This is a genomic window from Paraburkholderia sp. RHO2, assembly GCF_050955445.1.
Classification (GTDB): Bacteria; Actinomycetota; Actinomycetes; order Mycobacteriales; family Mycobacteriaceae; genus Prescottella; species Prescottella agglutinans_A.
Map to the genome: position 1 here is coordinate 5,164,567 of NZ_CP162617.1, position 115,343 is coordinate 5,279,909.

General features: G+C 67.9%; 90 protein-coding genes (2 of these 90 only partly in view). 45 read left to right on the plus strand and 45 right to left on the minus strand.

Translation table 11 applies throughout. The annotated features are described in order from the left end of the window. Together ABTV10_RS24060 and ABTV10_RS24065 are read left to right on the plus strand one after the other, a co-directional pair. A protein-coding gene (locus ABTV10_RS24060) for a helix-turn-helix transcriptional regulator (protein ID WP_499031176.1) crosses the window boundary here: on the plus strand, nt 1-458 show its end. Its footprint begins 2,140 nt before the window's first position; the window shows 458 of its 2,598 coding nt (coding positions 2,141-2,598); its start codon lies beyond the left edge, outside the window; its stop codon occupies nt 456-458. Nucleotides 459-503: 45 nt separating this feature from the next. After that, nucleotides 504-2,141: an MFS transporter gene (locus tag ABTV10_RS24065; RefSeq protein ID WP_433608295.1), complete on the plus strand. Its 1,638-nt coding sequence runs from the start codon at nt 504-506 to the stop codon at nt 2,139-2,141. A gap of 54 nt (nt 2,142-2,195) precedes the next feature. Here the strand turns inward: ABTV10_RS24065 and scpC are convergent, their stop codons facing one another. The 3 genes from scpC to ABTV10_RS24080 all read right to left on the minus strand — a co-directional run bounded on the left by scpC (nt 2,196) and on the right by ABTV10_RS24080 (nt 4,967). Beyond that, a complete protein-coding gene (gene scpC / locus ABTV10_RS24070) occupies nt 2,196-3,749 on the minus strand; it encodes a succinyl-CoA:acetate CoA-transferase ScpC (protein WP_433608297.1) in 1,554 nt (517 codons plus the stop codon). A 164-nt stretch (nt 3,750-3,913) separates the two neighbouring features. Next, nucleotides 3,914-4,240, minus strand: a complete 327-nt coding sequence (locus ABTV10_RS24075; RefSeq protein WP_433608299.1) for a branched-chain amino acid transporter permease — start codon at nt 4,238-4,240, stop codon at nt 3,914-3,916. Then, complete coding sequence (locus ABTV10_RS24080; RefSeq protein ID WP_433608301.1) at nt 4,233-4,967, minus strand: AzlC family ABC transporter permease; 735 nt, start codon at nt 4,965-4,967, stop codon at nt 4,233-4,235. Before ABTV10_RS24080 ends, ABTV10_RS24075 begins: the two co-directional genes overlap by 8 nt. A 79-nt stretch (nt 4,968-5,046) precedes the next feature. Between ABTV10_RS24080 and ABTV10_RS24085 the strand changes: the two genes are divergently transcribed. Both ABTV10_RS24085 and ABTV10_RS24090 read left to right on the plus strand, forming a co-directional pair. Further along, nucleotides 5,047-5,481, plus strand: a complete 435-nt coding sequence (locus ABTV10_RS24085) for an Lrp/AsnC family transcriptional regulator (RefSeq protein WP_433608303.1) — start codon at nt 5,047-5,049, stop codon at nt 5,479-5,481. A gap of 179 nt (nt 5,482-5,660) precedes the next feature. Further along, nucleotides 5,661-6,704: a helix-turn-helix transcriptional regulator gene (locus ABTV10_RS24090; protein ID WP_433608305.1), complete on the plus strand. Its 1,044-nt coding sequence runs from the start codon at nt 5,661-5,663 to the stop codon at nt 6,702-6,704. 174 nt (nt 6,705-6,878) lie between these two features. On the opposite strand, the gene ABTV10_RS24095 is transcribed toward ABTV10_RS24090, so the two are convergent. The 5 genes from ABTV10_RS24095 to ABTV10_RS24115 all read right to left on the minus strand — a co-directional run bounded on the left by ABTV10_RS24095 (nt 6,879) and on the right by ABTV10_RS24115 (nt 31,255). After that, a complete protein-coding gene (locus ABTV10_RS24095; protein WP_433608307.1) occupies nt 6,879-7,340 on the minus strand; it encodes a cupin domain-containing protein in 462 nt (153 codons plus the stop codon). Continuing rightward, the gene (locus tag ABTV10_RS24100) at nt 7,333-11,289 is read right to left on the minus strand and encodes a type I polyketide synthase (protein ID WP_433608309.1); all 3,957 of its coding nucleotides are present in this window, start codon (nt 11,287-11,289) and stop codon (nt 7,333-7,335) included. Before ABTV10_RS24100 ends, ABTV10_RS24095 begins: the two co-directional genes overlap by 8 nt. Beyond that, nucleotides 11,286-23,675: an SDR family NAD(P)-dependent oxidoreductase gene (locus ABTV10_RS24105; RefSeq protein WP_499031181.1), complete on the minus strand. Its 12,390-nt coding sequence runs from the start codon at nt 23,673-23,675 to the stop codon at nt 11,286-11,288. The genes ABTV10_RS24100 and ABTV10_RS24105 overlap by 4 nt, the downstream gene beginning before the upstream one ends. A gap of 105 nt (nt 23,676-23,780) precedes the next feature. Beyond that, nucleotides 23,781-27,257, minus strand: a complete 3,477-nt coding sequence (locus ABTV10_RS24110; protein ID WP_499031184.1) for an indolepyruvate ferredoxin oxidoreductase family protein — start codon at nt 27,255-27,257, stop codon at nt 23,781-23,783. Nucleotides 27,258-27,529: 272 nt separating this feature from the next. Beyond that, nucleotides 27,530-31,255 carry a CLIPPER-2 domain-containing protein gene (locus tag ABTV10_RS24115; protein ID WP_433608315.1) on the minus strand — a complete coding sequence of 1,242 codons (3,726 nt, stop codon included), beginning with the start codon at nt 31,253-31,255 and terminating at the stop codon, nt 27,530-27,532. A 589-nt stretch (nt 31,256-31,844) separates the two neighbouring features. Here ABTV10_RS24115 and ABTV10_RS24120 point away from each other — a divergent pair. The 3 genes from ABTV10_RS24120 (at nt 31,845) to ABTV10_RS24130 (ending at nt 36,526) form a co-directional block, all read left to right on the plus strand. Next, nucleotides 31,845-32,501: a class F sortase gene (locus ABTV10_RS24120; RefSeq protein ID WP_433608317.1), complete on the plus strand. Its 657-nt coding sequence runs from the start codon at nt 31,845-31,847 to the stop codon at nt 32,499-32,501. A gap of 153 nt (nt 32,502-32,654) precedes the next feature. Next, entirely contained in the window at nt 32,655-35,270 is a 2,616-nt protein-coding gene (locus ABTV10_RS24125) for a helix-turn-helix transcriptional regulator (RefSeq protein WP_433608319.1), read from the plus strand. A 398-nt stretch (nt 35,271-35,668) separates the two neighbouring features. After that, a complete protein-coding gene (locus tag ABTV10_RS24130; RefSeq protein ID WP_499031188.1) occupies nt 35,669-36,526 on the plus strand; it encodes a M23 family metallopeptidase in 858 nt (285 codons plus the stop codon). 91 nt (nt 36,527-36,617) lie between these two features. Here ABTV10_RS24130 and ABTV10_RS24135 read toward each other — a convergent pair whose 3' ends face one another. The 3 genes from ABTV10_RS24135 to ABTV10_RS24145 all read right to left on the minus strand — a co-directional run bounded on the left by ABTV10_RS24135 (nt 36,618) and on the right by ABTV10_RS24145 (nt 39,508). Beyond that, nucleotides 36,618-38,156 (minus strand): acyl-CoA synthetase, encoded by a 1,539-nt coding sequence (locus ABTV10_RS24135; RefSeq protein ID WP_499031190.1) that lies wholly within the window; start codon nt 38,154-38,156, stop codon nt 36,618-36,620. Between the two features lie 87 nt (nt 38,157-38,243). Beyond that, complete coding sequence (locus tag ABTV10_RS24140; protein WP_499031193.1) at nt 38,244-38,615, minus strand: limonene-1,2-epoxide hydrolase family protein; 372 nt, start codon at nt 38,613-38,615, stop codon at nt 38,244-38,246. After that, nucleotides 38,612-39,508: a helix-turn-helix domain-containing protein gene (locus ABTV10_RS24145; RefSeq protein ID WP_499031195.1), complete on the minus strand. Its 897-nt coding sequence runs from the start codon at nt 39,506-39,508 to the stop codon at nt 38,612-38,614. The genes ABTV10_RS24140 and ABTV10_RS24145 overlap by 4 nt, the downstream gene beginning before the upstream one ends. 86 nt (nt 39,509-39,594) lie before the next feature. On the opposite strand from ABTV10_RS24145, the gene ABTV10_RS24150 reads away from it, so the two are divergent. Further along, nucleotides 39,595-40,806, plus strand: a complete 1,212-nt coding sequence (locus ABTV10_RS24150; RefSeq protein WP_499031197.1) for a cytochrome P450 — start codon at nt 39,595-39,597, stop codon at nt 40,804-40,806. A 21-nt stretch (nt 40,807-40,827) separates the two neighbouring features. On the opposite strand, the gene ABTV10_RS24155 is transcribed toward ABTV10_RS24150, so the two are convergent. Further along, nucleotides 40,828-41,424: a TetR/AcrR family transcriptional regulator gene (locus tag ABTV10_RS24155; protein WP_499031199.1), complete on the minus strand. Its 597-nt coding sequence runs from the start codon at nt 41,422-41,424 to the stop codon at nt 40,828-40,830. Between the two features lie 194 nt (nt 41,425-41,618). Here ABTV10_RS24155 and ABTV10_RS24160 point away from each other — a divergent pair, with 194 nt between their 5' ends. The 9 genes from ABTV10_RS24160 (at nt 41,619) to ABTV10_RS24200 (ending at nt 50,175) form a co-directional block, all read left to right on the plus strand. Beyond that, a complete protein-coding gene (locus tag ABTV10_RS24160) occupies nt 41,619-42,806 on the plus strand; it encodes a phosphotransferase family protein (RefSeq protein WP_499031201.1) in 1,188 nt (395 codons plus the stop codon). Next, nucleotides 42,806-43,966, plus strand: a complete 1,161-nt coding sequence (locus ABTV10_RS24165) for an Rv3169 family protein (protein ID WP_499031203.1) — start codon at nt 42,806-42,808, stop codon at nt 43,964-43,966. Before ABTV10_RS24160 ends, ABTV10_RS24165 begins: the two co-directional genes overlap by 1 nt. 36 nt (nt 43,967-44,002) lie before the next feature. Continuing rightward, entirely contained in the window at nt 44,003-45,094 is a 1,092-nt protein-coding gene (locus ABTV10_RS24170; protein ID WP_499031206.1) for a tyrosine-protein phosphatase, read from the plus strand. Nucleotides 45,095-45,256: 162 nt separating this feature from the next. Continuing rightward, nucleotides 45,257-45,859: a TetR/AcrR family transcriptional regulator gene (locus tag ABTV10_RS24175; RefSeq protein WP_499031208.1), complete on the plus strand. Its 603-nt coding sequence runs from the start codon at nt 45,257-45,259 to the stop codon at nt 45,857-45,859. Next, complete coding sequence (locus ABTV10_RS24180; protein ID WP_499031210.1) at nt 45,856-47,100, plus strand: DUF418 domain-containing protein; 1,245 nt, start codon at nt 45,856-45,858, stop codon at nt 47,098-47,100. The genes ABTV10_RS24175 and ABTV10_RS24180 overlap by 4 nt, the downstream gene beginning before the upstream one ends. A gap of 47 nt (nt 47,101-47,147) precedes the next feature. Then, on the plus strand, nt 47,148-47,555 hold the full coding sequence (locus ABTV10_RS24185) for a VOC family protein (RefSeq protein WP_499031212.1): 408 nt from the start codon (nt 47,148-47,150) through the stop codon (nt 47,553-47,555). 97 nt (nt 47,556-47,652) lie between these two features. After that, the gene (locus ABTV10_RS24190) at nt 47,653-48,387 is read left to right on the plus strand and encodes a polyprenol monophosphomannose synthase (protein ID WP_433608347.1); all 735 of its coding nucleotides are present in this window, start codon (nt 47,653-47,655) and stop codon (nt 48,385-48,387) included. A gap of 72 nt (nt 48,388-48,459) precedes the next feature. After that, nucleotides 48,460-49,665, plus strand: coding sequence for an enhanced intracellular survival protein Eis (locus ABTV10_RS24195; protein WP_499031215.1), 1,206 nt, complete (start codon nt 48,460-48,462; stop codon nt 49,663-49,665). Between the two features lie 105 nt (nt 49,666-49,770). Then, on the plus strand, nt 49,771-50,175 hold the full coding sequence (locus ABTV10_RS24200) for a hypothetical protein (protein ID WP_499031218.1): 405 nt from the start codon (nt 49,771-49,773) through the stop codon (nt 50,173-50,175). A gap of 2 nt (nt 50,176-50,177) precedes the next feature. Here ABTV10_RS24200 and ABTV10_RS24205 read toward each other — a convergent pair whose 3' ends face one another. Beyond that, on the minus strand, nt 50,178-50,717 hold the full coding sequence (locus tag ABTV10_RS24205; protein WP_499031221.1) for a helix-turn-helix domain-containing protein: 540 nt from the start codon (nt 50,715-50,717) through the stop codon (nt 50,178-50,180). Nucleotides 50,718-50,880: 163 nt separating this feature from the next. Here ABTV10_RS24205 and ABTV10_RS24210 point away from each other — a divergent pair, with 163 nt between their 5' ends. Together ABTV10_RS24210 and ABTV10_RS24215 are read left to right on the plus strand one after the other, a co-directional pair. Continuing rightward, complete coding sequence (locus tag ABTV10_RS24210; protein ID WP_499031223.1) at nt 50,881-51,666, plus strand: aldolase; 786 nt, start codon at nt 50,881-50,883, stop codon at nt 51,664-51,666. A 29-nt stretch (nt 51,667-51,695) separates the two neighbouring features. Next, the gene (locus ABTV10_RS24215; RefSeq protein ID WP_499031226.1) at nt 51,696-52,574 is read left to right on the plus strand and encodes a dihydrodipicolinate synthase family protein; all 879 of its coding nucleotides are present in this window, start codon (nt 51,696-51,698) and stop codon (nt 52,572-52,574) included. A gap of 83 nt (nt 52,575-52,657) precedes the next feature. Here ABTV10_RS24215 and ABTV10_RS24220 read toward each other — a convergent pair whose 3' ends face one another. From ABTV10_RS24220 to ABTV10_RS24230, 3 genes are all read right to left on the minus strand, one after another. After that, on the minus strand, nt 52,658-54,166 hold the full coding sequence (locus ABTV10_RS24220; protein WP_499031229.1) for a solute symporter family protein: 1,509 nt from the start codon (nt 54,164-54,166) through the stop codon (nt 52,658-52,660). A 2-nt stretch (nt 54,167-54,168) separates the two neighbouring features. Further along, complete coding sequence (locus ABTV10_RS24225; RefSeq protein WP_499031232.1) at nt 54,169-54,558, minus strand: DUF485 domain-containing protein; 390 nt, start codon at nt 54,556-54,558, stop codon at nt 54,169-54,171. 125 nt (nt 54,559-54,683) lie between these two features. Beyond that, entirely contained in the window at nt 54,684-55,250 is a 567-nt protein-coding gene (locus tag ABTV10_RS24230) for a MarR family winged helix-turn-helix transcriptional regulator (protein ID WP_433608363.1), read from the minus strand. Between the two features lie 128 nt (nt 55,251-55,378). Between ABTV10_RS24230 and ABTV10_RS24235 the strand changes: the two genes are divergently transcribed. Then, nucleotides 55,379-56,341, plus strand: a complete 963-nt coding sequence (locus ABTV10_RS24235; RefSeq protein WP_499031235.1) for an MBL fold metallo-hydrolase — start codon at nt 55,379-55,381, stop codon at nt 56,339-56,341. Nucleotides 56,342-56,368: 27 nt separating this feature from the next. Then, nucleotides 56,369-58,000: an FAD-dependent monooxygenase gene (locus ABTV10_RS24240; protein ID WP_499031238.1), complete on the plus strand. Its 1,632-nt coding sequence runs from the start codon at nt 56,369-56,371 to the stop codon at nt 57,998-58,000. Between the two features lies 1 nt (nt 58,001). On the opposite strand, the gene ABTV10_RS24245 is transcribed toward ABTV10_RS24240, so the two are convergent. Then, the gene (locus ABTV10_RS24245; RefSeq protein WP_499031241.1) at nt 58,002-58,865 is read right to left on the minus strand and encodes a LysR family transcriptional regulator; all 864 of its coding nucleotides are present in this window, start codon (nt 58,863-58,865) and stop codon (nt 58,002-58,004) included. Nucleotides 58,866-58,944: 79 nt separating this feature from the next. Between ABTV10_RS24245 and ABTV10_RS24250 the strand changes: the two genes are divergently transcribed. After that, nucleotides 58,945-60,117 (plus strand): YbfB/YjiJ family MFS transporter, encoded by a 1,173-nt coding sequence (locus ABTV10_RS24250; protein WP_499031243.1) that lies wholly within the window; start codon nt 58,945-58,947, stop codon nt 60,115-60,117. A 15-nt stretch (nt 60,118-60,132) separates the two neighbouring features. Here ABTV10_RS24250 and ABTV10_RS24255 read toward each other — a convergent pair whose 3' ends face one another. Then, nucleotides 60,133-60,771 carry a TetR/AcrR family transcriptional regulator gene (locus ABTV10_RS24255; protein ID WP_499031246.1) on the minus strand — a complete coding sequence of 213 codons (639 nt, stop codon included), beginning with the start codon at nt 60,769-60,771 and terminating at the stop codon, nt 60,133-60,135. Nucleotides 60,772-60,784: 13 nt separating this feature from the next. Between ABTV10_RS24255 and ABTV10_RS24260 the strand changes: the two genes are divergently transcribed. Together ABTV10_RS24260 and ABTV10_RS24265 are read left to right on the plus strand one after the other, a co-directional pair. Next, entirely contained in the window at nt 60,785-61,387 is a 603-nt protein-coding gene (locus tag ABTV10_RS24260; protein WP_499031248.1) for an LOG family protein, read from the plus strand. Next, nucleotides 61,384-61,830: an NUDIX domain-containing protein gene (locus tag ABTV10_RS24265; protein ID WP_499031251.1), complete on the plus strand. Its 447-nt coding sequence runs from the start codon at nt 61,384-61,386 to the stop codon at nt 61,828-61,830. Before ABTV10_RS24260 ends, ABTV10_RS24265 begins: the two co-directional genes overlap by 4 nt. On the opposite strand, the gene ABTV10_RS24270 is transcribed toward ABTV10_RS24265, so the two are convergent. Beyond that, on the minus strand, nt 61,817-63,427 hold the full coding sequence (locus tag ABTV10_RS24270; RefSeq protein ID WP_499031254.1) for a long-chain fatty acid--CoA ligase: 1,611 nt from the start codon (nt 63,425-63,427) through the stop codon (nt 61,817-61,819). The genes ABTV10_RS24265 and ABTV10_RS24270 overlap by 14 nt on opposite strands. A gap of 271 nt (nt 63,428-63,698) precedes the next feature. Further along, nucleotides 63,699-64,874 (minus strand): amidohydrolase family protein, encoded by a 1,176-nt coding sequence (locus ABTV10_RS24275; protein WP_499031256.1) that lies wholly within the window; start codon nt 64,872-64,874, stop codon nt 63,699-63,701. Nucleotides 64,875-64,918: 44 nt separating this feature from the next. Here ABTV10_RS24275 and ABTV10_RS24280 point away from each other — a divergent pair, with 44 nt between their 5' ends. The 3 genes from ABTV10_RS24280 to ABTV10_RS24290 all read left to right on the plus strand — a co-directional run bounded on the left by ABTV10_RS24280 (nt 64,919) and on the right by ABTV10_RS24290 (nt 67,743). Next, entirely contained in the window at nt 64,919-66,292 is a 1,374-nt protein-coding gene (locus ABTV10_RS24280; protein WP_499031258.1) for a glutamine synthetase family protein, read from the plus strand. 75 nt (nt 66,293-66,367) lie between these two features. Next, nucleotides 66,368-67,198, plus strand: coding sequence for a MerR family transcriptional regulator (locus ABTV10_RS24285; RefSeq protein ID WP_499031261.1), 831 nt, complete (start codon nt 66,368-66,370; stop codon nt 67,196-67,198). Beyond that, nucleotides 67,195-67,743: a hypothetical protein gene (locus ABTV10_RS24290; protein WP_499031263.1), complete on the plus strand. Its 549-nt coding sequence runs from the start codon at nt 67,195-67,197 to the stop codon at nt 67,741-67,743. Before ABTV10_RS24285 ends, ABTV10_RS24290 begins: the two co-directional genes overlap by 4 nt. 23 nt (nt 67,744-67,766) lie before the next feature. On the opposite strand, the gene ABTV10_RS24295 is transcribed toward ABTV10_RS24290, so the two are convergent. From ABTV10_RS24295 to ABTV10_RS24320, 6 genes are all read right to left on the minus strand, one after another. Beyond that, the gene (locus tag ABTV10_RS24295; RefSeq protein WP_499031265.1) at nt 67,767-68,363 is read right to left on the minus strand and encodes a CHAP domain-containing protein; all 597 of its coding nucleotides are present in this window, start codon (nt 68,361-68,363) and stop codon (nt 67,767-67,769) included. 35 nt (nt 68,364-68,398) lie between these two features. Further along, on the minus strand, nt 68,399-69,010 hold the full coding sequence (locus tag ABTV10_RS24300) for a DUF1707 SHOCT-like domain-containing protein (RefSeq protein WP_499031268.1): 612 nt from the start codon (nt 69,008-69,010) through the stop codon (nt 68,399-68,401). Nucleotides 69,011-69,118: 108 nt separating this feature from the next. Next, nucleotides 69,119-69,730 carry an AMIN-like domain-containing (lipo)protein gene (locus ABTV10_RS24305; protein WP_499035237.1) on the minus strand — a complete coding sequence of 204 codons (612 nt, stop codon included), beginning with the start codon at nt 69,728-69,730 and terminating at the stop codon, nt 69,119-69,121. Nucleotides 69,731-69,778: 48 nt separating this feature from the next. Continuing rightward, nucleotides 69,779-71,971 (minus strand): RNA polymerase recycling motor ATPase HelR, encoded by a 2,193-nt coding sequence (gene helR / locus ABTV10_RS24310; RefSeq protein WP_499031270.1) that lies wholly within the window; start codon nt 71,969-71,971, stop codon nt 69,779-69,781. A gap of 1,368 nt (nt 71,972-73,339) precedes the next feature. Then, nucleotides 73,340-74,122 carry a PIG-L family deacetylase gene (locus ABTV10_RS24315; RefSeq protein WP_499031273.1) on the minus strand — a complete coding sequence of 261 codons (783 nt, stop codon included), beginning with the start codon at nt 74,120-74,122 and terminating at the stop codon, nt 73,340-73,342. Between the two features lie 234 nt (nt 74,123-74,356). Next, a complete protein-coding gene (locus ABTV10_RS24320; RefSeq protein ID WP_499031275.1) occupies nt 74,357-74,584 on the minus strand; it encodes a hypothetical protein in 228 nt (75 codons plus the stop codon). Between the two features lie 156 nt (nt 74,585-74,740). Here ABTV10_RS24320 and ABTV10_RS24325 point away from each other — a divergent pair, with 156 nt between their 5' ends. After that, nucleotides 74,741-76,042, plus strand: a complete 1,302-nt coding sequence (locus tag ABTV10_RS24325) for an HNH endonuclease signature motif containing protein (RefSeq protein WP_499031278.1) — start codon at nt 74,741-74,743, stop codon at nt 76,040-76,042. 179 nt (nt 76,043-76,221) lie between these two features. Here ABTV10_RS24325 and ABTV10_RS24330 read toward each other — a convergent pair whose 3' ends face one another. Together ABTV10_RS24330 and ABTV10_RS24335 are read right to left on the minus strand one after the other, a co-directional pair. After that, nucleotides 76,222-77,880 carry an alkaline phosphatase D family protein gene (locus ABTV10_RS24330; RefSeq protein WP_499031281.1) on the minus strand — a complete coding sequence of 553 codons (1,659 nt, stop codon included), beginning with the start codon at nt 77,878-77,880 and terminating at the stop codon, nt 76,222-76,224. Nucleotides 77,881-78,019: 139 nt separating this feature from the next. Further along, a complete protein-coding gene (locus tag ABTV10_RS24335) occupies nt 78,020-78,781 on the minus strand; it encodes an ABC transporter permease (protein WP_499031284.1) in 762 nt (253 codons plus the stop codon). A 114-nt stretch (nt 78,782-78,895) separates the two neighbouring features. On the opposite strand from ABTV10_RS24335, the gene ABTV10_RS24340 reads away from it, so the two are divergent. Beyond that, the gene (locus ABTV10_RS24340) at nt 78,896-79,303 is read left to right on the plus strand and encodes a hypothetical protein (RefSeq protein WP_499031286.1); all 408 of its coding nucleotides are present in this window, start codon (nt 78,896-78,898) and stop codon (nt 79,301-79,303) included. 354 nt (nt 79,304-79,657) lie between these two features. Here ABTV10_RS24340 and pepN read toward each other — a convergent pair whose 3' ends face one another. Next, a complete protein-coding gene (gene pepN / locus ABTV10_RS24345; RefSeq protein ID WP_499031289.1) occupies nt 79,658-82,150 on the minus strand; it encodes an aminopeptidase N in 2,493 nt (830 codons plus the stop codon). 70 nt (nt 82,151-82,220) lie between these two features. Between pepN and ABTV10_RS24350 the strand changes: the two genes are divergently transcribed. From ABTV10_RS24350 to mihF, 3 genes are all read left to right on the plus strand, one after another. Continuing rightward, nucleotides 82,221-82,661, plus strand: coding sequence for an SRPBCC family protein (locus ABTV10_RS24350; protein ID WP_499031292.1), 441 nt, complete (start codon nt 82,221-82,223; stop codon nt 82,659-82,661). A 111-nt stretch (nt 82,662-82,772) separates the two neighbouring features. Next, complete coding sequence (locus ABTV10_RS24355; RefSeq protein ID WP_499031295.1) at nt 82,773-83,552, plus strand: enoyl-CoA hydratase; 780 nt, start codon at nt 82,773-82,775, stop codon at nt 83,550-83,552. Nucleotides 83,553-83,661: 109 nt separating this feature from the next. Beyond that, nucleotides 83,662-83,976 (plus strand): integration host factor, actinobacterial type, encoded by a 315-nt coding sequence (gene mihF / locus ABTV10_RS24360; RefSeq protein WP_280763059.1) that lies wholly within the window; start codon nt 83,662-83,664, stop codon nt 83,974-83,976. 190 nt (nt 83,977-84,166) lie between these two features. On the opposite strand, the gene ABTV10_RS24365 is transcribed toward mihF, so the two are convergent. Next, nucleotides 84,167-84,514 (minus strand): UBP-type zinc finger domain-containing protein, encoded by a 348-nt coding sequence (locus ABTV10_RS24365; protein WP_499031298.1) that lies wholly within the window; start codon nt 84,512-84,514, stop codon nt 84,167-84,169. A gap of 158 nt (nt 84,515-84,672) precedes the next feature. Between ABTV10_RS24365 and ABTV10_RS24370 the strand changes: the two genes are divergently transcribed. Beyond that, nucleotides 84,673-86,220 (plus strand): flavin-containing monooxygenase, encoded by a 1,548-nt coding sequence (locus tag ABTV10_RS24370; RefSeq protein ID WP_499031301.1) that lies wholly within the window; start codon nt 84,673-84,675, stop codon nt 86,218-86,220. Nucleotides 86,221-86,230: 10 nt separating this feature from the next. Here ABTV10_RS24370 and ABTV10_RS24375 read toward each other — a convergent pair whose 3' ends face one another. Next, nucleotides 86,231-86,923 carry a TIGR00266 family protein gene (locus tag ABTV10_RS24375; RefSeq protein WP_499031303.1) on the minus strand — a complete coding sequence of 231 codons (693 nt, stop codon included), beginning with the start codon at nt 86,921-86,923 and terminating at the stop codon, nt 86,231-86,233. Nucleotides 86,924-87,161: 238 nt separating this feature from the next. Here ABTV10_RS24375 and ABTV10_RS24380 point away from each other — a divergent pair, with 238 nt between their 5' ends. The 3 genes from ABTV10_RS24380 (at nt 87,162) to ABTV10_RS24390 (ending at nt 92,045) form a co-directional block, all read left to right on the plus strand. Next, the gene (locus tag ABTV10_RS24380; protein WP_499031305.1) at nt 87,162-89,507 is read left to right on the plus strand and encodes a heavy metal translocating P-type ATPase; all 2,346 of its coding nucleotides are present in this window, start codon (nt 87,162-87,164) and stop codon (nt 89,505-89,507) included. Nucleotides 89,508-90,115: 608 nt separating this feature from the next. Further along, entirely contained in the window at nt 90,116-90,934 is an 819-nt protein-coding gene (locus ABTV10_RS24385; RefSeq protein ID WP_499031308.1) for an SDR family NAD(P)-dependent oxidoreductase, read from the plus strand. Nucleotides 90,935-91,010: 76 nt separating this feature from the next. Continuing rightward, nucleotides 91,011-92,045 (plus strand): GAF domain-containing protein, encoded by a 1,035-nt coding sequence (locus ABTV10_RS24390; RefSeq protein WP_499031310.1) that lies wholly within the window; start codon nt 91,011-91,013, stop codon nt 92,043-92,045. A 40-nt stretch (nt 92,046-92,085) separates the two neighbouring features. On the opposite strand, the gene ABTV10_RS24395 is transcribed toward ABTV10_RS24390, so the two are convergent. From ABTV10_RS24395 to ABTV10_RS24410, 4 genes are all read right to left on the minus strand, one after another. Then, a complete protein-coding gene (locus ABTV10_RS24395; protein WP_499031312.1) occupies nt 92,086-93,849 on the minus strand; it encodes a cutinase family protein in 1,764 nt (587 codons plus the stop codon). A 96-nt stretch (nt 93,850-93,945) separates the two neighbouring features. After that, a complete protein-coding gene (locus ABTV10_RS24400) occupies nt 93,946-95,559 on the minus strand; it encodes an esterase/lipase family protein (protein ID WP_499031315.1) in 1,614 nt (537 codons plus the stop codon). A gap of 112 nt (nt 95,560-95,671) precedes the next feature. After that, nucleotides 95,672-96,997 carry an RNA polymerase sigma factor gene (locus tag ABTV10_RS24405; protein WP_433608435.1) on the minus strand — a complete coding sequence of 442 codons (1,326 nt, stop codon included), beginning with the start codon at nt 96,995-96,997 and terminating at the stop codon, nt 95,672-95,674. Between the two features lie 4 nt (nt 96,998-97,001). Then, nucleotides 97,002-97,424, minus strand: a complete 423-nt coding sequence (locus tag ABTV10_RS24410; RefSeq protein WP_433608437.1) for a YciI family protein — start codon at nt 97,422-97,424, stop codon at nt 97,002-97,004. 191 nt (nt 97,425-97,615) lie between these two features. On the opposite strand from ABTV10_RS24410, the gene ABTV10_RS24415 reads away from it, so the two are divergent. After that, nucleotides 97,616-97,969, plus strand: a complete 354-nt coding sequence (locus ABTV10_RS24415; protein WP_499031319.1) for a TraR/DksA family transcriptional regulator — start codon at nt 97,616-97,618, stop codon at nt 97,967-97,969. Between the two features lie 17 nt (nt 97,970-97,986). Here the strand turns inward: ABTV10_RS24415 and ABTV10_RS24420 are convergent, their stop codons facing one another. From ABTV10_RS24420 to ABTV10_RS24440, 5 genes are all read right to left on the minus strand, one after another. Continuing rightward, the gene (locus tag ABTV10_RS24420) at nt 97,987-98,229 is read right to left on the minus strand and encodes a helix-turn-helix transcriptional regulator (protein WP_433608441.1); all 243 of its coding nucleotides are present in this window, start codon (nt 98,227-98,229) and stop codon (nt 97,987-97,989) included. Then, on the minus strand, nt 98,219-99,070 hold the full coding sequence (locus ABTV10_RS24425) for an ABC transporter permease (RefSeq protein WP_433608443.1): 852 nt from the start codon (nt 99,068-99,070) through the stop codon (nt 98,219-98,221). The genes ABTV10_RS24420 and ABTV10_RS24425 overlap by 11 nt, the downstream gene beginning before the upstream one ends. After that, nucleotides 99,067-99,996 carry an ABC transporter ATP-binding protein gene (locus tag ABTV10_RS24430; RefSeq protein WP_499031324.1) on the minus strand — a complete coding sequence of 310 codons (930 nt, stop codon included), beginning with the start codon at nt 99,994-99,996 and terminating at the stop codon, nt 99,067-99,069. The genes ABTV10_RS24425 and ABTV10_RS24430 overlap by 4 nt, the downstream gene beginning before the upstream one ends. Before the next feature lie 95 nt (nt 99,997-100,091). Further along, the gene (locus ABTV10_RS24435) at nt 100,092-101,051 is read right to left on the minus strand and encodes a DUF389 domain-containing protein (protein ID WP_433608447.1); all 960 of its coding nucleotides are present in this window, start codon (nt 101,049-101,051) and stop codon (nt 100,092-100,094) included. A gap of 160 nt (nt 101,052-101,211) precedes the next feature. Further along, on the minus strand, nt 101,212-102,405 hold the full coding sequence (locus ABTV10_RS24440) for a hypothetical protein (RefSeq protein ID WP_433608448.1): 1,194 nt from the start codon (nt 102,403-102,405) through the stop codon (nt 101,212-101,214). A gap of 177 nt (nt 102,406-102,582) precedes the next feature. On the opposite strand from ABTV10_RS24440, the gene ABTV10_RS24445 reads away from it, so the two are divergent. Then, on the plus strand, nt 102,583-103,269 hold the full coding sequence (locus ABTV10_RS24445) for a DNA alkylation repair protein (RefSeq protein ID WP_499031328.1): 687 nt from the start codon (nt 102,583-102,585) through the stop codon (nt 103,267-103,269). A 10-nt stretch (nt 103,270-103,279) separates the two neighbouring features. Here the strand turns inward: ABTV10_RS24445 and ABTV10_RS24450 are convergent, their stop codons facing one another. Further along, nucleotides 103,280-103,987, minus strand: coding sequence for a hypothetical protein (locus ABTV10_RS24450; protein WP_433608450.1), 708 nt, complete (start codon nt 103,985-103,987; stop codon nt 103,280-103,282). A 108-nt stretch (nt 103,988-104,095) separates the two neighbouring features. Between ABTV10_RS24450 and ABTV10_RS24455 the strand changes: the two genes are divergently transcribed. The 6 genes from ABTV10_RS24455 to ABTV10_RS24480 all read left to right on the plus strand — a co-directional run bounded on the left by ABTV10_RS24455 (nt 104,096) and on the right by ABTV10_RS24480 (nt 108,637). After that, a complete protein-coding gene (locus ABTV10_RS24455) occupies nt 104,096-104,722 on the plus strand; it encodes a class I SAM-dependent methyltransferase (protein WP_499031331.1) in 627 nt (208 codons plus the stop codon). A 370-nt stretch (nt 104,723-105,092) separates the two neighbouring features. Beyond that, nucleotides 105,093-105,413: a hypothetical protein gene (locus ABTV10_RS24460; protein ID WP_433608454.1), complete on the plus strand. Its 321-nt coding sequence runs from the start codon at nt 105,093-105,095 to the stop codon at nt 105,411-105,413. After that, nucleotides 105,403-105,972 carry a DUF4274 domain-containing protein gene (locus ABTV10_RS24465; RefSeq protein ID WP_499031335.1) on the plus strand — a complete coding sequence of 190 codons (570 nt, stop codon included), beginning with the start codon at nt 105,403-105,405 and terminating at the stop codon, nt 105,970-105,972. Before ABTV10_RS24460 ends, ABTV10_RS24465 begins: the two co-directional genes overlap by 11 nt. A 20-nt stretch (nt 105,973-105,992) precedes the next feature. Next, a complete protein-coding gene (locus ABTV10_RS24470) occupies nt 105,993-106,538 on the plus strand; it encodes a hypothetical protein (protein WP_499031338.1) in 546 nt (181 codons plus the stop codon). A gap of 49 nt (nt 106,539-106,587) precedes the next feature. Then, complete coding sequence (locus tag ABTV10_RS24475; RefSeq protein WP_499031341.1) at nt 106,588-107,784, plus strand: hypothetical protein; 1,197 nt, start codon at nt 106,588-106,590, stop codon at nt 107,782-107,784. Next, entirely contained in the window at nt 107,777-108,637 is an 861-nt protein-coding gene (locus ABTV10_RS24480) for a hypothetical protein (protein WP_499031343.1), read from the plus strand. Before ABTV10_RS24475 ends, ABTV10_RS24480 begins: the two co-directional genes overlap by 8 nt. 165 nt (nt 108,638-108,802) lie before the next feature. On the opposite strand, the gene asnB is transcribed toward ABTV10_RS24480, so the two are convergent. Then, nucleotides 108,803-110,632 carry an asparagine synthase (glutamine-hydrolyzing) gene (gene asnB / locus ABTV10_RS24485; RefSeq protein ID WP_499031345.1) on the minus strand — a complete coding sequence of 610 codons (1,830 nt, stop codon included), beginning with the start codon at nt 110,630-110,632 and terminating at the stop codon, nt 108,803-108,805. A 133-nt stretch (nt 110,633-110,765) separates the two neighbouring features. Between asnB and ABTV10_RS24490 the strand changes: the two genes are divergently transcribed. Next, nucleotides 110,766-111,893, plus strand: a complete 1,128-nt coding sequence (locus ABTV10_RS24490; protein WP_499031348.1) for an NDMA-dependent alcohol dehydrogenase — start codon at nt 110,766-110,768, stop codon at nt 111,891-111,893. A gap of 148 nt (nt 111,894-112,041) precedes the next feature. Here the strand turns inward: ABTV10_RS24490 and ABTV10_RS24495 are convergent, their stop codons facing one another. The 3 genes from ABTV10_RS24495 to ABTV10_RS24505 all read right to left on the minus strand — a co-directional run. Further along, nucleotides 112,042-112,917 (minus strand): alpha/beta fold hydrolase, encoded by an 876-nt coding sequence (locus tag ABTV10_RS24495; RefSeq protein WP_499031350.1) that lies wholly within the window; start codon nt 112,915-112,917, stop codon nt 112,042-112,044. A gap of 180 nt (nt 112,918-113,097) precedes the next feature. Next, nucleotides 113,098-114,561 (minus strand): glyceraldehyde-3-phosphate dehydrogenase, encoded by a 1,464-nt coding sequence (locus ABTV10_RS24500; RefSeq protein ID WP_499031353.1) that lies wholly within the window; start codon nt 114,559-114,561, stop codon nt 113,098-113,100. A gap of 588 nt (nt 114,562-115,149) precedes the next feature. Then, nucleotides 115,150-115,343: the 3' end of a TetR/AcrR family transcriptional regulator gene (locus ABTV10_RS24505; RefSeq protein WP_499031356.1), read on the minus strand. The gene runs 415 nt beyond the window's last position; 194 of the gene's 609 nt are visible here — the last part of the coding sequence; its start codon lies off the right edge, out of view; its stop codon occupies nt 115,150-115,152.

Consider the following 115,343-nt stretch of genomic DNA (forward strand, 5'->3'; position numbering starts at 1 on the left):
GTCAACCGTTCACCCGCACCCAGCTCGAGGTCCTGCTCATCGAGGCGGCCGCCCACCGCACCCTCGGGGAGAAGGCCGCGGCGGCCAGGTCGTGGGCCCACGCCGCTGCCCTCGCCGACCGCACCGGCCTCCTCGGCACGCTCGCGACCGTGCCGCGGGAACTGGTCGCCGCGCTCGACGCCGCGGCGCCCCTGCCGTCGCCGGCGGCGGCCTCCTTCCTCGCGTCCGATGTGCCCGAGATCTACCCGCCCGCGGTGCACCACGTCGAACTGACCGAACGCGAGCATGCGGTGCTCCTCGAGTTGGCGCAGGGACTGTCGACCCTCGAGATCGCGCGAAAGTTGTTCGTGTCGACCAACACCGTCAAGAGCCAGCTGCGCTCGCTGTACCGCAAGATCGGCGCGCATTCGCGGGACGAGGCCCTCGAGATCGCGTACCGGACCGGTTTGATCGACTGACCCGATCTGCCCCGGCCGGCGCCCCGCTGCTGCTTCAATCAGGTAATGCAGGCCGACACCCAGTCCCGGGCCGGGGCCCGGGCAACGCTCGTGCTGGCGACGCTGTCGGCCGGGCAGTTCCTGATGACCCTCGACAGTTCGGTGATGAACGTGTCGATGGCGATGGTCGCGTCCGACCTGGGCACGACCATCACCGGGATCCAGACCGCGATCACGCTGTACACGCTCGTGATGGCGACGCTGATGCTCACCGGCGGCAAGGTCGGCAGCATCATCGGACGGCGGCGCGCGTTCGCGATCGGACTGGTGATCTACGGCTCCGGGTCGCTGACCACCGCGCTGGCCCCGAATCTCGCCGTCCTGCTGATCGGGTGGTCCCTGCTCGAGGGGATCGGCGCCGCCCTGATCATGCCGGCGATCGTTGCGCTGGTGGCATCCAACTTCGCACCGGAGAGACGCTCGAGCGCATACGGATTGATCGCGGCGTCGGGCGCGATCGCGGTGGCCGCGGGACCGCTGATCGGCGGGGCCGTCACGACATTCGCGTCGTGGCGGTACGTCTTCGCGGGCGAAGTGATCCTGGTCCTGCTGATCCTGCCGGTGCTCCGCAAGATCGAGGACACCCCACCGTCGCGGGTGCGTCTCGACCTGGTCGGGTCGGCGCTGTCGGTGCTCGGACTGGGACTCGTGGTGTACGGCGTGCTCCGGTCCGGCGAGTGGGGTTGGCTGCGCAGCCGCCCCGGCGGACCGGAGGTCCTGGGACTGTCGCCGGTGGTCTGGCTGGTGCTCGGCGGCATGCTGGTGGTGTACGCCCTCACTCGGTGGGAGGCCTATCTGACGCGCCGCGGCCGCGACCCACTGCTCGACACCCGCCTGCTCGGCAACCGGCAATTGTCGGGTGGGCTGACGATGTTCTTCGCACAGTTCATGATTCAGGCCGGCGTCTTCTTCACGGTTCCGCTGTTCCTGTCCGTCGTGCTCGAACTGACCGCCCTGCAGACCGGCGTGCGGCTGCTGCCGCTGTCGGTGGCGCTCCTGGCCGCCGCGGTCGGGATTCCCAAGCTGTGGCCCAACGCGATGCCCCGGCGCGTGGTCCGTCTCGGGCTGGCGTCGATGACCGTCGGCATTCTCATCCTCGCGGCAGGCATGGATCCCGGTGCCAACGCCGGCGTCGTCGCGGTCCCGATGCTGCTCATGGGTCTCGGGTTGGGCGCGCTCTCCTCGCAACTCGGCGCGGTCACGGTGTCCGCGGTCCCGGACTCGCGGAGCGCCGAGGTCGGCGGGCTGCAGAACACCGCAACCAATCTCGGCGCCTCCCTCGGCACCGCGCTGATCGGTTCGGTGCTGATCGCGACGCTCGGTGCGTCGATCATCGCCGGCATCCAGAACGATCCGCGGGTCCCCCCGGCGGTTCAGCAGCAGGCCACCGTCGACCTCGCGAGCGGCGTGCCGTTCCTCAGCGACACCCAGCTACGCACGGCCCTCGCCGACGCGAACGTGGACGAGCCCGTTGCCGACGCGGTGGTCGCCGCCAACTCGGACGCCCGGCTGGAGGCCCTGCAGAGTGCCCTCTCGGTGGCGGCACTGCTGGCCGTCGGTGCGCTGTTCTTCACCGGGCGGATTCCCCGCCGGCCGGTGGGCGGCCGGGACGAGGGCGCCGACGCCGTGACCGAGTCGTGCTGACGCCGCTGCGGCCGGAAGCAACCGCACGGATTCACGGAATCCGATGGGGCGGCATCAGTTCGGCAGCATCGACCCCGTCTCGAGGAACCGCTGGTGGAACGACAGCGACTCGCCCAGCAGGTGCGGGGTGTGCCCGGCCGACGGGTAGGCCTCGGCGCGGTCGACGTAGTCGAGCAGCATCGCCCGGTAGTCCGGGTGCGCGCACTTGTCGATCACGACACGGGAGCGCTTGCGCGGCGACAGCCCGCGCAGGTCCGCGAGACCCTGCTCCGTGACGAGCACCTGGACGTCGTGCTCGGTGTGATCGACGTGCGGGACCATCGGGACGATCGACGAGATCGCGCCGCCCTTCGCGGTGGACGGGCTCAGGAACATCGACAGGTAGCCGTTGCGGGCGAAGTCGCCCGAGCCGCCGATACCGTTCATGATCTTGGTACCCATGACGTGCGTCGAGTTCACGTTGCCGTAGATGTCGGCCTCGAGCATGCCGTTCATCGCGATGATGCCGAGGCGGCGGACGATCTCCGGGTGGTTGCTGATCTCCTGCGGGCGCAACACGATGTGCTGACGGTAGAAGTCGATGTTCGACATCAGTTCGTCGATGCCGTCCTCCGACAACGCCAGCGACGTCGCCGACGCGTACCGCACGGTGCCGTGCTTGATGAGGTGCAGCATCCCGTCCTGGATCACCTCGGAGAAGCACGTCAGCCCCTTGTGCGGGCCGGCGTCGAGTCCCTGAAGCACCGCGTTCGCGACGTTGCCGATGCCCGACTGCAGCGGCAGCAGCCCGTCGGCGGGCAGCCTGCCCTGCGACACCTCGTACTCGAAGAAGTCGAGCACGTGCGCGGCGATCGCCTGGCTGATCTCGTCGGGCGGGGTGAGCGGGCTGGCGCTGTCCCGGGCGTCGGTCTCGACGACGGCGACCACCTTGTTCGGGTCGACCTTCAGGGTGGACTGACCGATGCGGTCCTCGACCGAGGTGAGCTGGATCGGCTTGCGGTACGGCGGCAGCGCAGTGCCGTAGTAGACGTCGTGGATGCCGGTCATCGCCTCGGGCACCCACGAGTTGACCTCGAGGATGACCTTGTCGGCGACGTCCAGCCAGGTCTTGTTGTTGCCGATCGACGCGGACGGGATCAGCTCGCCGGCCTCGGTGATCCCCGCGACCTCGACCACCGCGACGTCGATGTTGCCGTAGTAGCCCTCCCACACCTGCTGGGCGACGTGCGACAGGTGGATGTCGACGTAGTCCATGCGGCCGCTGTTGATGTTGCGGCGAGCGGTCGGCTCCGACTGGTACGGCATACGCAGCGAAATGCCGTCGACCTCGGCCAGCAGTCGCTCGGTGCCCGCGGACACCGACGCACCTGTCAGCAGGTTGATGGTGAAGTTCGATCCGGCGCCGCGTACGGCATGGATACGCTCGGCGAGCGCGGGGATGATCGCCTTCGGTGTACCGGCGCTGGCGAAGCCGCTGATCGCCACGGTGTCGTGGGGGTGGATGAACTCGACGGCTTCCTGCGCGGAGGTCACCTTCTTCCGGAATACCGAGTTACGAATTCTGGTCGGGGCGGCCAGCGATCCGGGTTCATCCACGTGCGACGTCACAGTGACAAGGCTAACGCCCGACACTCCGGTGAAATGGCGTCCACAATCAATCGAAAAGCCGCTGACATGCGGTTTCCGTCACACAAACGGGGATCCGGATCGGCGACGGGTCCGAAACGTGCGACGAGCGCGCGGATCGCCGCGACGAGCTGCGTACGCAAAGTTCAGCCGAACACCCCATTCACGAGAACCATGTACGCGGCCGTGCCGCCGAGGATGCTGAGCAGCGCGTGACGACGCCAGAGATGCAGCCCGATCGTCACGGCGAGCGCGGCGACCGCGGGGATGAGCGACGTCGGCGCGATCGAGACGTTCCGCAACGTGTAGACCGCGAGGATAAGCATGATGCCGACCGGCATGTGCGCGCCCAGGTAGTGCACCAGCGCAGACGAGCGCAGCGGCGCGATCACGGCGAACGGCACGGCCCGCAGCGCGAACGTGACGGCCATGATCACCGCCAACGCCGCGAGGATGTACGACACGTCAGGCACGGGCGCGCCTCCGCCGGTCCAGCGCGAATCGGATCAGCAGCGCCACCACGAACACCGTCATCGCGACCACCAGCATCTGATCGCGCGCCACCACCAGCGCAACCAGCGCGCTCAGCAGCGCCAGGATCGGTGTGGGCACGTCGGGGCGGACCCGGTACGCGTCGATCGCCAGCACCACGAACAGCGCGGTGAGCGCGAAGTCGAGACCGACGAGCTGCACCGGGATCACGTTGCCGACGACGGCGCCGACGACACCGCCGAGTACCCAGTACAGCTGGCAGAACACCTGGATGACGAGGATGCGTCGACTGCTCAACGAACGCGGATCCTTGGCCGCGGTGACCGCGTACGCCTCGTCGGTCAGCGCGTACATGCTGTAGAGCTTGGCCGCCGGTCCCTGCACCCGATGCAACGGAAAGGATAGACCGTAGAACACGTGGCGGAAGTTCACCAGGAACGTCGTCATCGCCACCGAGGCGAGGGGCGTGACCGCCAGCACCAACCCGATCGCGAGGAACTCGAGCGAACCCGCGTAGATCATGAGGGAGAAGATCGGCGCCCACCACCAGTGGAACCCGGACTGGACGAGCAGCAGACCGAAGGCCAGGCCGAGCGGGAACAGCCCGAACCCGACCGAGACGGTGTCTCGGGCCGCCGCGCGGAGATCGGACCGGCGCGGCTCGGTGGCGGAGGCCTGGAGGCCCGGATCGGGAAACGCGCTGGTCACCCCGCAATAATAGTGTCGAAGGACTGGCATGTGATTGCCGGATATTGCCTGAACGGATTGTTCGGCGCAATATTCTGCTGTGGACGATCTCGATCGCGCAATATTGGGTGAGCTGCGGGCGAACGCACGGCTGACGAATGCCGAACTGGCCGATCGCGTCGGACTGACGCCGTCACCGTGCCTGCGGCGAGTACGACGCCTGGAGGCCGACGGTGTGATCGTCGGCTACCAGGCCGTCGTCGATCCCGACGCGGTCGGACGCGGATGCGAGGTGATCGTCAACGCCGAGATCGTGTCGCAGGACCGCAGGACCGTCGAGCAGTTCGAGAACGAGGTGGGCGCATTCGACGAGGTGGTCGAGTTCCGCCGGATGATCGGGCTGCCCGACTACTTCATCCGCGTTGCCGTCGCCGACCTCAACGCCTTCGAGGTGTTCCTGCGCACCAAGCTGATGGAGCAGCCCGCAATCTCGAAGATCGAGTCCCATCTGACGATGAAGAAGTTGAAGGGTTGAGCAAGATACAGGAATCGGGGCGACCGGTTCTGGACAGGCGCCCAATTCAGCCCCTCGATTTGGAGATTTCACCCATTTTCACCCTCCGACCACCCCCATCAAGGGCCGCGGTGGCGGAACTTCTGTAACTAGTTTTGTACCCATCGGCACTGTCGGGGTAGCTGAGGAGTACAGGGAGCATGGTCATCGATACCGCTGCGCGCACCCACGGTCGCGCGCAGGCCTTTCACCAACCCGTCGCGCGGCCTGAGCCGCTCACCAAAGGCGACGTACCGGGAGATCGAAACGGGTTGGTAGTTTCCGAATGGCAACTCGAAGGCCAGGACGGGCTCGCGCAGATCAGAAAGCACACGTGGGTGGAGACACGACATCCCGACGAGTTCTACGTTCGCGGCGTGACGATATCGACGGACACGGTGGCCATCAGCCGCATGGCTCTGTCTCCCCACCGTCAAGTCGGACCACCTACATACCTCGAGGCTGGACACGCCTCGACCTGTGTACTTCTGAGCGGCACGGTGACCTTGGCCGCGGATTCAGGTCGGGAGCGCCTGAACCGAGGACACGTATACCCAGCTCATTGCGCTGCCCGCGATTCGCTGGACGTGATCGCGCCCGCGGAACTCGTCATTGTCACACCGCGGCTAGTACTTCCGAACCGGCAATCTGCACCTGCCGATCGGAGCAGCACCGGCAATTGGCGGATGCTCGAGCCATCGTTCTCTCTGTTCGAGTCTCTGTGTGACTGGATGTGTGCGGCCTCGGCGGACGCAGCGACAGATTCGATCGAGGCGGCCGCAGCCACACTGCTGACGCTCCTCGACCATCCGGTCCACGACGTCGACAGCGACCGTCACGGACTTCGTGGCTCGGCGCCCACCGTCGTCTACGACGAGGCAATACGGATCGTCGACGCGGAGTTCCGCGACCCCGGCCTCAACGCGCCGTCGCTTGCGAGGCGTCTGCGAATATCCCTCCGAACGCTGCACCGCGCCTTCGAGTCCCACTCAATGTCGGTATCTCAGGAGATCCGTCGACGTCGCATCGAGTATGCGGAGGAACTACTTCGGAGCGCTCGCCACGCGCGCACGCCGGTTTCCGAAATCGCCAGGATCTGTGGTGCGCCTTCCATCGCGTACCTGCGAATCGGTATCAAGGAGAAGCACGACGTCAGCCCGTCGCGGCTTCGCGAAATGTGGTCGGTTGGCGCGCTCAGCACGTAGCTGATCGGTCGATTGTTCGGCTGGCTACTGATGGCGCGGTGGGCATGCGCAGACACCCGGCCCCCAATCCGGTGTCAGGACCCGACAGCGAGTTCTGACACCGGATTGAGCTCGCCGGCCTCTGGCCAATCAATCGGCTACCGAGCGGTACAGCTCATCGCGTCCACACCGGCATCAGTTTTGCAGGCTCGCCTCATCCACCGGAATGAAGAGCCCCTCGCTCGGGTCACCGAAACTTCTTGTGCGATGACCCTTTCCGACAGTATCGGCGACGAGAACCAGGTCACCAGGGGCAAACCTGCGGACCGCACCGTCGGTGACCTCGATCTCGATCGCACCCCGCAGCATTACAATCCACTGGACGCGCGGGGCTGGATGTGGAGCGGCGTCGAACTCCGGAGAGAGCAGATACAGTGCCCCCTCCATCGATGCAATGCCGGCGACCCCAAGTGGTGGTAGTGCCTGAGCGACGTGCTGCGGGGTGAGGACTAGTTCCGCGTCCTCGAACACCGAGTCGCCATTCGGGCCGACAGCGACCCGGGTGTATCGCTTCACGGTGGCAAAGTTCATCTCTACATCCTCAGATAGTGGTTGGGTCCATGGCAGCTGTGCCGGGCCGGAGATGCTCTCACTCATGAGTCACGCCACCTGCGTGAACGCCGAGGCCGTGGAGCCACCGGTCGAGAGCCTTAGCCGTGTGCACAACGTCTTGGTCGATGATCGAGAAATGATCACCGGTGACCTCCAAGGTGGTGTCGGGCAGCCGCCACGGGGTCGGCTCGAGCCCATCGAGCGTCGGGTCCAGCGAGTGCTCCGCCCGGATCAGAAAGGCGTCGGCGTCAATGTCGCCGGGCTTCCATTCGGGGAACAGCCGGAGGTAGAGACCCATCGCGAGCAGAGCCTGGTCATCGATGATGACTTTTCCTTCTGCCAGCAGATGACCCGTGACGGTTGAGAAGACGCTGTGCGCCTGCTCCTCGTTCAGGGGATACGAGTCCAACAAGGCGACGCCGAGAGGGCCATCACCTTCGCGCTCCAGTCGTTCGGCCATGGCGCGCGCCACGATGCCGCCGCTCGAGTACCCCACCAGGATGAAGGGAGCACCACCTGCCGCTTGGCGCACCGCACGAGTGAGCGCATCGACAGACGCTTCCCAGCAGTCGGGAACCGAATCTCCATCGCGTTGTCCGGGAAGCACGAGCGCCGAGACTCGGCGCGAATCCGAGAAGGAGCGTGCGAGTCGGGCAAACTGGTGCGGGCCCGATCCCGCCACGAAAGAAGGGACGCAGAAGATATGCGGCCCATCGCCTTCACTGACGATGGGAACGATCGTCGCTGCGTGCGCGACCGCCTCGGATCCCCCCGACGATGCCAGAAATCGGGAGGCCTCGATCAGGATCTCGATCACCCTGTACAGCTGCCCTTCCTCGTGGGCGCGCCTTGCCAGAGTGGTGAGCGTGCCTGCACGCCCCTCCGATCCGGAGGCAGGCCGCGGTTCGCCCTCTTGCTCCGCGTAGGACACCGCGAGCGTGTGTGCGAGCTCGGCCACCGTGGGGCTGTCGAGCACCCGAACTGCGGACAGGTCCAGACCGGTTGCCCGCTTCAGACGGGTACGCAGCTCGGTCACCGTGAGTGAGTTCATGCCGAGCTCCAGCAATCCGGCACCCGGCTCGATCTCGACCAGGTTGCCGAGAATCTCGCCGATCTCTCCGACCACCAGATCCATGAACGCAGCTTCACGCGCGAGCGGATCCATGTCGGCATATCGCGCGGTCGCCGATCGCGCCGGTTCCTCCACTGACGAATCGGAGAGCTCCTGCAGGCTAACGGGATTGGACGTGCTGGCAAGCCAGTAGTTGTGGTGTTGGAAGGGGTAGGTCGGGACGGTCACCGGCGTGGCTGTCGTGATGCTGGCCGGTGGGGTGATGGTGACACCGCTGGTGTCCAGGACGGCCAGTGCCCGTTCGACCGTCAACTCCTCGATGTCGGAGTGGCGCGAGTCGAGCAGGTGCGCCACCGTCACCGTGCCCTCGCCGAGGGTGTGTTCGACCAACATCGCCAGGGTCCGTTCCGGGCCGACCTCGATAAACCGGGTCGCCCCCAACCGGGCCGCTTCGGTGACCCCGTCGGCGAACCGGACCGCGCCCCGCAACTGCCCCGCCCAATACGCGGGCGATGTCGCCTGCTCGGCGGTGAGCACCTGGCCGGTCAGGTTCGACACGACCGGGATCCGCGGCGGATGGAACTCGACGGTCGCGGCCGCGGACTCGAACTGGTCGAGGATCGTGTCCATGTGATGCGAATGGAACGCATGAGAGACGTTGAGCCGCCGCACCCGCCGATCCCCCAGGCCCGCCGCCCATTCCGAGATCGCGTCGGCGTCCCCGGAAACCACCACCGACCCCGGCGCATTGACCGCCGCGATCGCGAGCCGGCCCTCGAACCCCGCGAGCGAGGCGAGAACCTCGTCCTCGGAGGCCGCGACCGACGCCATCGCCCCCGCCGCCACCACACCGCCCATCAGGCGGCCGCGCTCGACGATCAACACACACGCATCCGCCAGCGAGAACACCCCCGACAGATACGCGGCCGTCAACTCCCCGATCGAATGCCCCACCAACACATCCGGGCTCACACCCCGGGCCTCGACCATCCGGAACAACGCCACCTCGACCGCGAACAACCCGATCTGCGTGAACTCCGTCCGATCCAACAACCCACCACAGTCCTCGAACACCAACTCCCGCAACGACCGACCCAGGAGCGGATCCGCCGCCACACACACCTCGTCGAACGCCGCCGCGAACACCGCCGAGCACTCATACAACCACCGGCCCATCCCGGCCCGCTGCGAACCCTGACCCGTCAGCAACACCGCCAACTTGCCCGCCCCGGCCACACCCGTGACCACCGACTCGTCCGGCACACCATCAGCCAACGACCGCAAACCCGCCAGCACACCATCACGACCCTGCGCGACCACCGCCGCCCGACACCGCAACCGCGACCTGGCCGCCAACCCCGCCGCCACCGCACCCGGATCAAGGTCAGGATCGGCGGCAACGAAATCCGCAAGCCGAGAAGCATACTCGCCCACCGCCGACTCGGACTTCGCCGAGAACGACAACACCACAGGACCAGAAGCCGGGGCCGCGGGGACAACGCTCTCGATCCCGTCAACAGACGGAGCCTCGGCCTCGGCGGGCGCCTCGGCGATGATCACATGCGCGTTCGTGCCACTGATCCCGAACGACGACACACCCGCCCGACGCACCCGCTCCCCCGCCGGCCACGCCACCGACTCCGTCAGCAACCGCACATCACCACGAGCCCAATCCACATGCGGCGACGCAACATCAGCATGCAACGTCGCCGGCAACCGACCATGCCGCAACGCCATCACCATCTTGATCACACCACCGACACCCGCCGCCGCCTGCGCATGACCGATATTCGACTTCAACGACCCCAACCACAACGGCGCCCCACCGCGCCGACCGAACACCTCCAACAACGCACCCGCCTCGATCGGATCACCCAACCGAGTCCCCGTCCCATGCGCCTCCACCGCATCCACATCACCCGCCGCGATCCCCGCCGACGCCAACGCCCGCTCGATCACCCGCACCTGCGACGGACCATTCGGAGCAGTCAAACCATTCGACGCCCCATCCTGATTCACCGCAGAACCAGCCACCACACCCAACACCCGATGCCCACACGCCCGCGCCACCGACAACCGCTCGAGCACCACCACACCCACACCCTCAGCCCAACCAGTCCCATCAGCACCCGCACCGAACGACTTACACCGACCATCAGCAGCCAGGCCACGCTGACGACTGAACTCCACGAACGTCCGCGGCGTTGCCATCACCGTCACACCACCGGCGAGCGCCAACGAACACTCACCCGACCGCAACGCCTGCGCCGCCAAATGAATCGCCACCAACGACGACGAACACGCCGTATCCACCGTCACCGCCGGACCCGTCAACCCCAACGCATACGACACCCGACCCGAGACCACCGAACCCGCACCACCAGTGCCCGAATACGAATCCAAACCCCGATCCGAACCCGCCCACAAATCAGCACCGTAATCGTGATACATCACACCCGAAAACACACCAGTGCTACTGCCCTGCAACGACTCCGGATCAATACCCGCCCGCTCCAACGCCTCCCACGACACCTCCAACATCAACCGCTGCTGCGGATCCATCGCCAACGCCTCACGCGGACCGATCCCGAAGAACCCCGCATCGAAATCACCCGCACCATCCAGGAACCCACCCTCACGCACATAACACGTCCCCGGCACATCAGGATCCGGATCGAACAACCCCTCCAAATCCCAACCACGATCCGAAGGGAAACCACCAACCCCGTCACCACCAGCAGCCACCAACGACCACAAATCCTCCGGCGACCGCACCCCACCCGGATAACGACACCCCATCCCCACAACCGCAATCGGATCCTCCGCGTACGCGCGGAGTTTGCGGTTCGTCTCCCGCAGGCGTTCGGTCTCCTTACGCGATGCGCGCAGGGCGGCAGCGAGCTGTTCGATCGAGACGGTCACAGGTCCTCCTCATCGGCCGTGGCGAGTGCCTCGCGCACGAGTTCATCCAGATCCATCTCGTCTATCTCGGCGAGCGCAATATCGAGTTCACTTGGAGTGACGTCGATTTCGATGTCTTCTGCAGGTTCCGGCTGCACCATGCGCAGCAGGTGGTCGGCGACCGCGATCGGGGTCGGATGATCGAACACCAGCGTCGACGGCAGCGTGGTCCCGACCGCGCGCGACAAGCGGTTGCGCAACTCGACCCCGGCGAGGGAGTCGAAGCCCTGCTCGATGAACGGAAGATCCACCTCGACCTGATCGGCCGACTCGTGCCCGAGCACCGCCGCAGCGACCTCACGCACCACACCGAGTACCCGGTCCGCCTGTTCCTGCGCCGACAAGCCCGCGATCAGCCGCTCCAACGACCCCGCACTGCTGGCGCGCTCGGCCCGCCGGACGGTGACCATGTCCCGCAACACCGCCGGCAACACCTCACCGGCCCGCACCTGGGCGGCCAGCGCCCCCACGTCGAACCGGGCCGGGACCACCGCCGGCTGCGACACCGTCAACGACGCATCGAACAGGGCCAGACCCTCGGCCTCGCTCATGCCGACGATGCCGCGGCGACCGAGCTGACCGTGATCGACCCGGCCACCCATCCCGTCGCCGTCCCACAGACCCCACGCCAGCGAGAGCGCACGGTCACCACCGGCCCGCCGCACCTGCGCCAGCCCGTCGAGGAACGCGTTACCGGCCGCATAACTGGCCTGGCCCGCATTACCGATCGTCGCCGCCACCGACGAGAACACCACGAACGCCGACAGATCACTGCCCTTCGTCAACTCGTGCAGATTCCACGCACCGTCGACCTTCGGAGCCAGCACCGCCACCAGTTGCTCACCGGTGATCGACTCCACGATCCCGTCGTCGAGGACACCCGCCGCATGCACAACCGCACGCACCGGACGATCCTCCGGCACCGCCGCCAGCACCGCCGCCAACGACCCCCGATCCGTGACATCACACGCCACCAGATCCACCTCGGCACCACACCCACGCAGACCGGCGACGAGTTCCTCCGAACCGGCCGCCGCGGCACCCCGACGGCTCAGCAGCAACAAATTCCGAACCCCGTGCTCGACCACCAGATGCCGCGCCAACACCGCACCCAGACCACCGGTCGCACCCGTCAACACCACCGTCCCGTCGCCCACATCGAACGAACCCGCAACCACGTCGCCGGTCTCTCCGACCTCGACGGACACGGTCTGCGCCTGCGTCAGCCGGGGCACGAATCCCTCACCCCCACGCACCGCGACCTCCGACTCACCCGCGGCCACCGCCCCCGACAACGCGTCGACCACACCGGCGTCGGTGTCGGGGTCGAGGTCGACGAGCACGAACCGGCCCGGATGCTCCGAGACCGCCGCACGCACCAAACCCCACACCGCAGCACCCGCCACATCACAACCGCCACCATCAACAGCAACGGCACCACGCGTGACCACCACCAACACCGAACCGGCCAAACGCTCATCCGCCAACCACGCCTGCACCTGCGCCAACACCTCACCGACCAACGCCCGCACACCACCGGCATCGGGATCGGCCACAGCGGCGGTCGAGCAATCCAACACCGCCACCGCGGGCACCGGCTCACCCGCAGCCGCCGCCCCGGACAACTCGGCAACGCCACCGAACACCGGAGCCCTGGCAGCACCGAGAACATCGGCAACCGCACCCGCGCCGACCACAGCACCCAACGCCGTCGAACCTGTCAACGCCCCCACCGAACGCCACCCCACCACGAACGGGGTATGCCGACGCCGCACACCAGCCGCCTCGACCAACTGACCCGCCGACGCCTCCCGCAACACCAACGACTCCACCGACACCACCAGACCACCGGCCGCATCCTCCGCCACCAACGACACAAGCCCACCATCGGCAACCGTGAGACACACCCGCACAACCGAACCCGAACCCTCACCCACACGCACCCCAGACCACGCAAACGGCAGCGGCAGGGACTCGTCTGTGCCGGAGAGGATCTCAGGAAGGGCGAACACCGAGTGGACGGCGGCGTCGAACAGCGCGGGATGGATCAGGAAGCTGTCACGCAGATCGATGGTCTTCTCGTCGAGAGCAACGTCGACGATCAGGTCGTTGCCGCGGTGCCATGCCGCCTGCACGCCCTGAAACGCGGGGCCGTAGTCGATTCCGCGTTCGGCGATGTCATCGTAGAAGCTGTCGAGCGCGATCGGAACGGCTCCGTCGGCCGGCGGGGATCCCGGAGCGCCGAGCGACGTGCGACCGTCAACATTGGTCGGCGTAGCGCCGACCGTGCCGAATGCGTGTCTGCGCCATTCGTTCGTCTCGACGTCACAGGAGTACACGGCGATCGGTCGATGCCCGTCCGGATCAGGCTCACCTACCACCACTTGCAGCCGGACGGTCTGATCGGCATCGAGCGCGAGTGGCGCTTCGATCGTCAGATCGTCGAGGAGCTCGCACCCGACCTCACGCCCGGCATGCAGGGCGAGCTCGACGAACGCGGTTCCCGGCAGCAGGGTGAGGCCGAAGACCGTGTGATCCGCCAGCCACGGATGTTCCTCCAGGGACAGTAAACCCTCGAACAGCAGGCGGTCTTCGCCCGCCACCGAGATCATCGTCGACACCAGCGGATGCTGACCGGCAGGTCGCGCTGACGCGCGCGGCTTATGCCAGTAGTTGTGGTGTTGGAAGGGGTAGGTCGGGACGGTCACCGGCGTGGCTGTCGTGATGCTGGCCGGTGGGGTGATGGTGACACCGCTGGTGTCCAGGACGGCCAGTGCCCGTTCGACCGTCAACTCCTCGATGTCGGAGTGGCGCGAGTCGAGCAGGTGCGCCACCGTCACCGTGCCCTCGCCGAGGGTGTGTTCGACCAACATCGCCAGCGTGCGTTCCGGGCCGACCTCGATAAACCGGGTCGCCCCCAACCGGGCCGCTTCGGTGACCCCGTCGGCGAACCGGACCGCGCCCCGCAACTGCCCCGCCCAATACGCGGGCGATGTCGCCTGCTCGGCGGTGAGCACCTGGCCGGTCAGGTTCGACACGACCGGGATCCGCGGCGGATGGAACTCGACGGTCGCGGCCGCGGACTCGAACTGGTCGAGGATCGTGTCCATGTGATGCGAATGGAACGCATGAGAGACGTTGAGCCGCCGCACCCGCCGATCCCCCAGGCCCGCCGCCCATTCCGAGATCGCGTCGGCGTCCCCGGAAACCACCACCGACCCCGGCGCATTGACCGCCGCGATCGCGAGCCGGCCCTCGAACCCCGCGAGCGAGGCGAGAACCTCGTCCTCGGAGGCCGCGACCGACGCCATCGCCCCCGCCGCCACCACACCGCCCATCAGGCGGCCGCGCTCGACGATCAACACACACGCATCCGCCAGCGAGAACACCCCCGACAGATACGCGGCCGTCAACTCCCCGATCGAATGCCCCACCAACACATCCGGGCTCACACCCCGGGCCTCGACCATCCGGAACAACGCCACCTCGACCGCGAACAACCCGATCTGCGTGAACTCCGTCCGATCCAACAACCCACCACAGTCCTCGAACACCAACTCCCGCAACGACCGACCCAGGAGCGGATCCGCCGCCACACACACCTCGTCGAACGCCGCCGCGAACACCGCCGAGCACTCATACAACCACCGGCCCATCCCGGCCCGCTGCGAACCCTGACCCGTCAGCAACACCGCCAACTTGCCCGCCCCGGCCACACCCGTGACCACCGACTCGTCCGGCACACCATCAGCCAACGACCGCAAACCCGCCAGCACACCATCACGACCCTGCGCGACCACCGCCGCCCGACACCGCAACCGCGACCTGGCCGCCAACCCCGCCGCCACCGCACCCGGATCAAGGTCAGGATCGGCGGCAACGAAATCCGCAAGCCGAGAAGCATACTCGCCCACCGCCGACTCGGACTTCGCCGAGAACGACAACACCACAGGACCAGAAGCCGGGGCCGCGGGGACAACGCTCTCGATCCCGTCAACAGACGGAGCCTCGGCCTCGGCGGGCGCCTCGGCGATGATCACATGCGCGTTCGTGCCACTGATCCCGAACGACGACACACCCGCCCGACGCACCCGCTCCCCCGCCGGCCACGCCACCGACTCCGTCAGCAACCGCACATCACCACGAGCCCAATCCACATGCGGCGACGCAACATCAGCATGCAACGTCGCCGGCAACCGACCATGCCGCAACGCCATCACCATCTTGATCACACCACCGACACCCGCCGCCGCCTGCGCATGACCGATATTCGACTTCAACGACCCCAACCACAACGGCGCCCCACCGCGCCGACCGAACACCTCCAACAACGCACCCGCCTCGATCGGATCACCCAACCGAGTCCCCGTCCCATGCGCCTCCACCGCATCCACATCACCCGCCGCGATCCCCGCCGACGCCAACGCCCGCTCGATCACCCGCACCTGCGACGGACCATTCGGAGCAGTCAAACCATTCGACGCCCCATCCTGATTCACCGCAGAACCAGCCACCACACCCAACACCCGATGCCCACACGCCCGCGCCACCGACAACCGCTCGAGCACCACCACACCCACACCCTCAGCCCAACCAGTCCCATCAGCACCCGCACCGAACGACTTACACCGACCATCAGCAGCCAGGCCACGCTGACGACTGAACTCCACGAACGTCCGCGGCGTTGCCATCACCGTCACACCACCGGCGAGCGCCAACGAACACTCACCCGACCGCAACGCCTGCGCCGCCAAATGAATCGCCACCAACGACGACGAACACGCCGTATCCACCGTCACCGCCGGACCCGTCAACCCCAACGCATACGACACCCGACCCGAGACCACCGAACCCGCACCACCAGTGCCCGAATACGAATCCAAACCCCGATCCGAACCCGCCCACAAATCAGCACCGTAATCGTGATACATCACACCCGAAAACACACCAGTGCTACTGCCCTGCAACGACTCCGGATCAATACCCGCCCGCTCCAACGCCTCCCACGACACCTCCAACATCAACCGCTGCTGCGGATCCATCGCCAACGCCTCACGCGGACCGATCCCGAAGAACCCCGCATCGAAATCACCCGCACCATCCAGGAACCCACCCTCACGCACATAACACGTCCCCGGCACATCAGGATCCGGATCGAACAACCCCTCCAAATCCCAACCACGATCCGAAGGGAAACCACCAACCCCGTCACCACCAGCAGCCACCAACGACCACAAATCCTCCGGCGACCGCACCCCACCCGGATAACGACACCCCATCCCCACAACCGCAATCGGATCGTCGTCTACATCGGGTCCGGTTGCAGTAGTGATCGATTCAATCTCGCCGGCGTCGGCGGGGTCAGGTTCGACCATGCGCAGCAGGTGACCCGCGACCGCGGCCGGGGTCGGGTGATCGAACACCAGCGTCGAAGCCAGCGTAGTACCGACCGCGCGCGACAAGCGGTTGCGCAACTCGACCCCGGCGAGGGAGTCGAAGCCCTGCTCGATGAACGGAAGATCCACCTCGACCTGATCGGCCGACTCGTGCCCGAGCACCGCCGCAGCGACCTCACGCACCACACCGAGTACCCGGTCCGCCTGTTCCTGCGCCGACAAGCCCGCGATCAGCCGCTCCAACGACCCCGCACTGCTGGCGCGCTCGGCCCGCCGGACGGTGACCATGTCCCGCAACACCGCCGGCAACACCTCACCGGCCCGCACCTGGGCGGCCAGCGCCCCCACGTCGAACCGGGCCGGGACCACCGCCGGCTGCGACACCGTCAACGACGCATCGAACAGGGCCAGACCCTCGGCCTCGCTCATGCCGACGATGCCGCGGCGACCGAGCTGACCGTGATCGACCCGGCCACCCATCCCGTCGCCGTCCCACAGACCCCACGCCAGCGAGAGCGCACGGTCACCACCGGCCCGCCGCACCTGCGCCAGCCCGTCGAGGAACGCGTTACCGGCCGCATAACTGGCCTGGCCCGCATTACCGATCGTCGCCGCCACCGACGAGAACACCACGAACGCCGACAGATCACTGCCCTTCGTCAACTCGTGCAGATTCCACGCACCGTCGACCTTCGGAGCCAGCACCGCCACCAGTTGCTCACCGGTGATCGACTCCACGATCCCGTCGTCGAGGACACCCGCCGCATGCACAACCGCACGCACCGGACGATCCTCCGGCACCGCCGCCAGCACCGCCGCCAACGACCCCCGATCCGTGACATCACACGCCACCAGATCCACCTCGGCACCACACCCACGCAGACCGGCGACGAGTTCCTCCGAACCGGCCGCCGCGGCACCCCGACGGCTCAGCAGCAACAAATTCCGAACCCCGTGCTCGACCACCAGATGCCGCGCCAACACCGCACCCAGACCACCGGTCGCACCCGTCAACACCACCGTCCCGTCGCCCACATCGAACGAACCCGCAACCACGTCGCCGGTCTCTCCGACCTCGACGGACACGGTCTGCGCCTGCGTCAGCCGGGGCACGAATCCCTCACCCCCACGCACCGCGACCTCCGACTCACCCGCGGCCACCGCCCCCGACAACGCGTCGACCACACCGGCGTCGGTGTCGGGGTCGAGGTCGACGAGCACGAACCGGCCCGGATGCTCCGAGACCGCCGCACGCACCAAACCCCACACCGCAGCACCCGCCACATCACAACCGCCACCATCAACAGCAACGGCACCACGCGTGACCACCACCAACACCGAACCGGCCAGCCGCTCATCCGCCAACCACGCCTGCACCTGCGACAACACACCCGCAACCGCAGCCCGCACACCACCAGCGGTCATAGCCGTGGGCGTCGTGCAGTCGAGTGCGACGACCGCCGGCACCACTGCACCCGCCGCCACCGCCTCCGACAACTCGGCCACACCGCCGAACACCCTGACGCCCGAGCCGCCCAACGAGTCCGCGACCACACCCGAGCCGACCACAGCACCCACCGACCGGGCACCGGTCAACGCCCCCACCGAACGCCACCCGACCACGAACGGGGTATGCCGACGCCGCACGCCCGCAGCCTCCGTCAACTGTCCCGCCGACGCAGCCCGCAACACCAGCGACTCCACCGACACCACCAGATCCCCGGCGGCATCCTCCGCCACCAACGACACAACCCCATCACCGGCAACCGTGAGACGCACCCGCACAACCGAACCCCCACCAACACCCACACGCACACCCGACCACGCAAACGGCATCTGCGTGCTGCGGGCGTCGTCGAGGAACAGGGGATGCAGTGCGCTGTCGATCAAGGCGGGGGCGAGGACGAAGGACATGTCCTCGATTTCCGCTGGAACGGCAACCTCGGCGAAGAGCTCGCCTTGCTGGCCGCGCCACGCGGCGCGCAACCCCTGGAACGCTGGCCCGTAGTAGTAACCGAGTTCGGCCGTGCGGTCGCGAACCAGATCGACGTCGACGGCCACGGCGCCGCGGGGCGGCCACACTCCGAGCTGCGGGCGGTGGACCTCCGTTTGGGTGTCCGCGGAGATCCAACCGGTGGCATGCCGCACCCAGTCAGGCTCTGGCTGGCCGGTCATGTCGTTCAGGGGACGCGAGTAGACGGCGAACTCACGTCGCTCCGATTCATCGGCGCCGGAGACCGTCACCTGCAGTTGACGTTCGATGTCCTCTTCGAGGGCGAGGGGCGCCTCGAGCGTCAGGTCGTCGATGACGTCGGCACTGACCTCACGTGCCGCCGCGAGAACGAGATCGACGAAGGCGGTGCCGGCCAGCACCGTGACGCCGTGAACCACATGATCGCGCAGCCATTCCTGCCGTGCGAACGAGAGCTTTCCGGTGAACAGCCAGCCGCCGTCACCGGCCGTTGCGGTAGTGGCCGAGAGCAACGGATGCCTCGCCTCGTCCAACCCCGCTTCCTCGAGACCGGCACCGGTGTCACCGGTGAGGGTGAGCCAGTAGTTGTGGTGTTGGAAGGGGTAGGTCGGGACGGTCACCGGCGTGGCTGTCGTGATGCTGGCCGGTGGGGTGATGGTGACACCGCTGGTGTCCAGGACGGCCAGTGCCCGTTCGACCGTCAACTCCTCGATGTCGGAGTGGCGCGAGTCGAGCAGGTGCGCCACCGTCACCGTGCCCTCGCCGAGGGTGTGTTCGACCAACATCGCCAGCGTGCGTTCCGGGCCGACCTCGATAAACCGGGTCGCCCCCAACCGGGCCGCTTCGGTGACCCCGTCGGCGAACCGGACCGCGCCCCGCAACTGCCCCGCCCAATACGCGGGCGATGTCGCCTGCTCGGCGGTGAGCACCTGGCCGGTCAGGTTCGACACGACCGGGATCCGCGGCGGATGGAACTCGACGGTCGCGGCCGCGGACTCGAACTGGTCGAGGATCGTGTCCATGTGATGCGAATGGAACGCATGAGAGACGTTGAGCCGCCGCACCCGCCGATCCCCCAGGCCCGCCGCCCATTCCGAGATCGCGTCGGCGTCCCCGGAAACCACCACCGACCCCGGCGCATTGACCGCCGCGATCGCGAGCCGGCCCTCGAACCCCGCGAGCGAGGCGAGAACCTCGTCCTCGGAGGCCGCGACCGACGCCATCGCCCCCGCCGCCACCACACCGCCCATCAGGCGGCCGCGCTCGACGATCAACACACACGCATCCGCCAGCGAGAACACCCCCGACAGATACGCGGCCGTCAACTCCCCGATCGAATGCCCCACCAACACATCCGGGCTCACACCCCGGGCCTCGACCATCCGGAACAACGCCACCTCGACCGCGAACAACCCGATCTGCGTGAACTCCGTCCGATCCAACAACCCACCACAGTCCTCGAACACCAACTCCCGCAACGACCGACCCAGGAGCGGATCCGCCGCCACACACACCTCGTCGAACGCCGCCGCGAACACCGCCGAGCACTCATACAACCACCGGCCCATCCCGGCCCGCTGCGAACCCTGACCCGTCAGCAACACCGCCAACTTGCCCGCCCCGGCCACACCCGTGACCACCGACTCGTCCGGCACACCATCAGCCAACGACCGCAAACCCGCCAGCACACCATCACGACCCTGCGCGACCACCGCCGCCCGACACCGCAACCGCGACCTGGCCGCCAACCCCGCCGCCACCGCACCCGGATCAAGGTCAGGATCGGCGGCAACGAAATCCGCAAGCCGAGAAGCATACTCGCCCACCGCCGACTCGGACTTCGCCGAGAACGACAACACCACAGGACCAGAAGCCGGGGCCGCGGGGACAACGCTCTCGATCCCGTCAACAGACGGAGCCTCGGCCTCGGCGGGCGCCTCGGCGATGATCACATGCGCGTTCGTGCCACTGATCCCGAACGACGACACACCCGCCCGACGCACCCGCTCCCCCGCCGGCCACGCCACCGACTCCGTCAGCAACCGCACATCACCACGAGCCCAATCCACATGCGGCGACGCAACATCAGCATGCAACGTCGCCGGCAACCGACCATGCCGCAACGCCATCACCATCTTGATCACACCACCGACACCCGCCGCCGCCTGCGCATGACCGATATTCGACTTCAACGACCCCAACCACAACGGCGCCCCACCGCGCCGACCGAACACCTCCAACAACGCACCCGCCTCGATCGGATCACCCAACCGAGTCCCCGTCCCATGCGCCTCCACCGCATCCACATCACCCGCCGCGATCCCCGCCGACGCCAACGCCCGCTCGATCACCCGCACCTGCGACGGACCATTCGGAGCAGTCAAACCATTCGACGCCCCATCCTGATTCACCGCAGAACCAGCCACCACACCCAACACCCGATGCCCACACGCCCGCGCCACCGACAACCGCTCGAGCACCACCACACCCACACCCTCAGCCCAACCAGTCCCATCAGCACCCGCACCGAACGACTTACACCGACCATCCGGAGCCAGGCCACGCTGACGACTGAACTCCACGAACGTCCGCGGCGTTGCCATCACCGTCACACCACCGGCGAGCGCCAACGAACACTCACCCGACCGCAACGCCTGCGCCGCCAAATGAATCGCCACCAACGACGACGAACACGCCGTATCCACCGTCACCGCCGGACCCGTCAACCCCAACGCATACGACACCCGACCCGATACGACGCTGGTGAGGGTGCCGGTGATCTGGTAGCCCGCCGGGCTGTTGCGTTCATTGCGCGAGACCGGGCGCAGACCCACGCCGTAGTCCTGCGAGCTGATGCCCGCGAAGACACCGGCGCTGCTGCCCTGCAACGACTCCGGATCAATACCCGCAGACTCGAGCGCCTCCCACGACACCTCCAACATCAACCGCTGCTGCGGATCCATCGCCAACGCCTCACGCGGACTGATGCCGAAGAACGCCGCGTCGAAACCGCCGGCCTCGTAGAGGAATCCACCGACCTGGGGGTAGGGACGGCCGTTCTCGTCACGCTCGCCGCCGTACGGATCGGCCGGCCAGCCACGGTTCGTGGGGAACGATCCGAGCACGGTGTCCTCGCGCTCCAAGAGGTCCCATAGCTGCTCCGGGTTGTGAATGCCGCCCGGGTACCGGCAGGCCATACCGACGATCGCGATCGGATCGTCGCTCGCGTCGAGCTGCATGTCGTCGCCGTTCCACTGCGGAATGGTCTCCGCTGACGCGGGGTTGCACACGTGCTGGATGAACGATTCAGGCGTCGGGTAGTCGAACAGGTCGGTCACCCGAAGGTCGAGACCCGTCGCGGCATTGAGTCGGGTGCACAGCTCGACCGCCATGACCGAATCGAGACCGAGTTCCTTGAAGGTTACGGACGTGTCCATGGCCAGGTCGTCGGCCGCGACACCGAGCAGTGCGGAAACTTCACCGCGCAGGCGTTCGAGGAGTTCCTGCTCGCTGATTGCGTTCTGCTGCTCGGGAGCCGTCGGGCAGAGATCATCCGATGTCGCGTCGGAATCCGTGGCGGCCTCGACCGGATGAGTCACGTTCGCAGGCAAAGGGATCGGACGTCCGCCGCGAACCGCCGCATGGGCCGCCCATTCGACCCGCACCCCGTGGACGTGGGCTTCCGCGGCCGCGATGACCGCGCGATCGAGCCCTCCCTGGTTGCGGCGGAGCGTACCCAGGAAGGGCACGTCGTCGGCGACGATCTCACGAACCCAGCCGGCCATCAGCGGATGCGCGCTGATTTCGATCAGTGCCTCGTCCCCGTGGGACGCTGCCGCGGAGAGGGCGTCGCTGAGACGAACCGGTCGACGCAGCGCCGAGAACCAGTGTTCGGCGTCGAGGCCCTCCATCTCCAACAGCCCACCGGTGTACCCCGAGTAGTACGGAACCTCCGACTTGCACGTCCGAATTCCGGCGAGCTCCTCGAGCAGGCGTCCGCGCATGGCCTCGATGTGCTCGGTGTGCGCAGCGGCACCGATCCGGAGCGTCTTGGCCCGTCCTCCCCCGCTGCGGATGGAGTCCACGAATTCGGTGATCGCGTCGGCCTCACCGGCCACGGTGGTCGATGTCGGCGAGTTGGTACCCGCGAGCCACACCCGGCCGTCCCACCCGCGCAGCAGTTCCCGAGTTTCCTCCGCACCGAGGGCCGCGATCGCCATATCACCCGCCACGGGGAGATCGCGCTGCGCGTGTGCCCACGCCGTCGACATTCGGGCCGCGTCGTCGAGCGTCAGAGCACCCGACGCGTGCGCGGCGACGATCTCCCCCATGCTCTGTCCCAGCACAGCGCAGGGTTCGACACCGAATGACCGCCAGACGGCGTCGAGCGCAACGCTCATCGCGAACAGCGTCGGCTGCGCGATCTCCAATCGATCCAGCGCGTCTGGTGCCGTTGTCCCCTCGATGACGTCGATCAGCGACCAGTCGATGAAGGGCTGCAACGCGTCGCTGCAATCGATGATGCGCTGACGGAACACCGCGGACTGCTCGAAAAGTACCTTGCCCATTCCGTGCCACTGACCACCTTGACCGGGGAATAGGAAGACCGGGCGACGACGAGTGGACGACATTCCTCGAACAACGTTAAATGCCGAGCTGTTTCGCAGCAGAGTATCCACACCGGACGTGAGCTCCTCGACGTCTCGGCCCACCACCACAGCCCGCGAGTCACCGGTGCTGCCCGCTGTTGCCAGCGACAGACTGATATCCGCGACCGTCGCGTCCGGGTGCTCCTTCATCCACTGCTTCACAGCGATTGCCGAGCCACGCAACGTCGCCTCGCTGCTACCGGACAGGACCCACGCGAACGGTTCCGGGCCGCGCTGCTGTGCCACGGCACGGGAGAGGGGTTCCGACGAAGTGTGCTCGTTCATTTCGTTCCTTTTCTCGATCGCAAGGCGAAGGAAGTTGATGCACATCCGAGCGCGGTGGCTCGGGTGATGGGGAAGGGCGACCCACACGCGGCCGGGCGGATCGTTGCGCAGTGGTTGGAGATCAGGTGGCCGTCTGGAGTGGTTCGGGGCTCATCGCCTCGACCACACGTCAGGTGGTTCGATGCCGTGTTCTGTCAGTTGCTCGCAGTACTTCGCGATGTTCACCAGCTTGATGTCCTCGTAGCCGCGAACAATGTTGGGCAACAGGGCGATCCGGACCGCAGTGACGTAGTTCTCGGCGGTAAGTCCGTTTGCGAGGGTCGTCACCAGGTCGGTGTAGTGCGCCAGAAGTTGCCGTTCGATACGTCGAAGCCGAGCGTAGCCGAAGGGATCGAGCCGGGTACCGCGCAGCACGCGGCCCTTCGCCACCACACGCAAGACCCAGTGCACGCGAGGTGTCAGGGTGATCTTCCGTTTCAGGCCCAGCGCCCGGAGCATCGGGGGATGCAGTGTGTAGGTGAGCTGCTGGGCTCCCGGAAGCTGCGCCTGGACTTCCGCGGCGAACTCCGGATCGGTGAGCAGTCGCGCCACCTCGTACTCATCCTTGTAAGCCATGAACTTGTGCAGGCCGGTCGAAACGGCCTCACTGAACACTGTCTCGTCAGTCACCGCGCGCTCCGCGCCCCAGACGTGCTGCACGAGTTCGACGTAGCGGCGCGCCAGTCGTTCACTCTGGTAGGAGGTCAGCTCCGATGCCCGTATCTCGGTACGGCGCAGAGTTTCCCCGCTCAATGTCGTGTGATCGAGCAGAGCCTTGGCAGCCTCGCTCGGTCGCCGCTTCGGCTTCGGCGCGGCCACGGCGTGGAACACGTCAGGTTCCGCCACGGCCACGCGACCCCATCTGAAGGCTTCGATGTTCCTCTGGATAGCGACGCCGTTGATCGCAATGGCTTCCTCGATCGCACTCGCGGGCAGCCCCAGGCATCCCGATTGGAACGCCGCGCCGACGACGAGGAAGTTCGCGGCCGTCGTGTCACCGAAGATCGTCTCGGCCGCTGCGAGTGCGTCCATCGTGGTCAGAGCTGTACTGACCGTGCGAAGCCGGTCCAGCAGGTACTCATCCTCCGGATAAGCGATGCTCCTGTCGTAGACCATGTCTCCGGTCGCTGTCCGACTTGTCGAAGCCACCACGACGGTTCGCTCACGCGCGCCGTACTCGAGATTCTTGATGTCCGCCGCCGCGAGGAGGTCGAACGCCAGGATGCAGTCGGCTGATCCGGGGGACAAGCGGTTTGCCGGCTCGAGGGACGCCTCCGAGAACCGCAGATGGGAGACGACCGGACCGGCCTTCTGGCTCAGTCCGATCTGGTCGAGCCCCGCCACCTCGAATCCCGCACGCAAAGCTGCGGTCGCCAACACCTGGTTCACGGTGACGATGCCCGTACCACCGATGCCGGCCAAGAAGACGTTCCGGGTCTCGATCGAGCGAGGATTCACCGGATCCGGAACGTCTGGTGGAACCGGGGACTGCGCGGCCTCGTAACGCAAATCCTCCTCTGGCAACTGGACGGTCACGAATGCGGGACAGTCGCCGTCGAGGCACGAGTAGTCGGTGTTACACGAGGTCTGATCTATCCGGGTCTTGGTACCGAACTCGGTCTCGACCGGCTGAACCGACAGGCAATTGGACTTCACACCGCAGTCGCCGCACCCCTCGCACACGCTCTCGTTGATGACGACACGCGTGCTTCGGGGCGGCAGTTCTCCACGCTTGCGCTTGCGCCGGGCATCGGCCGCGCAGTGCTGGTCGTAGATCAGCACCGAGACTCCGGGGGTGTCACGGAGCTGACGCTGCGCGTCGTCGATCCGGTCCCGATCCCACAGCAGCGTTCCTTCCGCCAGATCGCGCTGGCGGTAGCGTGGTGGTTGATCCGCACAGACGATGATCCGTCCGACGCCTTCTCGCCTCAGCTTGTGCGTCAGGTCCGGAACGGTCAGCATTCCCGCCGCTTCCTGGGCGCCGGTCATGGCTACGACCTCGTTGTAGAGCAGCTTGTAGGTGATGTTCACCCCGGCCGCAACGCACGCCTGGATCGCCAGCTGACCGGAGTGGAAGTAGGTTCCGTCGCCGAGGTTCTGGAAGGTGTGACCCACCTCGGTGAAAGGAGCCTGCCCGATCCACTGGGCGCCCTCCCCGCCCATCTGGGTAAGCCCCGTGACCGCACTGTCGGTACGACCGGACATCGTGACGAGGATGTGGCATCCGATGCCGCCGGCGCCGATCGACCCATCCGGTAGTCCTGTCGATCGGTTGTGCGGGCACCCACTGCAGAAGTACGCGGCGCGCTTGACCGGGAGCGGCTCCAGCGGAAGGGGCGGCGGGAGCGGCCTGCGCAAGCCGACGCGATCACCCAGTTGGCGGCGCAACGGCCGCACGAGGCGCCCCGCAGTCAGCTCTCCTCCTGCCGGGATCAGTTCGCTCCCAGTAGCATCCAGCTTCCCGACAACGATCGGTGCGCACTTGTCCCCGTACAGGATCTCGCGGATCTGCGTTTCGACGAAGGGAGACTTGTCCTCCACGACGAGGAGGGTCTCGAGCCCTTCCGCGAACGACTTGACGGTGGAGGGCGAGATCGGCCACATCATCCCGAGACGTAGCAGGCGTACACCACTCGACCGCAGCGCCTGGTCGTCGAGGCCGAGGTCGACGAGTGCCTGACGGACCGCATCGTAGGTAGTTCCGCCGGCCACGATGCCGAGGTCCGCTCGATCGCGGCTCCCTTCGACGTGCGCGAGGAGGTTCATGTCGACGTACGCGTCGATGAGTCGACGCCGCGGGCCGACGAGCTCCGATTCGGCCTCCATGATCTTCTGTGGCGCAACGTCCATCGGACGCTTCCGGTACTCGTACCGTGCACCGTTCACGTCGATCTCCGGGACAGCGATCTCCACGTCTCGCAGGTCCTCGTCGGACACGGTCCAGGCGCCGTCCGCGACGTCAGCCACGATCTTGAGCGCAACCAGACATCCGGATGCTCGCGACAGGGCGATCGCGTGCAGCCCATGGATCACGATCTCGCGCGCATTCCGGGGGTAGAAGACTGGAACACCGATGGCGGCCAGGGTGCGCTCGCTCACCGCCGGGACGGTCGACGACTTCGCCGCGGGATCGTCACCGACGATCAGGAGCATCCCACCCCGAGGATCGGCGCCGTACGTGTTGGCGTGCCTCAGGACATCCATCGCGCGGTCCAGACCCGGACCCTTTCCGTACCAAACACCCACTACCCCATCGAACTTCGCCCCGTCCGGGATGTGCTGACTTCCCCAGGCGGCCGTAGCGGCGAGTTCTTCGTTGAAGCCCGGCACGAACGTGATGGCGTGTTCCGCGAGCACTTTCGGCATGCCGAGCAGCATCCGGTCGACGCCACCGAGGGGGCTTCCCTGGTATCCCGTAACGAACGCCGCCGTGTTCAATCCGGCAATCCGGTCGCGTGTGCGCTGCTCGACGAGCAGACGGGCGATGGCCTGCACGCCGGTCAGCAGTACAGGTCCGGACCCGTGCCTGTACCGGTCGGCAAGATCGTATCCCGTAGGCGGACAACGCCGAGCGTCGTTGAATGACATGCGGACCCCGATTCCACACTGTGCTTCGCACGAACTGAAGAGCAGATGCAACCCGCGCGGGCCGGCAATTCCGTCCACGGATTGCCTCACACGGTGCGTTCCAAAAACTCTGCCACAGCTTCGATCACCCCGCAGCCTGAACTGCCGAGTTCTCTATATAGCCAACATATTTCGCTGCTCCGGTCGACATCCAGCCGGTGACGCGCACACGACAGGGGGCGGGTCGTAGCAGTCGCTACGACCCGCCCCACTTGGGTTACGTCAGGAGAACGTCAGTTTCCCGTATTCCGTCGACGCACCAAAATGACTCCGCCAGTGGCGAGCGCCGCCAGCAGGACCACGCCGCCTGCGGCGAGTAGTCCGGTGTTCATGCCGGACTCACCCGCGCCTGCGCCGGAGTCGATCCGTGCACCCTGCGCCGAGTTGGCACCGGACTGTCCGTTGCCGGACTGGGTGTTGCCGTTGCCGGTGTTCTGACCGGCCTGGTTGCCACCGTTACCGTTTCCGGTTCCGTTGCCGCCATTGCCGTTTCCGGTTCCGTTGCCGTTGCTGTTGCCGTTGCCATTGCCCGGCTGGTTGCCGCCCGGCTGTTCCGGCTTTTCGGAAGGCGTTCCCGTCGATCCGGTGGACGAGTCACCCGACCCAGTGGACGAGCCTGCGGAACCGGTCGGGAGGTCCACCGAGCCACCCAAATCCAGCGAACCCAGGCCGAGCGAACCCAGGGCCAGCGAACCCAAGGCGAGTGAACCCGCGCCCGGGATGCTGCCGGTGAAGCCCTTCTTCTTGATGGTCTTCTCCGACGGCGTGCTCTCGATCGGGTCACCGGTGACGGTCTTGCCCGTCGCGGCTGCCACGTCGGTGACCGCACCGAACTTCACGTCCGCCTCCGACACGGTGTACTCGGCGGTGCAGTCCATCGACTCACCCGGTGCTAGCGACGTCTTCGGGCACGAGATCGCACTCAGGTGGTCGTTGGATGCGGGAGACTCCTGCTTGTCGACCACCGTCACGTCCGTGGCGGTCACGTTTCCGGTGTTGGTCACCGAGAACTTGTACGGAATCTTCTGGCCTGCCTTGATGATCTCGGTCGTGGTCGACGACTTCACCACCGACAGCTTCGGATTCGCACCCGAGGTCTCGATCTCCTTGCCCGACTCCGGGCTCTCGATCGGGTCACCCTTCGGGTCCGTACCCGTGGCCTTCGCGGTGTCGGCGATCTTGCCGTTGTCGAAGTCCGCCTGGCTCACCGTGTACTCCGCAGTGCAGTCCATCGACGCACCCGGTGCCAGCGACGTCTGCGGGCAGCTGATCGGGCTCATGTTCGCGGCATCCGCCGGAGCGGTCTGCGTGTCCGTGATCGCGATCCCGGAGGCCGTGACGTTGCCCGTGTTGGTCACCTTGAACGTGTACGGAACCTTCTGGCCGACCTGGCTGATCGCGGCGGTCGTCGACGACTTCACGACCGCCAGTTCCGGGTTGGTTCCCGTGGTCGTGATCTCCTTGCCGGACTCCGGGCTCTCCACCGGATCACCCTTGGGCGTAGTACCTGATGCCGTCGCGATGTCGGTGACCTTGCCGTTGTCGTAGTCGGCCTGGCTGACCGTGTACTCGGCCGTGCAGTCCATCGACTCGCCCGGCGCCAGCGCCGTCACCGGGCAGGAGACCTGGCTCAGATTCGCATTGTCCGCTGGTGCGACCTGAGTGTCGGTGACCGTGATGTTCTTGACGGTCACGTTGCCGGTGTTGGTCACCGCGAACGTGTACGGAACCTTCTGACCGGCTCCGGTGATCTCGGTCGCGGTCGACGACTTCACCACCGACAGCTCCGGGTTCGCACCCGAGGTCTCGATCTCCTTACCCGACTCCGGGCTCTCGATCGGATCACCCTTCGGGTCCGTACCCGTGGCCTTCGCCTTGTCGGCGATCTTGCCGTTGTCGAAGTCCGCCTGGCTGACCGTGTACTCCGCGGTGCACGTCATCGACTCACCCGGCGCGAGCGGCGTCGCCGGGCAGGAGAGCGGGCTCATGTTCGCCGCATCCGCCGGAGCGACTTGCGTGTCCGTGACAGCGATGTCCTTGACGGTCACGTTGCCGGTGTTCGTCACCTCGAACGTGTAAGGCACCTTCTGACCGACCTGGGTGATCGCGGTTGCGGTCGACGACTTCACGACCGCCAGAACGCCCTCGGCACCGGTCACACCGACTTCGAGACCCGACTCCGGGCTCTCCACCGGATCACCCTGTGGGTTCTTGCCCGAGGCCTTCGCGATGTCGGTGATCTTGCCGTTGTCGAAATCGGCCTGCGACACTGTGTACTCCGCGGTACACGTCATCGACTTACCCGGCGCCACAGAGGTATCCGGGCACGTGACCGGGCTCAGGTTCTTGTCCTCAGCCGGCGCGACCTGGGTATCGGTCACTTTCACGTCGGAGACCGTCACGTTGCCGGTGTTCTTCACCTCGAACGTGTAGGGCACCTTCTGTCCCACCTCGGTGATCTCGGTGGCCGTCGACGACTTCACCACCGACAGCGACGAATCCGCGCCGGAAGTCGGGATCTGCTTCTCCGATGGCTGTGACTCGATCGGGTTGCCGGTCGGGGACTTGCCCGTCGCCTTCGCGGAGTCCTTGACCGATCCGTGGTCGAAGTCGGCTTGCGAGACCGTGTACTCGGCGCTGCAGGTCATCGACTTGCCGGGCTCGAGGTCCGTGGCTGGGCAGTTGACTGGGCTCAGGTTCGCGTCGTCGGCCGGCGCGACCTGCGTGTCGGTGACCTTCACATCCGATGCCTTCACCGTGCCGGTGTTGGTCACCTCGAACGTGTAGGGGATCTTCTGTCCGACCGCCGTGATATCCGTGGCCGTCGACGACTTCACCACCGACAATCCACCGATCAGACCGGTGTTCGTGACCGTGCACTTGTAGTCGTGCGGGTCGGTCACCTTCAGCGTCCACGGGCCCGTGCCCGAGGTCCCGACCGGTTCACCGGTCGTCACGTCCGTGCACGAGATCGCCGGCGCGTAGTCCGCCATCGTGCTCGTCGAACCCGCCGTGAGCGCGTCGGTGATCGTGTACGTCTGGCCCTGGGATACCGGCCAGTCCACCGTCGACACAGATGTTCCCGCGCCCGACGTCGTTGCCGACGTCAACGTCGAGCCACCGGCATTGTTCAGCCCGACCGTGAACTGGTCCGCCGCCTGAACACGACCATCGACCGACTTCGACACCGTCACTGTCGGAATCGCGGCGCTCGCGCAGCGAGCGCCGTCGTTGAGCGACGACCGGGGGCCGTCTGCCACAACGATCGTCTCAGCGGTGTTCGGATCGATCCGGTAGATCTTCCCGCTGTTGTTGCTCGACGCATAGAGGTAGCCGTTCGCGTCCGCGTACACAGCGCCATAGATGCTGTTGTCGTTCGCCATCGCGGGGATCTCACCGAGGTCGACGCGTGTCTTGGTATGCGGATCGAACTTGACCAGATGGGGTGTCGAAGCGCCCACGTATGCAACACCGTAAAGGGCTCCGTCGATCCACGCCCAGTCGGCCACTTGCTCCGATGCAAAGCCGAGCGACGGAAGCACACCCGATGACACGACTGTGCCGTATACCGGTGAGCCCGGGCTAAGATCGATCTCAAACCAAGTACCGTCGTTGCTCTTGGCGATCCATAGGTGCCCGTTGGCGTCGATGTCACCGACGTTGTAACCGATGGCTTGCATCCCCGAAGGAACACCGAGGCCAGCGACAGAGAGATCGCTCCCGACACGCACCAGCTCGAAGTTGAACGCATCCCAGCCATACATGTAGCCGTCGAGAACGTTGTAGCCCACAGCGTTCACCGACTTGACCGTCGTGCCTGCCACGGTCGAGTCGCCGGTCGCGAGATCGATCTTGGTGACCGTATGGGGACCGGCTGCGCCACTCGGCGACTGGAACAGGTACCCGTAAGCGTCACACGAGAACGTCGGCTGCGGCGCCGCAGCAGCGACCGGCGCCACGACACCAGCCGAAAAGGCCGTCAACGAGAACAACAGGGACGAGACAAGCAGTGTCGGCTTGGTCGAACGCGGGTAAGCGTCTGGCCGTTTACGTACGCGACTGAACATCCCAACTCCTTTCAAGGCTGAGTGAGGTGCATCCCGACGAGAGTTCAAGCCTCAGGAGAGCCGGATCAGTGTGAACCACGCTGTCCCCCCGGTAATTCCGGGCAGAATCATCTCATCGCCTTGCCTGATGCGCGTGCCGCCCCGACTCGCGGCACAGCACGACCACGACGCTAACTTGCCGAAATGCCCCACTCCTGCCCTGGCACAAAACTGCACTCCCATGGGCACGAAACTCAACATCGCACAAACGACCATTCACTCTGCAGCCAAAAAAGCAGTCCCCCTTCGATGTTGAGATAACAGACGCCAATTGGCGTGAAACTACACGCCTGTGGCGCGATATTGAACTTGCATGCGGTATCCGACAAACTTGCTGGTTTCCAAGTCGTCCGCGGTGTCCTAAGGTCTTCACGACCGCGGACAAGACCCACCTTCGAACGCGGGGGGCAAAGGACCGGACGGAAGGGCAAGGGGAGGTTTGATGGGCAGACACAGCCGGGAACGCCGCTCGGGTAGCGGGCTCCTGGTCGTTGTCCTGCTCGTCCTTCTCGCCGTCGGCGGCGGACTGATCTACACCGCAATCGGCACGGCCGGCAAGCCGCTCACCGCGCCGGTTCCGGAGACCCCGTTCGATGTCGGAGCCGTTCCGGAGACCGGCGCCCAGTGGGCGCCCCCACCGGCCGACCTCGGTCCGCGAACTCTCGCCATCCCCGATCTCGGGGTCCGCGCCGAGGTCGTCTCCACCGGGGTCGGCGCGCGCGGCAGCATGGTGCTTCCGCCGCCGGCCGAGGTCTCGCATCTCGACAACGGCGTCCAATACGGCGCGCCCGCAGGCACCAACCTGATCGCCGGTCACGTCGACGACGGCGACCGCACTCGCGGCGCCATGTGGGCCCTCCACCGGATCAAGCCCGGTACACCGATATACGTCACCGACGACACCGGCCGCATGTGGACGTATCGTGCCGCCAGTCTGAAGCTCTACGACAAGGTCGCGCTACCGGTCGAGTTCTTCTCAGATACCGGCGCTCCCCGCCTCGTGCTCGTTACGTGCGGCGGCGAGACGATTCCCGATCCATACCTACCGTCCGGCTTCACCTACAAGGACAACGTGGTCGTCACTGCCGACCCGATCTGACGCCGGGCCCCCTCTCGACAGACGCGCGTACCGGTTTCCCAAACGGCACTCCCGAATCACCCTTCGCCCAGACGTGTCCGATACTAGGTCTGCCTGTCGTTCACGAGAGATGATCCCGACCTTTCGACGGGCCGTCGTACAGAACCTTCAGTCGTGAGCGACGGCACCACGCTCGCACGTTTCGAAGGGTTATCGATGGTCATGGAAGGCTCCCCGGCGTCCGAACGCATTCTCCACACTGTTCCCGCCCCGACGCGACTCCTGGCGCGCCTGGAAAGGGGCTATCCCCTCGTCGTCGTGCGGGCACCGCATGGTTTCGGCAAATCGGCGCTGGTTGCCGGTTGGTTGAAGAATACGGACACGAGGTCCGTCGCGGTCGAGGTTCCGCCAGCGAACGCCCCGACCGACTCGAGTCGCTACTGGGAGCTCGTCGCGACTCGACTGGTCACGGCGGGCGCGATCAGTCCCCAACATGTACAGTCCGGGGTCCGGTCATGGGCAGATACTGTTCGGCGCGCTCTCGCGACGACCTCCGCACCGGTTCGGATGGCGCTCGAACAGGTCGACCTGGTTGATGGTCCAGATCTGGAGCAGCAGATCCTGGATCTCGTCGAAAATTGCCGCCACCTCTACATCGTCGCCACCATGACCGGACGGCCGATCTTCGCAGACCCCACCTTGATGGAGCCGACACACGATCTACTTGACGGCGACAGCTTGACTTTCACGAGTGAAGACATACGAGAGTATCTCCACGCCAGCGATATTGACCTGAATAGGGATGAAGTCGAACTTGTCCGGCGACTGACCGGAGGTTTGTCCTCGCTGATGCCGGTCGCTCGACAGGTAGCTTCCGAACTGCCTGCACTTCCCCACCGGCCCAAAGCCCTCGCACACTATCTGTCCGAGGCTGTCACGGCCCGGATCCGAACGACGGTTCTTGCTACACCTCAGATCGCGTCGCACCGGCAGTTCCTACTCGCCACCTCCCCCGCGCACACCCTTTCAACCGAAGTAGCAGCGTTCCTCGGAGGTGGCCCCAGCTCGCTGAGACACCTTAGGGAACTCGAGAGTGTCGGCGTCGTGGAGCATCTAGCGACAACGCCGAGTGGAGATTCCTGGCGAATTCCGCCTGCCGTTCGCGCCACCCTGCTCGAAGCACAGCGCGAGGTGGGCGTCGATCCGACCCTCGGCTTGTCTCGTCTCGCGCAGTATCACCTGGATCGGGATGAATGGTCGGTAGCACTCAGGTGCGCCGCCGATGCACTCGATTGGCCGGTCGTTGCGGACCTACTCACAGTCCATTGGTACGACCTCCTGGGGTCCGACATGACGGCCGTACGCGACGTAGTGTTCAGACTTCCCGACGCCGTCACCGAGGCTTACCCGAGGCTCCGCGAACGACGAGAACTGTTGGCCGGGCTGGACGGCGCCGCAACGGGACACCTGCCCGACCCGAAATACATTGACCCGCGGGATGAGACCGCCATCGTCCTCACCGGTTCGCACCGTGCGGTCATGCTGCGTCTGGCCGGTGAGTACACCCGCGCCGCCGAGACCGCCCGGCAAGTCGGCACGATTCTCGACCGCGTCCTGGCAGGCCGGCCAGACCCGGCGATCACCTACGCCCTGGCCTTCATGCGGCTACAACGTGGACTGACCTACCAACTCGACGGCGACGTCACCGCATCGATCCGGGAACTCCTGCTCGCGCGCGAACTGGGTCGCGCCCAGGGTATCGACTTCATTGCCCGGAACTCGGCATTCAACATCGCACTCAACTGGGCGCTCGTCGGCGAACCCCAGCGAGCACAAGAATGGCTCACGCACGAGCGAGACGGCTCGACGACCGACACGATGACCGAACGGCTCATCGACGTCGGCGGCCACACAGGAAGGGCACTCGTCGCGCTGGACACCCTCGACATCGACGCCGCACGAGTCGCGCTGGGCAAGCTTCAGCGCCTCCCCCCGGTAGTGGAGCTGTGGCCATACATCGTGTATACGCGCTGCCGATACGCTATCGCCTCCACAGATCCGGACTTCGGTCTGCGCGCCCTCCGTCAGTACGCCGAACAACGCGCACGAGCGCGCAGCAGCTTCGTCACCTCGCTACTCGACGCCGCCGAGATCGAGGTCCACCTTGCGGATGGAAACGGGTGGCGCGCCCTCCAGCTCGCGGAATCGACGCCGAACGGCACCCCCTGGTCGGTGGTGGCGAAAGCGCGCGCTCAGTTCATCACCGGCGACCACCGCGCCGCGATCTACACCTGCCGCCGCTACGACTGGTTCAAGGGCCCGTACACCCGGCCGCACCTCGAAGCACTCGTTCTCGAGGCCGCCGCACTGCACTCTGTCGGCGACAAGAATGCCGCCGCACTGTCGTGGACTAAGGCGTGTGCGACAGCGGCCCGCACCGGCATTCACGGCGTATTCGCCACCGTGCCCAGACATGTCGTCGCCACGCTGCACGCCCTCACCGACGAGTCGTCAGATCTCGTCGCGAAATTCCTCGCCTCCCCGAGCACCGAACACTACCCGTCGACTCTCTCGCTCCCAGTCCTGACGGAACGGGAAGAACAAGTGCTCGTGCGCATCATGCGAGGTCTCAACTCGCGGCAGATTGCGGAGGACCTCGTCATCTCCCCGGACACTGTCAAGGGCCATCGCAAAACCCTGTACCGCAAACTGGGCGTGCACACCCTCGAGGAGGCGGTCGACGCCGGCCGCGCACTGGGCATCGTGACCGACCTCGGCCATCCGCAATGAGATTGCCGTCACAGTCGTCCTCGCGAAGATGCCGGATGCGATGTCTCGTCGATCTTGGTTCGCTCGGTGACCGACCGACCCGCACACCCGCCCGTGTCACAGTGACGTAATTTAGCCGCCGTCACAGGCTGATCATTCCCCCACCTCGGCATACCACCGCTGAGCGCGTCGAACCAACCGGTCCGCGCTGCACGGCTCGCCGACCGGCAAGCCGCCCGAATTGCAGCCGATAACGCTTCTACCTGCGGTTTCCGCAAAACCGGTTGGTTCCATAAACCATCAAGGTAAAGATTCGGTCACGCTAGACGTTTCGATATCGCCTTGTTACCTTTCCGTGACGAAAGTTCCGAGGTCGCAGTCCGCAGGACCGACCAGAGACCACAAATGAGGTAACCGCCGTGGCCAATCACCACAGGACGCTCAGTTCCGAATTCCAGACTGCCACGACCGCCCGCGGTCACCGTTCCCTGAAGGCCGCGGCGGTCGCCGTCGCAACCGGCGCACTGCTCGCAGGAAGCGTGCAGATCGGCGCCGCCACCGCATCCGCGGCACCCCTGCACCTGCCCGACGTCGGCAACATCCGGCTCCAGCTGCCCGCCGGCGAGTTCCTACCCGGCATCAACGTCCCGGCGCTGTCCGACGCCGCGCAGCAGGCGTGGACGCCGCCGTCGGCCGAGCAGTGGACGCCCGCACCGAAGCTGCTCGCGCCCGCTCCCGCCCCCGCACCGCAGCCAGCCCCGATGCCCGCGCCGCTGCCCGCTCCGGCCCCCGAACCCGTGCCGGCACCCGCACCCGCGCCGGCACCCGAGGCCGCACCGGCCCCCGCCCCCATGCCGGCCCCGGTCATCGCGCCGCCGCCGCGAGCCCTGTTCGTCCAGCCCGTGTCTGGCGTCCTCACCTCGAGCTACGGCCCGCGCTGGGGTACGCACCACAACGGCATCGACATCGGCGCCAACCTCGGCACGCCGATCTTCTCGGCCGCGGACGGCGTCGTCATCAACGCCGGGCCCGCGTCCGGCTTCGGCCAGTGGGTCCGCGTCCAGCACGACGACGGCTCCATCACCGTGTACGGCCACGTCGACACCTTCACCGTCGACGTCGGCGACCGCGTCGTCGCCGGTCAGCAGATCGCCACGGTGGGCAACCGCGGCCAGTCCACCGGCCCGCACCTCCACTTCGAGACCTGGGATCCGGACGGCTACCAGGTCGATCCGCAGATCTGGCTGCGCGACAAGGGCGTTGCCCTCACCTGGTGAGCGACGCTCGCCGGACACCACCACGGCAATCGCCGACGGCCCGGCCCCACCGCATTCGGTGGGACCGGGCCGTCGGCGTACGCGTTATCCGTCAGGCCGGATCGAGCTCGCCCCGCAACTCGCGCTTGAGGAGCTTGCCGCTCTGGTTGCGCGGCAGGGCGGGGACGAAGCGAATTCGCTTGGGCACCTTGAACGGTGCGAGGTGCTGCCGAACGTGCTCGATGAGCACGTCGGCGGTGACCGCATCCGGGTCGGCATCGTCGCGCAGCGCGACCACCGCCGTCACCGCCTCGATCCACTTCTCGTCGGGGACACCGATGACGGCCACCTCCGCGACCGCGGGATGCGTATAGAGAGCGTCCTCCACCTCCCGTGACGCGACGAGGATGCCACCGGTGTTGATCACGTCCTTGATGCGGTCCACGACCGTGATGTAGCCCGCGGCGTCCCGGGTCACCATGTCGCCGGAATGGAACCAACCGTCGCGGAACGCCTCGGCGGTGGCCTCCGGATTGTCCCAATATCCCTGGCACAGTTGCGGTGAGCGGTACAGGATCTCGCCCGGCTCGCCGTCGGGCACGTCGTTGCCGTCGGCGTCGACCACTCTGGTCTCGACGAAGAACACCGCCCGCCCGCACGACGACGGACGCTCCTCGTGGTCCTCGGGCCCGAGCACCGTGGCGAGCGGTCCGATCTCCGACTGCCCGAAGCAGTTGTAGAAGCCGAGGTCCGGGTACCGCTCGCGGAGGCGGTTCAGCACGGTGACCGGCATGATCGACGCACCGTACTGCGCCTTCTTCAGCGACGAGAGATCGCGGGTGTCGAGGTCCGGGTGGCCGGCCAGCGGGACCCAGACGGTCGGCGCCAGGAACAGCGAGCCGATCCGGTCTGCCTCGATGCGACGCAGGATCTCGGGAATGTCGGGTGCCTGCATCAGGTGCACGGTCGCCCCCACCGACAGGTAGGGAAGCATGAACACGTGCATCCCCGCCGAATGGTAGAGCGGCATGCAGATCAGCGGGTTGTCGTCGGCGTTCAGGCCGAGCGCGATCACCGACGACACATACTCGTGGACCAGCGCGCCGTGAGTCATCATGGCGCCCTTGGGCTTCGACGTCGTTCCGGAGGTGTAGAGCAGCTGGACCAGGTCGCCACTCGACGCGCCGCCGGCCAACTGCGGGACGTCGCCGGCCCGGGCGGACTCGAGCAGCGAGCCGGAGGCGTCGCGGAGCGGGACGACGTGCTCGATGTCGAGTTCTGCCCGCACCGATTCGAGGTTGGCGCCCAATGTGGGGTCCACGAGCACAGCCCGCGCTCCGGACTGGGTCAACAGGTAACGCAGTTCGCCGCCGGTGAGCGCGTAGTTCACCGGAACGTGGACCATCCCGGCGCGGGCACAGGCCAGGAAACCGATGACGTACGCGTCGGAGTTGACGCCGTACCCCGCCACCCGGTCGCCCGGCGCGAGCCCGAGTTCGAGCAGGCGCCCGGCGGCGCGGGTGACGGCGTCGTCGAGTTCGCGGTACGTCCAGGTGCGGCCGTCGAAGGTCAGAGCAGTGCGACCGGGGCGCCTGGCGGCGGCCCGCCGGAGCACTCCGTCGACGGTGTCGGTGCGCGGATCCTCACTCATGTGACGCAGGTTATAGGACGTCCAACTATTGCGTAAGGGGTTTCTTTCTGTGCCCGCTTTGTGTAGTTTCGCGCGCCCGCGGGGTGATCAGCCCTCGAATGCCGCGGTGACCGCGCCCATGTCGAAGTAGTCGCGCCACGCGGCGATCTTGCCGTCCACCACCTCGAACACACCCATGACCGGCAGCGGCGTCTCCTTGCCGAGACCGCGGAGCACGTCGGTGCGCTCGTTCATCACGATGCCGTCGCGCTCCACCTGGCGGTGGATCTCGAAGTCGATACCGTCGAACGTGGCCAGGAATCCCTCCAGGAATTCCTGGATAGCGTCCCGCCCCTTGACCGGGTCCATCGGAATATTGTGGTACACAGCATCTTCGGTGAAGTAGCCGGCAATCACGGCGGGGTCCGGGTCGGACCACAGGCCACAGAACTCCGTGACCAGGTCGGCGGCAGCACTCATGTGTTCACTCCTGTTCTCGCATCCAGTTCCCGAGCGGTTCGGGTCAGTTGTTCGATGTAGCGTGTGCGTTCCTCGGGCGTCACCGCCGAACGCAGGGGGCCGATCTGCAATTCCCACACCGCACGACCGTCGGCGTCGAATACCGGCGCGACGAGGTAACTGAGCGGCAGGGCGTCACTGCTTTCGAGATCCCTTGCACCGTAAGGCCGTCCACTGATCCCTGCAAGCAGGGCGAGGACCCTGGCCCGGAGGGTGTGCTGCGACGGATCCTCGGCGAGTAGCTCGACCACGTCGGCGAGGACGTCGAGCATGCCGGGATCGGCGGCACCGATGCCCCACACGCCCACCCCCGTGGTCCGGATCCGTTCCAGCACCGCCGCGGTCTCGGCCTGCGCCTCGCGCGGCAGGGTCCCCAGCCAGCGACGCTGCCGCGCCTGGTCCGCAAAGGCGATGACGGCCGCGCCCGCGGGCGCCCGCAACGGCAGTCGGGCTCCGGCGGCGATGCCCGCCGGCAACCGTCCACGCCCCGCGTCGACCGCCACGAACGTCAGATCCGTGGCGGAGACGACGCCGAGTGCCGCACCGCAGTCGACGTCTGCGGCCAGGCGCGCGAGGGCGTCGTCGAGACCGGGCGGTGCACCCATCGCGGCGCGCGCCGCCTCGGCGACCCCGGCCAACCGCGGCCCCAGCCGGTAGCGCAGATCCGCTTCCCGCCGCACCCAGCCGTGCATGTCGAGGGCACCGAGCACCGCGCCGACGGTCGAGCGACTCAGATGCAGCGCGTCGGCGATCTCGGCGATGGTGCACGGCATCTCGCGCCCCGCCAGCAGTTCGACGACCGCCACGACGCGATCGGTCGGCGGCGATCCACTTCCACCCTTGTCACGGTCCATGTTTCCTCCTACCCTCGGCACTGTAACCGATATTCGGCTCAAGTGACACGAATATTCGTGTCGCCTCTCTCGGAAGGGTCCCGACGATGACCGCACCGCCCCTGCTCGACACCGTCGACATCGAGGGGGTCGACTTCGCGTTCCAGGACGCCCCGGAGGTCCACGCGATCCTCGAGCGTCTGCGCGCCGAGAAGCCTTACGCCGTGGTCCCGTTCGCCGGAGTCAAGGCCGTCCTGCTGCTCACCCACGACCTCGTGTCGGCCGCCTTCAAGGACGAGGAGACCTTTCCGGCCTCGGCCATCTACCCCATGACCACCGGTCCGGTGCTGGGAAAGACCTTGCAGTGCATGGCCGGCCGCGAACACCGCGTCAACCGCGCCATCGTCTCGCCCCCGTTCCGCCGCAGCAGGATCGCCTCGTACATCACGCCGATCCTCGAGCCCCTGGCACACGAGTTGATCGACCGGTTCGCCGACCGCGGCACCGCCGACCTCGTCGCCGAGTTCACCACGCGCTACCCGGTGCTGATCATCAGTCGCCTGCTCGGGCTGCCCGTCGAGGACGAGGCCACCGTGCACCGCTGGGCCCACGACCTCTTCTACTTCCCCCTCGACCCGGAGGCGGCGATGCGCGCGTCCCGGGAGTTCACCGAGCACGTCACCCCGATCCTCGCCGAACGTCGCCGCAATCCCGGCGACGACCTGATCTCGATGCTCGTCACCGAGTCGGCGGAGGGCGAGACGCTCGACGACGAGCAGATCCTGTCGTTCCTGCGACTGCTGTTCCCGGCCGGCGCCGACACCACGATGCTCGCGCTCGGCAACACCCTCTCGGCGTTGCTCACCCACCCCGATCAACTGGACCTGGTGCGCGCGGATCCGGGCGAGCAGGTCCAGTGGGCGATCTGGGAGGGCCTGCGATGGGAACCACCGGTGGGTCTGCTGCCCCGCGCGTGCCCTGAGGCGACCACCTGGAACGGGATCGAGATTCCCGCGCTCACACCGATGATCTTCTCCATCAACGCGGCGCTACGTGACCCGGCGATCCACGACGATCCGCACCGGTTCGACATCACCCGCAGAACCACATCGATGCTCGCGTTCGGGCAGGGCCCGCACAGCTGCGCGGGTAGCTGGCTCGCGCTCGCCGAACTCGACACGGCCCTGACGATCCTGCTCGATCGCCTCCCGGGTCTGCGCCTGCAGGAGGGCGCGGCCGAACAGGCGCGGGTGACGAGCCAGGTCGGCGTCGCCCTGCGCGGGCCCAAGGCTCTTCTGGTGGAGTGGGATCGCCGGTAAGGCGGCAAGATTTGCCCAGCGTCACCGCGGCAGCACGCCGTGCAGCACCAGATCGACGAGCGTCGACGACAGCCGCTCCTGGTCCTGGACGTCACGCGCGGACTGCGCGAAGATCGCCGCGCCGGCGATGACGTCGAGCAGGGTGTCCGCGTCAATTCCGTCGCGCAGTTCGCCGGCAGCGACCGCCCGCGCGATCCGGTGGCCGAGTTCCTCACGGATCACCTCGAGTTGGTCCGTGGTCAGCGCCTTCCGCAGTTCCGGGTCGCTGCGGCCCTCGCTCATCAGCCCGGGCACCGCCTCGCGCGCGGCCGGGTCGCCGAACAGCGCGACCGCACCGCGGGTGAGCCGCGCAATCTCCTCCGAGATCTCGACATCGTCGGACACTTTCTCCGACTCCATCACCGGATACACCGCGTCGTGCACGATGTGGGCCTTCGACGGCCAGCGCCGGTAGATCGTCGGCCGCCCCACACCGGCGCGGGTGGCGATCGCATCGATCGAGGTCCCGGCGTAGCCGTTCTCGATCAGCAGCTCCCTCGTCGCCTTCAGCACGGCCTCGTCGATCGCAGGATCCCGTTGCGGCCCGAGCCGGTGCTGTGCCTGCCGCTTCCTGGGCATCTAGGTGACCCCTTGCGTCGAAGTGTGATGGTCGTTACATTGTGTCACGTCATAGACGATACGCAACGTATCGACTAGCGCCCTCTGCGCCCTGAGAGTCACCGGGGACGCAACCAGAACTCGCTGTACCCGCTGTGCCGCACCGAATTTCAACGCACGTGAGGCTTCGCGCCTCCGACCGTCGAAAGGTCGCCATGAGTTCCGAGAAGACAACCGGGGATCAAGACTTCTCCGAGGTGGCCCGGCCCGTAGCCTCCCGCACGGACCCTGCCGAACTGGCCACCCGCCTGCAGCGGTGGCTCGGCACCCAGCTTCCCGCGGAGGCCGAGCCCGAGGTCACCGACGTGCAGGTGCCCGCCGCGAACGGCATGTCGAACGAGACGATCCTGTTCGACGCGCTGTGGAACGAGGACGGCGACCGTCGCCACCACTACCTCGTCGCACGCATCGCCCCCGCGCCGTCGGGAGTGCCGATCTTCCCGTCGTACGACCTGGACCAGCAGTACCAGGTCATCAAGGCGGTCGGGGCGCACTCGTCGGTTCCGGTGCCGCGCGTCTACTGGTCCGAGACGTCCCCCGAGGCCCTCGGTGGCGAGTTCTTCGTCATGGAACGGCTCGACGGTCAGGTCCCACCGGACGTCATGCCCTACAACTTCGGCTCGTGGCTGTCCGAGGGTTCACCCGAGGACCGTCGCCGTCTGCAGGACACGTCGGTGCGTGTCCTCGCCGACCTGCACGCGATACCGGCCCCGGCGCAGCTGTTTCCGAGCCTGAATCCCACCCCCGGGACCGACGAGGTGACCGCCGACGCCGCCCTGCGCGCGCACGTCGACGCGCAGCGCCGCTACTACGAGTGGGCCGTCGAGACCGGCCCCCGCTCACCGCTGATCGAACGCGGCCTCGACTGGCTCGACGCCCACTGGCCTCACCCCACCGGGCCGGCCGTGCTGTGCTGGGGCGACTCGCGGATCGGGAACATCATCTACCGCGACTTCGAGCCGGTGGCGGTCCTCGACTGGGAGATGGCCACCCTGGGCCCGCGCGAGCTGGACCTGGGGTGGATGATCTTCATCCACCGCTTCTTCGAGGATCTCGCCGGCATGGCGGGGCTGCCCGGCCTGCCCGATTTCCTGCGCCGCGACGACGCGGTGGCGACATATCGGGACCTCACCGGATACTCGGCCACCGATCTCGACTTCTACACGCTCTACGCCGCGCTGCGGCACGCGATCATCATGTTCCGGGTGCAGAGCCGCGCCGTCGCGTTCGGTCAGGCCGAGGCCCCGGCGGACCCGGATGACATGATCCTGCACCGCAAGACGGTCGAGGACATGCTCGATGGCACCTATTGGACCCGCGTCGCCGGACGGGAGGTGGCGTGATGCTCTCCCCCATGGACGACTTCCCGGTCCACCAGATCGCCGAACCCATCCGCCACGTCGGCACCTCCGACCGCAACTTCTACGACCGCTACTACTTCAACTGCCACCCCGGCCTCGACTACGACGGCGAACCTCTGTTCCTCATCATCGGGCTGGGCCAGTACCCCAATCTCGGTGTCACCGACGGCTTCGCGGTACTGCGCCGCGGCGACGACCACATCGTGGCGCGGGCGTCGAAGGCCCTCGGCTCCGACCGCATGGACGTCACCGTCGGCCCGCTGCGCATCGAGGTGCTCGAGGGCCTGCATCGCCTGCGGGTCGTGCTCGAACCGACACCGGAGGCGCCGGACCTGTCGTTCGATCTGATCTTCGAATCCGACATCCCGGCTTCGTTGGAGGCCAGGCACTTCCACCGCCAGCTCGAGCGGGTCACGTTCGACACCCAGCGCTTCGTGCAGACGGGAAGCTGGGAGGGAACGCTGACCGTCGACGGCGAGACGATCCCCGTCACCCCGGACACCTGGCGCGGCAACCGTGACCGCTCCTGGGGCGTGCGCCCCGTCGGCGAGGCCGAACCGCCCGGGCGCCGGGCGGACCCGTCGATCGCGGGCGAGCAGAACTTCTTCTGGATCTACACGATCATGCAATTCGAGGAGTTCTCGATCGTCGCGATCATGCAGGAGGACCGCCACGGCCGCCGGATCGTCGAGGACGCCACCCGGGTGTGGACCGATCGCTCCCGCGAGCCCGAGTGGCTCGGCCGGCCGGAGCACGATCTCGCGTTCGTCTCGGGTACCCGCGAGGTCGCGGGCGCGACGCTCGAGTTCCACCGCCCCGGCGGCTACGGCAAGCCCGACGAGATCCTGACCGTCACTTGCGAACCGGTTCTCCCCCACTACCTCGGCGTGGGTACCGGCTACGGACTCGAACAGGACTGGCGGCACGGCATGTGGCAGGGCGAGCTGGTCGTCCAGGGCCTGCGCGAGAAGGTCGCCGACATCGAACCGTGGAAGAAACTCTTCTGCCCCGTCGACAACCTCGCCCGCTTCACCCTCGTCGAGGACGGCCAGACGCACATCGGCTCCGGCCTTCTCGAGGTCGGAATCATCGGCCCGTGTGACCGCTACGGCTTCACCGGCGCCGCCGATGTCGCGCCCTGACACCCCCACAGCTCCACACAACGAAAGGAACCCGTTATGAAGGCTGGCTCCAGCCCGTTACGCGTGCGGACCACGCGGTCCGCCACGGCTCTGCTTCTCGCCGGTGGAATGTTCCTCTCCGGCAACATGATCGCGTCCGCGCAGGACACGACCACGCCTCCCACCACCACCCCGGATCCGACCACCACCACTCCAGCGCCCACGCTGCAAATCCCTGCGGAGTTGCTGGGATCCCTCGGCTCCCTCCCAGGCGCGACCACCACTCCGAACCCGACGACCACCGCATCGCCCGGGCCGCAACTCCCTGGGGGGGCGCTGGGATCCCTCGGCTCCGGCTCGGCCGACGTGCACCTCGACCCGACACCGCGACTGGCGTCCATCCCCAACTTCCGGGACGTCGCCGGCAGCGAGGGCGGCGGCTACGAGGGCCTCGCCGGCCGGCACCTGAAGCGTGGTGTGATCTACCGCTCCGACGATCTGGCGTCCGCCAGCGACGAGGACCTCGCGACCCTGTCGTCGCTGAACATCAAGCACATCTACGACCTGCGCGGCGAGACCGAGATCTCGAACCCGATGGTCGGTGGGCCCGACAAGATTCCGGCCGGGGCGGACTACAAGCACATCCCGATCGAGTTCGGCGACCTGATCGCGCTCGCGCAGTCGATCCAGTCGCCCGAAGAGGGCCGGCAGTTCATGATCGACGCCAACCGCAGCTTCGTCAGCGATCCGGCGAAGCGTGAGGGCTTCAAGCAGTTGCTCACCGAGATCGCGAACAGCGACGGCCCGGTGCTGTTCCACTGCAGCGCCGGCAAGGACCGCACCGGCTGGATCGCAGCGCTCCTGCTGACCATCGGCGGCGTGCAGCAGCAGGCTGTCTACGACGACTACCTGCTCAGCAACACCTACCTGGCCGAGTCGAACGCCGCCACGCTGGCCCAGATCCGGGCCGCGCTCGGCGACCAGGCCGCGCTGAACCTCGAGCCCGTCCTGGCCGTCGACAAGAGCTACCTCGAGGCCGCGTTCGAGCAGATGCGCGCCGACTACGGTGGCCCGGTCGCCTACCTGGCCGACGGCCTGGGCCTCGAGCAGATGACCATCGCGAAGCTGGCGAAGAAGCTCAACTTCTGACGAGCTCGCCCCCAAGCACCCGGGCGGTCCTGACCCCGACCAGGACCGCCCGGGTTTTCTTCTGCACGGACCGGGTTGTTCCGTATGTTGCCCTCGGTGGACACTCGAGTTATTAATTAAGTGACTGCTCAATTAATCGATTCGGACCACGGGAGTGTGCGCATGCGGACCGTCGACGAGGCTGCACGTGAGGCCAAGAGAACCGAACTGCTCGACGCAGCGGCCCGCTGCTTCGCCGAGCGCGGGTACCACGCGACGCGCACCGCGGACATCTGCGCGTTGGCGGGCATGAGTTCCGGCAACCTCTTCCACTACTTCCCGACCAAGCAGGCCGTGCTGCTGGCACTGATCGAGCGGGACGGCGCCGAGACCGCGTCGTCCGTTGCGGAACTCGCCGCCGCGGACGACCCGTTCGGCGCCTTGCTGCTCCTGCTCGACGACGTCTGCCGCCTCGCGGCCGATTCCACGTATTCCGGGTTGGCGTTGGAGATCTCGGCGCTCGCCCATCGCGACGACGACGTCGCGGTGCGGTTCAAGGCAAACGACCTGAGCTTCCGGCGGGGGCTCGAGCATCTGCTCGAACGCGCCGCGGCGGCCCGCCAACTCGACACCGAGCTGACCGCCGCGGACGCGGCCACCTGGATCGCCGCGCTCGTCGACGGCATGTTCGCCCGCGTCGCGGCCGATCCGACCTTCCGGCCCGAGACCCAGTCGGCGGTGCTTCGCCGCATCGTCAGCCAGCTTCTCCGGGGCGCGGCGTCGTGACCGGGACGACGTCGCCGGCGCCGGAACGCGCCCGCCGGCTGCAGAATGTCGACGCGCTGCGCGGGTTCGCCCTGTTCGGCATCCTGGCGGTCAACATCTGGGCCTTCGCGGACCCGTACTACGCGTCGACCGAGACGAACCCGGGCTTCGACTCCGGGGTCGACCACGCCGTGCGGTTCGTGGTCTCGCTGCTGTTCGAGACCAAGTTCTATCTGCTGTTCTCGTTCCTCTTCGGCTACAGCTTCACGCTGCAGATGGCCGCGGCGGAGCGGGCGGGGCGCGGGTTCGTTCCGCGCATGCTGCGTCGGCAGGGCGCGCTGCTGGTCATCGGGCTGCTGCACGGCGCCGCCCTGTACTACGGCGAGATCCTCTCCACGTATGCGCTGCTCGGGCTAGTCCTCCTGGCCTGCCGGAACGTCTCGCCGACGACCGCGCTCCGGTTGGGGGCGGCGCTGATCGTCGCGTCGTCGGCGTTGTGGATGCTCCTCGGCCTCGCGCAACTCGCCGCCGGCGACGTCACCGGCGCGAGCGCGTCGGACGCGGCCGGCAAGCTCGCGGCGTTCCGCGGCGACGCGGCCGCGACCCTGGACTTCCATTCCGGGCACCTCCCGGACACGCTCGGCGCCCTCTGGATCCTGCAGGGGCCGAGCGCGCTGGCGATGTTCTTCTTCGGTTTCGCCGCCGGTCGGCTGCGGGTGTTCGCGGATCCCGAGCGGTACCGGGACGCGATGAAGCGTGTGCTGGTATTCGGCCTTCCGATCGGCCTGCTCGGTGCCGCCGCGTACGCCCTCGCCGCCGCGTACGCACCGGGCGGCGGACTGGAGACGGTCGCGTTCGGATTCGGGCAGCTGACGGCGCCCGCACTCACCGCGACGTACGTGGTGGCGGCGCTGCTGCTGTTCCGGACCGCCGTCGGCCGCCGGGTCGAGACCGCGCTGGCGCCGATGGGCAAGGCGGCGCTGACCAACTACCTGGTGCAGTCGCTTCTGCTCGGTGTCCTGTTCACGGGCTACGGCCTCGGTCTGGTCGATCGGCTCCCGCCGCTCGCGGTGATCGCCGTCGTCCCGGTCGTGTTCGCCGCCCAGATGGCCGCCAGCCGCCTCTGGATGCGCGGGCATCCGTACGGCCCCGCCGAGTGGGTGCTGCGGGCGGTGACCCTCGCCGACGTACCGCCGTGGCGGTCCCCCCGAACCGCCCCGACGCCCAGTGATCGGCGGTACCGTCGAGACAGCGAAGAGTAGTTCCGCGTCACCGATCGACAGATTCCGGACGACCCTAGGAGCATCCCGTGGCCTCTCGCCTCAATCCCTACATCAGCTTCGCCGGCAATGCCCGCGAGGCGATGGAGTTCTACAAGAGCGTCTTCGGCGGCACCCTGAACATGAGCACCTTCGGCGAGTTCGGCTCGCCCGACGACGGTGACAAGATCATGCACGCGATGCTCGAGACCGACAGCGGCTTCACGATCATGGGTGCGGACACACCGCCCGGCATGGAACACAAGGTCGGCACCGACATGGCCGTGAGCCTCAGCGGCGACGACGCCGACGAACTCCGCGGCTACTGGGACCAGCTGTCCTCGTCGGGCACCGTCCAGGTGCCCCTCGAGAAGCAGATGTGGGGCGACGTGTTCGGGGCCTGTGCCGACCGGTTCGGCGTCTCGTGGATGGTGAACATCGCCCAGCAGCCGACGTGAACACCCCGAGAACACCCAGGTAAGTTGCCTTCGCCTGCATTCATGACCACACTCGCCTTTGCGGGAGACGACACCGTGTGATCACCAGGAAGGCACCATGGACACCAGTTCGCCGAAGACGACCGTCGTTGTACCCACGTACAACGAACGCGACAATCTGCCGAAACTCGTCGAGCGGCTGGCGGCGTTGGAGGTACCGAACCTGCACCTGCTGGTGGTCGACGACAACTCCCCCGACGGCACCGGCGAGGTCGCCGAGAAGCTGGCGATCGAGGGGGCGATCCCCATCCGGGTGCTGCACCGCACCGTCAAGGACGGCCTCGGACGCGCCTACGTCGCCGGCATGACGCGCGCGCTCGAGGACGGCGCCGACATCGTCATCCAGATGGACGCCGACCTCTCGCACCCAGCCGAGGTCATCCCGACGATGATCCGCACCCTCACCACCACCGACGCCGCCGTCGTGCTCGGCTCCCGGTACGTCCCGGGCGGCGCGGTCGCGAGCGACTGGCCGTGGCACCGCAAGGCGCTGTCGGCGTGGGCCAACTTCTACGTCAACGCGATCCTGCGGCTCGGTGTGAAGGACGCGACCGCGGGGTTCAAGGCGTGGCACGCGCGCACCCTCGAGGCGATCGACGTCGCGTCGATCCACAGCAACGGCTACTCGTTCCAGGTGGAGATGAACTACCGGACCACGAGCCGCGGCATGCGGATCGCCGAGGTCCCGATCCGCTTCGAGGAGCGCACCGACGGCGTGTCGAAGATGAGCCTGGCCGTCCAGCTCGAGTCGGCCCTGGTGCCGTGGAAGTTGCGGTTCGGCAAGAAGCGCTGAGCCGCGCCGTCGTCGAGCGGCCGCCGAAAAATCGCGGGCGTTTTGCACCGATTGCTGCCACCATCGGCAAGCATGACGTCCGCAGCAGGTATCCAGGTCCGCACCGCCACCGACAGTGATTGGCCGGCGATCGAGCTCCTCGACTCGGTCGCGTTCGGCTACCACCCCGCCGACGACGATCGGGCACTCGGTAGAGCACTGATGCGGCCCGAGGATGTCGTGCTCGCCTCCGAGGACGGCGTCCCGATCGGGGTGGCGGCGCACCTGCCGCTCGACATCACCGTGCCCGGTGGACGGCAGCTGCCGACGCGGGGCGTCACCTGGGTGTCGGTGGCTCCGACGCATCGCCGTCGTGGCGTGCTGCGGGCGATGTTCGCGCGTCTGCACCGGGAGATCGCCGCCACCGGCGTGCCCCTGGCCGCCCTGACCGCGAGCGAGGCCGGCATCTACGGCCGGTTCGGATACGGCGCGGCGACGGTCGCGTCCGACGTGACCTTCGACCGCCGCTTCGCCAGGTTCCGCCATGACGCCCCGGACCCGGGCGGGGTTCGCGTGGTCGACGCGGAATCCGCCGCGCGAGACCTGCCCGCGATCTACGACCGCTGGCGCCGCATCACCCCGGGAGCGCAGGCACGACCGAAAGCCCACTGGGACTTCACCTTCGCCGATCCGGAGGCCAACCGTGACGGGGGATCGGCCTTGTTCTTCCTGCTCCACGCAGACGGGTACGCGATGTTCCGGCGCCGCGGCGAGGACGACACGAGGACGGCGGTCGTCGAGGAACTGGTGGCGGTGACGGACGGTGCCCACGCGGCGCTGTGGCGCGCGCTGTGCGGTCTGGATTTGATGACCCACGTCGAGGCGAGCGTGCACGCCGACGATCCACTGCGCCTGATGCTCACCGACTCTCGACTGGTGCGCACCACCCGCGTCGCCGACGACCTGTGGCTCCGAATCATGGACGTACCCGCGGCCCTGGAGGCCCGCACGTACGCCGTCGACCTCGACACCGTCGTCGAGGTCCACGACCCGTATCTCGACGCCGGAGGCACCTTCGCGCTGACGGTGCGCGACGGACGTGCGCAGTGCCGACGCACCGACGCATCACCCCGCGTCGCGCTCGATCTCGACGTGTTGAGCGGTCTGTATCTCGGGACCCACCGCGTCCGCCCGTTCGCCGCCGCGGGACGGGCACAAGCGAAGTCGGACGGAGATCTGGCCCTGCTCGACGCGGCGTTCGCCTCGGATCGTCCGGCGGTGCTCGGGTGGGGTTTCTGACCGGAACCTCGCCCGATCGGGGCCGAAAACGAGCGCCGCGGGCACGGGTGCCGATAGTGTGGCGGCCTCGGACGATTCACCGCCGTCGACACGAAGGGGATCCGAATGAGCTTCCCTCGCAAGACCGTCACCGTGGCCGCCCTGGCCGGGGCCACCTGCCTGGCCTTCGCGCCGAGCGCCTCCGCCGCGACCTATCAGGTCACCGCGGTCGCACCGATCGGCACCGTGTACGCCAACACGATCACGACCCTCGCGGTGGGCGTCGCGCCCACACCGGTCGGCGCCGACGCCACCTCCCCGGTGCTGCTCGAGATCACCGAACCCGACGGCGACCACCAGTCGGCCACGGTGCCGCTGACGCTGGGCGGCGCCACGGTGGCCACGCGGGTACACGAGGCCGGCCGGTACACGGCCGTGTTCACCTTCACGCCGCCCGTAGGCGAGTCCGCCTCGGCGACAATGCAGTTCGACGTCCTGCCGTCACCGTTCGGGACCGGTAGCGCGTCGTAGTCCTACCCGCGCTTGGCCGCGGGGTCGTCGTAGACGACGACCACCGCCTCGGCCGGCTCGTCGCCGAGCGCCCGCATGCGATGCGGGACGGTCGCGTCGAAGTAGACTGAGTCGCCCGCAGCCAGCGCCGTGGTGCGGCCGTCGAAATCGATCTCGACGGCACCGACGTGCACGAACACGAACTCCTGGCCGGGATGCTCCCGGTAGCCCTCGTCGCCGTACTCGGCCCCCGGGCGGACGACGAACGGTGTCATCACCTTGCCGAGCATCGCCGATGCGACGGGGCGGTAGCGGTCGTCGCCGCCGGATTCACGTTCCCCGGCGCGCTCGATCGTCACCTTCTCCTCGATGCCCGCGGCCGAGAACAGCCGGCTCACGTCGACGTCGAGCGCACGCGAGATGCTCAGCGCCGCGGCGATCGACGGCGTGCTGCGGCCCCGTTCCACCTTCGAGAGGTAGCTCCGGGTGAGGCCCGTGCGCTCGGCCAGCGCCTCGAGCGTGAGCCCCTGCTGTGTGCGGATCGTGCGCACCAGTGCCGTCATCAATCTCCTCCGAAAGGGCCGCGGAACACGCCTTTCCCGTCGAGGCGGCCGCCGCGCCCACGGTAACACCCTGTGCCCCGACCATGAATCCCCGTTGCCTTTAGGACACCTTGTGTCCTATCGTCTCCACAGTGTCCTTTCGCCGATCGCAAGGAGAGACACCATGGCCACGACACTCACCGATTCCAAGACCACGCTGATGCAACGAGCCCAGGACCAGATGTCGGTTCAGCTCGCATCCCCGGAATGGACGACTCGCGAGAAGGTCGCCCTCACGTGCCGCGCACTGTTCGACGCCGGCCACGACAGCGGACTCGCCGGACAGATCACCGCACGCGCCGAGCAGCCCGGCACCTACTACACGCAGCGCCTGGGCCTCGGCTTCGACGAGATCACCGCCGGCAACCTCCTGCTCGTCGACGAGGACCTCCAGGTCCGCGAAGGATCTGGAATGGCGAACCCGGCCAACCGGTTCCACAGCTGGATCTACCGCGCCCGCCCCGACGTCTCGTGCATCGTCCACACCCACCCGCTCCACGTCGCGGCGCTGTCGATGCTCGAAGTGCCCCTGGCGGTCTCCCAGATGGACATCGCCCCGCTGTACGACGACTGCGCGTTCCTACCCGACTGGCCGGGAGTGCCGGTCGGCAACGAGGAAGGCGAGATCATCACTGCCGCATTGGGAGACAAGAAGGCCGTGCTGTTGGCCCACCACGGGCACGTGGTGGCCGGCGCGAGCGTCGAGGAGGCGTGCTCCCTCGCCGTCCTGATCGAGCGGGCGGCGAAGCTGCAGTTGCTCGCGATGTCGGCGGGCACCATCGCCGAGCTGCCCGAGCGCCTGGCCCGCGAGGCCCACGACTGGACGCTCACCCCCAAGCGCAGCGAGGCCAACTTCGCGTACTACGCGCGGCGCGCGCTCGTCCGGCACCCGGACGCACTCGACTCCTGACCCCTCGACAGCACCCGGAGGTACCCCGCATGTCCCCCCTGATCGAAGGCATTGTCGCCTACCCCGTCACGCCGTTCACCGAGTCCGACACTGTCGACACCACTCGGCTCCACGCACTGGTCGACACCCTCGTCGCGAGTGGCGTCCACGCGATCGCGCCACTCGGCAGTACCGGCGAGTCCGCGTACCTCGACGACCGCGAGTGGAACACGGTGGTGGACGCGACGGTCGCCGCGGTGAACGGTCGCGTTCCCGTCGTCGTCGGCGCGTCGGATCTGACCACCGCCAACACGATTCGCCGCGCCCGCTACGCCGAGCAGGCCGGCGCCGACTCGGTGATGGTCCTGCCCGTCTCGTACTGGAAGCTGTCCGAGCGCGAGATCGCGACGCACTACGCAGCGGTCGCGGGCTCGATCGGCATTCCCGTCATGGTGTACAACAACCCCGCCACGAGCGGGATCGACATGTCGCCCGAGCTGCTCTTCGAGCTGTTCCGCATCATCGAGAACGTCACGATGGTGAAGGAGTCGACGGGCGACATCACCCGCATGCACCGCCTCACCGAGCTGAGCGGTGGCGAGCTGCCGTTCTTCAACGGCAGCAATCCGCTGGTGCTGAAGGCGCTCCAGGCGGGAGCATCCGGATGGTGCACCGCCGCACCGTGTCTGAGACCACAGGCATGTATCGACCTGTTGACGGCGGTCCGGTCGGGACAGCTCGACACGGCCCAGGAGATCTACGACGACCTGGCACCGCTGCTCGAGTTCATCGTCGCGGGCGGGCTGCCCACCACGGTCAAGGCGGGACTGGATCTGCTGGGGCGCGGCGTCGGCTACCCGCGCGGGCCGCTGCTACCGCTCGACGACGACGACCGCGCGGTGCTGTCCCGGCTCCTGCACACGGCCTGAGGCTGCGCGACAGACAAAAACGCGGACGCTCCACGGGATTTCCCCGCAGAGCGTCCGCGTGCTGTGGACCGTATGCCCGAGCGTCAGCGACCGATGAGGGCGCGCCGTTCGATCTCCGCGAAGTCCGTGCCGGCGGCGTCGGGACGGCCGCGGCCGACGAGCGAACCGATGTACGCGAACAGGAAGCCGGCGGGCACCGACACCAGGGCCGGGATGGTGAGCGGGAAGATCGGATCGATGCCGTGCACCAGCCCTGTGGGCCCGAGGATGTTCGGGCTGATCGCGACCAGCCCGAGGCTGACGATCAGGCCACCGACCAGCGCCCACGTGGCGCCGACCCGGTTGAAGCCCTTCCAGTAGATGCTCAGCAGCAGCACCGGCAGGCTCGTGCTGGCCGCGACGGCGAACGCAACGTTGGCGAGGAAGCCCAGGTTGAAGCCCTTGGCGCCGAGCGCGAGGAACATCGCGACGATCGCGATGCCGAGCAGCGAGAATCGCGCGACCTTCAATTGCGTTTCCGCCGAGGCGTTTCCGTTTTTGATGACGTGCGTGTAGAGGTCGTGCGCGAAGGCACCGGAGGTGGCGATCGCGACACCGGCGAGCACCGCGAGGATCGTCGCGAGCGTGATGCCGATGATGACCGCCTCGAGGACCGGACCGCCGAGCTCGCGGGCCAGCTGCACCACCGCGAGGTTGCCCTGCGGGTGCGCCTTCAAGATCTCGTCCTTGCCGATCGCGCGGAGGGCGCCGTAGCCGATGAACGGCAGCACCAGGTAGAAGATGCTGAAGATCCACAGCGCGACGACACCGGACTTGCGGGCGGCCCGCGCGTCCTTGACGGTGAGGAACCGGACCATCACGTGCGGCAGACCCATCACGCCCAGCGCGAGGGCGAGCTGCTGCGAGATGATGTCGAACGTCTTGGTGGTGGTCTGCGGGTGCGACGATGCGACCGCATCCGGAACGGCGTCGACCACGTGGAACGGGCTGGGGCCGTACTTCATCAGGACCAGGAACAGGATCAGCGCGGTGCCGCCGAGCAGCAGGCCCGTCTTGAGCACCTGCACCCACGTGGTGGCGAGCATGCCGCCGAACATCGTGTAGACGACCATGAGCAGGCCCAGCACCACGACGGCCACCCAGAACTTGATGCCGAGCAGGGCCTGCACCAGCAGACCGGCACCGACGAACTGGATCACCATGTACATCGCCGAGATGACGATCGTGGTGACGGCGAGGCACGCGCGTAGCCCCCGGCCGTCGAACCGGGCGGCGACGGCGTCGGCGAGGGTGAAGCGGCCGAGGTTGCGTAGCGGCTCGGCGATGATCAGCAGCACCAGCAGGTAGGCCAGCGGGACCGCGGTCGCCAGGTAGAAGCCGTTGAAGCCCGACAACGCGATGAGGCCGGTGATGCCGAGGAACGATGCCGCCGAGACGTAGTCACCCGAGATGGCCAGGCCATTGCCGATCGGCCCGACCTGCCCCTCGGCCACGTAGTGCGAGTCGGTGGAGGTGTTGCGCTTGGCGGCCAGATACGTGATCGCGAGCGTGACGCCGATGATGGCGACGACGATGGTGACACTCAAACCCATTGTCACTCACCGCCCTTCGGGAGGTCGAGCTCGGCCAGGTGGGCGTCGATGATCGCGTCCATGCCGCGCGCCCAGCGGACGTAGAACTGCGCGACGACGAGGATCCCGACGAAGACGCCGAAGCCGGCCCAGTAGGCCAGGCCGAGGCCGGCGAATCGACCGGACAGCACGGTGGTCGAGGTCGTCAGGACGATGAAGCCCATGAAGACGATCAGGAGCACCGCCGCCGAGACGAGCGAGACGCGGCGACGGCGACGGGCGATGTCGAGAATCGCGTCGAGTCCGGTATCGGCGGCTGACGGATCCGGCGAAGCCGGGGAATCTGGGCGCGCGGCATCGGCCGGCGACAGGCCAAGCGACATGGTCACCTCGGGGGTATGAGCGGTAGGCATGTGATCAATCCTTTGATCACTGCATGGTGGCCATACCGTAGGTGAGGGCAGTCACAAGATGCAAGAGCCCGGCCACCCACCACAGAAAACCTGCGGAAGTGGCCGGAACCGAACCCGTCGGTCCGTCAGTCCCGGGTGTGGAGCTCCCCGGACGACGCGGTCGCCAACTTCTCGAGCAGCCCGATCAGGATCGTCCGCTCGGGCTTGGTGAGCGCACTGGCCCACACCTGCTCGCGGCGGTTGTGCTCGGCATAGGTGGCGGTGATGGCCTCGACGCCGGCGTCCGTCAGCCGCAACTCGACCGCGCGACGATCCACCTCCGAGCGTCGGCGCGTCACGTAGCCGTCCCGTTCCAGCGTATTGACCAGCGCGGACACGGCAGCGCGGCTCATCCCCGACAGCTTCGCCACCCGCTTGGCCTCGCTGGGGCCGGCCAGCCACAGCATGAACAGCACGCGGAAGCCCGGCCAACTCCACCCGCCCGGACGGTGCACGGTGGACTCGAGGTCGTAGACCAGCGCGCTGGCGACACGGGTCAGTTCGAGGACGAGTTTCATCGACACCGGGTCGACCTCGGGCATCGTCCGAGTCGTCTTGCGCACCGCGAAGTCGACGAACGACAGGAAGTCGAGATCGTCGATGTTCTCGTGGTCGTCGCGGCTCGCGGCGTTCGGGCGGTCGGCGTCGGTCATGCCGGTCAGATTAGAGCCCGAAGCGGGGAGTTTCGGAGCGGATTTCGTCAAAGACTTGCATATCTCCTGTGACACGGCTTACCTTGTCCGCAATATCAATCAAAGCTTTGACTATTCGAGGTGACCTGATGGCTGAACTGTCCTTCGCCTCCTCCGCCGATCTCGGCGAGAAGGAACAGACCCTGGAGGTCCTCGCCGACGGCGTCTACGCGCTCACGGCCGAGGGCGACCCCAACCTGGGCGCGATCGAGGGCGAGGACTTCCTCGTGTGCTTCGAGGCCCTCGCGACGCCCGTCGCCGCGCAGGACTGGCTCGCCAAGCTGCGCCAGCACACCGACAAGCCGGTGCGCTACCTGGTGCTCTCGCACTACCACGCGGTGCGCGTCCTGGGCGCGTCCGCGTTCGACGCCGAGATCATCGTCGCGCACGACAACACCCGCAAGCTGATCGCAGAGCGCGGCAAGGAGGACTGGGCATCCGAGTTCGGCCGTATGCCGCGGCTGGCGAAGGGCGCCGAGTCGGTGCCCGGCCTCACGTGGCCCACCATGACGTTCTCCGACGAACTGACCATCGACCTCGGCGGTGACCGCGGCGACCTGGTGCTCAAGCACCTCGGACGCGGACACACCGAGGGCGACATCGTCGCGTGGCTGCCCCAGCAGAAGATCCTGTTCGCCGGCGACCTCGTCGAGGCGCAGGCCGCGCTCTACACCGGCGACGCCTTCCACCGCGACTGGGCCGCAGGCACTCTCGACCGCATCAAGGCGCTCGGCGCCGAGGCGCTGATCGGCGGACGCGGTGCCGTGAGCCGCGGCCGCGAGGAGGTCGACGCCGCGATCGAGCAGACCCGCCACTTCCTGAACGTGATGATCACCGAGGTCGACGCGGTGCAGCAGCGCGGCGGCACCCTCAAGGAGGCGTTCGAGGCCACCCACGCCGCCCTGTTCGAGCGCTACGGCCACTGGCCGATCTTCGAGCACTGTCTGCCGTTCGACGTCTCCCGTGTGTGGGACGAGCTCTCCGGCATCGAGCGCCCGGTGATCTGGACGGCGGAGCGCGACCGCGAGGTCTGGGCCCAGCTGCAGGGCTGAGTCGGTCGAGCATCAGGAGGATTTGCGATGGGCGTCAACCACATTCACACGGGCACCGTGGCGGTGATCGGCAACGGGCCGGTGGGCCAGACCACGGCGCTGCTGCTCGCCCGATGGGGCGTGCGGGTCGTGCTGCTCGACGGCCGGGCCGAGCGGGACCCGATCGGGTCCAAGGCCATCTGCCAGCAGCGGGACGTGCTCGAGGTGTGGGCCGCGATCGGCGTCGGGGAACAGATCGCGTCCGAGGGCGTCACGTGGGACACCGCGCGCACGTTCCACCGCGAGAACGAGCTGTTCGCACAGCAGTTCGTCGATCACGGCCAGTCGCCGTTCCCGCCCTTCGTCAACGTCTCCCAGGCACGCACCGAGGAACTGCTCGACGAGGCCATCGCCGCGCAGCCGCTCATCGAGGTGCGGTGGGGCCACGACGTCGCGCGGATCGACCAGGACGCGTCCGAGGTGCGGCTCGAGTGCGCGACCGATGCCGGGACGGTGACGGTGGCGGCCGACTACGCGGTGATGGCCACCGGTTCGCGCAGCAGCGAACTGCGCCGGCAGCTCGGCGTCGGATTCCCCGGCCGCTCGTTCGACGACAAGTTCCTCATCTGCGACATCCAGGCCGACATCCCGGGATGGGCCAGCGAGCGGCGCTTCTACTTCGACCCGGAGTGGAATCCGGGCCGGCAGGTGCTCATCCACCCGTGCCCCGACTCGACGTTCCGCATCGACTGGCAGGTGCCCGGCGACTACGACCTCGACGCCGAGGCGGAGAGCGGCGCGCTGAACACCCGGATCCGGCAGATCATCGGCGACAAGCCCTACCGGATCGTATGGAAGTCGGTGTACCGCTTCCATGCCCGACTGGCGGACCGCATGCGGGTGGGCCGGGTCCTGCTGGCCGGTGACTGCGCGCACATCGTCTCGCCGTTCGGTGCGCGCGGCCTCAACTCCGGTGTCGGTGACGCCGAGAACGCGGCGTGGAAGCTGGCGTTCGTGCTGCGCGGCTGGGCCGACCCGTCGCTGCTCGAGACCTACGACCTCGAGCGGCGGGCGGCCGCGGCGGAGAACCTGGAGGTCACGTCCGCCACGATGGACTTCCTGGTGCCGCAAACCGACGAGCAGCACGCCCGCCGCAAGGCCGTGCTCGAGGCCGCGGCGACCGATCCCGCGGCGCGGGCCGCAGTGGACTCGGGCCGTCTGGCCGAACCCTTCTGGTATGTCGACTCACCACTGACGACGCCGGATGCCCGGCGTCCGTTCACCGGCCGTCCGGACCGGGGTGTCTCACCCGCCCCGGTTCCGGGCGTGCTGGTCCCGGACGTGCCAGCGACCGTGCGTGGCCAGGACTGCGCCCGGCTGCGGGAGATCGCCCGGCACGGTGTCCTGCTGCTGCACGGCGCCGCCGTGGACCCGGCCGACATTCGGCAGATCGCGCTGGATGCGACGCACGCCCCGATCCGGCTCCACGCGCTGGCCGACGTCGACACCAGCGGACTGCTCACGGCCGCAACCAGAGCCGAGGCGAACGAGGTGTGGGTCGTCCGGCCCGACGCCCACATCGCCGCGGTGGTCGACGGCAACGACCGGCAGGCTCTCGCGGCCGCACTGCGGCGTGCCGTGGGCGCCGAGGTGACGGTCGGCGAACGACAGGTGGGCTGACTCAGCCCCGGAGGCGGTGGGCCTCGACGAGCGCGCAGTCCCGCAGGACCCGCATCAGCGGAGTCACGCGGCTCGCGACGTAGACGAGGCTCACCGCAGTGGGCACCGCGTCGACGATGTCGACGAATCTGACGTGGTGATGGTGGACGCGGCGGCGCGCGGCCACCGGCACCGCGCCGACACCCCGATCGGCCGCTACAAGCTCGAGCCACTCGTCGAAGTTGGTGCAGGTCACGATCTCTCGGTTCGGGTCTGGCTCGGTCCAGGACTCGGCTCTCGTCGTCCCGGTCAGGGTGTTGACGACCAGTGGATAGGTCCCCAGTTCGTCCCACGTGACGGCGTCCCGCGCGGCGAGGGGTGAGCGGGCGCTGACCGCGGCGATCCGTGGCTCCCAGAACAAGTGGTGTACGGCCAGCGCCCCACGGGGGACCTCCCCGCGCATCACAGCCGCATCGACGACGCCGTCGCGAAGCGCCGTCACCGGGTCGTCGCACCGCTGCAACAACACTCGCGCGCCGGAGCGTTCCTCGCACGCAGCGATCGTGTCGTGTGCCCACGGATCGGGGAGCAGCCAGCTGAATCCGAGTCGCACCGTCCGGTTTGCCTGCGCGGACGCGATCGCGGCGTCCAGATCACCGAGGACGAGTCGAATTCGCTCCGTGAACGCCCGCCCGTCCTCGGTCGGTGTCATCGACCGGGACGTCCGCTCCAGCAGCCGGGTTCCGAGCGTCGCCTCGAGTTGCTGGATCGTCCGGGTGAGCGCAGGTTGTGTGATGTTGAGCCGCTCGGCCGCCGCCGTGAAGGTCCCGGCGTCGATCACCGCGACCAGCGCCCGCAGATGCCGCAACTCGACATTCATAACCATCGAGCATAGATTCCGTCGAAGCGGCATTTCCGTGCGGCCATCGGCCACGCATAACGTCGGGGCGACGAAGGGGATCGAAGTGAACCTGCCGCTCCCGGCCGAAACATGCGCTCCGCCCCGGTACGCCCGCGCGACGGTGGTTCGCGGCGCGGCCGGCCTCGCGGCTGCGATGGGTGTCGGCCGATTCGTGTACACACCCCTGCTCCCCCTGATGCAGGAACAGACCGGGGTCTCGCACTCGGACACCGCACTCGTCGCGACCGCCAACTACCTCGGCTACTTCCTGGGCGCGATCGCGCTGGCCGTGTACCCGTCGGGAACACGCTCACGCCCCCTGTTCCACGCGTCGATCGTCGCGCTGATCGCGAGCGAACTCGTGATGATCACCGGCACCGACGTGCGCCTGTGGCTGACCACGCGCGTCGTGGCCGGCATCGCCAGCGCCGCGGTCTTCGTGTACTGCGCCACCGCGGTAGTCGGTCATCCGTCGGCCGGGGTGACGTTCACCGGCGTCGGGGCCGGCATCGCGACCTCCGGAGTTCTCGTCGCGGTGCTGGGGCCGATCACGTCGTGGAGCGTTCTGTGGGTCGTCGCCGCGGCGATCACGGCCGGCTTCGCCGCAATCGCCTGGAGCCTGCCGCCGGGGACTCCTCCACCGCGACCTTCCGGCGGCTCTCGACCGCGCACCAAGCCGTCGGCGCGGTGGTGGACCCTCGGCGCCAGCTACTTCCTGGAGGGTCTCGGTTACATCATCCTCGGGACATTCCTGGTGGCGGCGGTGTCGGCCGGCGGCGCGGCGTGGACCGGACCGGCGGCATGGGTGGTGGTGGGGCTCGCCGCGGTGCCCTCTCCCCTGCTGTGGGCAAAGGCACTACGCCGCTGGTCGGCCGAGTCGCTTCTCGCGCTCGCACTTCTGCTGCAAGCCGTCTCCGCACTCCTGCCCGCGCTGGTCGCGGGTCCGGCGGCGGCACTGGTCGCCGCGATCCTCTTCGGCGGGACGTTCATGGGCATCACCCTGCTGGCCATGGATTCGGCCCTCGGGCTGGGCATTCCGCGGGCGGCGGCGGCGTTGACCGCGATCTACGGCCTCGGCCAGATCCTCGGACCGCTCGTAGTGGCACCGATGCTGGGAGACGGGTTCCGCTCGGCGTTCCTCTGCGCCGCAGCCGTTCTCGTGGTGGCCGCCCTCCTGGCGGGCGCCACCCGACGTAGCCGAATGTCACACCGGTTCAGTCCAACCGAACGGATGTGACATTCGGTCACCTCGCTACCGGCGAGCGTCCCGTGCGACCGGCAGCAGCAGGTCGACCACTCGCTCCGCGGTGTCCGCGTCGACGCGGCCGCCGGTCACCACCTGGCGGTAGAACACCGCGCCCGCGAGCGTGTCCATGAACAGGTCGACGTCGAGATCGGCCGGCAGGTCCCCGCGCGCCACTCCCCTCTCGATCACCTCGGCACAGTTGGCGCGGCGTTCGGTGAGGAACGCGGCGCGGAAGGCCTCGAGCCCCTCGGGCGTCCTGGCCAGGTCACTGACGAGTGCCGGCATCGCGACACCGAGCGGCGAACCGGCATAGTTGCGCACGGTGCCGGTGAGCCACTCGACGAGATCGGAACGCGTGCTTCCGGTGTCGGGCACCGGCCCGGTGTCCATCAGGGTCGCGAGGGCGTCGGCGACCAGTTCGGTTTTGCCCGACCACCACCGGTACAGCGTGGTCTTGTGCACCCCGCTCGCCGCTGCGATGCGTTCGACCGTCAGCTGCGCGTACGGCGTCGCCGCGAGTTCGTCGACGACGGTCTGCAGCACGAGGTCCCGCTTGCGGGGGCCGCCTCGACCCGCTGCGGCAGTGGTTACCGTCATGCCCAGACCCTGCCACGCGGTAAAGTGCAACGCAACGTCGCGTTGCATTTCGAGGAGTGGAATGAGGATCACCGCATTCATGGGGTCGGCGACCGGGCGCGATCCCGCCCATCTCCGGACCGCCACGGACTTCGGCCGTGACCTGGCCGCGGCCGGGATCGGTCTGGTGTACGGCGGCGGGAGGGTCGGGCTGATGGGCGCGGTGGCCGACGCGGTCGTCGCCGGCGGCGGCGAGGCGATCGGGGTGATTCCGCGGCACCTCGCGGACAAGGAGATCGCCCATCCGCGCCTGACGTCCCTCGAGGTCGTCGAATCGATGCACGAGCGCAAGCAACGCATGGCCGCGCTCGCGGACGCGTTCGTGGTCCTGCCGGGCGGCGCCGGCACGCTGGACGAGTTCTTCGAAATCTGGACGTGGCAGCAGCTCGGTCTGCACACCAAGCCGGTGTTCCTGCTCGCCGCCGACGGCTTCTGGCGGCCGCTCGTCACGTTGATCGATCACCTGGTCGACACCGGATTCGTCGGCGCGCACCAGCGGGACGCACTGACGATCGCCGGCGACCTCGCCGACGTGCGCACCGCGATGACGAGCTGGGCCCCGCCGGTGCCGAAGTGGACCGCACCCGGCGGGCCGACGAGCGACACCGGCCTCGAGCGCGCATGACCGTCGAACGCCCCGTCGTCGGAGTCGGCATCGTCGTGGAACGCGCCGACGGACGAATCCTGCTGGGCCGCAGAGTCAAACCCGCCGAGCCCGAGACGTGGTGTCTACCCGGCGGCCATCTCGAGCCGGGCGAGACGATCGAGGACGCGGCCCGTCGGGAGTGCTTCGAGGAGTCCGGGATCGGTGACCCGACGGACGCCGCCGCGTACGCCGTCGTCGTGGACGCCGCCTCCGCCCGAGGCGGCGTCGTCTTCGGTGTTCACGCGCGGAGCGCCGGCGTCCCCACCGGCCCCGGTGAACCGCACATCTTCCCGGAATGGGTCTGGGCCGACCCTGCGGACCTGCCACACCCGCTGTTCCCCGCGAGCGACGCGCTGCTGCGCGCGTGGACCGGGGCAACCCCCGAGCCGGCGTGGCAGGTCCATCGCATCACAGCCGGGTGACGTCGAGGTTTCCGTCGTGGAAGTCGGCGCGCAGGCGCTTCTTGTCGAACTTGCCGACGCTGGTCTTGGGCACCTCCTGGATCACCGCCCAGTTCTCCGGCAACTGCCACTTGGCGACCTTGTCGGCCAGGAAGTCCCGCACGTCCGCGAGGGTGGCCTCGCTGCCCTCACGCAACACCACCGCGACGAGCGGGCGCTCGTCCCACCTTTCGTCCGGGATGCCGATCACCGCGGCCTCGGCGACCGCCGGGTGACCCATGACCGCGTTCTCGAGATCGACCGAGGAGATCCACTCGCCGCCGGACTTGATGATGTCCTTGGTGCGGTCCGACAGCGTCAGGTAGCCGTCGGGCGTGATGGAGCCGACGTCCCCGGTGCGCAGCCAGCCGTCGCGGAACTTGTCCGGCGCGTCCACGCCGTAGTACGACGACGTGATCCACGGGCCGCGGACCTCGAGCTCGCCGATGCTGGTGCCGTCGTGCGGCACCTTGTTGCCCTCGTCGTCGATCAGCCGCGCCTCGACGGACGCCGGGAACCGGCCCTGCATGTAGCGGTACTTCCACCGCTCCTCCCCCGTGCTGGCGGCCGGTGGACGGCCCACGGACCCGACCGGCGACGTCTCGGTCATGCCCCACGCGTGCAGGACCGACACCTGGTGGTCGTTCTCGAACGCGTGCATCAGGGCCGGCGGGACCGCGGCACCGCCGATGAGCACCTCACGCATCGAGGAAATGTCCTGCGGGTGCTGCTCGAGGTACAGGTGCAGGCCCTGCCAGATCGTCGGCACCGCCGCCGCGAACGTCGGACGCTCCGACGCGATCAGCTCCGCCAGCGGGCCGGGCTGCAGGAACCGGTCCGGCATGATCAGGGACGCACCGATCATGAACGCCGCGTACGGCATCCCCCACGACATCGCGTGGAACTGCGGCACCACCGCCAGCGCGCGGTCGCCCTCGGCCAGATTCGGGCCGTCGCTCATGCACACCTGCATCGAGTGCAGGTAGATCGAACGATGGGAGTAGACAACACCTTTCGGGTCACCGGTGGTGCCCGAGGTGTAACACATCGCGGCGGCGCTACGCTCGTCGATCTCGGGCCAGTCGAAGTCGGTGGGTTCACCGGCGATCAGCCCCTCGTAGGTGTGCACCTGGACGCCTTCGGGCGCCTCGAGCCCGGCCGCCTGGTCACCGGTGACGATGACGTGCTCCACGGTCTTCATCTGGGCCAACTGCGGGGCCAGCAGCGGGATCAGGGTCGCGTCGACGATGATCACCCGGTCCTCCGCGTGGTTGGCCACGTGGATCAACTGGTCCGGGAACAGCCGGATGTTCAGGGTGTGCAGCACCGCACCCATCGACGGCACCGCCAGGTACGCCTCGAGGTGCTCGGCGTTGTTCCACATGAACGTCGCGACCCGGTCGTCGCCCTCGACACCCAGCCCACGGAGCGCGTGCGCCAACTGCGCACACCGGCGCCCGACCTCCGCGTAGGTCCGACGACGCGGACCGGCCTCGGTCCAGGTGACGACCTCCGCGTCCGCGTGGACAGTACTTCCGTGCCGAAGCAACTGCGCGACGGAAAGAGGTAAATCATTCATCGTACTGAACATGGGCTGCTCCTGGCTCGATGCGCGCCGGTGTGGCGCGCATGTCGTGGGTGAAACTACGCCACGAAAGAGACGTGGGTCACTCAACCCCACATTCCCGGGCGTTTCGGACTAATCGGTCTAGCTCACGGCGCAGTATCCGGCGTCGGGAATCACATGCACCTCGGTCTCGGGGCGCCCGTCGAACAACAGGGTGTCCTGGAGCACATGAACGTCGTCGGCGCCGTTGATCACCAGCATCGCTCGGCGGCTGAGCCGGACGTCAGGAATCGAGCCGGTAGGTCCGGCGGGCGTTGCCACCGGCGATCATCCGCGCGACCCGCTCGGCGTCGCCGCGCGACCAACGCCCTTGCCTCGTCTCCCGCTCGAGAAGGCCGGTGAGCGCCGTCCGAAACTGGGCGGCACCGACGTGGAACAGTTCCGGAAGGCCGCAGCCGTCCGTGGAGAAGAGCACCGAACCGAACGGTGCGAGTTCGAGCAACTCCCCCAGCACGCGGGCCGCACCGTCGGGACCCACGTTCTGCACCGCGAGCCCGACGTCGACGAACACGTGGTCGAACACCTGCGCCAGGTAGGCGGCATGGCGGTGGAACGGGTAGTTGTGCAGCAACATGATCGGAACCCCGCGCCCGGCGGTGGCCCGGAGCAGCGGCGTCAGCAGCAGCGGATCGCCGTGGGCGAGATCGGCGTCGGCGTCGCCGTAGCCGACGTGGAACTGGATGGGCAGACCGACGTCCACGGCGGTCCAGATCAGGAACCGGATCAGGGTCCGGTCGGCCAACCGCGCCGGCGCCCCGGCAGCGATATCCGACGCCCACCTCACCGCCGCGGTGAAGACTGCGGCATCGGACGGGCGTTCGGGCGCCAGATCGAGCCCCACGCGGTAGGCTGCAACGGATTTGAAGGCGACCGCGGTGCGGGATGCCTCGGCCAGCCTGCTGCGGCACATGTCCGCGAACGTGCCGGCCCCGCGCACGGCAATCACCTCCTCGGCGATCGGTTCGAGCCGCACGACCTCGTGCGCGCCCGCTCCCGTGTACGCCGCCAGCTCCTCCGGCGGCGTCAACCGCTCGCGCAGAAAGCCTGTGTCCATGAAGAATTCGGATATTCCGGACGCGCGGAGCAGGCGCCGGGCCACCTCGTCGGGCCCGAGTTCGGCGCGCCGTTCGAGGTAGTCGTCCGGGCCGACGTGCGCCGGCAGATCGAGGACCGGGGCGCACAGCCGACGCACCGCCAATCCGACCTGGGTGTCGAAGAGGGTGCCGTGCCACGGTCCGGGCGCGCCGGCCTCGCACAGCAACGACTCGAAGGCCGTTCGGTCGAGGGTCTCACGCACGACACCGTGGCAGTGATGGTCGACGAGAGGCAGCGCGTCGACCATCTCCGCAACCGGATCTCCGCCCGAGTGCTGCAGCGTATCGTCTGGGAAAGGCGCCACATCCGCCATTCTGCCGCTGACCGGGCCGGGGCGAGGGAGATGCGATGGATCGGCACGAACGTGAAGGTCGGGCGCTGGAGGCCGCGCGACTGATCCGCGACCTGGCCGAGCGTGGCGTCGTCGCCATCGCGCTGCCCTGGGTCGACAACAGCGGCGTCGTGCGCACGAAGGCCGTACCTCTCGGCCGTTTGGAGCACGCCGCCGCGTGGGGTGTGGGGGCCTCGCCGGTGTTCGACGCGTTTACCCCCGACGACACGATCGTCGCCGGTCGCTACGCCGGCGGCCCCGTCGGCGACCTGCGGCTGATCCCGGACCTCGGGCGGCTGACGGTGCTCGCGGCGCAGCCCGGCTGGGCGTGGGCGCCCGTCGACCGCTACACGCAGGACGGGGACCTGCACCCGCAGGATGCCCGCGGTGTCGTCCGCCGGGCCGTCGCGCTCCTCGCCGACGAAGGACTGACCGCGAAGGCCGCGATCGAGACCGAATGGGTCGTCGGACAGAGCGGCGACGACTTCGTGCCCGCCACCCGCGGACCGGCGTACGGCTACACCCGGGTGGTCGAGAGGTCGGACTATCTGGCCGAGGTGGTCGCCGCGCTGGGACGGCAGGGCGTCCGGGTGGAGCAGATCCATCCCGAGTACACGTCGGGGCAGTTCGAACTGTCGGTCGCCGCCGAGGATCCGCTCGGCGCCGCCGACACATCCGTGCTGGCGCGGGAGACGATCCGCGCGGTCACCCTCCGTCATGGTATGCGGGTGTCCTTCTCCCCCAAGGTGACCGCGGACGGCGTCGGCAACGGCGGCCACGTCCATCTGTCGGTGTGGCGGGAGAACCGGAACCTGCACAGCGGTGGCGGCGGCCCGTGCGGGCTGACGCCCACGGCGGAGGCTTTCGCCGCGGGGATCCTCGAACACCTGCCGGGACTGCTCGCGGTGGGGGCGGCGTCGGCCGCGAGCTACCTGCGGCTGGTGCCGGGCCAGTGGTCCGCGCCGTTTCGGGCATGCGGACACGAAAACCGCGAAACGGCAGTGCGTTTGGTGACCGGAAGCGTCGGAGAGGAGGAGCGGGCCGCGAACCTCGAGGTGAAGGTGCTGGACCTGTCGGCCAATCCCTACCTGTGTATCGGCGGACTACTGTTCGCCGGCCTGGCAGGCGTCCGCGTGGGCGCCGCGCTGCCCGACCTGGTGGATGTCGACCCGGCGGCGCTCACCGACGAGCAACGGCGGCGTCGCGGAATCGACCGTCTGCCAAGCTCACTCGCCGCCGCCACCGACGCCTTCGAGGCCGACACGATGCTCGCCGCGGCCTTCGGAACGGAACTGTCCGCGACCATCGTCGACGTCCGCCGCGCGGAGATCGCGCGGTTCGCGGACGCGTCGGACGAGGAGATCGCCGCGGCGTTGCGGTGGGCGTTCTGAACCCCCGCCCGCCGCATGCCCGGGCTCTCCTCACAGACTTGACTATGACGCAGCGTCATGGTTGATGCTGACGATATGCGTATCAGCGACCTCGCACAGGCGGCCGGCACCACCCCGCGCACGGTCCGTCACTACCACCGTCTCGGTCTTCTCGACGAACCCCGGCGACTGGCGAACGGGTATCGCGAGTACGACATGGCAGATCTGGTTCGCCTGATGCGGGTGCGCTGGCTCGCCGGGGCCGGCGTGCCCCTCGGATCGGTGTCGTCGATCGTGGCCGCCACCACCGACGATGCCGCGGCCGACGACCTCGAGGCCGATCTCACCGCGCTGATCGACACCGTCGACGCCGAGCAGCGCGTCCTTGCGGCGAAGAGTGCCCGGCTGCGGCAGATGCTCGACGCGCACCGAGCCGGCCGGCCGGTGTCCCCACTGCCGTCGGATCTGGCGCTGGTCTTCGCCGAATTGATCGCCGCCGAGGCCGATCCGGCGGTGCGGGCCGAGTTCGAACGCGAACGCGATGCCTGGGAACTGGTTGCGATCTCCGGGTCGGCCCCCGAGGAGTTCTTCGAATCCGCGACGCGCCTGCTCTCCGATCCGGGGGCCCGGGAGCGGATCGTGGCGCTGTACCGCAGGTTCGCCGCGGTCCGCGGACGCAGTCCGGGGGACTGCGCAGCCGAGATCGAATCCCTCTCGGACGCAATGCAGGATGCGGTCCGGGTGCTGCTCGTCGACTCCGGAGTTCTCGAACACTGGCAATCCGAGGTCCGTCCCGGCACGCAGTCCGGCATGCCGATCACCGACCTCGTTCCCGACCCCGCGCAGGGCGCGATTCTCACCCGTCTGATGCAACGGCTCGGGATCCTCGACGCCGGCGAGGACGGCGAAGGCAAGGTGCCGTCGTGATCCGGTCGCTATGGCTGTGGTGCCGGGGACGCGTCGACGGCGCCGGTGAGGGCGTGTCGACGTTCGGGTACACCGCCGGCACGCTGGCGATCCCGGCGGCGTTCCTCGCCGCGAGCATCGTCGAGGCGGTCGCGGTGCACCTGCTCGTGCCGTGGGCCTGGCTACGCGTGGCGCTCCTCGCGATCACCGTGGCCTCCATCGTCGCCGTCGCCAACTGGTTCGCCGCCCGCGTCGTCCATCCGCACCTGGTCACGTCCGACGAACTGACGCTGCGATCCGGCCGCGACACGATCCTCACCGTCGACCGCAGCCGGATCGTCCGGGCCCTTCCCACCCGCCGATTCGGGCACACCACGCCGGGCATCCACGACAGCCGGTTCTACCTGCCCGGTCCGGACGGCACGGTGATCGACATCGACTTCGACACGCCCGTCGGCGTCGAGCACAGTTCCCTGGGGTCGTGTGGTCCTCGGACGGTGACCGGGGTGAGCCTGCACGTCGATGCGCCGCGGGATCTGTGCGCCCGACTGAGCATGCGGGGCTGACGGACGCGGGCGGCCCGAGCGGCTCAGGAATCCAGCCGCCCGAACCCGACGACGGCGCCGTCCGACTGCCAGTCGAGGTCGTGCACACGGATCTTCCCGAGTTCGTTGCCACCGACCGTGGTGGCGGAGTCACCATCGACGGCGACGATGAAGTTGGTGTGCTGGCCGATCCGGAATTCGTTGTCGTACAACACCACGTCACCGACCTTGGGTGTGTAGCCGTTGCCGGCCGCCTCGAATCTGCCCTGGGATTGGTAGTACTCCTGCAGCGTGTAGACGCCGGGAATGCGCCAGGACCCGGAGTTCGGGTTCGAGAAGGGCTCACCGGCCTCGCGCATGATCCAGCTGACGAAATTGGCGCACCACGGTTCCTTCGCGCCGTCGGAGTAGAAGCTGCCCGGCCGCTGGTCGGCGTGCTCGGCCTCGAGCAGGTCGACGATCCTCACCTGTGTCGGGGTCAGGGCCGTCCGGTCCACGTCGGGGAACGACGTGGTGTCCCACGGCAGGTACCGCGCGGGAGCCCACAGCAGCACCCCGCCCGCCGCCACCGCCAGCACCGCGACCACGGCGACGATCCAGACGACCAGGCGGCGACGTCGGGCGACGGGCTGTGCGCTCATGCCCTCGAATGTAGCCGGAAAAGGGACACGGACGCTCAGGCCTTGTCGGGATCGCGCTTGGCCTCGAGTTCCTGGATCCGTTCGGCTGCCTCCCGGAGGCGCTTCTTGCGCGACTTCGCCTCCTCCTCCTTCAGCTCCTCGTAGATCTCCTCGTCGGCGTCGCTGTACTTGAGGATCATCCGGGGGACGCTGAGCGTCACGATCAGCGAGGGCCAGACGATCCAGGCGTAGTCCCAGTCGACGATCAACTGCAGCACGAGGAACGCCACGAGCGTGACACCGAAGATCACCCCGTCGAGCGACTCGATCAACCCACCCCGCTTCCGAAGCGCGGAGAGATCGGATTCGTCGCTGCGGGTACCCGGTGACGCAACGGGGCGCCCCGCCCCCGCCGACTCGATGTCACCACCGACCGAGAGCTTCCGCACGTGCCCCTCGGTCACCGCGAGCGGCAGCCCGCCGGGAAGTCCACGGAACGAGTCCCGCATAGCGTCGAGTGTGCGCGCCGACGCGATCGCCTCCGAGCGGTCGTAGAACTCGCTCGCATCCAATCGTCCTGCCGCATAGTGCTCGCCGATCACGTTCAACGCGTGCATGCGCTCGTCGTCGCTGAGCCGTAGATCGTCGGGATCGGGAGTGGTTGACACGACGCGCGTCTCCTGTGAGCGAGGATCGGATTCTTCCCCGACGATCTTAGAGCAGGAGCGGGATGGCCGAGGACCTCTCCTTCGGGTCTGGCCGAATTCGACACCACCTCACCGGATCTCGATGATCAGCTGCGGCGGATCCTCGACGGTGCGGATCTCGAACGGCCTCGGTCCGGTGCGAATGCCGAGGAAGGACTGGGTGACGCCGTTCGCGACGCGCACGTCGGGCAGCAAGAAGAGCTGCGCCACGTGCGCCCCCTCCGGTCCCGCCAATGGTGTTGCGGTGGAATAGAGGTGCTCCGCCGGCGTCGCCGTATCCATGATGTCGACCTGCATGATCGCCTGCCCCGCCGGCACCAAGCTCGGACCGCCCCGATACGGGACGGCCTCGGCGACGTAGCCCGCCCTCCAGAACGGAACCCCCGTGCCGATGAACCGGTAGACGACCCGAGTGGTTCCGGTATCGGCGTCCGCCTCGATGCGCACGTCGTCGACGGCGATCGTGGGCGCGGTCGCGTCCGGAGGCGACGGAAGGGCGGTGACGGGCGCGCGCAAGGCGGTGGAGGGGGCCGGGCCGACCTGCATCCGGCCGGTGCGGTCGGCTGGCGTGGAGGTGGCGGGCGCGAGGGGTGACGAATCCGCTTGCGGTGCGGATGGTTCACTGGTGCAGCCGACGAGCACGCTCGCGCTCGCCACTACACCGATCACCACAAACTTCATCGTCGACACGATTCCCCCTCGCCGATTACTGCCCGCCCCACCCCGACTCTACGGCCAACCAGCGCCCAGTTCGGCGAGACCGCTCAGGGACCGCGGCAACGGTCCCCGGTGCAGGACGCCGAGACGCTGGGTGGCGCGGGTGAGGGCGACGTAGAGTTCGGCGGCGCCACGTGGACCGTCGGCGAGGATCCGTTCCGGCTCCACCACCAGGACGGCGTCGAACTCCAGCCCCTTCGTCTCCGCGGCGGGCACCGTGCCCGGCGCTCCCCGCGGTCCGATCACGATGCTGGTGCCCTCACGGCCGGCTTCCTCCCGGACGAATTCGTCGATAGCTACGGCAAGTTCGTCGTCGGTGACGCGTCTGGACCACGGATCCACCCCGCACGCCCGGACCGACTCCGGCGGCCGAGCGCCGGGTGCGAACTCCGCGAGCAGCGCGGCGGCGACGGCCATGATCTCCGCCGGCGTGCGATAGTTCACCGACAGCGATCGGTAGACCCAGCGGCCGGGCACGTACGGCTCGAGCATCGCCTCCCACGACATCGCGCCGGCCGCCGACCGCCGTTGCGCGAGATCGCCGACGACGGTGAAGGACTTGCTCGGGCAGCGCCGCATCAGCACGCGCCAGTCCATCTCGGACAGCTCCTGAGCCTCGTCGACCACGATGTGCCGGTAGGTCCAGTCCCGATCCGCGGCAGCCCGTTCGGCGAGATCACGCGTGTCGCGCTCGACGAAGCGCTCGGCCAGTCCCTCGGCGTCCAGCACGTCGGTCGCGAACAGGCGCAGGTCGTCGTCCTCCATGTGATCCGCGCGGCTGACGAGGCTGTCCAGCACATTCTCGGCGTACTCGGTCCGCGCCTTCCGCTCCCGCTCGGCGGCCGGGTCGGGGCGCTCGTCCCGACCCAGCAGGTCGATCAGTTCGTCGAGCAGCGGCACGTCCGACACCGTCCAGGCGGCGCCGTCGGCGCGCCCCAGTGCCGCGTCGGCACCGGCCGCCGTCAACCGCTCCGGTGACGTGTAGAGCTGCGCCAGAAGCACTTCCGGTGTGAGGATCGGCCACAGCGCGTCGAGTGCCGCCGTGAAGTTCGTATCCTGCTCGAGCTCCTCGACCAGCTCGCTCCGCATCTGCTCCCACGCCTGACGATCCGAGCGTGACAGCCAGCCCTTGCCGATCCGGGCGATCGCGCGCTCGGTGAGCACGTACGTGACGATCTCGCGGAACACCGTGCGGGCCTCGTTGTGCGGTCGTCCGCAGGCCCGCGCTTCCTCCCGTGCCCACGCCGCGATCTCGGCGTCGATCTGCAGCGCGACCCCCGACAGTTCGATCGGAATCGGTTCGTCGGGCAGCCTCTGTCTATCGGCGATCGCAGCGGCGAGCACGTCCAGGATCTGCAGCGAACCCTTCAGCCGCGCGGCCTCCGGGGTGTCGTCGGCGGTGACGTGCAGGCCGGGCAGGAGGTCGCCGGTGGTCGCGAACACGACGTTCGTCTCGCCCAACGACGGGAGAACGCGATCGATGTGGTGCAGGAACGCCGAATTGGGACCGACCACGAGCACCCCGTGGCGTTCCATCTGCTCACGCTGTGTGTAGAGCAGATAGGCGACCCGGTGCAGGGCGACGACGGTCTTCCCGGTGCCGGGACCGCCCTCGATCACCAGCACCCCGGGGTGGTCGAGCCGGATGATCGCGTCCTGCTCGGCCTGGATCGTCGCCACGATGTCCCGCATCCCCTCGCCACGTGGTGCATTGACCGCGGCGAGCAGCGCCGAGTCTCCTCGACTGCCCGGTTCTGCCCCGTCGGGGAGGCCGAAGACCTCGTCGGTGAAATCGACCACCTGACGCCCGCAGGTATGGAACTGCCGACGCCGGCACATGGCCTCGGGGTTGGCGGCGGTGGCCACGTAGAACGGGCGCGCGGCCGGCGCGCGCCAGTCGAGGAGCAGCGGCTCGAAGTCGTGCTCCTCGTCGAAGATGCCGATCCGGCCGACGTAAGTGCGCTCGCCCGACACGCCGTCCAAGCGACCGAAGCACAGGCCGTTGTCGGCCACGTCCAGCCGCTGGATTTCGCGGGCCAGGGTGTGGACCTCGACCTCGCGATCCACGAGGGTCCCGCCGCGGCCCCGCAATGCGGCGCTGTAGCGGGCCTTCACCCGTGCACGCTCGGCGTCGAGCCGCGCGTAGAGCCCCGTCACGTACTCCTTCTCCGCCCGCAGTTCGTCTTCGTATCCTCGAGCTGACACTTGCCCTCACTTTCCCCGGCTCCGCAGTTCCGACGCCTCGCGTGGACGCTGCGGCACTTTCGGATACCCACGTCCCGCGGCGCGGTCACAGCCACGGGTTTCGACTCAGGTCAGCGATTCTGCGGCATGACCGGGGCCTTGCCGCAAGCCCCCCAGTCGGCTATAAGTTAGTAGTGGGAAGGAGTGTGTCTCCTCCCCCATTCCTCGTCGGCTCGGCGCCACACCAGTACGGGTCGATCATTCCTGCAACGTTTTTCACGAACGGTATCCGGAGGGTCTTCAGCCCAGGAGGGGTCCGACGTCGCCGCGGAAGGGCCCATCGGATCGGTATCGGACGGCTTCCACAGGCGGACGATCAGGTACACATCGGCCGCCGCGATCAGGCCCGGCCCGGGCCGTATCCCCTGATGCCCATTCGGACTTGCGGACGCGGTGCCCGACCTCGTCATCAATTGCCATGTCGGAGTTCGGTCTCCGTGCACCCGGGGCCGGTGAAGCCGGCACGCCCCCCCGTTGACCGGCAACTGGTGACGTCCGGCCGCCACGGCGCCAATCGACTTCTGTGCCCCCGAAATCGTTATCGACCGGAGACGCCGGGTTCTACGAGGGCATGACCGTCCACTCGCGGCCGCGGCCGCGGCCGCAATCGTTGCCGAAGTCGTGAGGGGCTTGCTCCCACTCAGCTTGTTCTTCAACGAATTCGGCGTGGCGCATCGTGCGCGGCCTACTGTCGGCCGTGTCACCGAGAGTCAGGAGCGGACCTTCCGTGAAGCACCGTGACAACCAGGCTCGGCAACCCGTTGACTGCGACAAGCACTGTGACGACGAGCGCGATGCTCAGCCCGGGTCTCGAATCCCAGAGCGGGTCGCCGATCAAGAGCGCGCCGACAATGCTCGCTATCCATCCGACGGTGTGTAGACGCCGAACGACCTGCGCCGGTCTGACTGGACGGCGCGCCCACGCCATCGGCAGTGCTCGGTCGCGATCGTCACGGGCCGAAAGGTAAGACCCGACGGTGTGGAACACGGCAGCGAGCACTAAGGCGCACACTCCGATCAGCATGTTTCCCCCCTGGTCGATCGAACTACCTCGACCGTAACCCGAGAATCCACGTCCGGCGCCGCTCCGGCTGACGCACGACAAAAACTGTCTTGCGTCAAGTATCTGGCAGGTTCGCTCGGCCGCTCTGGTCTGCGGGCGGGCGGTTGATCCAGACTGCGCCGATCGAGAATCTTCGGCGTGGTGGTGGTGACGAAGCGGTACGGGTGATTCAGGCGTGCGGCGTCGAGCGACTGCGGTCGACATGCAGCGAACATTGGCGGGACGTACCGCGCTGTTTGACGGATGCCGGAGGTGTTTCGCGACGCTTAATGCCGACTGGTGGTTTCGTCCATCAGTAAGTGTGGGGTGGTGCAGTCGTTGCGGAGATCCTGATAGATGAAGCTCTCCTCTCCGAGGAGCTCTGCACGCTGGCCGTCAGTAAGTCTCGCGAAGTGTGCTGCGCCGGATCCGCGTTCGGCTTCGGTGCGATGGGCCTGCAGAGCGCTCCATTTGGTGGACAGCCACGGTCGCACGTCCACCGTGAGATTGACCAGCTCGTCGGGGACTCCGGGAACACCGGGCCCGGGAGTGGGGGGCTCGGATGAGAACAGAGTGGACCAACGTCGAGCGATTGAAGACCGTCGCAGTGTCGCCATGTACAGGTGCGACGGGTGCCAGGGGTCGCCCGCGCTCGGATAGAGCTGCCCGAAGCCTGAGGCCGCAACAGCGGCCAGTGTGAGGCGATGAGCCCGAATGTGATCAGGATGGCCGTATGTTCCGAACGCATCGTAGGTAACCACGCCGACCGGCCGAAACTCGCGGATATGGGCCACGATCTTCTCGACGGCCTCGTCGAACGGTGCGGCGCAGAGCCATCGGTCGCCGCCGGTGCCGCTGTCGTCGTAGCCGAGCAGACGTGGCTCACCGGCACCGAGGATTTCCAAGGCCGCCCGTAGTTCGTCCACTCGCGTCTCTCCTTCACGGCGCGTGCACGTCACCACCGCCGTCCGCAGGCCAGCGTCCTTGCAGCGGGCGAGAATGCCGCCAGTGAACAGCGACTCGTCATCGGGATGGGCATGGACGCACAGCAGACCTGGGATCGTCGACACTCGTTCAACCTAACCGCAGTCTCGGGCCCATCCAGGTCAATTGTGAAGGCGAGAACGTCAGAGCGGCGCAGATTCACCCCGCTACCTCTGCCTCATAGCGGTCGATCTTGGTGCCGGCCACCGTCCCTGGACCGAGTCGCCGACCCGATGCCTGGATAGTCGGTGGCGATAGGCGCGTTCGGGGATCTGCGCGAGTGGTGCGAACATCAAAGAACGGCAGCCCGGCAGCCTCTCTCAGGGATTCGAGGGTTGCGAAGGGACCTGATCGACCAGCTTCGCGCCGTGCCGCCAAGTCCGCAGCTGCACCGTCGCTTCCGCCAGGGCTAGTTTCAACTGTTCCTTCTCGCTGCACAGGCGCCGCTTCTCGACGGTGCCGCGGTGCCCGGCAGGGCCGGACGGTTGTTCTTCGAGACGCTGCCGGTCGGTGTCGAGGAACTGCTGCTTCCACTTCGACACCGACATGTCCGACACCCCGTGCCGACCGGCTGCCTCGGCGCCGGACACCTCCCCGGACAAGACGTAGCCTGTGCCCGGATCGCAAACGCCGGGACTCTGCCAGAAGATCTGACGCACCAGAAAGCCCTTGACTCGAACATGAGTTCGAACTAGGGTTGCAGCATGAATCCGGGGGGACTCGACGCAACAGGCATCGCGGCCACCACGCTGCGCGCCGACGAGGTGCGCGCCCTCCCCGAATCGGACCTCCTGACCGCCACGGTCGACCTCTCCCGAGAAATCGAGCGCCTCGAGGCCCTCCGGATCGCCGCAGTGGCCGAAATCGACGCGCGTGCAGTTTCTTTCGATACCCTCGGCTTCCGCAGCGTCAAACTCTGGCTGGCCTCGAACACACTGCTGGAGGTGCCGGCAGCCGCACGCATCCTGTCACTGGCGAAAGCGCTACGCCGCGAACCCGTGATTGCCGACGCCTTCCACGACGGGCAGATCTCCGCCGAGCACGCCGCCCTCATCACCAAATTCTGCGAACAGCCGCCGCGCGGCATGCCCGCCGAAGCGATGGATTCGTGCCGGAAAGTATTGCTGGACTGCGCCACCGGACCCGCCGCGACCACGATGACCGTGCGCACCTGCATCGCCCGACTCGAGCGCATCTTCGAATCCGACGAACTTCCGCCCAGCGAGGACACCGACCGCAATGAGTTCCACGCCTCCAAGACGCTCAACGGGCGCGTTGCAGTCAAAGGCGACTTCGATTCCGAGGCAGGCGAAATGCTCCTCACTGCCCTCTCCTCGTTGACCAAGCCGCGCAACCCTGTAGACGACCCTACGAACACGCGCACACCGGGACAGCTTCGCGCCCAAGCCTTCACCGAAATCCTCGGTTACTATCTCAACTCCGGCACGGCACCCGTCGAGGGCGGCGAACGACCACATCTCTCCCTCCACGTCAACGCGAAAGACCTGGCGCGCGCCGACGCCGACCACGGCAGCAAGAACCCCGACCACTATCCAGACCTGTTCGGCGACAACGATGTCGCGTGGACGCCTCACATGGGCCCGCTCTCCATCGCATCCGCCCGCCGACTCACGTGCGACTGTCACCTCACGCCGATCGTGATGGACGACGGCATCCCCCTCGATGCCGGCCGCACCACCCGCACCGTCTCCAAGAAGCAGCGCCGCGCCCTCATAGCCCGCGACCACGGCTGCGCCTTCCCCGGATGTGGCGCACCACCGGCCCACTGCGAAGGCCACCACATCCAACACTGGGCGGACGGCGGCCCCACCGACCTCGACAACCTGGTACTGCTCTGCCGATACCATCACCGCCTCCTGCACCACTCGCACTGGCAGGTGCAGATCGGTAGCGATCGCGGACCCTGGTTCACTCCCCCCACCTCGGTCGATCCACACCGCAACCCGATCCCCGCCCGCGGCCGCGCCGGACCGCGCGCGGCCTGAACGACGCGCTCTCCGAACAGCTCGTCCCTGAACAGCGTTGTAGCCGACACCCACAGAAGAGAGGGTGCCGGCTACAGCGGGTGCGTCGGGTGAGGTTACGAGTCGGTCAGGTCACCCACCGCGACGAGTTCGGGATCTCCAGTCAGATCATGCCGGCGACGCACCGAGGCGCGCCGCGCTCACGCGCCCGGGCGATATCCGGCAGGATCGAGCGGACCCGCGACCGGATGCGCCTGCTGCGTGCCGTCGGCCACCCGGTAGCTCACCGCGTGCCGCACCGTCCCGCGCGGGTCCGTCGGGTCGCTGACGTAGAACCAGTCCATCTGCGCGCCTTGCTTGTCCACCTCGAACACGCCGTAACCGTGCGAATCGAGTTCGACGTACCGGACATGACGGTTGATCGCCTTGAAGCCCTCCTCCGCAGCGACGGTCGCGGTTCGCGGCGGAACCTTCAGCATGTCGTCGATGTTGGGGGACGTCACCGACGGCACCACGAACTCGGTGCCGACAGTCCCGGCGCCCGGGTAGTTCGCCGCATCCACCGGCAGGTCGCACGCCCACGACGTGTGGATGTCACCGGTGAGGAAGACGGTGTTGCGGACCCCGTTGGTGGTGATCGCGTCGAACAGGCGGCGGCGGTCGGCGGTGTAGCCGTCCCACTGGTCGGTGTTGTACGGGATGCCCGCATCGGGAACGCCGATCATGTCGGTGATCGCGCCCATGGTGCGGTTGTCGAGCGGCGGGAACACGCACGGCGTGATCATCACCGGGTTGCCGACGATCTTCCACCGCGTCGGCGACGTCACGATGCCGCCGGTGAGCCAATCCATCTGCGCGCGACCGGCGATCGTCCGGTCGGGCGAGTCCACTGTGCGCCACCCGGCACCGGCGGAGGCCTCCTGGTCGCGGTAGGTGCGCAGGTCCAGCATCGAGATCTCGGCGAGCGAGCCGAACCGGAACCGGCGGTACAGTGCGGCGTCGGCGCCGGTGCCGTTGACCCGCACCGGCATCCACTCGAAGTAGGCGCGCGTCGACGCAGCCTTGCGGGCACCCCAGTCGCCCTCGGTGGCGGGATCGTGGTTCTCCGCGCCGCCGTCGTACGAGTTGTCGGCCGATTCGTGGTCGTCCCACGTCGCGATGAACGGCACCTTCGCGTGCAGCGCCATGAGATCCGGGTCGGTCTTGTACTGCGCGTGCCGGATCCGGTAGTCGGCGAGCGAGACGATCTCGTGCGCCGGATCGTGGAGGCGCACCGAACCGCCCCGCGCCCCGTACTCGCCGCGACCGTACTCGTAGATGTAGTCACCGAGGTGGAGGATCGCGTCGAGGTCGTCGCGCTCGGCCAGGAACCGGTACGACGCGAAGTAGCCCGCCTCCCAGTTGGAGCACGAGACGACACCGAACCGCAGGCGCCCGAGGTCCGCGTCGGTGGCGGGGGCGGTGCGGGTGCGTCCGACCGGCGACGTCTGCCCGAGCGCCGTGAACCGGTAGTAGTAGCCGGTGCCGGGACGCAAGCCCGTCACGTCGACCTTGACGGTGTGGTCGGTGTCGGTGCCAGCGTTCACCGCGCCGTCGCGCACGACGTTCGCGAAGCCCGAGTCGGTCGCGACCTGCCAGGTCAGCGAGACGGTCTGTCCCACTCCCGAACCCGGCAGCGCGTCGCCGGACGGGGTGATGCGGGTCCAGATGATGACGCGGTCGGGGAGCGGGTCGCCGGACGCGACGCCGTGGACGAATCCGGGTGCCGGAACCGCGGCCGCGGCCCGTCCCGTGGCGGCGGCGGCGACGCCGGCACCCGCCAGCACCACCGAACCTCGCAACAGTCCGCGACGGCTCACGACTCCAGTCTCAATCTTCTCGAACACCACTGGATCACAACGGATCCCGGACGCTCGTTCAACTCGGAAGGGGAGAAGTACCGAGTGTTCACCCAGTGTTCCGTCTGTGTTCCGCGGATGGACGGAATGCGCCGGCGTGTCACCGCAACGGGTGCGAGCCCGGCCGGTGCACCACCCCGCGGGCGACGAGTTCCATCGCGACCGCCACCGCGCACGCCTGCGCCAGCAGCACGCCCACGAGCACCAGGATCTGCACCGCGCCGGCCTGGACCGCGGAGCCTGTGGCCAGCAGCACCCCGACGAACGCGCCCGGCAGCGTCACCAGGCCCACTGTCCGGGTCTGGTCGAGCCCGGGCAGGAGCGCGTCGGAGGCGGACGGTCCGACCACCTCCATGCGGGCATCGCGAACGCTGAATCCGAGGCTCAACCCTGCCTCGACCTCGCCCCGTCGCTGGTCGATCACATCCAGCCCGCGTTTGGCGGCGAGGGCCGTCGCGGTCATCGCGTTGCCGAGGATGATGCCCCCGATCGGTACGAGCGCCACCCCCTCCAAGGGCACCACCCCGCTGACCAGCATCAGTGGGATCACGGCGCCGACACCGCAGGCCAGCGCCAGCGCGAGCCACGCCGCGGACCGTCCGGCCCCGGCGCGGCGACCGGCCGTCACTGCGGCCGCCACGAACATCACGGCCAGGACCAGCAGCGACGACCAGAGATGCGCGAGGGCGGCGGCCAGGATCAGCGACACCGCGGCGAGTTGCAGCGCGCCACGCGCCGCCGCCCACGGCACCGTCAGGGGACTGCCGAGTCGAGCGATCCGGTACACCACCGCCGCGCACGCGACCATGACCGCGCACAGGACGAACAGCGCGAGCCCGGGATTCGCCAACGATGCACTCATCGTTGACACCTTCTCACCGAAGTCGCGGTCACCGGTATCCCGCACGGACCCAGGTGAATGCTTCGTTCACAATAAGTTGTTGACAATCTTTTGTTGCAAATCCATTCTGGAGGCATGTCCGACGACCAGTTCACACCCCCGAACCCCAGCCGCGAACGCGCGCACCGCGAGTACGCCGGCCTCTTCCGGATCGCCGAACGTCACGGAACCACTCCCGAACAGCGCGCCCGGCAGTCCCACCCGGAGATGCTCGACCCGCTCGGGGCGATCCGAGTCGTGGCCGCGTTGGCCGGCGGCGTCCACACCCCGGATCCCGGAGAACCGGAGATCGACGACGCCGACGTCACCGCGGCGCTCGGGCTTATCCCGAAGGCCCGCGCGGAGATGGACCAACTGGAGGCACTACTCCTGGGCATCGCGCGCCAACGCGGAATGACCTGGCAGGAAATCGCTTTCGGCCTGGGGCTGGGCAGTACCCAGGCGGCACGGCAGCGATACGACAGGTTGATCAAGCGCACCTGATCCCGAACATGCGTCGGGCCCGAAGTCGACGAACGACTTCGGGCCCGGCGTGCGCTGGTACTGCGGCTGTTCAGATGAACAATGCAGCGACGCCGGCGATGCCGGCGACCAGTCCGATGACCGTCGAGATCAGCGTCGCGCCGGCTGCGACCTTACCGAGATCCGCTGCGGAAGAACCCATTTGATACCCCTTACTCCCTCGAAGCGATGCTTCTGTTGTCTCGCCGTTGTCGGCGCCACTGCATGTCTAACGGACCGGACGGCCGTGTTCCAAGCGGTAATCCCCGGATTCCGCAATGCCTTACAGAAAAGAAACGCGAGACAAGCCAGGCGTAAAGGCGGCGACATGCGGTGTTAACACGAGGCCCCGCGAACCCGCAGATCGCGCGCCAGGTGGTCGCGCTGTTCGAGTACCAGTCGACGCAGTGCGCCCGGCGCATCCGCGTTCGCTGCGAGCCAGGAATCGACCGAATCGACCGAATCGGACGCGGGGAAGAGCCCGAGGACGATCCGGCGGGCGATCTCGATGCTGCGCTGCGCCCACACGCCGCGGATCGCGGCGAAGTAGGCGTCGTCGTACCCGGCGATCAGGTCGCGCCGCTCACCCGCCCGGAATCCGGCGATGACGGCGTCGAGGTGGTCGTTGCTCAGTGCCGTGTCCTCGAGCGCCGACGCCCAGGCCCGCGCCTTGACGCCCGCGTCCGGGCGGGCGGCGAGCGCCCGCAGATGGGCCGTCCGCCCCGACGCGGTGTCGTCGCGCGCGAGTTCGACGTCCAGTGCGTCCGGGGCGGCGTGCCCGGTCGCGGACAGCGCCGACCACAGTGCCCAGCGCAGGTCCGGATCCAACCGGAGCCCGTCGGGGGCCGGCCGGTCGCCGTCGAGGATCGCGCGGATGTCGTCGGCGTGGTGGTCGTCGACGACGGCCGCGGCCGCGGTGGCACGCGCCCAGGACAGCTGCCCGCCCGAACCCGCCTCCGCCTCGTGCATCGCCGTCCAACAGGTTTCGAGCCACTCGCGACGCCAACGGTCCCGCGCCTCGGCGGGCAGGTAGTGGCCGATCGCGAACGACGCGTTCGCCAGGACCGCGGTCAGCAGCGCCGCGTTCGTCTCCGACGGTGCGAACGCGCGCGCCGTCGCCAGGTAGCGTTCGGGGGCCAGTTCGCCGTCTCGGGTGGCGTTCCACAGTGCCGACCAGATCAGACCGCGGGCCAACGGATCGACGACCCGGTCCAGCGAGCGCTGCACCGTCCCGAGCGACCCGGCGTCGAGGCGCACCTTCGCGTAGGTGAGGTCGCCGTCGTTGAGCAGGCGCAGGGGAGCGTCGGGCAGTTCGACGGGCGTGCGCTCGGCGACCACGTCCAACTCCACCCGGTCCTTCAGGACCAGATCACCGGCGTCGTCGACGTCGTAGAGGCCGACGGCCAGCCGGTGCGGACGCGGGTCGGTCTGCACGATCGCGTACCCATCTGCCCCACCACCTTCGAGTGTCAGGGTGGACACCCCGCTGGTCTGCAACCACGCGCGCGCCCACGCGGCCAGGTCGCGGCCGGACGCCGCGGACAGTTCGGTCAGCAGGTCGGCGAGCGTGGTGTTGCCGAAGGCGTGTCGACGGAAGTAGCGGCGCGCGCCCTCGAAGAACGCGTCCCGTCCGACGTAGGCGACCAACTGCTTGAGGACACTCGCGCCCTTCGCGTAGGTGATGCCGTCGAAGTTGAGCTTGGCGGCCTCCAGGTCGACGATGTCGGCGACGATCGGGTGCGTCGTCGGCAGCTGGTCCTGCGAATATGCCCACGCCTTACGACGATTCGCGAATGCCACCCAGGCGTCGGTCCACTCGGTGGCCTCGGCGCTCGCGAGCGCACCCATGTAGTCGGCGAACGATTCCTTGAGCCACAGGTCGTCCCACCACACCATCGTCACGAGATCGCCGAACCACATGTGCGCCATCTCGTGGAGGATCGTGTTGGCCCGCGCCTCGAACTGGGCGGCCGTCGCGGCACCGCGGAAAACGTACGCCTCGGTGAAGGTGACGCACCCGGGATTCTCCATCGCGCCGAGGTTGTACTCGGGTACGAACACCTGGTCGTACTTGCCCCACGGGTACGGGTAGTCGAAGTGCTCGGCGAAGAAGTCGAGGCCCTGCTTCGTCACCTCGAAGATCGTGTCGGCATCCAGGTACCGCGCGAGCGACGCCCGACACATCACGCCGAGCGGAACCTCGAGATCGCCTCGGCTCCAGATCGATTCGACACGGTGGTACGGGCCGGCCACGATCGCGGTGATGTACGTGGCGATGGGCAGCGTGGGCGAGAACTCCACCGCCTGGCGCTCGCCGTCGTCCTCGACCACCGCGGCGGGGCGGTTCGACGTCACCTCCCAACCGGTGGGTGCGGTGACCGCGAATACGAACGGCGCCTTCATGTCCGGCTGCTCGAAGCACGCGAACACCTGACGCGCGTCGGACGGTTCGTACTGCGTGTAGAGATAGGTCTGGCCGTCGACCGGGTCGTGGAAGCGGTGCAGTCCCTCGCCGGAACGGCTGTACTGGCCGACCGCGCTGACGACGACGGTGTTCGACCGCCGCAGCCCGCGCAGCGCGATACGGGCACCGTCGTAGTCGACGTCCACGAACTGCCCGTTCACGATGACGGAGCGGATCTCGAGTCCGATGAAGTCCAGCCAGGTCTCCGGGGTGGAGGCGTCGAACTCCACCGTCGTCGTGGTCAGGAATCCGGCCTCGGAGAGATCCGGCGCGGCCGACACGTCGAGTTCGACGCGGTAGGAGCGGACGGTCACCGCCGCGGATCGCGCGGCGGTCTCGGCACGGGTCAGGTTCGCGATACTCACACCCCGATCCTGCCAGCCGCGGGTAGAGTCCGAATGATCTCCGGTCAACCAGTCCGAACGGGGTTTCGACATGTCAGGACTTTTCGAAGGCACGACAGTGGTCGATCGTCCCATCGACGAGGTTTTCCAATTCCTCGCCGTCGGCGTCAACGATCCCAAGTTCAGTCCGCGGGTGCAGAAGATCGTCCAGAAGACGCCCGGGCCTCCCGGCGTCGGAACCGTCTTCGTCAGTACCGTCAAGGACGCCGGCATGACCACCGAGCGGGAGTTCGAGATCACCGAGTTCGAGGCGCCGCGGCGCATCCGGTGGGCCGAGCGGTCCAAGAACATCGTGACGGCGACGGAGGGCGGCTACGACCTGGAATCGTCCGGCGACGGCACGAAGGTGACGATATTCAACGTGCTGGAGGGTCACGGGATCGGCAAGCTCCTCGCGCCCCTCGCGCTGCGTGCCGCACGAAAGGACGCTCCCGCGTTCGCGTTACGGATCAAGTCCGCGATCGAGGCCTGACCGCGCTCACCCGGTCCGGTCGCCCGCGACCGGGCGCACCCGTCCGTGTCGCCGGACGACGGCCGCCGTCGTAGCATCGGGGCAGCCGAGCGATCACGAAGAAGGTGCGCCATGGAAATCCCCGTCAGGACGGAGATCGATGCCGAGACCGGCATCGCGACCGCGGTACTGACCCGCCCCGATCAGCGGAACCCTCTGTCCGTCACCACGATGCGGGGCGTGACCGCCGCGCTGCGGAAGTTCGCCGACGACGAATCGGTGCGGGTGGTGGTTGTCTCCGCCGACGGCCCCGTCTTCTCGGCCGGCCACGACCTGTCGGAGATGCTCGACCGCACCATCGAGGACGAGCGGGTGATCTTCGAGGTGTGCACGGAGATGATGGACACCGTCCAGGAGATCCCACAACCGGTGATCGCCGCCGTACAGGGCCCGGCGATCGCGGCGGGGTGCCAGTTGGCGGCGTCGTGCGACCTGGTCGTGGCGTCGTCGAACGCGGTGTTCGGGACGCCCGGGGTACGGATCGGCCTGTTCTGTTCCACCCCGATGGTCGCGCTCAGCCGCGCGGTGGGACGCAAGCGCGCGATGCAGATGCTGCTTACCGGCGAGACGGTCGACGCCGCCACCGCCGCCGAGTGGGGCCTGGTCAATTTCGTTGTCCCGCCTGACCAACTGGACGCTCGTGTACATGAACTGGCGGCGCGGATCGCGTACGCCAGCCCGCTCACCCTGGCCATCGGCAAGCAGGCGTTCTACCGGCAGATCGACCTTCCGCAGGACGAGGCGTACGAACTGATGTCCGAGACGATGGCGACCAACGCCGTCACCTGCGACGCACAGGAAGGCATGAGCGCGTTTCTCGAGAAGCGAAAGCCGTTGTGGAAGGGCAAATGAGACGAACCGGGAACACTGCTCGACACGCGGGGCGCAGTTGACGCGCGCTCGAGCGGTTCCCGTTCTAGCCTGAGGTCCATTCCGGGTTCCGCGAGAGAGAGGCACTTCCATGGCATTGCCCACCTTGACCCCCGAACAGCGCGCCGCCGCCCTCGAGAAGGCTGCCGCGTCCCGCAAGGCGCGGTCCGAACTGAGAGAAGGACTCAAGTCGGGCAAGCTCACGTTCGTGGAGGTCCTCGACAAGGCGGACACCGACGAACTCGTCGGCAAGACGAAGGTGCTGTACCTGCTCGAGTCCCTGCCGAAGGTCGGCAAGATCAAGGCCCGTGACATCGCCGAGTCCGTCGGCATCGCCGAGACCCGCCGGGTCTCCGGCCTCGGTGCCCGTCAGCGCGCCGACCTGATCGCCAAGCTCAGCAGCTGACCTGCCATAGACGAGTAGGCAGCGACCCGCACCGGGTGGTGCGGGTCGCTGCGTCTCTCTACCGGTGATTCCGGCTCGTGTTGTCGAACGCGCTGCCGAACACCACGAAAACAACTGTTCCCCTGCCGGTTTCGATCGTGTTCGACAGCGTACGGGGATGGTCCGTGGGCCGCTCGAACGGGCGGCCGACTCAGTGCAACCGATCCGCCCAGTCGGTGGGCACCCGGTCGGCCGGTCCAGGCACCGTCTGGTCCAGCGGATGATGCTGCGGGGGAGCCAATTCCGGGCCGTCCGCGAAGTCCTTGGTGCGGTAGTCCCAGAACCACGCCTCACCCGGCTCGAAACTGCGGATGATCGGGTGCCCGGTCGCCGCGGCGTGGGCGCTGGCGTGCTGAGCGGGGGACGAGTCGCAGCAGCCGATGTGCCCGCATGCGGCGCACCGGCGCAGATGGAACCACCATCCACTTGCCGCGTCGCACTCGGCACATCCGGTGCCGCTCGGCAGCGCGCCGGGATCGATGTCGGACGTCTCGCTCACGGGAACCTCCTCGACAGGTAGGCGTCGTTCGGGGCCGGGTCCATTGTCGCGCCTGCACTGCAATCCGGTCGCGTAACCGACTTTGCCGCAACCCGTCCGCTCGCCGGGCTACCGTCGGAAGAGACGTGGTTCACCCGCACTCGCACCCGGAGGATCCGATGAGCCCCGATCACACCACCGGTTCGCCGGACACAGGCGCAGACCGACCCGCACACGTCGACGTCCTGATCATCGGCGCCGGGCTGTCCGGGATCGGCGTCGCGGCCCGACTGCGCCGCGAACACCCCGACCGGTCGTTTCTGATTCTCGAGTCCCGGGCGGTCTCCGGCGGCACGTGGGACCTGTTCCGATACCCGGGAATCCGGTCCGACTCCGATGTGCAGACCTACGGGTACGACTTCAAACCGTGGAAGGGCCGCAAGGCGCTCGCGCCGGCCGACGACATCCTCGGCTACATCCGCGAGACCGCCCGCGAGTACGACGTCGACCGCCACATCCGCTACAACCACCGGGTGGTGCGCGCCGACTGGTCGTCGACGACGGCGCGCTGGACGATCACCGCCCGCACGGGCGAGGGCGGGGCCGACACGGCCACTTTCACGGCGAACTGGCTCTTCTGCGCGAGCGGTTACTACAACTACGCCAAGGGCTACAGCCCCGAGTTCGCCGGCGCCGACCGGTTCGCGGGGTTGATCGTGCACCCACAGCACTGGCCCGAGGACCTGGACTACGCGGGCCGACGCGTCGTCGTGATCGGGTCCGGGGCCACCGCGGTCACACTGATCCCGGCGATGGCCGACACCGCCGGCCACGTCACGATGCTCCAGCGGTCACCGTCGTACGTGCTTCCGCTGCCTGCGGAGGACTCCCTGTACGACGTGTTCCGGCGCGTCCTCGGCGATGAGCGCGGCTACCGGCTCACCCGGAAGAAGAACATCGCGATGAACGTCTGGATCTACAAGCTCTGTCAACGGTTTCCCCGGCAGGCCCGCGCCGTCATCCGGTGGCTCAACACGCGACTGTTGCCGTCAGGCTTCGACGTCGACACCCACTTCAACCCCCGCTACGACCCGTGGGACCAGCGCCTGTGCATCGTCCCCGGCGGCGACCTCTTCAAGGCGATCCGCGAAGGGAAGGCCTCGGTCGTCACCGACACCATCGACACCTTCACCGAGACCGGCATAGCGCTCACGTCGGGCAGGCACCTCGACGCGGACATCATCATCACCGCCACCGGGCTCGATCTGCTCGCGTTGGGCGGCGTCGACCTGCGGATCGACGGCGAGCCCGTCGACATCACGAAACGGCTGGCGTTCAAGGGCACGATGCTCTCCGACATCCCGAACTTCTCGTTCGCCGTCGGCTACATCAACGCTCCCTGGACGCTGAAGGTCGATCTCGTCGCCGACTACCTGTGCCGGCTGCTGCGCGAGATGGACCGGCGCGGTGCGACCGTCGCGGTCGCCGAGAACACCCGGCCGGACATGGAGACGCGACCGCTGCTCGACTTCGCCGCCGGGTACGTCCAACGGTCCGTGGCCCTGTGGCCGCAGGCCGGCAGCGAGGACCCGTGGAACCTGCGGATGGACTACTACAAGGACGTGGTCGTGCTGCGGGACACCCCGGTCGACGACGGCACCTTGACGTTCTCGCGGGTCGATCCGACGCCGGCGAAGTCCGGCGGCGACCTGGTCGGCCCCGACTGACCCGACCGGCTCAGCCGTTGCTGCCGCTACTGCCGTTGTTCGACGGCATCCTGGCGCGCAGCCAGTCCACCAGATCCGTCGTACTCCGGGTCTGCATCCACACGCGGCCCGGTCCGGTGAACTCGGTGACGATGCCCTCGCCGCCGAGGATCATCGACTTCCACCCGCCGGCCTTGCGGATGCGGTACTGCACGGTCTCGTCGAACGCGACGACGTGACCGGTGTCGAGGGTCATCGTCTCGCCCGACGCGAGCGTCACCGGTCGGATGGCGCCGTAGCTGGACAGCAGGATCTCGCCGCTGCCGCTGCACCGCAGCAGGACCAGCCCGGCCCCGCTGAAGAAGCCCTTGCTGCCGCCCCACTTGGAGTCGACGTCGACCGTCGGGTCCGACGCGATCCAGCAGCCCGACTGGACCAGCAGCGCCGTCCCTCCGTCGAGGGAGGTTCCGACGAGGTCGCCGGGGAGCGCACCGGCGACGGCCACGACACCGCCTCGTTCGCTGCTGAAGTCGTTGACGAAGAAACTCGATCCGCCCAGGGAGCGCCGCAGACCCTTCATGAATCCGCCACGCGTCGAGGTGGTGATGGCAATGTCACCCCGCATCATCGCCATCGCTCCGGCCTCGACGCGGACGGATCCTCCGGCGGGAACACTGATCTCGGCAAACGCGAACGCCGGTCCACAACTGATGTCGGTCTTCATGAATTCCTCTCGTTGGCAGGGACGATCGAGCGCCGCGCCGTCACGGGACCGGCGACGGCACCCCGGCACGGATGCGCGTGACCTCGTGCGACGCGCGTCGTTCCCACCGGTCGCCGGGATCGACCGAAAGTAACGCGATATTCGCGGTCCGGCGCGCCGAATGAACCGGACGCGCCGGGAGCGGCGCGAATGTCGCGCGGTACCGTCGAGACGACACCCGCGAGGACAGGGGAGCGTCATGGTGGATGTGCCGTCCGATGCACCATCCCGGCGGCGCGCGCTGCGCCGCCTGCAGGAACCCGCCCTGTTGGCCGTCACACTCGCGGCACTCGTCGCCGGCGGCATCGCGTGGCTCGCCGACGCCCACGACGTCGCCGACGCGTGCTGGATCGCCGGGATCGTCGTCGCGATCGTGCCCGCTACCTGGTGGGTGGTCGATGCGCTGCGCCGTCGACGGGTGGGCGTCGACCTGATCGCGGTCCTGTCCCTGGTCGGCACCCTGCTGGTGGGGGAGTATCTCGCCGGCGCGCTCATCGGCGTCATGCTGGCCACCGGACAGGCGCTCGACGCCGCGGCAGAGCGGCGCGCGACCAAGGATCTGCGCTCGCTGCTCGACCACGCCCCGCGCACCGCGCGACGTCGGACCGGCGACGATGTGGACACCGTTCCGCTCGACGACGTCGCGGCCGGCGACGCCCTCGTCGTCGGTCCCGGCGAGGTGGTGCCCGTCGACGGCTGGGTCACGTCCGAGTCGGCCGTGCTGGACGAATCCGTCCTCACCGGCGAGCCGTTGGCCGTGCAGCGTCGCCGCGGCGAGGTCGTCCGCAGCGGAATCGTCAACGCCGGCACGGTCTTCGAGATGCAGGCGCGCACCACCGCCGAGGAGAGCACGTACGCGGGCATCGTGCGGCTGGCGCGCGACGCCGCCGCCGAGAGCGCACCCGTCGTGCGGATCGCCGACCGGATCGCGGCCTGGTTCCTTCCGCTCGCGCTCGCCGTGGCCGGTGCCGCGTGGGTTTTCAGCGGTTCGGCGACCCGCGCCGTCGCGGTACTCGTCGTCGCGACGCCGTGCCCACTGCTGTTGGCCGCGCCCGTCGCGATCGTCTCCGGGCTGTCCCGGGCATCGCGCCTGGGCGTGGTGATCCGCAGCGGCGGCGCGCTCGAGAACCTGGGCCACGCAACCACGCTGGTGATGGACAAGACGGGCACCCTGACCACCGGGCGTCCCACCGGAACCGACGTGGTCGCCGCCCCCGACGGCGACGCCACGGAGGTGCTGCGGCTGGCCGCGTCGGCCGACCAACTGTCCCCGCACGTGCTCGCCGAGGCGATCGTGCAGGAGGCCAAGATGCGGGGCCTGGAACTGACGCTGCCGACCGACGTGGACGAGGAGGCCGGAACCGGCGTCACCGCGACCGTCGACGGCCACCGCGTCACCGTCGGCACCCTCGCCCTGCCCGCGGATGCCGCCGCGTGGGCCCGGGCCGCGCACGGGCGGGCCGCGCTCGACGGCGCCGCGATCGCGTGGGTCACCGTCGACGGCGGCATCGCCGGGGCCGTCCTGCTGGTCGACCCGGTGCGACGCGACGCGTCCCGCACGCTCCGGCGCCTGCGCTCGGCCGGGCTGGACCGACTGGTCATGCTCACCGGAGACCGGCGCGAGCCCGCCGAGGAGATCGGGTCCGTCCTCGGCCTCGACGACGTCCGCGCCGAGCAGACCCCGGCGGACAAGGTGGCGGGCGTCCGCGCCGAACGCGACCGGGCGGTCACCGTGATGGTCGGTGACGGCGTCAACGACGCGCCCGCGCTGGCGGCCGCGACCGTCGGCGTCGCGATGGGTGCCCGCGGATCGACGGCGACGTCCGAGGCGGCGGATGTCGTGCTGACCACCGACCGCCTCGACCATCTGGCGGACGCGATGGCGATCGCGCGCCGCTCCCGACGGATTGCGGTGCAGAGCGCCACCGTCGGGATGGGGCTGTCGTTGGTCGCCATGGGCTTCGCCGCGTTCGGGCTGTTGCCGCCGGCCGCCGGCGCGCTGCTGCAGGAGGGCATCGACGTCGCGGTGATCCTCAACGCCCTGCGCGCCCTGCGCGGCGACCGGGCGGAGGAGATCCCGCTGCCGGAGGACACCGAGGCGATGCTGCACCGCTTCTCCGCCGAACACGACGAACTTCGGGATCAGCTCTCGATCCTGCGCGACACCGCGGACCTCCTCGCGACTGGAGACCTGCCCGCCGCGCACGACGCGCTGCGCCGCGTCGACGCGTTCCTGTTCGACACCCTGCTGCCGCACGAGGAGGCCGAGGACCGCGAGCTGTACCCGGCGCTGGCGGCGCCGTTGGGCAACGCCGAGGCGACCGCGACGATGAGCCGCATGCACGCCGAGATCGACCGGCTGGCCCGGCGGCTGCGCACGCACCTCGCCAGGGCCGACGCGGCCGGCACGATCGCCGCCGAGCAGGTCGACGACCTGCTCGCGTGCCTGTACGGCCTGCATGCCCTGCTGCGTCTGCACTTCGTGCAGGAGGAGGAGAACTACTTCACCCTCGCGTCCGAGTCGGACTCCGCCCCGAACGCCTGACCACCGAGGGGGGAGCCCCGCGGCACCCCGTCCCGATACGGGGCAAATCCCCCTACACCCCCGCCGGGAACCGCACTAGCGTTCGGATTGTCGGCCGGCCCATCCGGTCGGCACACACCGCGGTCCCCCGGACCCCCGACCTGGTGGGCCGCGGCCGGGCGGTGGCGCCGGACCCCTTCCGACACCACCGCCCGGGCCTCCGCCCCCTCCTCCCGACACGCCGCGGTTGTTGCCTGGGCCACTATCGATGTCCTACAGTGCAAACCGCGCGCCCCACGGGTCTCCTGCAGCCTTGTCGACGTCGGTCTGCTTGTAGCGCGGTTCCACGACATGTTCATTCGGCGTTCCTCCGAGCACGCAGCACGTAGCGACCGGTGACGCCGCATCCCGACTCGGCTCGGCCCGGTTCCGCGGGATCCCCGCGGCACGTCGAGCCGTACGACCACCGGGCGATCGGTCCGAAACCCCGACGCGGACGGATCGCCCGGTGGTCATCCGTCTGCGTGAAAGATGTTCCCGGTCATCGTGATCGCGACCCCGCGACGTGCGGTTCACGTCCGCTTCTGGTAATCACAGTGGTGCAGTGGAGTGGGACGAAGGGGATTTCGTTGGGGTACTTCGATCGTCGTGTCGTGGTCATCACGGGCGCAGGCACCGGCATCGGGCGTGAGTTGGCCATCCAGTTGGCACGGTCGGGCGCATACCTGGCCCTGTCCGGCAATGTCGAAGAGCCACTTGCGGAAACCGCGCAGCGCTGCACGAACGCCGGGGCCCGGGTGTCGGCGACAGTGGTCGACGTGACGGACCGCGAGGCGGTCACCGCCTTCGCGACCGCCACCGCCGAACACTACGGCCGAGTCGATGCGGTGATCAACAATGCCGGAATCCTCTACGCCGGTGATGTTCTGGCGTCGGAGTACGCCGACGTCGAACGCGTCATGGACGTCGACTTCTGGGGCGTCGTGCACGGCACCAAGGCGTTTCTTCCGCACATCCTGCGATCGGACCGCGGGCACGTCGTGAACCTGTCGTCGGCCTTCGGTTTGATGGCCGCGCCAGGGTACTCGGCCTACAACGCCGCCAAGTTCGCGGTGCGCGGGTTCACCGAGGCACTGCGTCAGGAGATGGACAGTGCCGGACACCCCGTCAAGGTGACCTGCGTCTTTCCGGGCGGGGTCCGGACGTCCATCGCGCGCACGGCCGCCGCCGCACCGGGCGTCGACCTCGGCGAGGTCGCCGACTCGTTCGAGCGGCGCATCGCCCGCACCGACCCCGCCGAGGCCGCCCGAGTGATCCTGCGCGGCGTGGAACGCGGGCGGGCACGGGTACTCGTCGGGCCCGACGCCCGTGTCGTGGACGCCGTGACACGTCTGCTCGGGCCCGCGTACCAGTGGTTGCTGCCGGCGGCGAAGCGGCGCGCGGGATAGTCGCCGCACTCTCTCCGAGCAGGAGCACACGGCCGTCCCCGTGGAGGGGATCTCGCATGACACAGGGGGGCGAATCATGGCGACCGAGTGGTTGCTGATCAGTACGTTCGGGGGAGCGGAGCCGTCGTTGATCGGCGTCGGGTCGACACCCAAGCCGTTCGTGCCACTGGAACGGCACTTCAAGGTCCGCCGAGGTCAGGCGAACCGGTCCCTCGACGACGTGCGGTCCGCTGTCCTCGACGTCATGGCGGACTCGGATCATCGTCGAATCGATCGGGTGTCGGACGACGGCCGCAAGCGGATCATCGTGGAGCCGTTGCTCAATTCCGAGGCGCGCCTGCACGGGGTTCACCTGTGGCGGGGGAACGTCGACGAGAACCCGCCACGGCGGGATCCGGTGGGCGCCTGGCACTTCAACCTCACCGCCGGCAAGGCCAGCGGCAGCGAGGACCTGTTCGATCTGTACGGTGTTGCGCCGGAGGCTCGTCGATCCGAGGCCGCCCTCGCCGGCGCATTCAACCGCCTCGTCACCAACCACGACGAGGGCAAGGCCCTCGCGAAGATCGTGCAGTCCGAGCCCGGCACCGAACACCAAGCGGTGTGGAAGGTGCGGCGCGACGACGGGCACGAACGGGCGGCGCACTTCTCCTGCCGGATGCTCGAGGAGCGGCCGCACCCGTCGACCGATCGACGCGAGGTCATGCTGCGCGGCATCACCCACGACATCGGCCCGGCCGACGACGTTCCTTCCGCCCCGCCGCCCGTGATCCTCGAGCACCGGGTGCTCGACGCGGTCCTCGCGCCCGGCGAGTACCACGCCTACGTGGACCTGAAGCGGTTGACGTTGATCAAGTGGCGCGATCAACCGATGCCGGGCATCGCGTGGGGGAACGCCGTCGGCGAACCCGAACCGGCGATCCATCCCGACGACCTACCGATCGCGAAGGCGATGGTGCAGGACCTCACGCATCGAAACGTGCAGGGAATCCTCCGTTTCCGAGGGCTCGACGGCGAATGGAAACCCCTGCACCTGTCGGTGGCGCTCATGGCGTTCGACGAGTCCACGCACGGCGGGCTGGTCACCGTCGCGAAGGCCCCGACCACTCGGTAGTGAGCGGCCGGGGCCTGCGTGCCGGTGGGAATCGCGCGCGCTATCGACTCGGTGCCGGCGTGACGGTCGAGCGGGGCGTCGTGGTGGGCGCTGCGCTGGTCGTAGGTGCCGCCGGCGCGGACGAATTCGCCTGGGACGCGGTCGTCTCCGGCGCGCTCGGGGTATCCGTCGCCTCGGTGGACTCCGACGTTGCAGCGTCCGCCGGCGCCGTCGGGGTGGGGGACACCGGTGTCAGCGACGCCGTCTCGGTGGGCGCGGGCGTCCCGGCCGGCGCGGCGGTCGCGGACTGCGACGACGGAACGTCGGACGTCGCTGCCGATCCTGCCGCGGCGGACGCCGGTGCGGCGGAGGACGCGGCGACCTCGCTGAGCGCGGCGGACAGTTCGGTCGAGGTCAGCTTCGCCGACGGATCCACCTTCTGACCGGCCTGCGCCTGCTTCGCCAGGTGCGTCAGCCACGCGGCGGCGTAGTCGGCGGACGTCAGCGGCTTGCCGTTCGCCGGATCGGCGTCGCGCCAGTAGTCGAAGTGGTGCCCCACGTCGCGGGCCAGCGTCAGCTGGTACGGATCACTCATGATCACCGGGATGGTGTTCTGGTTCGTCACGATCAGGCCGACGATCTCCTTGAACAGCTTCTGCGGCAGGTACGCGAGCGGCGACATCTTGTCGGTCGAGATCGAATCCGCCTCACCCGAACCCGGAGTCGCACCCGACTCGGTCGTCGGCGGCGTGCCCGGTGTCGTCGTCGGTGTGGTCGTGCTGGGCCCCTGGTACGACGGATCGGACACCTGGAGCAGCACCTCCAGGAACGTCTGGTCGCTCTGCATCCAATCGGGCTGAGAGTTGATCTCCGCGAACGCGTTGAGCGCGATGCGCGACAGGACCGTCGCGACGTCCATACCGGTCGCGGGGGTCAACTGCTCACGTTCGAGCGCGTCGATGTTCAGCTGTCGTCCCACGTTCACCACCAGCTGCAGCAGCGAGATGTTCTGCGGCGCAGCACAGGTGAGGTCGCCGTCCGAGCAGAAGGACGCCACCCGACCGGCGAGGGCACCGAAGTCGGAGCCGCCGGTGTCCGGCGTCACGCCCTGACCTGGGACGGGCTTCGTGCCGTTCTGGTACTTCAGGTCGAATCCGTCCGGGTTGGTGAACGGGTTCTGCGCGCCCGGGAACGGACCCTGGCCGGCGTCGCGGCCGGCGTCGGCGACGATGACGACACCGACGACGTTCGCCGGATCCACCAGCCCGTACTTGCCGTCTGCGTCCGCCTCCTGGTGTCCGACGTTCATCGCGACGCGCCGGGCGACGTCGGCGCCCTCGCTGTATCCGACGATCGCGAACTTCGTGTCCGGGCACGACGTCCGAATCGCCCGCATCACCGATTCGGCGTTCGCCACCCCGGTGTTCACCGAGTCCTCGTAGCTCGACATGTCCGCCGGGTAGGCGATGTACATCGCGGCATACGAACCCGGCGCGACCGCCTTCAGCGGCGCGCTGGACGCCTGGTCGATCCACGTGCTGACGTAGTCGTCGGCCGACGCCGCGGGCAGTTCGCGGCCGTCGGCGTCGACCAGCATCTTCGTGGTGCCCGGGCGGGGCGTGTCACCGCGGCCGGCGATCGAGAGGGTGACCATGTCGTGGCAGTCGGCGGTCGACGCCGTCAGTTCGGTGTCGATGGTGCTGGTGCGCGGCGGCGCCGACCACAGCGCCCACGTCAGCGCCACCAGCAGCGCCACCCCCAGCGCGGCCGGGGTGATCACCCGCGCCGCGATCCGATGCCGTTCGAAGAAACCGCGAATAGTCATGTCCACTCCCCAAACCCGACTCACGGAAGACGCGTGGACAGACCCCCCGTACCGCGCGTCACGTCACCACTGACGTCGGGGAGCGGGGTTGCGGTGTTACACGGCGGCGATCGCCAACCTGACGGTGCCGGAGAAGCCGGTGCCGCCCACCTCGAAGGTCCAGTGGCCCTCGGCCGTCCTCCGGGCCCGCTGCACGTCGCTGCGGGGATCGTCGGCCGCGATTCTGTCGACCTGGTCGGGGGACGTGGGACCGGACGCACCGAGGTACCTCTCGGAGGTGTGCAGGAACATCCGCGGGCCGCCCGGCTGGGGAAAGACCTGCGCGTAGTACTGCTTGCCGAAGATCACGTTGTCGGAGAATCCGATTCCGCGGGTGTCGCGTTCGCCGACGTAGACGTCGAGTCGGAACACCAGGCCGGGCGCCGACTCCTCGACCTTGTCGCCGGCGTCGACCCACCCCTCCCACAGCAGCCTGTCCGGCCCCGCCCACCCGGTCGTCTCGTCCCCGGTCGCCGCCAACGGCTTGCGGAGTTCCCGGTCGAGGTCCGGCAGATCGTCCGACAGGTCCTCGCTCCGGCACGGGCCGTAGCAGTTCTCGGCCTCGCTGCTCTGGTGGAACAACTCGAAGTCCACGTACCGCGGCTTGATCGACACGCCGAGGTAGAACTCGCTGCGGCCGAACCAGTCGCCACCGCGCGTGATGTCGGCCCGGTCGAGCCACAACCGCACCCGGTGGGTGCCGTGGAAGAAGCGCATGGCGATCTCGTAGGACTCACGCGAGGTCACCAGCGAGTCCACGCCGCCGTGACATTTGTGCACGAAGGCCCTCGGGGCACCGGGCAGCTGCGCCGCGGACTGTTTGACGAGCCCGTCGCTGCGGTTCGTCTCGAGGGTGCCACCGTCGAACAGATTCGACAACCGGTTGGCGAACGATGCCGCCGTCGCACCGTATGCACGGTAGTTGGTTCCCACCACGGTGAGGATCCGGTCGACCGGGAACGCCTTCTCGACCTCCAGGAACCGGGTGCTGGAGGGAGAGAACGACGCCAACTCGTCCGACGCGTCCTGCGCCGACGGCAGGGCGTCGAGGATCCACCGCGGGATGCGCTGGAAAGCGATGCCCCGGTGCGGGGTGCCCAGCGTGACGATCCGGTGGATCAGGTCCGGCGCCGAGTTCGGCTGTCGCCGTTCGAGCGCCAGCAGCGCCTCGCGCACCACCAATCCTCCCATGCTGTGCGCGAGCAGATCCACTCCGGGAAAGTCCTTGTGATTCTTCTTCATTCCGATCTCGATCAGGTCGATCAACCGCACCAGGCCGGCGCCGTACCTGGCGAGGGATCGCGGTTCGAGGTCGTAGTACCGGTACACCCAGATCGTGTTGGTCGGGGTGCCGGCCAGCACGCGCGCCGCGGTCCCCGGATCGATGGCGACCGTGCCGCTGACGTCGCCCACATCGAACCCGTCACGGTCGTCCGGGGCCTCGACCGGAGCCTTGTAGTAGCCGATCACGTTCGTGGCGTCGGAATAACGGTATCTGTCGGACTTCAACGCGCGCAGGACGAATCCCTCGTAGATGTAGTTGTCGCCGCGCTTCTTCTCGTAGACCGTGCCGTCGTTGAAGCCCTGGTAGGCGCTGCTTCGCTCGTCCGCGACGTCGAGGCCGCCGAATCCGCGGATCAAGATCAGCGGGCGGCCGGCGTATGTGACCATGTCGATCTCCTGAACCCGACGGTGCCGGATCCGTGATCGCCCCACTGCGCACACGCCCGACACCCCAGAATCGCGCGGTTCGCAGCCCGGCACATCGGGTTTCGACCGCTCGCTACCCGGTCGATACGGAATCGACGCCGGCGCCGCCCTGTTCGCCGGATTGTGCGGCCGCGGCGCGGTCCGTCAGGATCTTTCGTTCTCGCTCGTTACCGGTCAGCCGGGCCGCGGCCTCGAACTCGGCGCGCGCCTCCCGGTGCCGACCGGCGCGCACGAGAAGTTCGGCGCGGGTGGCCGGCAACAGTCGGTAGCCGGCCAGTCGCCCGTCCGCGACGAGGGCGTCGACGATCTCGAGCGCCGCGTCGGGTCCGCTCGCCATCGCCACGGCCACCGCCCGGTTGAGATCGACGATCGGTGACGGCGACAGCCGGCCCAGCGCCTCGTACAGCAGCACGATGCGGTCCCAGTCGGTGTCGTCGACGGACGCCGCGACCGCATGACACTCGGCGATCGCCGCCTGCAGCCCGTACGCGCCGCGACCGCGTCCGAGGGCGTCCGCGCGGCCCAGGGCGGCGCGGCCGCGCACGATGGCGCCGCGGTCCCACCGGCGACGGTCCTGGTCGGCGAGCAGCACCGGATCACCGTTCGCGTCGAGGCGCGCCGGGAAGCGGGCCGCCGTGAGTTCCATCAGGGCGACCAGGCCGTGCACCTCGGGTTCGTCGGGCACGAGCTCGGCCAGGCTGCGGCCGAGCCGCAGGGCCTCGCGGCTGAGGTCGGGCCGCATCCACTCGTCGCCCGCGCTCGCCGCGTGCCCCTCGTTGAATACGAGATACAGCACCCCGAGGACCGCGCCCAGTCGGTCCCCGAACTCGGCGCGCTCGGGCACCGCGAACGGCACCTTCGCCGCGGCCAGCGTCTTCTTGGCACGCACGATCCGCTGCTGCACCGTCGACGTCGGCACCAGAAAGGCGCGGGCGATCTCGTCGCTGGACAGGCCGCCGACCACCTTCAGCGTCAGCGCGACCCGCGCCTCCCGGGAGAGCACCGGATGACACGAGACGAACACCAGACGCAGCACGTCGTCGTCGATACGGTCCGGGTCCCACGGCAATTCGTCGTGTACGTCGTCCGCCTCGAGCTCGTGGGCGATGGCCGCGAGTCGCTCGTCGTAGCGCTCCTGCCGGCGCCAGCCGTCGATCGCCTTGCGTTTCGCGACGGTCGTCAGCCAGGCGCCGGGATTGGCGGGCACGCCCGTCTCCGGCCACTGCGCGAGGGCGTCGGCGAGCGCCTCCTGCGCCAGATCCTCGGCCAGTCCGAAATCGCCGACGGTCCGCGTCAGCGTCGCGACGATCCGGGCCGACTCGATCCGCCACACCGCCGCGACGGAGCGCCGCGCGGACTCGGCAGGGTCCGCGCGGCGCTCGGTCGGGGAATCGCTCATGCGATCACGCCTTGCGGCCCTCGAGTTCCTCGCGCCAGCCCTCTTCCTTCTGGATCCACTCGTTGTCCTGCGGGAAGTCCTCGACGCCGGTGACCCGGCGCACCTCGATCTTCGCCCCCGGCCCCAGCGGCACCCGCTTGGCCCACTCGGCCGCCTCCTCCTTCGACGCCACCTCGAGGATCCAGAAGCCGTTGAACAGCTCCTTCGTCTCCCCGTACGGGCCGTCGGTCACCAGCGGGGTCTCGCCGGAGAAGTCGACGACGAAGCCCTCCTCGGCGTCCGCGAGACCCTCGCCGGCGAGCAGCACACCCGCCTTCATCAGGGCCTCGTTGAACTTGCCCATCTGCTCGATGACCTGCTCGAACGGGACATCCTTGTATGCCTCGACGGCCTCGTCGGTGGCGCGCATGATCAGCATGTACTTCATCGGTTCGCTCCTTCGTCCGGGGTCGCGTTTCGACCCTCTCATCCACGACGTCGAACGGGAAGACGCCGGATCGACATGCCGGGAGAATTTTCTTTCGAGCAACTTATTCGGCCATGTACGGCATGTCCGGCAGGGTAACCGGACCTCGGGCGGCTCGGAAGGATCGCGCGTCCGTCGGTGTTGAGGCGGGCATGAGCACCCCCGATCACCACTCGCGCATCGCCGGGGAACGAGCCGACGCCGAGCGCCGCATCACCGCCCTGAACCGGCGGTTCCGAGAGATCGTCGAGGGGTCCGAGTTGACGACCGACGACGACGAGCACGATCCCGAGGGGTCGACCATCGCGTTCGAGCGAGCGCAGGTCGCCGCGCTGCTGGCCGACGCGCGGCGCGAGGTCGAGGAACTGGACGCGGCCCTCCGGCGCCTCGAGGACGGCACCTACGGCGCCTGCATGTCGTGCGGACACGCGATCGCCGAGGCCCGACTCGACGCGCTACCCGCGACGCGCACGTGCCTCGCGTGTTCGAGCCGCAGGGGGCAGTGAGGGCGGTAAGACGACGGTCACGCGGTCTCGGCGCCCGACCCCAGACGGGGGAAGGGTTCGGTGGAAAAGACGACCTCCACCGCGACCTCGAAGTACGCGGCGATCCGCAACGCCAGGTGCAGGCTGGGGCTGTACTCGCCGCGTTCGAGGTAGCCCACGGTCTGATAGTGGACGCCCAGCGCCTCGGCCAACTCCCGCCGCGAGACGCCCCGCTCGGCGCGCAGCATCGCGATGCGGTTGTAGATGACCTCAGAAGGCACGCTGCATCGCCTTCTCCCGCCGTGCAGCCATACTGGAACCCGATTCGTGACGCGCCATGCGCCGCAACACTACCGGCGCGACCAGCAGTCCCGCGACAGCCCAGGCACCGAGCACTGCCGCGGTCTCGACGTGCCGCCAGGACTCGCCGATCTCGACCGTCACCGCGTCGGCGGGCAGCATGGCCGACCGCATGCCGAGGCCACTCCAGTAGATCGGGAACACCTGGCCCACCGCCTGCAACCAGCCCGGCAGCGCCGTGATCGGATAGAAGATGCCGGAGATCGCGACGAGTCCCATCAGCGGCATCGTGAGCAGGAAGGTGCCACGCGGACCATCGAGAACGGCGCCGAGAATCGCCCCGACGGGCAGCGTCGCCAGCAGGCCGAGCAGCAGCACCCAGACGAACGTCGCCCACGCACCGGCATCATCGAGTGACGACCCGCCGATGATCGCCATGCCCACCGCCAGCACGACCGCAACCTGTACGACGACGGATCCCGTGGCCGAGACCACCTTGCCGACGAAGTAGCCGATCATGCCGCCCGGCACCGTCTTTGCCCGCAGCAGCGTGCCGTCCTCCCGGTCGAGCACCAGCACGTTGGTGATCGCGAACAGGCCGTTGAACACGATGATCGAGCCGATCAGACCGGGCAACGCAAGTTCGGAAATCGAGAGCTCACTGCCCGCGTACTCGCGATTGCGCAACAGGTAGAGCACGACGAGCGCGATGGCAGGGGTCATGAACTGCCCGATCAGGTCGGGGCCGGTGGTGAACAGTTGACGAAGCTCGATCCAGCCACGGGAGAAGCCGGCCCGGACGGCGGTAGCAGTGGGATTCATCGGGTGACCTCCGCGAGAGTGAGGGCGCCGGCCAGGGCGTCGCCGGATTCGTGGCGGCGGACCAGCGCCATGTAGGTGTCTTCCAGCGAGGCCCGGCGAACCTCCAGTTCGTCGATGGAATCGCCGTGCTGCTTGAACAGTTCGTGGACGAACTTCGTCGACTCGGCGGTGGTGTGCACGAAGCGCTGATCGTCCACGGTCCAGCGCACCTCGGCCTCGCCGGCGATCGAGCGGGCGAGCTCGTCGGGCGAGCCGTCGGCGATGATGTGCCCGCCGGCCAGGATCAGGATCCGGTCGGCGATCTTCTCCGCCTCGTCGAGATCGTGGGTGGTGAGCAGCACCGTCGTGTCCTCGAGATCGGCCAGCCGGTGCACGAGGTCGTGGAAGTCCCGGCGGGCCGCTGGATCGAAGCCCGCGGTGGGCTCGTCCATGAACAACACTTCCGGACGACCGACGATGCCGATCGCCACATCCAACCGGCGTCGCTGACCACCCGACAGCGTGGCGATCTTGGCGCGGGCGTGCTCGGTCAGGCCGACGAGCTCGATGAGTTCGCCTGTGTCCCAGGGCTGTTGGTCGCGATCGGCGCAGTACGGTCGATAGAACGCGGCAAGATGGTCCAGCAGATCGCGCACCCGCCACTTGGCGTGGTCGCGCCAGGACTGCAGGACGACGCCGATCCGAGAACGCCAGTGTTCGTCCCCGTGCTCGGGATCGACGCCGAGGACGGCGACGCGGCCCGCCGAGCGGCCGCGGAAGCCCTCCAGGATCTCGATGGTGGTGGTCTTGCCGGCGCCGTTGGGGCCGAGCATGACCAGCACCTCACCGCGCCGGGCCTGGAACGTCACGCCGCGCAGAACGTCCGCGTCGCCGTACCGCATTCGCAATCCGTCGACGTCGAGCACAGCCCCACTTCTCGAACCCATGATTCCTCCCCATCATTGACCTTCGATGGTTTGTAGCATAGGTACTACATATCGTGGTGGCAATGCTCCGATCTTTGTCTGGATGTCTCCGCGGGCTACTCGCCGGCGGCGATCCGCGATCCCACGGTATGCACCACCTGCACATCGGGATCCCACGGCAGGAGACCGTCGACCGCCTCCTGCAGTTCGGTGACCGGCGGGAGGGACGGTGGACCGAGCACCGCGATCGTCGCGGTATGTCCCTGCCAGTTGACGCCCGTCACCGTGGCGCCCGGTACGTCGGCGAGCCACTGCCGCCCGGCCTCGGCAATCTGCTTCTCCCACACCGAAGACAGGGTGTTGGCCACCATCGGGATCGCCACCACGATCAGCGCGGCCGCGAGCACGATGTAGATCCGCGAGCGTTTGCCGGACTCACCTGCGGTGGCGTATCCAGCGGCGACGAGCACGACGACCGCGGTGATGACCAGGGCCACCACGTTGGACAGGAACAGCACGAACGCGCCGAGCGCCAGGGACGGGGCACCGGACCCCAGACACACGCCCACCACCGCCAACGGCGGGACCAGGGAGATCGCGATCGCGACACCGGGCAGAACGTCCCCGACGTCGCGGCGCGCGATCGCGATGGCACCGACCAATCCCGTTGCCAGGGCAGCGGCCAGGTCGGACAACCGGGGCGATGTCCGACCGAGGACCTGCGAATTGGAGAGGACGTCAGCATGATTGGGCACAATCTGGACGAACAAAGCGCCCATCGCGACGACCAACGCTGCCCCGAGGACGACGACCAGCAGACTGCGCCCGAGGAGCGGCGCCCTCCCTGTGGTGATGCCGAGACCGATACCGAGAATGGGCGTCGACAGCGGCGCCACGATCATCGCCCCGATCACCGTCGCGGTGGAATCACCGACGACACCGGCGACCGCGATCACGCCGGCGAGGGTCAGCATCGCCCAGAAGGCCGACTGCTTCGCCTGCCGGTCACCGGCGGTCAGGTCGAGTCGGTCGTCCAGTTCGGCGACACTTCGCCGCTGGCTGTCCGGGATGAGCATGAGCGGTCCGTCCTCTCGCTTCGGCGGGGAAACGCGACTCGACCGACAGCGGGCGTCCGATGCGGCGTTCCAAGTGGTACCCCTCCCGGTAGCGTGCACCCGCCCGCACCCGTTCCGGCTCACCCGGAGCGGGTGACCGTCAGACCGAGCACGACCAGAACTACGGCGACTCGACCAGGGTGCGGAGTGTGCGCAGCATTCTGCGGCTCATGACGAAGCCGATCGGTTCGAGGACGGCCGGGCCGAAAACGAGAGCGCCCTTCCAGTCGTCGCCGTGCGCGTTGCGTCCCCGCTCGAGCAGGCGAGTGCGCCCGCGCCCGTCGTCGCGGAGGTGGAACGCCCACAGCGAGGCGTTCGCGCTGTCGGGTGCCGAACCGTACAGCACCAGGTGGCGTTGCGGTTCGAGCGCCGCGACCGTCAGCGGTGGCGCCTTCGGGTGCAGCGATACCGGATCACCCACGGACAGATCCTGGAACCGGTCGAGCACCTCGGTGGCGTTCTCGATCCGGCATCCGATGAGGTTCTCGAGGCCGACGTAGCTGTAGAACCCGCCGCGGCCCTGACCGATCTGAACGATCCACGGCCACAGGCGCTCCGGCGGCGCTGCGACGGTGATCGCATGGGTGTACGCCCAGGCCGCGTCGGGCACCAATTCGTCACCCGGGAAGGTCTCTGCGACCTCTTCGGGCGTCGCTCCCCAGGTGGTCCGCCAACGGCGGAGCGGTCGCGCGAGCAGGTTCGCCAGGATCAGAACGGCGCCGGCCACCGACGCGACCACCGCCCGCGCGACGCTCGTGGATCCCATCCCGGCGGACTCGAATGTTCTTGTGCCCGAATGCGGTCCGTGTCCACGCTGCGCGAGCCACTCGTCGCGACGCACTCCGGGCACAATGTGGTGACGGATCGAACCGCGTACGCTGACCGGTGCGAGCAGCCACCACAGTGCACGCACGTACGCCTCCGCCCGCTCCGGACCGTCCCACTCGTACACACCGCGATAGACCTCGTCCTCGTCGTGGGCAACCCACAACTTGGAGACGAACCCGGGAAACCCCGCGAACATCGGAGTGTTGAGGAGGCTCTCCCACCGGAACAGGGCGTGCACCCAACCGTGCACCCCGCGGAGACGGAACTCGACCACCAGCACGCACGGGTCGGCGGTCGGTGGCCGCACCACCACCGTGTCCCGGTAGACCCGGCCGCGACCTTCGTCGAAGGCGAGTTGCTCACCGACCCACTCGGAACGACGACGGATGCGCCGACGCGCCAACAGCGCGACCGTCACCCCGACACAACGGACGATCCGCGTCGCGGCGACATCGACACGCAGATGCTCGGAAGTCCGACCGAACATGATTGCTCTTTTCCGGCGGCGACGGCGATCTCGTCCACACGGCCGCCAGGTCAACAGCCGTCCTTCCTACCGTAGCCAACACCTGCTCGGCATCCGGGGCGTCAGCGACACCCCGGGTCACTGACGCGGTCGTCGTACGCTGGGGCGAGGACGGACGGAGAGGTGGAGGAGATCGTTGTGACGACTCGTTCGGCACCCCAGACCGCTGTCGGCGAGGTGATGGCAGAACTGGCCGCCCTCGAAGACCCGAAGATCCGCGCGGTGAACGAACGCCACGGCGACGACCACGGCGTCAACCTCACCAAGTTGCGTGCGGTGGCGAAGCGCCTGAAGACCCAGCACGACCTCGCCGGTCAACTGTGGGAGACCGGCGACTCCGCGGCCCGTCTCGTCGCGATCCTGATCAGCCGGCCCAAGGCGTACTCCGCGGCGGAGCTGGACGCCATGCTGCGCGACGCGCGCGTGCCCAAGGTGCACGACTGGCTGGTCAGCTACGTCGTCAAGAAGAACGGCCAGGTCGAGGAACTCCGCACCGCTTGGTTCGCGGACCCCGACCCGGTGGTCGCCAGCGCCGGGTGGGCGCTCACCACCGACCGCGTGGCGAAGGCCCCCGACGGACTCGACCTGCCCGAACTTCTCGACCTCATCGAGGCGCACATGAAGGACGCACCGGACCGACTGCAGTGGGCCATGAACGAATGCCTCGCCACCATCGGCATCCATCACCCCGAGCATCGTGCCCGCGCGATCGACATCGGCGAGCGTCTCGGAGTTCTCGAGGACTATCCCACCCCGCCCAACTGCACGTCCCCCTACGCGCCGATCTGGATCGACGAAATGGTGCGCCGCCGGGCACGCAAGTAGCGGTTGTGGCTCATGCTCGCTCGACTACGGGCGAGGGAATCTTGGTGGCGCGGTACGAGTCTCCGGCGCGGGTGGGGCGCCACAGGCGCCAGTGTTTCGCCGACAGCCGGAACGGAAGATGCTCCTGCAGGTGTCGGGCGCCGACAGGCAGCCGTTCGTCGGCAGGAAGGTTGAGCCACAGGGAGAGCGAGGACGCCGCGGTGCCGAGGGTCGCCCGTACGCCCGAGCCGCCCAGAAGCCGGCCGTACCCGTCCACGGCGAAGCGACCGAACGCGTCGGGGGTGATGTCGGGGTACGGGGCGCGGGTGTCCGGGTCGAGGAGGCGCACGGGCGAGCTGTAGGTCAGCGCGGCCAGCGAACGTCCGTGGGTCGTGACCGCGTCGGGGCCGACGGCCACCAGGGCGTCGAGCGCGTGGTCCACGGCGCCGGGCGGAACGTTCCATGCCGTGTGGGTTCGCGCACGGTGGCGGGGACCGCCGAAGCGCTCGGTGGCGAGCGCCACCAGCTGCTCGGTCGACGCGGGCGGTCCGCCTGCCGCGATCTCGAACGCCCACGACGGTGACGACATCGGTTCGGTGCAGGCATCGACGAAGCCCCGCAGGCGCTCGAATGCATCGCGCGGACGCTTGGCGCGAAGCGAGTGTGCCCCGCCCGCAGACGCCGGCAGTCCGTCGTAGGTCACCACTTCCGGAAAGGTGCTGCCCTGTGTCCGCGCCATACGCGCCAGCCTAGGTGTCCCGCCGCTGCGGGTGCCCGCACGGATCATCCACGGAAATGTGCGCCGATCATTCGGCATATCGACACCCCGACGCCCATCATCGACGGCATGGAGAACACGAGCACCCTACGCCGCGACCGCGTCCGCGAGTCGTACTCGGCCAGATCCCTGGAATACACCGAACTCTGTGGCTCCATGACGTCGACGCATTCATCGGATCGCGCCCTGGTCAGCAGCTGGGCCGCCACCCTGACGGGTCCCGTGCTCGACGCCGGGTGTGGTCCGGGCCAGTGGTCGGGCTTTCTCGCCGAGTGCGGACTGGCTGTGAGCGGGATCGACCTGGTGACCGAGTTCGTCGAACGCGCTCGCACGCAGTACCCAGACCTCACCTTCGACGTCGGCGGCTTCGAGGCCTTGAACGCCGCGACCCAATCACTGGGTGGTGTGCTCTCCTGGTACTCGCTCATCCATCACAGTCCGCGGGACATCCAGGCGCCGCTCGCCGAGTTCGCGCGCGTGATTCGGCCCGGGGGAGGGCTGTTGGTGGGCTTCTTCGAAGGCGCGACCGTCGAGCCTTTCGACCACGCCGTGACGACTGCCTATCGGTGGCCGGTGGCCGAACTCAGCGATGAGTTGGTGACGGCCGGCTTCGAGGTGATCGAGGCACACACCCGAACGGGAAGTGGATACAGGCCTCACGGCGCCATCGCCGCGCGCCGGCAGGACACCCGGTGAGGGAGCAGCGGCCTAGTCCCGCCGGTTCACCGCACCTCGACGGTCTGTCGTAGGTTCCGGTTCTACTTGTCCGGACAATCTGTGCTTTCGAGACCTTCCACGGCACCGAGGTAAGGAGACCATCGTGGCGAAGCGTAGGACGCTGCCGAAGGAGGCGGGCCGAGGTGACCTCGATCGGTACGGATTTCGAGTTCCACCGCGACAGCTTCAATCCCGACTACCTCGACGAGACCGCGGCCGGCCTGACGGAGCTCTACCGGTTGGTCGGCGTCACGCCCGTTGCCGGGCGGCGACGACACGACGGCGTTGCGCCGATCACGGTTCCGGGGGCGGATGGCAGGATCGGCATCAGGCGCTCTGGGAGTTGCTGGTGCCGTCGAACGGCCCTGCGGCGACGGTGCAGGGGGAGGTGGTCCGTCTGACCGGACGGATCGCGCGGGAGATCCTCGACAACGGAAGCCCGAACTGGGGATCCGACTTCAGGAACATGCTCGCCGCACTGCCCGAGCACTGCTCGACCGGAATCCCGCTCCCGGCAGGCGAACTGGCGGAGGCCGGACGCCTTGCACGGGCGTTACGGTCCGGTAGCGGGGACGACGCGCAGGTGTATCGCCTGAGCGAACTCGGGGTCGCGTGGGTCGCGTCGAATCCGACACCGATCCTGCTGGGGAAGGTGAACTATGAGCGCTGACTTCGACGAGCTGGAGCTGCGCCTGATGCGCGAATTCCTCGACAGCGCGTCCGCGACCGAGTGGCTGGTGACGGCACTGACGATGAACTACGACGGCAAATCCGAGCTGATCGCATGGATGGCCGCACATCCGCGGCTCGACCGGGCGACCGCGGTCGCCCTGTTCTGGTACTCCCAGCCCGGTTACTACCAGAGGTACCGCAGCGGGGCCGACGTCCCGTCGATCAATCGCGCGGGGTGGGCGAATGTGCATGCGCTGCAGGAGCGTTTCGTCTCCGGCACGGTGACGGTCGCCGGTGCATCGTTCGACCCGGCGAACGATCTCTCGACGCCGACCGGAAATCCGGAGCATCCCGGTCAGGACTGGACAGCGGAAGCACTTGGCGCCCAAGACGACCCGGAATGGCTGATCCCTTCGGCGATGTTCGGGTCCGTCGCCGGGGACGACGTCGACATCCGCGGATACGTGGCGTCCCACGGATGGGTCGAGGGGATGCCACCCGCTGTGCTCGAAGAACTCGAGGCCGCATGGGCGGCCGACGGCGACGACGACGAATGAAGGCGAGGGCGACGACCGACGTGACTAGCTACGAGGAAGTCGAGAACTCCCTTCGTGAGTGTGCAGCCGGCGCCACGGCCCGCGCACAGGTCGAGTTCGGGATCGCGGTCACGCGCGAGCTCCTCACCGCGGACGGTGTGGCAGCGGCAGCGGCAGCGGAGTTGACGGAGACCGGAGCACGGGCCGTCAGCGCGGCGGCCGACGGAACGGGTACGGCGTCTGCCGAGCAACTTCGGGCATGGATCACGGAGATCGACGACGGCGATCTGTCGGACGGCGACATGGATACGGATCTCCTGCGCGCGATCACCGCGCTGGAGACGTGGACCGCCTATCGGGAGGACGAATCGTCGGAGCGGATCGCCGCACTCGGCATCGCGCTCCTCGAGCAGGCAGACTTCCGGGCGAGTGGGGCGCCGTTGGACGACTTCCTCGCACCGCCGCAGACGCGGCTGGCGTTCGCACGGATTCGTGCGGCGCTCACCGGGTCCGCGATCGATGCTGTCGGCGAGGCTTCTGTCCGGCGGGCTTCTGCAGCAACGGGATCGGAGGAGGATCGGATATGACTGACGAACGTCGTGATCGGGCGCGGTGTGATGACCGGGGGTGCGTCGCGTGAGCGAGACCTACGACTGGGATCGGCTCTTCCACGCGTACGGCATGGCGACGGACACGCCGTACCATCTGGAGGCGCTGGTGGACGCCGACGAGACGGCGTTCTCAACCGCGATGGAGCATCTGCACAGTGCGGTGCTGCATCAGGGCACCATCTACCCGGCAGCGGCACCCGCGGTTGCCGCTGTGGCACACGCCGTCTCGTTCTGGAGCGGTACCGCGGATCGGAAGACGGCGTCCGCGAGGCTGCCTGGGCTGGTGGGTTTCCTCGACGTGGCGGGTGACGGTCTGGCCCTGGCCGGTGCACTGCTCGAGGACGCGGGCGAGGCCGTGCCACCTTCGCCCCAGGACGAACGCCGGTTCTTCGAGGCCCTTGCGTCCGATGACGAGGGAGAATCGGAAGAGGCGTGGGAATCGCCTGTGGCAAGTGTGCTCATGACTCGCGCCATCCCGGCGCTCCGGCAGCAGGCGAACCCGGTTCTGGAGGCGCTGCTTCCGCTCGTGCGAGCGAATGCCCTCGCCGACAAAGCCGAGGCGGTGAGCGCGTTGGCGCGGTGGAGCGGCAACGCCGCTGCTTCGTATCAGGACCGTGTCGCCGTCGCGCTGCGTTCCTTCGCCGACAGTGCCACCGAGCGCGATGACCGGGCCGCGGCTGTTCTCGCACTCGGCACCGTCGGCGCCGACGTCAGCGGGTGGCTCACCGACCCCGATCCTGCGATCCGCGCGTGTGCCGCGTTGCATCTGCCGCGCTCGGGACAGGCCGCGGAGGAACTCGTTCGTGCGCTGACTGAGCCGGAAGAGGTCGGCCGGTGGTTCGAACGGAAACCGAGCGCCTTCCCCATGCACGTCCGATTCACGCTGCTGAACTCGCTCCTGCAACGGGACCAGTCCTTCGCCGCGATCCTCCCCGCGGCCGTCGCGATCGCGCAGATCTCCACCCCGTACACCGCTGACAACGACTGGGGACCGTTGCTTCGTGCCGCGTTCCCCGACGTCGAGTTCGTTCCGGGCGCGTACCCACCGGTACCCGAGAGCATCGGCGTGCCTCAGCGGCAGTTCCTCGCGGCTCTGGTGGCGAACGAGCGGTTGTGGGGAACGAACATCGGCAACGCGCATCTCGCGCTCATGCGCGTCGGCCTGCCGTACGACCGACAAGCGATTGCGGCGCTGCTGCAGGAACGGAGCGGAGATGAGTGACGAGGGTCGCGATCGGGCGTGGCGGGACGAGCTGATCCGCCTCGGCGGCAGCATCCATCAGGACGAGGCGAGACCGCTCAGTGACGAGGAGGACGCCGTCCAGCAGGCAGGCATCGATCGGTACGTCTCGATGCTCGACGCCCTCGACGGGCGGGCCGTCGACGCGGACACCATCGAGACGATCCTGTGGTCGTTGCATCCGCTCGACGACTACGGCATCTACGAGGCCGCGTACAGCGTGCTCTCACAAGCCGATCCGGCAGCAGTTGGCGCCGCCGCCGCCCGGGTGCTGCCGAACTGGCTCGACTCGCGCGGGGATCACGACAGCATCCGCAGCGGCTCGATGTTCGTCGCGGGTAGCGAGGACGCGAGCCGCGCGTTCCTCACCGTGACCGACACCTGGGACGATGCGCAGCGCGCGCTCGTGCGCCGAACAGTCGGCCGTTGGGTCCGTGAAGACGCGGAGTGGGAACCGATCCACGAAGCACTCGGCGGCACCAACAGGCAGCCGGCGCTCGATCCGATCCCGGACGACTGGCCCGAGGACTGGAGATCCGCTGCCGAGGCGTTCCGCCAGAGCGGTCGGGTGGATCGCGCCTGGACGAACGAGAAGGACTTCCCGAGCAACTTCGACCGCGTGTTCGCGATCATGGAACTCGACCACGGCGAACGCTGGCGGGAGGTGCCCGCCTTCCTCAACGCGCTGCTCATGCGTCGGAGGAATGAACTGCCGAAGTTCGTCGATGCGCTCGCCGCGCTCGCGGACGATCGACGCGAACGCATCCTCACGGCCGTCGACGCCGCGCGCCCGGACACCGCCGAGCACCTGCGCGGACTCCTGGGACAACTCTGAGGATCGGCTCCCGGGCCGGAAGAATCGTCACCTCGTGACCGATGTCGAGAGAAGGGAAGCGCGGGAATCCCAGGTCTCGACGGATGACGCAGGCCGTGCCGCTACTCCGGATCGGCGGACAATCTGTCCGTCGGACTGCGGCTGCGACCGTGGTTCGGACCATGATCAATCCAGTTGCAGCTCTGGCTTGTACAGGTCCAGCCAGGTGTAGATGTCGACGGCGCGATCCAGGCCCGCCCGGGTGACGGGATCCATCCGCACCGGATCCTGCGCCGCCAGCTGTTGCAGCCAAGCCGGGTCGATCAGGTCGAACAGCGGCGAATCGGTCTCGGACAGGACCTCCTTGGCAAGCTGCTGCAGGTTCGTCGCGTAAGCCGGATCCTGCGTCAAGGGGTACCCGCTCTTCACACGATCGACAACCGATTGCGGGAGAACATGTTTCGCGGCGTGACGCAGCAGGCTCTTCTCACGGCCGTCGAAGGTCTTCAGCGGCCACGGAGTGTTGTAGACGTATTCGACGAGGCGATGATCGCAGAACGGGACCCGAACCTCCAGTCCGGCCGCCATCGACAGGCGATCCTTGCGGTCCAGCAGGATCCGCACGAACCGGGTCAGGTGCAGGTAGCACACCTCGCGCATGCGGTATTCGGAATCGGATTCACCGGGCACGTGTGCGACCTCCGCGCACGCCGCTGCGTACTGGTCGGCGATGTAGCTGTCGATATCCAACCGTTCGCGCAGCTCCGGCTTCAGAGCGCCCCACGGCTTGTCTCCGGTGAAGGCCGCCCACGGGAAGGTGTCCGCATTGACCGCTCTGTCGGCGAAGAACCACGGGTAGCCGCCGAACACCTCGTCGGCCGATTCACCCGACAGCGCCACCGTCGACTGTTCGCGAATCGCCTTGAACAGCAGGTAGAGGGAGAGATCCATATCGCCGAGTCCGGGCATGTCACGCGCGGTGATGACCGCACGCCGCACCGAAAGGTCCAGCATGTCGGCCGAATTCAGCATCACGTTCTGATGCGCGGACTCCACCGACTCCGCGACCTCACGCACGTAGGGCGCGTCGGGAGTGCCGCGGACCTCGTCGGGGACGAAGTTCTGCTCCTGATGGAGAAAGTCCACCGAGAAGGTGCGCACTAGTTCGCCCTGGCGCGCCAGGCTCGCCGCGGCCAGACCGGTGATGGCACTGGAATCCAATCCACCCGAAAGCAATACGCAGCTCGGCACATCGGAGACCAGCTGCCGGTCGACGATGTCGGTGAGCAGATCCCGCACCCGCTCGACCGACTTCTCCCGACTGTCGGCGTGCTCGACCGCCTCCAGTCGCCAGTAGGTACGCTCGTGAATTCCAGTGCGGTCCACCCGAATCAGATTTCCGGGCGCCAGCTCGTACACCCCCTTCCACACCGATGTCCGCGGCGACCTGGTCATCGCGAACAGCTCACGAACCCCGTCGGAATCGATCACTCTGCGCGCCAACGGGTTCGCTAGAATCGCCTTCGGCTCCGACCCGAACAGGACTCCGTCCGGCGTTGGGTAGTAGTAGAACGGCTTAATGCCCATGCGGTCTCGGATCATCACCAGCTTCTCCTCGCGCTGGTCCCAGATCGCGAACGCGTACATGCCGTTCAGGTGGTCGACAACGCTCTCACCCCACTGCAGGTATGCGCGCAGCACCACCTCGGTGTCGCTGTCGGTACGGAACGAATGACCCAGGCCCCGAAGCTGATCGCGCAGTTCCCGGTAGTTGTACGCCTCTCCCGTGTACACCATTGCGACGTCCCCGGCGGGGGTGCTCACGCTCATCGGCTGCGCTCCGCCAGGCAGATCGATGACGGCCAGCCGCCGATGCCCGAGCCCCACGTGAGTGCGCACAAAAGTGCCGCGCCCGTCCGGCCCGCGCAAAGCCATCGTGTCGGTCATCGCGTCGAGAACACCGTGTTGCCTGGTCAGATCGGAGTCGAACGACACCCAGCCTGCGATTCCACACATGTAACGCCCCCCAATTCGGTTACCTGTACAGAGACGCAGTTTTGTGAGAAAACTCCTAGAACGTGTTCCAATTCGAAAGATCTGTGGCTATCGTCACAGCGGCTGATTTGTCACGTATGGGGAGGGTGTTGCAATGAAGACCAAGGGCGCGTTGCTGTGGGGCATCAACGAGAAGTGGTCGATCGAAGAGATCGAGCTCGGTGACCCGGTCGCCGGCGAGGTGCAGATCCGCATGGAAGCCGCCGGCATGTGCCACTCCGACCTCCACATCGTCACGGGGGCGACGCCGATGGCGGCCTATCCGGCGATGGGTGGCCACGAGGGCGCGGGTGTAGTGACCAAGGTCGGTGAGGGCGTCAAGGATCTCGAGGTCGGCGACCATGTCGTGCTCTCGTTCATCCCGGCGTGTGGACGCTGCCCGTCGTGTTCGTCGGGGCATTCGAACGTCTGTGATCTCGGTATGGGGCTGCTCAGCGGTCAGGCCATCGCCGACGGCACCTACCGCATCCAGGCGCGCGGGGAGAACGTGATCCCGATGAGCCTGCTCGGTACGTTCTCGCCGTACATGACGGTGCACGAGTCCCAGGCCGTGAAGATCGAGAAGGACATCCCGTTCGAGCTCGCGGCCCTCGTCGGCTGCGGCGTCCCCACCGGGTGGGGTTCGGCGACGAACATCGCCGAGGTCAAGCCGGGTGACTCGGTCGCCGTCATCGGCGTCGGCGGCGTCGGCATGTTCGCACTGCAGGGCGCGGTGGCGTCGGGCGCGCGCCACGTGTTCGCCATCGATCCGGTGCCGTTCAAGCGTGAGCAGGCGCTCAAGTTCGGTGCCACGCATGCCTTCCCGTCGATGGAGGAGGCGATCGGCCCGATCATGGAGATCACGTGGGGCCGCATGTGCCAGAAGACGATCATCACGGTCGGCGAGATGAAGGGCGAGTACGTCGACCCCGCTCTCACGCTCACCGCGAAGAACGGTCGTTGCGTCGTCACCGCCATGGGCTTCATGGCCGACATGGACGTCACGCTCAACTCGTTCATGTTCGCGATGCTGCAGAAAAGCCTGCGGGGCAACATCTACGGTGGCTGCAACACCCGCGTGGACATCCCGAACCTGCTGAACCTGTACAAGGCCGGCCTGCTCAACCTCGAGGACATGGTCACCAACACGTACTCGCTCGAACAGGTCAACGAGGGCTACCAGGACATGCTCGACGGCAAGAACATCCGTGGTGTCATCCGCTACACCGAAGCGGACTGGTAAATCGAAGATCGGCTTTCTGTCGCAATCCGATCGGTCGATGGCCGTGGACAACGCCTCGGCCGCCGTTCTACGACGGCGGCCGAGGCGTTGCGCGTTTCTGGGACCAACAGCGCGGCGGCCGTGGGACACCTACCTGAGGGGCAGTTCGCTAGCCGCGCTGGTCGGTGTGTCCGAGCAGGGTGCGCAGGATCGTCTCAGCGTGTGTCCACAACACTGCGCCACCTATGCGGGGCACGATATGGCGGCGCGCTCCGGGAATGCGGGCAGCGAGCGAAGTTCCGCGATCCGGGGAGTGGCTGGTGTCCTGCTCGCCGTACCAAACATCGACGGGCACATCGATCGTCGTCAGATCAAACGGCCAACGACCCATTGCTAGGACCGTGTCACGGGCGTAACCCCCAGGACCCTGGACGAACGCCTCCCTCAGACAGCGACGGTAGATGCGCTCGAATTCGGGGTCACGGTAGACAGCGAGATCGGGTGCGGGGCTCGAGTCGATGACCATCTGCCACATGGTGTCTGCGTCCAACGTCGCGAAGAAGCGCTCCGCGTCGTCGGGGTCCGACGCGGTCAGGTCGACCAGTCCGCGGAGGTGTTCCGGCAGCGCGTCCTCGAACCAGGGGGCCGCCACCTCGTCCGCACCCGACACGATGGCGAGCGCGCCGGTGATACCCGCAGCTGCGCAGGCAAGCGCAAATGGCGCGCCCTGAGAGTTGCCGACCGTCGCGGGTCTGCCCAGCCCGCGCAGCTCTGCGAACTCGCCGACATCAGCGGCGAAGTCGCGAAATGACCTGCCGAGCTGCGGCGTCGACACCCCCAACCCTGGCCGGTCGAGGGAGATGAGGCGAACGTCGAGTGCCTCGAGTACACCTGAGCCGAAGCCCAGTGCCCGGGTGGTTGCTGCGCCAGGGCACAGCAACACGGGAATTCCTTCCGGGTGGCCCCATTCGGCCCACCCGATGACCCGCCCGCTTGCAAGTTGCACTTCACCCAACCGGGCCGGCTCCGAGATGTCGACGCTCATGGCCACGATTGTCATGCATCGCGGCCGAGGCCGACCACCCGCCGGAATCGGTGAGACATGGCAGCGCACGGGGATGCGGGCGTTCACGGCGGGTGATCGCCCGCATCCCGTCCGGCCAGTCCTGCGGTCTGGCTCGTTACACTCCGCTGCCCTCGACCCGCGAGATGCGAAATCCCGAGGCTAGGCGATCGCTCCAACGGCAGCGGCCGCGTCGAGCGTCGGGTAGATGGGGTACTCCACACCCGAGAGGTACTGGACGGTGCGGACCACCTGGCAGGAGTAGCCGAACTCGTTGTCGTACCAGACGTACAGGATGGCGGTGTCGCCGTCGACGATCGCTGCGTTCGCGTCGACGATGCACGCCGCGCGCGAGCCGATGAAGTCGCTCGACACGGCATCGGTTGCCGAGGTGTAGTCGAGGTTCCGGCTCAGCGCTCCGGTGAGCGATTCCTGGTGAAGGTGCTCCAGCACTTCGTCTTTGGTGGTCTCGCGACCGAGCTGAAGGTTGAGGATCGCGACGGACACGTCCGGCGTGGGCACGCGGATCGAATTGCCGGTGATCTTGGCCTTCAGGCCGGGAAGCGCCTTCGCGATCGCGGAGGCCGCGCCCGTCTCGGTGAGGACGAGGTTGAACGGCGCCGATCGGCCACGCCGGTCTGCCTTGTGGTAGTTGTCCAGCAGGTTCTGGTCGTTGGTGAACGAGTGCACGGTCTCGACGTGGCCCCGCAGCACGCCGAACTCGTCGTCCATGGTCTTCAGCGGCGGCACGATGGCATTCGTGGTGCAGGACGCACACGACACGATGCGTTCGTCCGGATCGACGTCGCGGTGGTTGACTCCGTGCACGATGTTGGGGACGTCACCCTTGCCGGGCGCGGTCAAGACCACCTTCGCCACACCGGGGCGCAGGTGCTGCGACAGCCCGTCGCGGTCACGCCAGATACCGGTGTTGTCGATCAGGATCGCATTGTCGATGCCGTACTCGGTGTAGTCGAGACTCGTCGGATCGTTGCTGTAGATGAACTTGATGACGTTGCCGTTGGCGATGAGCGTGTTGTTCTCCTCATCGACCTTGATGGTGCCGTTGAACTGGCCGTGCACGGAGTCGCGGCGCAGCAGTGATGCACGCTTGACCAGGTCGTCCTTGCCACCCTTCCGAACCACCACTGCACGCAGGTTCAAGCCGTTGCCCGAGCCGGCCTTCTCGATGAGCAGTCGCGTGACGAGTCGACCGATACGCCCGAATCCGTAGAGGACGACATCCTGGGGCTGCGCTGGGCTCGCCTGGGCACCACCGACCAGGTCGGCGAGGCTCTCCGCGACGAACTCGGGAATCGGCCTTCCGCCACCGTGGGCCTGGTAGGCGCTCACCAAAAGGCCGAGGTCGATCTTCGACGGCCGCAGATCGAGGTCGGTCAGCGCCTCGAGGAACGGGAACGTCTCCTCGACGGACAACTCGTCGCCACGGATCTGTCGGGCGAAGCGATGGGTCCGCAGGATCTTGATGACCGACCTGTTCACCAGCGAGCGACTGTGCAGCAGGATGGTCACCGAATGCCTGCGGTGCAGGCCGCCGATGATCGGGATCATCGCTTCCGCGAGAGCTTCCTCGGAGTTCCAATGGGTAAGTTCCGTCGTGCTCACTGCGTTCCTCTGACTTCCTTGCTCATTGGCGTGCTTGTAGGTCGGACGCCGGACTGGATGAGACGCACGTCATACACCGTGTTCCGGAGAACGGCGTGCGCACCACCAAGCATATGGAAGCGCCTCCTCGCGGCGACAGGCACCAGGCACGCAACGGTTGCAGCTGCCACCGCCGCTGTTGGGGGAGATGCCGGAAGACCCGCGAGGCACGCCGTTTGCACTTTGACGAGACCCGGCCGTGCCGCCGCTCGACGACCACTACTCGAGCATTGGATCGCCGAAATACTCAGCTGCACAATACAATTCATTCATCACACCGAAAGCTGGACGCCTCGCGGACGTGATGGGCAGTACCTACCGGACATCGGCCGGAATGACCTGCAGCGAACAAGCCTGTCATTCGCACAAACGACCGACCGACCGCTCAGTATTACTTCCTATCTGTAGATTCCGTATCTACTTGTCCGAGCAACCTGGGATTTTCAAGATCTTCCACGACAGTTGTCCACGAAGATCGCGCGAGGATGGCCATTCTTCTGCGTCGAACGTCGCGGAGAAGCGCTCCGCTTCGTCAGAGGTTCGAGCAGATCAGTCAGGAACCTCGGTGCCGGTGTGGGTTCTCGTCAGTGCGTGTGCGTAGACGGTCTCGAGCGCGGTCACTGCGGCCCGTCGATCCACGTGGCCTGGGTCGAGGCGGTGTTGAATGTTGATTCCCAGCGTTCCGCCCAGGAGCGCCACTGCCACTGCGTCCGGGTCGGTGACCGGCGCCGACACGGAACGCA

What these genes read in the sequence shown, in the direction of transcription:
- ABTV10_RS24410 (WP_433608437.1), bottom strand. Translation starts at nt 97,424, where the DNA reads ATGAAGTACATGCTGATCATGCGCGCCACCGACGAGGCCGTCGAGGCA.
- ABTV10_RS24105 (WP_499031181.1), bottom strand. Translation starts at nt 23,675, where the DNA reads ATGTGCATCAACTTCCTTCGCCTTGCGATCGAGAAAAGGAACGAAATG.
- ABTV10_RS24160 (WP_499031201.1), top strand. Translation starts at nt 41,619, where the DNA reads ATGAGTTCCGAGAAGACAACCGGGGATCAAGACTTCTCCGAGGTGGCC.
- ABTV10_RS24140 (WP_499031193.1), bottom strand. Translation starts at nt 38,615, where the DNA reads ATGAGTGCTGCCGCCGACCTGGTCACGGAGTTCTGTGGCCTGTGGTCC.
- ABTV10_RS24390 (WP_499031310.1), top strand. Translation starts at nt 91,011, where the DNA reads ATGGCGACCGAGTGGTTGCTGATCAGTACGTTCGGGGGAGCGGAGCCG.
- ABTV10_RS24355 (WP_499031295.1), top strand. Translation starts at nt 82,773, where the DNA reads ATGGAAATCCCCGTCAGGACGGAGATCGATGCCGAGACCGGCATCGCG.
- ABTV10_RS24285 (WP_499031261.1), top strand. Translation starts at nt 66,368, where the DNA reads ATGCGTATCAGCGACCTCGCACAGGCGGCCGGCACCACCCCGCGCACG.
- ABTV10_RS24240 (WP_499031238.1), top strand. Translation starts at nt 56,369, where the DNA reads ATGGGCGTCAACCACATTCACACGGGCACCGTGGCGGTGATCGGCAAC.
- ABTV10_RS24405 (WP_433608435.1), bottom strand. Translation starts at nt 96,997, where the DNA reads ATGAGCGATTCCCCGACCGAGCGCCGCGCGGACCCTGCCGAGTCCGCG.
- ABTV10_RS24335 (WP_499031284.1), bottom strand. Translation starts at nt 78,781, where the DNA reads ATGAGTGCATCGTTGGCGAATCCCGGGCTCGCGCTGTTCGTCCTGTGC.
- ABTV10_RS24430 (WP_499031324.1), bottom strand. Translation starts at nt 99,996, where the DNA reads ATGGGTTCGAGAAGTGGGGCTGTGCTCGACGTCGACGGATTGCGAATG.
- mihF (WP_280763059.1), top strand. Translation starts at nt 83,662, where the DNA reads ATGGCATTGCCCACCTTGACCCCCGAACAGCGCGCCGCCGCCCTCGAG.
- ABTV10_RS24340 (WP_499031286.1), top strand. Translation starts at nt 78,896, where the DNA reads ATGTCCGACGACCAGTTCACACCCCCGAACCCCAGCCGCGAACGCGCG.
- ABTV10_RS24230 (WP_433608363.1), bottom strand. Translation starts at nt 55,250, where the DNA reads ATGACCGACGCCGACCGCCCGAACGCCGCGAGCCGCGACGACCACGAG.
- ABTV10_RS24280 (WP_499031258.1), top strand. Translation starts at nt 64,919, where the DNA reads ATGGATCGGCACGAACGTGAAGGTCGGGCGCTGGAGGCCGCGCGACTG.
- ABTV10_RS24465 (WP_499031335.1), top strand. Translation starts at nt 105,403, where the DNA reads ATGAGCGCTGACTTCGACGAGCTGGAGCTGCGCCTGATGCGCGAATTC.
- ABTV10_RS24245 (WP_499031241.1), bottom strand. Translation starts at nt 58,865, where the DNA reads ATGGTTATGAATGTCGAGTTGCGGCATCTGCGGGCGCTGGTCGCGGTG.
- ABTV10_RS24135 (WP_499031190.1), bottom strand. Translation starts at nt 38,156, where the DNA reads ATGAGTGAGGATCCGCGCACCGACACCGTCGACGGAGTGCTCCGGCGG.
- ABTV10_RS24195 (WP_499031215.1), top strand. Translation starts at nt 48,460, where the DNA reads ATGACGTCCGCAGCAGGTATCCAGGTCCGCACCGCCACCGACAGTGAT.
- ABTV10_RS24215 (WP_499031226.1), top strand. Translation starts at nt 51,696, where the DNA reads ATGTCCCCCCTGATCGAAGGCATTGTCGCCTACCCCGTCACGCCGTTC.
- ABTV10_RS24440 (WP_433608448.1), bottom strand. Translation starts at nt 102,405, where the DNA reads ATGTTCGGTCGGACTTCCGAGCATCTGCGTGTCGATGTCGCCGCGACG.
- ABTV10_RS24450 (WP_433608450.1), bottom strand. Translation starts at nt 103,987, where the DNA reads ATGGCGCGGACACAGGGCAGCACCTTTCCGGAAGTGGTGACCTACGAC.
- ABTV10_RS24495 (WP_499031350.1), bottom strand. Translation starts at nt 112,917, where the DNA reads ATGAGCGTCGACATCTCGGAGCCGGCCCGGTTGGGTGAAGTGCAACTT.
- ABTV10_RS24380 (WP_499031305.1), top strand. Translation starts at nt 87,162, where the DNA reads ATGGTGGATGTGCCGTCCGATGCACCATCCCGGCGGCGCGCGCTGCGC.
- ABTV10_RS24220 (WP_499031229.1), bottom strand. Translation starts at nt 54,166, where the DNA reads ATGGGTTTGAGTGTCACCATCGTCGTCGCCATCATCGGCGTCACGCTC.
- ABTV10_RS24320 (WP_499031275.1), bottom strand. Translation starts at nt 74,584, where the DNA reads ATGTCGGTGTCGAAGTGGAAGCAGCAGTTCCTCGACACCGACCGGCAG.
- ABTV10_RS24395 (WP_499031312.1), bottom strand. Translation starts at nt 93,849, where the DNA reads ATGACTATTCGCGGTTTCTTCGAACGGCATCGGATCGCGGCGCGGGTG.
- ABTV10_RS24090 (WP_433608305.1), top strand. Translation starts at nt 5,661, where the DNA reads ATGGTCATCGATACCGCTGCGCGCACCCACGGTCGCGCGCAGGCCTTT.
- ABTV10_RS24435 (WP_433608447.1), bottom strand. Translation starts at nt 101,051, where the DNA reads ATGCTCATCCCGGACAGCCAGCGGCGAAGTGTCGCCGAACTGGACGAC.
- ABTV10_RS24415 (WP_499031319.1), top strand. Translation starts at nt 97,616, where the DNA reads ATGAGCACCCCCGATCACCACTCGCGCATCGCCGGGGAACGAGCCGAC.
- ABTV10_RS24400 (WP_499031315.1), bottom strand. Translation starts at nt 95,559, where the DNA reads ATGGTCACATACGCCGGCCGCCCGCTGATCTTGATCCGCGGATTCGGC.
- ABTV10_RS24145 (WP_499031195.1), bottom strand. Translation starts at nt 39,508, where the DNA reads ATGGACCGTGACAAGGGTGGAAGTGGATCGCCGCCGACCGATCGCGTC.
- ABTV10_RS24490 (WP_499031348.1), top strand. Translation starts at nt 110,766, where the DNA reads ATGAAGACCAAGGGCGCGTTGCTGTGGGGCATCAACGAGAAGTGGTCG.
- ABTV10_RS24150 (WP_499031197.1), top strand. Translation starts at nt 39,595, where the DNA reads ATGACCGCACCGCCCCTGCTCGACACCGTCGACATCGAGGGGGTCGAC.
- ABTV10_RS24065 (WP_433608295.1), top strand. Translation starts at nt 504, where the DNA reads ATGCAGGCCGACACCCAGTCCCGGGCCGGGGCCCGGGCAACGCTCGTG.
- ABTV10_RS24110 (WP_499031184.1), bottom strand. Translation starts at nt 27,257, where the DNA reads ATGTCATTCAACGACGCTCGGCGTTGTCCGCCTACGGGATACGATCTT.
- ABTV10_RS24325 (WP_499031278.1), top strand. Translation starts at nt 74,741, where the DNA reads ATGAATCCGGGGGGACTCGACGCAACAGGCATCGCGGCCACCACGCTG.
- ABTV10_RS24370 (WP_499031301.1), top strand. Translation starts at nt 84,673, where the DNA reads ATGAGCCCCGATCACACCACCGGTTCGCCGGACACAGGCGCAGACCGA.
- ABTV10_RS24265 (WP_499031251.1), top strand. Translation starts at nt 61,384, where the DNA reads ATGACCGTCGAACGCCCCGTCGTCGGAGTCGGCATCGTCGTGGAACGC.
- ABTV10_RS24375 (WP_499031303.1), bottom strand. Translation starts at nt 86,923, where the DNA reads ATGAAGACCGACATCAGTTGTGGACCGGCGTTCGCGTTTGCCGAGATC.
- ABTV10_RS24255 (WP_499031246.1), bottom strand. Translation starts at nt 60,771, where the DNA reads ATGCAACGCGACGTTGCGTTGCACTTTACCGCGTGGCAGGGTCTGGGC.
- ABTV10_RS24270 (WP_499031254.1), bottom strand. Translation starts at nt 63,427, where the DNA reads ATGAATGATTTACCTCTTTCCGTCGCGCAGTTGCTTCGGCACGGAAGT.
- ABTV10_RS24210 (WP_499031223.1), top strand. Translation starts at nt 50,881, where the DNA reads ATGGCCACGACACTCACCGATTCCAAGACCACGCTGATGCAACGAGCC.
- ABTV10_RS24200 (WP_499031218.1), top strand. Translation starts at nt 49,771, where the DNA reads ATGAGCTTCCCTCGCAAGACCGTCACCGTGGCCGCCCTGGCCGGGGCC.
- asnB (WP_499031345.1), bottom strand. Translation starts at nt 110,632, where the DNA reads ATGTGTGGAATCGCAGGCTGGGTGTCGTTCGACTCCGATCTGACCAGG.
- ABTV10_RS24425 (WP_433608443.1), bottom strand. Translation starts at nt 99,070, where the DNA reads ATGAATCCCACTGCTACCGCCGTCCGGGCCGGCTTCTCCCGTGGCTGG.
- ABTV10_RS24305 (WP_499035237.1), bottom strand. Translation starts at nt 69,730, where the DNA reads ATGAAGTTTGTGGTGATCGGTGTAGTGGCGAGCGCGAGCGTGCTCGTC.
- ABTV10_RS24480 (WP_499031343.1), top strand. Translation starts at nt 107,777, where the DNA reads ATGAGTGACGAGGGTCGCGATCGGGCGTGGCGGGACGAGCTGATCCGC.
- ABTV10_RS24455 (WP_499031331.1), top strand. Translation starts at nt 104,096, where the DNA reads ATGGAGAACACGAGCACCCTACGCCGCGACCGCGTCCGCGAGTCGTAC.
- ABTV10_RS24175 (WP_499031208.1), top strand. Translation starts at nt 45,257, where the DNA reads ATGCGGACCGTCGACGAGGCTGCACGTGAGGCCAAGAGAACCGAACTG.
- ABTV10_RS24155 (WP_499031199.1), bottom strand. Translation starts at nt 41,424, where the DNA reads ATGCCCAGGAAGCGGCAGGCACAGCACCGGCTCGGGCCGCAACGGGAT.
- ABTV10_RS24260 (WP_499031248.1), top strand. Translation starts at nt 60,785, where the DNA reads ATGAGGATCACCGCATTCATGGGGTCGGCGACCGGGCGCGATCCCGCC.
- ABTV10_RS24190 (WP_433608347.1), top strand. Translation starts at nt 47,653, where the DNA reads ATGGACACCAGTTCGCCGAAGACGACCGTCGTTGTACCCACGTACAAC.
- ABTV10_RS24225 (WP_499031232.1), bottom strand. Translation starts at nt 54,558, where the DNA reads ATGCCTACCGCTCATACCCCCGAGGTGACCATGTCGCTTGGCCTGTCG.
- ABTV10_RS24095 (WP_433608307.1), bottom strand. Translation starts at nt 7,340, where the DNA reads ATGAGTGAGAGCATCTCCGGCCCGGCACAGCTGCCATGGACCCAACCA.
- ABTV10_RS24120 (WP_433608317.1), top strand. Translation starts at nt 31,845, where the DNA reads ATGGGCAGACACAGCCGGGAACGCCGCTCGGGTAGCGGGCTCCTGGTC.
- ABTV10_RS24170 (WP_499031206.1), top strand. Translation starts at nt 44,003, where the DNA reads ATGAAGGCTGGCTCCAGCCCGTTACGCGTGCGGACCACGCGGTCCGCC.
- ABTV10_RS24295 (WP_499031265.1), bottom strand. Translation starts at nt 68,363, where the DNA reads ATGAGCGCACAGCCCGTCGCCCGACGTCGCCGCCTGGTCGTCTGGATC.
- ABTV10_RS24350 (WP_499031292.1), top strand. Translation starts at nt 82,221, where the DNA reads ATGTCAGGACTTTTCGAAGGCACGACAGTGGTCGATCGTCCCATCGAC.
- ABTV10_RS24205 (WP_499031221.1), bottom strand. Translation starts at nt 50,717, where the DNA reads ATGACGGCACTGGTGCGCACGATCCGCACACAGCAGGGGCTCACGCTC.
- ABTV10_RS24235 (WP_499031235.1), top strand. Translation starts at nt 55,379, where the DNA reads ATGGCTGAACTGTCCTTCGCCTCCTCCGCCGATCTCGGCGAGAAGGAA.
- ABTV10_RS24165 (WP_499031203.1), top strand. Translation starts at nt 42,806, where the DNA reads ATGCTCTCCCCCATGGACGACTTCCCGGTCCACCAGATCGCCGAACCC.